General features: G+C 53.2%; 112 protein-coding genes (2 of these 112 running past the window's edge). 78 read left to right on the forward strand and 34 right to left on the reverse strand.

Features of this window, described 5'->3' with window-relative positions; translation table 11 throughout:
- Positions 1 to 17, reverse strand: the start of a protein-coding gene (locus EL386_RS04100) for an efflux RND transporter permease subunit (RefSeq protein ID WP_126453695.1). Its footprint begins 2338 nt before the window's first position; only the first 17 of its 2355 coding nucleotides appear in the window; it begins with the start codon at positions 15 to 17; the stop codon falls past the left edge of the window.
- Positions 18 to 62: 45 nt separating this feature from the next.
- Positions 63 to 725, reverse strand: a complete 663-nt coding sequence (locus EL386_RS04105; RefSeq protein WP_126453697.1) for a glutathione S-transferase family protein — start codon at positions 723 to 725, stop codon at positions 63 to 65.
- A gap of 70 nt (positions 726 to 795) precedes the next feature.
- Between EL386_RS04105 and EL386_RS04110 the strand changes: the two genes are divergently transcribed.
- A complete protein-coding gene (locus EL386_RS04110; protein WP_172597610.1) occupies positions 796 to 1779 on the forward strand; it encodes a LysR family transcriptional regulator in 984 nt (327 codons plus the stop codon).
- Between the two features lie 151 nt (positions 1780 to 1930).
- Here EL386_RS04110 and EL386_RS15930 read toward each other — a convergent pair whose 3' ends face one another.
- From EL386_RS15930 to EL386_RS04150, 8 genes are all read right to left on the reverse strand, one after another.
- Positions 1931 to 2365, reverse strand: coding sequence for a putative iron-sulfur cluster-binding metallochaperone (locus tag EL386_RS15930; RefSeq protein WP_126453701.1), 435 nt, complete (start codon positions 2363 to 2365; stop codon positions 1931 to 1933).
- Positions 2366 to 2367: 2 nt separating this feature from the next.
- Entirely contained in the window at positions 2368 to 2763 is a 396-nt protein-coding gene (merC, locus tag EL386_RS04120; RefSeq protein ID WP_126453704.1) for an organomercurial transporter MerC, read from the reverse strand.
- 157 nt (positions 2764 to 2920) lie between these two features.
- A complete protein-coding gene (gene soxB / locus EL386_RS04125) occupies positions 2921 to 4681 on the reverse strand; it encodes a thiosulfohydrolase SoxB (protein ID WP_126453706.1) in 1761 nt (586 codons plus the stop codon).
- Positions 4682 to 4949: 268 nt separating this feature from the next.
- Positions 4950 to 5792, reverse strand: coding sequence for a sulfur oxidation c-type cytochrome SoxA (gene soxA / locus EL386_RS04130; RefSeq protein ID WP_232020243.1), 843 nt, complete (start codon positions 5790 to 5792; stop codon positions 4950 to 4952).
- Positions 5793 to 5822: 30 nt separating this feature from the next.
- The gene (soxZ, locus tag EL386_RS04135) at positions 5823 to 6137 is read right to left on the reverse strand and encodes a thiosulfate oxidation carrier complex protein SoxZ (protein WP_126452143.1); all 315 of its coding nucleotides are present in this window, start codon (positions 6135 to 6137) and stop codon (positions 5823 to 5825) included.
- Positions 6138 to 6166: 29 nt separating this feature from the next.
- Positions 6167 to 6631 (reverse strand): thiosulfate oxidation carrier protein SoxY, encoded by a 465-nt coding sequence (gene soxY, locus EL386_RS04140; protein ID WP_126453708.1) that lies wholly within the window; start codon positions 6629 to 6631, stop codon positions 6167 to 6169.
- 44 nt (positions 6632 to 6675) lie between these two features.
- Positions 6676 to 6951, reverse strand: a complete 276-nt coding sequence (soxX, locus tag EL386_RS04145) for a sulfur oxidation c-type cytochrome SoxX (protein ID WP_232020244.1) — start codon at positions 6949 to 6951, stop codon at positions 6676 to 6678.
- A 353-nt stretch (positions 6952 to 7304) separates the two neighbouring features.
- Positions 7305 to 8741 (reverse strand): beta-barrel assembly-enhancing protease, encoded by a 1437-nt coding sequence (locus EL386_RS04150; protein ID WP_126453712.1) that lies wholly within the window; start codon positions 8739 to 8741, stop codon positions 7305 to 7307.
- 234 nt (positions 8742 to 8975) lie between these two features.
- Between EL386_RS04150 and EL386_RS04155 the strand changes: the two genes are divergently transcribed.
- Both EL386_RS04155 and dsrE2 read left to right on the forward strand, forming a co-directional pair.
- On the forward strand, positions 8976 to 9206 hold the full coding sequence (locus tag EL386_RS04155) for a sulfurtransferase TusA family protein (RefSeq protein ID WP_126453714.1): 231 nt from the start codon (positions 8976 to 8978) through the stop codon (positions 9204 to 9206).
- A gap of 75 nt (positions 9207 to 9281) precedes the next feature.
- Positions 9282 to 9761, forward strand: a complete 480-nt coding sequence (dsrE2, locus tag EL386_RS04160) for a sulfur carrier protein DsrE2 (RefSeq protein ID WP_126453716.1) — start codon at positions 9282 to 9284, stop codon at positions 9759 to 9761.
- Positions 9762 to 9836: 75 nt separating this feature from the next.
- Here dsrE2 and EL386_RS04165 read toward each other — a convergent pair whose 3' ends face one another.
- Entirely contained in the window at positions 9837 to 11237 is a 1401-nt protein-coding gene (locus EL386_RS04165) for an OmpP1/FadL family transporter (RefSeq protein ID WP_126453718.1), read from the reverse strand.
- Positions 11238 to 11585: 348 nt separating this feature from the next.
- On the opposite strand from EL386_RS04165, the gene EL386_RS04170 reads away from it, so the two are divergent.
- The 3 genes from EL386_RS04170 (at position 11586) to EL386_RS04180 (ending at position 17291) form a co-directional block, all read left to right on the forward strand.
- On the forward strand, positions 11586 to 12899 hold the full coding sequence (locus EL386_RS04170) for an OmpP1/FadL family transporter (RefSeq protein ID WP_197722145.1): 1314 nt from the start codon (positions 11586 to 11588) through the stop codon (positions 12897 to 12899).
- 152 nt (positions 12900 to 13051) lie between these two features.
- Positions 13052 to 14104: an efflux RND transporter periplasmic adaptor subunit gene (locus EL386_RS04175; protein WP_126453721.1), complete on the forward strand. Its 1053-nt coding sequence runs from the start codon at positions 13052 to 13054 to the stop codon at positions 14102 to 14104.
- Complete coding sequence (locus EL386_RS04180; RefSeq protein ID WP_126453723.1) at positions 14097 to 17291, forward strand: efflux RND transporter permease subunit; 3195 nt, start codon at positions 14097 to 14099, stop codon at positions 17289 to 17291. The genes EL386_RS04175 and EL386_RS04180 overlap by 8 nt, the downstream gene beginning before the upstream one ends.
- Before the next feature lie 8 nt (positions 17292 to 17299).
- Here the strand turns inward: EL386_RS04180 and EL386_RS04185 are convergent, their stop codons facing one another.
- The 4 genes from EL386_RS04185 to flgA form a co-directional block, all read right to left on the reverse strand.
- A complete protein-coding gene (locus EL386_RS04185; RefSeq protein ID WP_126453725.1) occupies positions 17300 to 18016 on the reverse strand; it encodes a flagellar brake protein in 717 nt (238 codons plus the stop codon).
- 73 nt (positions 18017 to 18089) lie between these two features.
- A complete protein-coding gene (locus EL386_RS04190) occupies positions 18090 to 18566 on the reverse strand; it encodes a flagella synthesis protein FlgN (RefSeq protein ID WP_126453727.1) in 477 nt (158 codons plus the stop codon).
- A gap of 15 nt (positions 18567 to 18581) precedes the next feature.
- Complete coding sequence (gene flgM / locus EL386_RS04195) at positions 18582 to 18902, reverse strand: flagellar biosynthesis anti-sigma factor FlgM (RefSeq protein WP_126453729.1); 321 nt, start codon at positions 18900 to 18902, stop codon at positions 18582 to 18584.
- 84 nt (positions 18903 to 18986) lie between these two features.
- Positions 18987 to 19748, reverse strand: coding sequence for a flagellar basal body P-ring formation chaperone FlgA (gene flgA, locus EL386_RS04200; protein WP_172597611.1), 762 nt, complete (start codon positions 19746 to 19748; stop codon positions 18987 to 18989).
- Between the two features lie 139 nt (positions 19749 to 19887).
- Between flgA and EL386_RS04205 the strand changes: the two genes are divergently transcribed.
- From EL386_RS04205 to EL386_RS04460, 53 genes are all read left to right on the forward strand, one after another.
- Entirely contained in the window at positions 19888 to 20817 is a 930-nt protein-coding gene (locus tag EL386_RS04205; protein WP_126453733.1) for a chemotaxis protein CheV, read from the forward strand.
- A 109-nt stretch (positions 20818 to 20926) separates the two neighbouring features.
- On the forward strand, positions 20927 to 21760 hold the full coding sequence (locus tag EL386_RS04210) for a CheR family methyltransferase (RefSeq protein WP_126453735.1): 834 nt from the start codon (positions 20927 to 20929) through the stop codon (positions 21758 to 21760).
- Positions 21761 to 21926: 166 nt separating this feature from the next.
- Positions 21927 to 22325, forward strand: coding sequence for a flagellar basal body rod protein FlgB (gene flgB, locus EL386_RS04215; RefSeq protein ID WP_126453737.1), 399 nt, complete (start codon positions 21927 to 21929; stop codon positions 22323 to 22325).
- 3 nt (positions 22326 to 22328) lie between these two features.
- Complete coding sequence (gene flgC, locus EL386_RS04220) at positions 22329 to 22742, forward strand: flagellar basal body rod protein FlgC (protein ID WP_126453739.1); 414 nt, start codon at positions 22329 to 22331, stop codon at positions 22740 to 22742.
- Between the two features lie 16 nt (positions 22743 to 22758).
- A complete protein-coding gene (locus tag EL386_RS04225; protein ID WP_126453741.1) occupies positions 22759 to 23442 on the forward strand; it encodes a flagellar hook assembly protein FlgD in 684 nt (227 codons plus the stop codon).
- A 33-nt stretch (positions 23443 to 23475) separates the two neighbouring features.
- On the forward strand, positions 23476 to 25059 hold the full coding sequence (locus tag EL386_RS04230) for a flagellar hook protein FlgE (protein ID WP_126453743.1): 1584 nt from the start codon (positions 23476 to 23478) through the stop codon (positions 25057 to 25059).
- 25 nt (positions 25060 to 25084) lie between these two features.
- The gene (gene flgF / locus EL386_RS04235; RefSeq protein ID WP_126453745.1) at positions 25085 to 25828 is read left to right on the forward strand and encodes a flagellar basal-body rod protein FlgF; all 744 of its coding nucleotides are present in this window, start codon (positions 25085 to 25087) and stop codon (positions 25826 to 25828) included.
- Positions 25829 to 25872: 44 nt separating this feature from the next.
- Positions 25873 to 26658, forward strand: coding sequence for a flagellar basal-body rod protein FlgG (gene flgG / locus EL386_RS04240; protein WP_126453748.1), 786 nt, complete (start codon positions 25873 to 25875; stop codon positions 26656 to 26658).
- Between the two features lie 32 nt (positions 26659 to 26690).
- Positions 26691 to 27410: a flagellar basal body L-ring protein FlgH gene (gene flgH, locus EL386_RS04245; RefSeq protein WP_126453750.1), complete on the forward strand. Its 720-nt coding sequence runs from the start codon at positions 26691 to 26693 to the stop codon at positions 27408 to 27410.
- An 81-nt stretch (positions 27411 to 27491) separates the two neighbouring features.
- On the forward strand, positions 27492 to 28601 hold the full coding sequence (locus EL386_RS04250; RefSeq protein ID WP_126453752.1) for a flagellar basal body P-ring protein FlgI: 1110 nt from the start codon (positions 27492 to 27494) through the stop codon (positions 28599 to 28601).
- 12 nt (positions 28602 to 28613) lie between these two features.
- Positions 28614 to 29549 (forward strand): flagellar assembly peptidoglycan hydrolase FlgJ, encoded by a 936-nt coding sequence (flgJ, locus tag EL386_RS04255; RefSeq protein ID WP_126453754.1) that lies wholly within the window; start codon positions 28614 to 28616, stop codon positions 29547 to 29549.
- A gap of 78 nt (positions 29550 to 29627) precedes the next feature.
- Positions 29628 to 31565, forward strand: coding sequence for a flagellar hook-associated protein FlgK (gene flgK, locus EL386_RS04260; RefSeq protein WP_126453756.1), 1938 nt, complete (start codon positions 29628 to 29630; stop codon positions 31563 to 31565).
- Between the two features lie 4 nt (positions 31566 to 31569).
- Positions 31570 to 33462, forward strand: coding sequence for a flagellar hook-associated protein FlgL (gene flgL, locus EL386_RS04265; protein WP_126453758.1), 1893 nt, complete (start codon positions 31570 to 31572; stop codon positions 33460 to 33462).
- 422 nt (positions 33463 to 33884) lie between these two features.
- Entirely contained in the window at positions 33885 to 35687 is a 1803-nt protein-coding gene (locus EL386_RS04270; RefSeq protein WP_126453760.1) for a flagellinolysin, read from the forward strand.
- A 261-nt stretch (positions 35688 to 35948) separates the two neighbouring features.
- Positions 35949 to 37439 carry a flagellin N-terminal helical domain-containing protein gene (locus EL386_RS04275; RefSeq protein ID WP_126453762.1) on the forward strand — a complete coding sequence of 497 codons (1491 nt, stop codon included), beginning with the start codon at positions 35949 to 35951 and terminating at the stop codon, positions 37437 to 37439.
- Positions 37440 to 37511: 72 nt separating this feature from the next.
- Positions 37512 to 37979: a flagellar protein FlaG gene (locus tag EL386_RS04280; RefSeq protein ID WP_126453764.1), complete on the forward strand. Its 468-nt coding sequence runs from the start codon at positions 37512 to 37514 to the stop codon at positions 37977 to 37979.
- Positions 37980 to 38033: 54 nt separating this feature from the next.
- Positions 38034 to 40049 (forward strand): flagellar filament capping protein FliD, encoded by a 2016-nt coding sequence (fliD, locus tag EL386_RS04285; protein WP_126453766.1) that lies wholly within the window; start codon positions 38034 to 38036, stop codon positions 40047 to 40049.
- Between the two features lie 127 nt (positions 40050 to 40176).
- On the forward strand, positions 40177 to 40617 hold the full coding sequence (gene fliS / locus EL386_RS04290; protein WP_420856721.1) for a flagellar export chaperone FliS: 441 nt from the start codon (positions 40177 to 40179) through the stop codon (positions 40615 to 40617).
- Entirely contained in the window at positions 40610 to 40933 is a 324-nt protein-coding gene (locus EL386_RS04295; RefSeq protein ID WP_126453768.1) for a flagellar protein FliT, read from the forward strand. Before fliS ends, EL386_RS04295 begins: the two co-directional genes overlap by 8 nt.
- A 223-nt stretch (positions 40934 to 41156) precedes the next feature.
- Positions 41157 to 41684 (forward strand): PilZ domain-containing protein, encoded by a 528-nt coding sequence (locus EL386_RS04300; RefSeq protein WP_126453770.1) that lies wholly within the window; start codon positions 41157 to 41159, stop codon positions 41682 to 41684.
- 234 nt (positions 41685 to 41918) lie between these two features.
- Entirely contained in the window at positions 41919 to 43376 is a 1458-nt protein-coding gene (locus EL386_RS04305) for a sigma-54 dependent transcriptional regulator (protein ID WP_126453772.1), read from the forward strand.
- Positions 43377 to 43508: 132 nt separating this feature from the next.
- Positions 43509 to 44744, forward strand: a complete 1236-nt coding sequence (locus tag EL386_RS04310) for a sensor histidine kinase (RefSeq protein ID WP_126453774.1) — start codon at positions 43509 to 43511, stop codon at positions 44742 to 44744.
- A complete protein-coding gene (locus EL386_RS04315; RefSeq protein WP_126453775.1) occupies positions 44741 to 46117 on the forward strand; it encodes a sigma-54-dependent transcriptional regulator in 1377 nt (458 codons plus the stop codon). The genes EL386_RS04310 and EL386_RS04315 overlap by 4 nt, the downstream gene beginning before the upstream one ends.
- 24 nt (positions 46118 to 46141) lie before the next feature.
- Positions 46142 to 46465 (forward strand): flagellar hook-basal body complex protein FliE, encoded by a 324-nt coding sequence (gene fliE, locus EL386_RS04320; RefSeq protein ID WP_232020245.1) that lies wholly within the window; start codon positions 46142 to 46144, stop codon positions 46463 to 46465.
- Between the two features lie 30 nt (positions 46466 to 46495).
- The gene (gene fliF, locus EL386_RS04325; protein WP_126453777.1) at positions 46496 to 48124 is read left to right on the forward strand and encodes a flagellar basal-body MS-ring/collar protein FliF; all 1629 of its coding nucleotides are present in this window, start codon (positions 46496 to 46498) and stop codon (positions 48122 to 48124) included.
- Positions 48114 to 49145 (forward strand): flagellar motor switch protein FliG, encoded by a 1032-nt coding sequence (gene fliG, locus EL386_RS04330; RefSeq protein ID WP_126453779.1) that lies wholly within the window; start codon positions 48114 to 48116, stop codon positions 49143 to 49145. Before fliF ends, fliG begins: the two co-directional genes overlap by 11 nt.
- On the forward strand, positions 49129 to 49815 hold the full coding sequence (locus EL386_RS04335) for a flagellar assembly protein FliH (protein ID WP_126453781.1): 687 nt from the start codon (positions 49129 to 49131) through the stop codon (positions 49813 to 49815). Before fliG ends, EL386_RS04335 begins: the two co-directional genes overlap by 17 nt.
- Entirely contained in the window at positions 49796 to 51202 is a 1407-nt protein-coding gene (gene fliI / locus EL386_RS04340; RefSeq protein ID WP_126453783.1) for a flagellar protein export ATPase FliI, read from the forward strand. The genes EL386_RS04335 and fliI overlap by 20 nt, the downstream gene beginning before the upstream one ends.
- Positions 51199 to 51645, forward strand: a complete 447-nt coding sequence (gene fliJ, locus EL386_RS04345; RefSeq protein ID WP_126453785.1) for a flagellar export protein FliJ — start codon at positions 51199 to 51201, stop codon at positions 51643 to 51645. The genes fliI and fliJ overlap by 4 nt, the downstream gene beginning before the upstream one ends.
- A 98-nt stretch (positions 51646 to 51743) precedes the next feature.
- On the forward strand, positions 51744 to 53006 hold the full coding sequence (locus EL386_RS04350; protein WP_126453787.1) for a flagellar hook-length control protein FliK: 1263 nt from the start codon (positions 51744 to 51746) through the stop codon (positions 53004 to 53006).
- A gap of 263 nt (positions 53007 to 53269) precedes the next feature.
- Complete coding sequence (locus EL386_RS04355; protein WP_126453789.1) at positions 53270 to 53803, forward strand: flagellar basal body-associated FliL family protein; 534 nt, start codon at positions 53270 to 53272, stop codon at positions 53801 to 53803.
- 2 nt (positions 53804 to 53805) lie between these two features.
- Entirely contained in the window at positions 53806 to 54831 is a 1026-nt protein-coding gene (fliM, locus tag EL386_RS04360; RefSeq protein WP_126453791.1) for a flagellar motor switch protein FliM, read from the forward strand.
- Positions 54824 to 55246 carry a flagellar motor switch protein FliN gene (fliN, locus tag EL386_RS04365; RefSeq protein ID WP_126453793.1) on the forward strand — a complete coding sequence of 141 codons (423 nt, stop codon included), beginning with the start codon at positions 54824 to 54826 and terminating at the stop codon, positions 55244 to 55246. Before fliM ends, fliN begins: the two co-directional genes overlap by 8 nt.
- Before the next feature lie 7 nt (positions 55247 to 55253).
- Positions 55254 to 55709, forward strand: a complete 456-nt coding sequence (fliO, locus tag EL386_RS04370; RefSeq protein WP_126453795.1) for a flagellar biosynthetic protein FliO — start codon at positions 55254 to 55256, stop codon at positions 55707 to 55709.
- Positions 55710 to 55717: 8 nt separating this feature from the next.
- Positions 55718 to 56464 carry a flagellar type III secretion system pore protein FliP gene (fliP, locus tag EL386_RS04375; protein ID WP_420856722.1) on the forward strand — a complete coding sequence of 249 codons (747 nt, stop codon included), beginning with the start codon at positions 55718 to 55720 and terminating at the stop codon, positions 56462 to 56464.
- Between the two features lie 9 nt (positions 56465 to 56473).
- Positions 56474 to 56743 (forward strand): flagellar biosynthesis protein FliQ, encoded by a 270-nt coding sequence (gene fliQ, locus EL386_RS04380; protein WP_126453799.1) that lies wholly within the window; start codon positions 56474 to 56476, stop codon positions 56741 to 56743.
- A 30-nt stretch (positions 56744 to 56773) separates the two neighbouring features.
- Positions 56774 to 57550 (forward strand): flagellar biosynthetic protein FliR, encoded by a 777-nt coding sequence (gene fliR / locus EL386_RS04385; RefSeq protein WP_126453801.1) that lies wholly within the window; start codon positions 56774 to 56776, stop codon positions 57548 to 57550.
- Between the two features lies 1 nt (position 57551).
- On the forward strand, positions 57552 to 58682 hold the full coding sequence (gene flhB, locus EL386_RS04390) for a flagellar biosynthesis protein FlhB (RefSeq protein ID WP_126453803.1): 1131 nt from the start codon (positions 57552 to 57554) through the stop codon (positions 58680 to 58682).
- Positions 58683 to 58716: 34 nt separating this feature from the next.
- On the forward strand, positions 58717 to 60822 hold the full coding sequence (gene flhA, locus EL386_RS04395) for a flagellar biosynthesis protein FlhA (RefSeq protein ID WP_126453805.1): 2106 nt from the start codon (positions 58717 to 58719) through the stop codon (positions 60820 to 60822).
- A 60-nt stretch (positions 60823 to 60882) separates the two neighbouring features.
- Complete coding sequence (gene flhF, locus EL386_RS04400) at positions 60883 to 62166, forward strand: flagellar biosynthesis GTPase FlhF (RefSeq protein ID WP_126453806.1); 1284 nt, start codon at positions 60883 to 60885, stop codon at positions 62164 to 62166.
- Positions 62153 to 63046: a MinD/ParA family protein gene (locus tag EL386_RS04405; RefSeq protein WP_476756005.1), complete on the forward strand. Its 894-nt coding sequence runs from the start codon at positions 62153 to 62155 to the stop codon at positions 63044 to 63046. The genes flhF and EL386_RS04405 overlap by 14 nt, the downstream gene beginning before the upstream one ends.
- Entirely contained in the window at positions 63043 to 63774 is a 732-nt protein-coding gene (locus EL386_RS04410) for an RNA polymerase sigma factor FliA (RefSeq protein ID WP_126453810.1), read from the forward strand. Before EL386_RS04405 ends, EL386_RS04410 begins: the two co-directional genes overlap by 4 nt.
- Positions 63775 to 63888: 114 nt before the next feature.
- On the forward strand, positions 63889 to 64263 hold the full coding sequence (cheY, locus tag EL386_RS04415) for a chemotaxis response regulator CheY (protein WP_476756007.1): 375 nt from the start codon (positions 63889 to 63891) through the stop codon (positions 64261 to 64263).
- Positions 64264 to 64279: 16 nt separating this feature from the next.
- Positions 64280 to 65035, forward strand: coding sequence for a protein phosphatase CheZ (locus tag EL386_RS04420; protein ID WP_126453814.1), 756 nt, complete (start codon positions 64280 to 64282; stop codon positions 65033 to 65035).
- A gap of 21 nt (positions 65036 to 65056) precedes the next feature.
- Positions 65057 to 67069, forward strand: coding sequence for a chemotaxis protein CheA (locus EL386_RS04425; protein WP_126453816.1), 2013 nt, complete (start codon positions 65057 to 65059; stop codon positions 67067 to 67069).
- 12 nt (positions 67070 to 67081) lie between these two features.
- Positions 67082 to 68128, forward strand: coding sequence for a protein-glutamate methylesterase/protein-glutamine glutaminase (locus EL386_RS04430; RefSeq protein WP_126453819.1), 1047 nt, complete (start codon positions 67082 to 67084; stop codon positions 68126 to 68128).
- Between the two features lie 7 nt (positions 68129 to 68135).
- Positions 68136 to 68876, forward strand: coding sequence for a flagellar motor protein (locus tag EL386_RS04435; RefSeq protein ID WP_126453821.1), 741 nt, complete (start codon positions 68136 to 68138; stop codon positions 68874 to 68876).
- A gap of 18 nt (positions 68877 to 68894) precedes the next feature.
- Entirely contained in the window at positions 68895 to 70055 is a 1161-nt protein-coding gene (locus EL386_RS04440; RefSeq protein WP_126453824.1) for a flagellar motor protein MotB, read from the forward strand.
- Positions 70052 to 70852 carry a ParA family protein gene (locus tag EL386_RS04445; protein WP_126453826.1) on the forward strand — a complete coding sequence of 267 codons (801 nt, stop codon included), beginning with the start codon at positions 70052 to 70054 and terminating at the stop codon, positions 70850 to 70852. Before EL386_RS04440 ends, EL386_RS04445 begins: the two co-directional genes overlap by 4 nt.
- Entirely contained in the window at positions 70849 to 71562 is a 714-nt protein-coding gene (locus EL386_RS04450) for a chemotaxis protein CheW (RefSeq protein ID WP_126453827.1), read from the forward strand. Before EL386_RS04445 ends, EL386_RS04450 begins: the two co-directional genes overlap by 4 nt.
- Before the next feature lie 124 nt (positions 71563 to 71686).
- Entirely contained in the window at positions 71687 to 72163 is a 477-nt protein-coding gene (locus EL386_RS04455; protein ID WP_126453829.1) for a chemotaxis protein CheW, read from the forward strand.
- Between the two features lie 16 nt (positions 72164 to 72179).
- Positions 72180 to 72350, forward strand: coding sequence for a hypothetical protein (locus tag EL386_RS15580; protein ID WP_172597612.1), 171 nt, complete (start codon positions 72180 to 72182; stop codon positions 72348 to 72350).
- A gap of 32 nt (positions 72351 to 72382) precedes the next feature.
- Complete coding sequence (locus tag EL386_RS04460) at positions 72383 to 72796, forward strand: DUF2802 domain-containing protein (RefSeq protein WP_126453831.1); 414 nt, start codon at positions 72383 to 72385, stop codon at positions 72794 to 72796.
- 3 nt (positions 72797 to 72799) lie between these two features.
- On the opposite strand, the gene EL386_RS04465 is transcribed toward EL386_RS04460, so the two are convergent.
- The 3 genes from EL386_RS04465 to fliK all read right to left on the reverse strand — a co-directional run bounded on the left by EL386_RS04465 (position 72800) and on the right by fliK (position 76421).
- On the reverse strand, positions 72800 to 74569 hold the full coding sequence (locus tag EL386_RS04465) for a two-component system response regulator (RefSeq protein ID WP_172597613.1): 1770 nt from the start codon (positions 74567 to 74569) through the stop codon (positions 72800 to 72802).
- A 109-nt stretch (positions 74570 to 74678) separates the two neighbouring features.
- Entirely contained in the window at positions 74679 to 75014 is a 336-nt protein-coding gene (locus EL386_RS04470) for an EscU/YscU/HrcU family type III secretion system export apparatus switch protein (protein ID WP_126453835.1), read from the reverse strand.
- 3 nt (positions 75015 to 75017) lie between these two features.
- Positions 75018 to 76421: a flagellar hook-length control protein FliK gene (fliK, locus tag EL386_RS04475; protein WP_126453837.1), complete on the reverse strand. Its 1404-nt coding sequence runs from the start codon at positions 76419 to 76421 to the stop codon at positions 75018 to 75020.
- 98 nt (positions 76422 to 76519) lie between these two features.
- Here fliK and EL386_RS04480 point away from each other — a divergent pair, with 98 nt between their 5' ends.
- Positions 76520 to 77422: a pentapeptide repeat-containing protein gene (locus EL386_RS04480; protein WP_126453839.1), complete on the forward strand. Its 903-nt coding sequence runs from the start codon at positions 76520 to 76522 to the stop codon at positions 77420 to 77422.
- 30 nt (positions 77423 to 77452) lie between these two features.
- Here the strand turns inward: EL386_RS04480 and EL386_RS04485 are convergent, their stop codons facing one another.
- On the reverse strand, positions 77453 to 78301 hold the full coding sequence (locus EL386_RS04485) for a class I SAM-dependent methyltransferase (protein ID WP_126453841.1): 849 nt from the start codon (positions 78299 to 78301) through the stop codon (positions 77453 to 77455).
- Positions 78302 to 78327: 26 nt separating this feature from the next.
- A complete protein-coding gene (locus tag EL386_RS04490; protein ID WP_197722146.1) occupies positions 78328 to 79806 on the reverse strand; it encodes a M17 family metallopeptidase in 1479 nt (492 codons plus the stop codon).
- A gap of 98 nt (positions 79807 to 79904) precedes the next feature.
- Here EL386_RS04490 and pdhA point away from each other — a divergent pair, with 98 nt between their 5' ends.
- From pdhA to EL386_RS04520, 7 genes are all read left to right on the forward strand, one after another.
- The gene (pdhA, locus tag EL386_RS04495; protein WP_126453843.1) at positions 79905 to 80897 is read left to right on the forward strand and encodes a pyruvate dehydrogenase (acetyl-transferring) E1 component subunit alpha; all 993 of its coding nucleotides are present in this window, start codon (positions 79905 to 79907) and stop codon (positions 80895 to 80897) included.
- Entirely contained in the window at positions 80897 to 81883 is a 987-nt protein-coding gene (locus EL386_RS04500; protein ID WP_126453845.1) for an alpha-ketoacid dehydrogenase subunit beta, read from the forward strand. The genes pdhA and EL386_RS04500 overlap by 1 nt, the downstream gene beginning before the upstream one ends.
- 109 nt (positions 81884 to 81992) lie before the next feature.
- On the forward strand, positions 81993 to 85037 hold the full coding sequence (locus EL386_RS04505) for an FAD-dependent oxidoreductase (RefSeq protein WP_126453847.1): 3045 nt from the start codon (positions 81993 to 81995) through the stop codon (positions 85035 to 85037).
- Between the two features lie 49 nt (positions 85038 to 85086).
- Positions 85087 to 85230, forward strand: a complete 144-nt coding sequence (locus tag EL386_RS15585) for a hypothetical protein (protein ID WP_172597614.1) — start codon at positions 85087 to 85089, stop codon at positions 85228 to 85230.
- Positions 85231 to 85320: 90 nt separating this feature from the next.
- The gene (locus EL386_RS04510; RefSeq protein ID WP_126453849.1) at positions 85321 to 86190 is read left to right on the forward strand and encodes a flagellar protein MotY; all 870 of its coding nucleotides are present in this window, start codon (positions 85321 to 85323) and stop codon (positions 86188 to 86190) included.
- A gap of 110 nt (positions 86191 to 86300) precedes the next feature.
- Entirely contained in the window at positions 86301 to 87521 is a 1221-nt protein-coding gene (locus EL386_RS04515) for an argininosuccinate synthase (protein WP_126453851.1), read from the forward strand.
- 45 nt (positions 87522 to 87566) lie between these two features.
- Complete coding sequence (locus EL386_RS04520; protein WP_126453853.1) at positions 87567 to 90728, forward strand: PAS domain S-box protein; 3162 nt, start codon at positions 87567 to 87569, stop codon at positions 90726 to 90728.
- Positions 90729 to 90772: 44 nt separating this feature from the next.
- Here the strand turns inward: EL386_RS04520 and EL386_RS04525 are convergent, their stop codons facing one another.
- From EL386_RS04525 to metG, 14 genes are all read right to left on the reverse strand, one after another.
- Positions 90773 to 91363 carry an HvfX family Cu-binding RiPP maturation protein gene (locus EL386_RS04525; RefSeq protein ID WP_126453855.1) on the reverse strand — a complete coding sequence of 197 codons (591 nt, stop codon included), beginning with the start codon at positions 91361 to 91363 and terminating at the stop codon, positions 90773 to 90775.
- A gap of 39 nt (positions 91364 to 91402) precedes the next feature.
- The gene (locus tag EL386_RS04530) at positions 91403 to 92179 is read right to left on the reverse strand and encodes an HvfC family RiPP maturation protein (RefSeq protein WP_232020246.1); all 777 of its coding nucleotides are present in this window, start codon (positions 92177 to 92179) and stop codon (positions 91403 to 91405) included.
- On the reverse strand, positions 92163 to 93020 hold the full coding sequence (locus tag EL386_RS04535; protein WP_420856723.1) for an HvfB family MNIO-type RiPP peptide maturase: 858 nt from the start codon (positions 93018 to 93020) through the stop codon (positions 92163 to 92165). Before EL386_RS04535 ends, EL386_RS04530 begins: the two co-directional genes overlap by 17 nt.
- A gap of 37 nt (positions 93021 to 93057) precedes the next feature.
- Positions 93058 to 93390, reverse strand: coding sequence for an HvfA family oxazolone/thioamide-modified RiPP metallophore (locus EL386_RS04540; RefSeq protein WP_126453861.1), 333 nt, complete (start codon positions 93388 to 93390; stop codon positions 93058 to 93060).
- Between the two features lie 274 nt (positions 93391 to 93664).
- Positions 93665 to 93934, reverse strand: coding sequence for an HvfA family oxazolone/thioamide-modified RiPP metallophore (locus EL386_RS04545; RefSeq protein ID WP_126453863.1), 270 nt, complete (start codon positions 93932 to 93934; stop codon positions 93665 to 93667).
- A 170-nt stretch (positions 93935 to 94104) separates the two neighbouring features.
- Entirely contained in the window at positions 94105 to 94536 is a 432-nt protein-coding gene (locus EL386_RS04550) for a DUF1841 family protein (protein ID WP_126453865.1), read from the reverse strand.
- 53 nt (positions 94537 to 94589) lie between these two features.
- Positions 94590 to 95228, reverse strand: a complete 639-nt coding sequence (gene nth, locus EL386_RS04555; RefSeq protein WP_126453867.1) for an endonuclease III — start codon at positions 95226 to 95228, stop codon at positions 94590 to 94592.
- 109 nt (positions 95229 to 95337) lie between these two features.
- A complete protein-coding gene (locus EL386_RS04560; protein ID WP_126453869.1) occupies positions 95338 to 96027 on the reverse strand; it encodes an electron transport complex subunit E in 690 nt (229 codons plus the stop codon).
- The gene (rsxG, locus tag EL386_RS04565) at positions 96020 to 96661 is read right to left on the reverse strand and encodes an electron transport complex subunit RsxG (protein WP_172597615.1); all 642 of its coding nucleotides are present in this window, start codon (positions 96659 to 96661) and stop codon (positions 96020 to 96022) included. The genes EL386_RS04560 and rsxG overlap by 8 nt, the downstream gene beginning before the upstream one ends.
- Before the next feature lies 1 nt (position 96662).
- Positions 96663 to 97688: an electron transport complex subunit RsxD gene (rsxD, locus tag EL386_RS04570; protein WP_126453871.1), complete on the reverse strand. Its 1026-nt coding sequence runs from the start codon at positions 97686 to 97688 to the stop codon at positions 96663 to 96665.
- A complete protein-coding gene (rsxC, locus tag EL386_RS04575) occupies positions 97685 to 99340 on the reverse strand; it encodes an electron transport complex subunit RsxC (protein WP_126453873.1) in 1656 nt (551 codons plus the stop codon). Before rsxC ends, rsxD begins: the two co-directional genes overlap by 4 nt.
- Positions 99337 to 99891, reverse strand: coding sequence for an electron transport complex subunit RsxB (gene rsxB, locus EL386_RS04580; RefSeq protein ID WP_126453875.1), 555 nt, complete (start codon positions 99889 to 99891; stop codon positions 99337 to 99339). The genes rsxC and rsxB overlap by 4 nt, the downstream gene beginning before the upstream one ends.
- A 10-nt stretch (positions 99892 to 99901) precedes the next feature.
- On the reverse strand, positions 99902 to 100483 hold the full coding sequence (gene rsxA, locus EL386_RS04585) for an electron transport complex subunit RsxA (protein ID WP_172597763.1): 582 nt from the start codon (positions 100481 to 100483) through the stop codon (positions 99902 to 99904).
- A gap of 210 nt (positions 100484 to 100693) precedes the next feature.
- A complete protein-coding gene (metG, locus tag EL386_RS04590) occupies positions 100694 to 102748 on the reverse strand; it encodes a methionine--tRNA ligase (RefSeq protein ID WP_126453879.1) in 2055 nt (684 codons plus the stop codon).
- Between the two features lie 178 nt (positions 102749 to 102926).
- Between metG and apbC the strand changes: the two genes are divergently transcribed.
- The 11 genes from apbC to EL386_RS04645 form a co-directional block, all read left to right on the forward strand.
- Positions 102927 to 104012, forward strand: coding sequence for an iron-sulfur cluster carrier protein ApbC (gene apbC / locus EL386_RS04595; RefSeq protein WP_126453881.1), 1086 nt, complete (start codon positions 102927 to 102929; stop codon positions 104010 to 104012).
- A gap of 184 nt (positions 104013 to 104196) precedes the next feature.
- Positions 104197 to 104763 (forward strand): dCTP deaminase, encoded by a 567-nt coding sequence (gene dcd, locus EL386_RS04600; RefSeq protein ID WP_126453883.1) that lies wholly within the window; start codon positions 104197 to 104199, stop codon positions 104761 to 104763.
- A 299-nt stretch (positions 104764 to 105062) separates the two neighbouring features.
- The gene (locus EL386_RS04605; protein WP_126453885.1) at positions 105063 to 105665 is read left to right on the forward strand and encodes a YdeI/OmpD-associated family protein; all 603 of its coding nucleotides are present in this window, start codon (positions 105063 to 105065) and stop codon (positions 105663 to 105665) included.
- A 282-nt stretch (positions 105666 to 105947) separates the two neighbouring features.
- Positions 105948 to 106244, forward strand: coding sequence for a YciI family protein (locus EL386_RS04610; RefSeq protein ID WP_269471115.1), 297 nt, complete (start codon positions 105948 to 105950; stop codon positions 106242 to 106244).
- Positions 106245 to 106249: 5 nt separating this feature from the next.
- The gene (locus EL386_RS04615) at positions 106250 to 107470 is read left to right on the forward strand and encodes an RNA polymerase sigma factor (protein ID WP_126453889.1); all 1221 of its coding nucleotides are present in this window, start codon (positions 106250 to 106252) and stop codon (positions 107468 to 107470) included.
- 188 nt (positions 107471 to 107658) lie between these two features.
- Positions 107659 to 108330, forward strand: coding sequence for a DUF4395 domain-containing protein (locus tag EL386_RS04620; protein WP_126453891.1), 672 nt, complete (start codon positions 107659 to 107661; stop codon positions 108328 to 108330).
- A 637-nt stretch (positions 108331 to 108967) separates the two neighbouring features.
- Positions 108968 to 109630 carry a TetR/AcrR family transcriptional regulator gene (locus EL386_RS04625; protein WP_197722147.1) on the forward strand — a complete coding sequence of 221 codons (663 nt, stop codon included), beginning with the start codon at positions 108968 to 108970 and terminating at the stop codon, positions 109628 to 109630.
- A 79-nt stretch (positions 109631 to 109709) separates the two neighbouring features.
- The gene (locus tag EL386_RS04630) at positions 109710 to 110900 is read left to right on the forward strand and encodes an efflux RND transporter periplasmic adaptor subunit (RefSeq protein ID WP_197722148.1); all 1191 of its coding nucleotides are present in this window, start codon (positions 109710 to 109712) and stop codon (positions 110898 to 110900) included.
- A gap of 75 nt (positions 110901 to 110975) precedes the next feature.
- Positions 110976 to 114134, forward strand: coding sequence for an efflux RND transporter permease subunit (locus EL386_RS04635; RefSeq protein WP_126453893.1), 3159 nt, complete (start codon positions 110976 to 110978; stop codon positions 114132 to 114134).
- 459 nt (positions 114135 to 114593) lie between these two features.
- Positions 114594 to 115160: a histidine phosphatase family protein gene (locus EL386_RS04640; protein WP_126453896.1), complete on the forward strand. Its 567-nt coding sequence runs from the start codon at positions 114594 to 114596 to the stop codon at positions 115158 to 115160.
- 97 nt (positions 115161 to 115257) lie between these two features.
- A protein-coding gene (locus EL386_RS04645) for a hypothetical protein (protein WP_126453898.1) crosses the window boundary here: on the forward strand, positions 115258 to 115343 show its start. The gene runs 646 nt beyond the window's last position; only the first 86 of its 732 coding nucleotides appear in the window; its start codon is at positions 115258 to 115260; the stop codon falls past the right edge of the window.

A 115343-nucleotide genomic window follows, 5' to 3' on the forward strand; every position in this document is an offset into this window, starting at 1 on the left:
GAATTCTTATCTTGCATTTAATAACTCCGCGTTTTTAGTGGGATCAAGAATTACTGTAAAAGCTAAACCCTCCAGTTTGGAGGATAGGTATTGTCATAACCAGGAATGGATTCTATGCGCGTTATCCAACTGGCTATGCTCGGGTAATTTTTTTCTAAATGTTTAAGGTCGAGGTCTAGCGATTCAGCTTCCTTTAAAAGCATTGCGCGCAAAAGTGCCTGTATGAACGGAAATAGAACTATATCGGCGGCTGAAATTCTCTCACCTGCGATATAGTCAGACTTTTCAAGTAAGGCTTCCAGGGTCTTGAATTCAGCGCGTACATAACTGGCTGATTTTTCTATAGAATATAAATTGTCGCTGACATCGTCAAAGAAAACGGGCCGTACAATCCCGTCAATGGCTTCACGTAAGTAATTCTCGATCTCGAATACCCGTTGCCATATATGACTTGTCTCTCTTGCTGTGGTGCCAAATAATGGTCTTTCGGGGTGTTTGCGATCAAGATAGGCGAGAATCGCAACCGACTCATAGACGGATATATCACCATCTTTAAGAATGGGCAGCTGGCCGCGTGGATTCATCAATAGCATTTCAGGTGCCTGGTGCTCTTGTTTGGAGAATTCCAGTAGTCTGGAGTCGTAATTCAGGCCTTTGACTTCAAGTCCCAGCAAGGCTCGCCATGAGTAGGGGCTACCTGCACCCCAATATATTTCGTACGCCATGTTTATTCTCCGGTTTTGCTTTTACCCGTACTGGGCCTGGAGTATAGATACTAATCGGTGCGTTTCTGCTATGAAAGCATTGAATTTGCAAATCACGGGTGCAATAATGCACCACATGGACTGGGATAATTTACGATTCTTTTTGACCGTTGCCCGTAAAGGCTCGTTGCGTGCTGCGTCTGAGGCCCTGTCTGTTAATCACTCGACGGTTTCACGTCGAATTACGTCTTTTGAGAAAAAGCTGGGTGTGCGTTTATTTGAACGATTGCCAAATGGCTATGTGCTGACCCCTACTGGCGAAGAAATGCTGAAATCAGCGCAACATATTGAAGACGAGGTCGTAAAGCTAGACCGTCAGGTCATCGGACGAGATGCACAATTAAATGGCGTGTTGCGGGTGACCATGCCCACCGCATTGGCAACGCATTTATTAATGCCTGATATTTCAGCCTTTACAAAGATGTATCCCAATATTCAACTGGAGCTGGCATTTTCCAGCGAAGAATTCAATTTACGCAAACGCGAGGCTGATATAGCGATTCGTCTGACGCCCAACCCACCGGACTATCTTGTAGGACGTCGTGTTTTACATCCGGCCAAGGGTGTATATGCCTCACATGACTACCTGAAGTCTAAGGATCTGGACAAACACCCGGATAAGTTAGACTGGATCGGCTGGGAAGAAATTTCTTCGCCAACGCAATGGAACAAGGATAGCCGGTTTTCATTATCGCCGGTTGTGCATAAAGCCGATGATTTGCTTGCACAACTTGAAGCAGTGAAGGCGAACATGGGAATTGCCATGTTGCCCTGTTTTCTGGCGGACACGGTCCCATCACTGGAGCGACTGGAATTAATATCATCAAGAGGCACTTGTGGTGATTTATGGGTACTAACGCACGAAGACCTACGTGCCACGGCTCGTGTGAGGGCATTTATTGATTTTATGCTTGAGGCATTTGAGCGGCACCGCGATTTGTTGGAGGGGCGTCGTTATACGAGATCACTTGAGGAAATGGATACGATAGGCATATCAAAGATACAACACGGCTAGCAGCGTCTCTAAGCGGGTGATGTAAATACAGTTTCTTTCTATATGTCTGAATCAGAAGTATATATCTAGACATACATTATATTTTGTCATGGTGCGTATATACTGGCGAATGTTCACTGGGATAGTGACTAAAAAATAAAGAATTGTGAGTTTATTCTTTATTATATTTGGGAAAATCCTTTAAACAGCAGCGGCCGGAAGGGTTACTGGTGATACATGAGCAAAGCGCTGCTTTGGTTTGCCTAATAACAAAGCTCTTTGCCTCCGGCTGGGTTTGCGCCTCCAGATTAGAAATGCCAAAGCAGTAACAGCGCAATGCGCTATTTGAGTGATCCTTGATACCGATATGGGTCCTGACCTGGGATGTGGTTATTAGCGTATTGTCTTCGGCAAAGTAGACGACCTCGCAGGCCGGGTCATCACAATAGAAATACTTCTGTTCTTTTAATGCATGTATCCAGGGTTTGTCTATGTGCTGCAATACGGTTTTTCTTTGCACCTCAGGATAGTTATTGCCATTTCTCGGGCACTCGCATTTTACGGGTTTGGATTTCTTCTGGGCGTCTACGGAACAGCAATCAGACATGTTTACACCCTTGCATAGAGTTTTTTAGGTGGTAAGAAAATATCCCATATCGATACCAGCAACATGAGTGCGATACCGGTATACAGCAAGTAGGTACTCCAGTTATATGCCCAAAGTGGGTATAGGGTTAACAAGACCAGGCTTGGGCCAGTGATGCCGGCCAATGTCCGGTACCAGACCTTATGCGAGATAAACGACAACAGATTGGCAGCAAGGGCGATGGCTGCAAATATTGGCAACAGGGTATTGATAAAGATACCTTCGAACTGAGCCAGAAAACCCAGCCCGAGCGCGGTACCAAGGGAACCCAGGGCGGGAAAGCAGGAGGCGCAGCCCATGGCGGCGATGAATGAGCCGAGGGCACCGGTCTTATCAAACAGGCGACTGAACCCATTCATAGGGGATCCTTAAAGATAATTTTGATAGCTGTAGTGTAAACTCTGTACCCCGGTACGGAGTCAAGGCTGAATTGAAGAACATTAAGACCAATCATCAATTACAAAAGAAAAGGCCCCGCAACGCGGGGCCTTTCTACTACAGCCTTGAGAACGTGTATCAGGCGATTCCGGGGTTGCCGGTAACGTTCTTGATCTTCGGTACGTTGAGGTCAATAGACTTGATGACCTTCTTTGAACGCAGGTAATCGGAAGTGATTTCCCATATCGGCCTGCCGTCAGCCTCGGTAAGCTCACGACCAACACTGGCCCAGCCTGCGACCTTGTATTTGCGGTTTGGGTCAATCGGCTGGCCGTTGAGTTCCATATCTGAAATACGCTTGCCTATGCGGGCAAGTGGGTCGATGCTGTATTTAAGGCCACCTACGCGAACCATGTCACCACCTTGCTGGTAGTAAGGGTCTTCGTTGAAGATATTATCGGCCACGTCTTCCAGCACGGTCTTGATGGTTTCGCCGGACAGTTCGTTAACGGTCACAATCGGATAGGTCATGGCAGTTTGTGTGGCCACTTCCTCGAAGGTGATCGGCTGGCCAGGGAGCACACTGACACCCCAACGGAAACCGGGTGAGAAGGCGATTTCGGCATCCTCGACTTCCAGCATGGAATCACAGATGAGCTGGTCAAAGGTGCCATTGAAGTTGCCGCGGCGATAGAGGACTTCTTCAGTAATGGCCAGTTCTTCATTGAGTTCCGAAAGGAAAGGCGCACGAACCTGGTCGATATAGGCCTGCATCTGCGGGTCCGGCTCGAGCATATTCGAGAATACCGGTAGCAATTTGTATTTGAAGTCACGAACCTTGCCGTTTTTGACATCGAAGTCGAGCACGGAGAGGAACTTGCTGTTGGAGCCGGAGTTGATAACCAGGGTAGTACCACCGGCGTTACTGACCTTGACCGGCTCTGGCACGGCGTCATGGGTATGGCCACCCATGATGGCGTCAATACCGGTAACACGGCTGGCCATCTTCAGGTCAACGTCCATACCGTTATGCGAGACCACTACCACGACCTGGGCGCCATCGGCACGGGCCTGGTCCACGGCGGCCTGCATGCCGTCGTCACGGATACCGAAGCTCCAGTCTGGCACCATGAAACGAGGGTTGGCGATCGGTGTATACGGGAAGGACTGACCGATAACCGCAACCGGGATACCGTTCTGTTCCTTGATGACGTATGGCTTGAAGACAGGCTCTTCAAATTCATTATCCACAACGTTCTGGGTGACAAAGTCGATGTGACCCTTAAAGTCATTTTCCAGTACTTCACGAACGCGCTCGGCGCCAAAGGTGTATTCCCAGTGGCCGGTCATAATATCTACGCCAAGCAGCTTCTGTGCGTCGATCATGTCCTGGGCATTGGTGCGTAGCGAGGTCCAGGAACCCTGCCAGGTATCACCACCGTCAAGCAGCAGCGAAGCCGGGCGTTGGGCACGGATATTCTTCACCAGGGTCGCGAGGTGGGCAAAACCGCCGACCTTACCGAATTTCTGTGCGGCCTCGGCGAAGTCGATGTAGGTATAGGCGTGCGCCCAGGGAGTATCAGGCTTGATGTTGTAGAACTTGAGCAGCTCTTCACCAACCAGATGCGGGGGGTTGCCGTACATGCTGGCGACACCGAGGTTGATATTCGGCTCACGGAAATAAATCGGCATGAGCTGGGCATGGCAGTCGGTGTAGTGCAGGAACGAGACGTTACCGAAGGCCGGCATCTCATAGATGTTAGTAGAGGCCGTGGTGGCCTTGGTGCTGCTGGTAGGCAGCTTTTGTGTCTCTGAGCCTGGCTCACAGCCACTCAGGTTTATGCCTGAGGCACTGGCTACGGCCAGCATCTGCAGGAATTCTCGGCGAGAAATATTCATTAGGATTGAGATCCTCCGTTCACTATTTCGGGTGTATTGCCTGTTATTAGGGGCCTTATTGACCAGGCTTCGTTTTATTGTCCGTCATATTATTATTCAATTCCTGGACGCACATAATTTACCCATTCTAGCTGATTTTGCAGGTGCTCCTCAATGCCAAAAACGGCCTATTTAGCATTGGATAAGGCGGATTTTCTGAGTTTCTCCGGGTGAGGGCATAAAAAAAGCCCAACCAGAAGGTTGGGCTTTTTGACAAACCAAGTACGTCTTACTGGCGGTTACCTGGCGCGTTCAGCTTCAGGCCGTTAGACATGTAAGTATGGAAGTACTCCAGGTTGGTGTATTCCGGACCCTGTGCCTTAAATGGCTTGGCGCGTACCTGCTTGTTACAGCCACCGTAACGGCGGTGCATAGTACCCAGGCCACCCCACTTCGAGCGGTAAACCGGGAAGTTGGTTGCCTGGCCTATACCGGCACTGAGGATGTTCGCGCGGATGTACTTGCCGGCGGCATCGAAGTGACAGTGTGCACAAGAGAAGTTCAGCTGACCACGGCGGGCAAAGTAGAACTGCTTGCCAGCGTTGTAGGCAGCCAGGGCACCCTTGTCGTTAGGGACAGAAACGTTGATGGCCTTGCCACGAGAAGTGTTTTTCAGGTAGGCAGACAGCTGTGCCAGTTTACCCTTTTTCCACTTCAGGGGCTTTTCGCCATTCTTTGTACGACACTCGTTAATCTCGGCCTCCAAGGTCTTGACCTTGCCGGCCCTGGCGTCCCAGTATGGGTAGTTCTGGGCGATGCCCTTACCACCGTTCTTGAAGCAGCTGGCATAGGTCTTGCCATTGCCGAAAGCAGTATTGTATTCCTTCTCGCCGGCTGAAATATCCAGTTCGTAAGGAGGAAATTCCTCAATCGCCTGCCAGGCATCGTACATGTCCTGATTGTAGATATAGATACCGTCAGCGTAGTCATCAAAAGTCTTGCCCGCAGGCAGTTTCTTGGTGAAGTAGCTGCGGAAGTTTTTCAGGTCTTCCTTGGGACCAGCCTGGGCAGACATTTGTGCACCTGCAACCAGTCCCAGAGCGGTCATTGTGATAATGATTTTCTTCATCATTGTTTTATTCTCCTCCAGTTATGGGCTGGCTTAACGGATCTGAGCTTCCTGGGAAGCACTTTCACCCTTGTTGTCGACCCAGCTGATCTTGATGCTGTCACCCTTGTTGCCGCCCTTGAACTTGAACGACAGGTACGGGTTCTTCGAGATCGCCGGACCCCACAGGGCGGTCAGCACGGCGTTGCCGTTGTGCTCACACTTCACTTCCTGAATGAAGTGCGCGGGGATCACCTTGCCAGTTTTTTTGTCTTTACGCAGACCCGTGTCCATCGGATGACTCATCAGGGCCTTGACCGTGGTGGAGTCTTTCTTTGCCGTGGCGCGGATTTTGATACCTTTTGCCATGATAGTTTCCTCTTAAATTCCTGTTTGCCTTAGCCGCCGCAGCCGCCGATGGTGACCTTGACGTCTTTGCTGGCGCTGTAGACTTTGCCACCGGCCTTGACGACGGCGATGACCTTGGAGGTCTTGCCCATCTTGATGCGGGTGGAGACATAGCCTTCGGCGTTGGCACCCATGTCGAAGCTCGCACACAGTGGCGAGGCGTTGGCCGCCGCCAGGATGGAGATGCTTTCGATGCCGGACTGCGCGGCGGTGATGCTGACCGGGACCACGGCGCCGTTTTCGGCAATGTCCGGGGCCTTGATCTTGATGTCCTTGCTGGCTGCAGAATCTTTGCTGCCGAACAGGGTGCTCATGGCGTTATCCACGCCCTTGGCTTCAAAGGCCTCTTTCGGCCAGGCTGCGAGGACGCTTTGCGGGGTCAGCAGGCCTGCGCCCACTGCCACAGCAACGGCACTGCCGGCCATGCTACCTTTGAGGAATGTTCTACGTTCCATAATTTTCACCTTTTATTCTAGTAAGTTTCTGTGAAAGACGAGGCTTAAAGTGTGTACAGCCATTCGATAATATTATTGATGTCTTTCTTCGAAATGATTTCATGCTTGCCATATGGAGGCATCAGCGTGTTCGGATTAACGGACTGCGGGTCATTCAGACGCTTGGCCAGCTGTTCGCGATCCGGGAAACGCGCCTTCATGGCAACCAGTGGCGGCCCGATATTACCGGGTAGACTGGCACCTTCGTATGCATGGCAGGCAAAACAGTTGCCCTTCTTGCGGTCTTCAGCAACCTTCTTGCCGGCTTGGGCTGGGGTCATTTCTGCTGCGCCCGCAATTTGCGGTGCAAGTGTGAAGCTTCCCATCAGTACAGCTATGGCACTGGCAGTAGCTATTTTCTTTGCGACATTCCGCATCGCTCTCCTCCTAAGGTCTTTCTGTTTTAGTGTGTGATAAATACGTAAGTTTAGGAAAAACTCTAAGTCCACCCCTTTTATTAACTACTTTTATGTCGTTATTTACAGGGAAAACTTCGATGCTTACGCGATGTAAGTTGTTTAATTCCGCGTCCAACGTAAGGCATAGCATACCTAAGTGGGTGGCGATGGCAAGTGCTATATGCAAGTAAATGTATATCAGAAGATTCTAAGATACTGCATTAGTCGGGAATGATTTAGTGAGGGTTTTCTTCGCGCTCGAGTTGTCGGAGTTGGTCACGTCGTGCCTGAATTTTAGACAACTCAATGAAGTTTTCCGTTTTCAGTGCCAGGGCGATGTCGAGCTGACGAATGGCCTCACGTGTTTGCCCGTTCAGGTAGTGGTATTCGGCCAGTGACTGGTGTGCCTCAAGGGGGAAGCCGGCGGCATCTTCGGCAATGGCCAACAGGTGGTAGAGGCTGGCATCCGGGTCGCGTTGACGACGATGCTCATGGAGCAGCTGGCGTGACTCGGCGGCGCGCTTTAACTGTAGCAAGGCGCGGGCATAAGTGACGGTCAGGCTGTGGTCACCCGGGTAGAGCTTCAGGGCCTGTTGGAAGGCATCCACTGCGGCCTGTGTCTTGCCGGACTCAAGCATAAACTGGGCACGGGCCAGCAGGAAATAAGGCTGTTCAGGGTGTTGCTTGAGGAGCTTGAGCAGTTCCTGGTCTGCCTGGTTAAACCGTCCAGCGGCTGCCAGGGCCAGGGCATAGCCATAGCGTGTCGCCGTTTCGTTGTTGTATTGGCGGGAGGCCAGCACCTTTTCGTAATAAGCTATGTCATGTGGCTGCTTGGGTATGTATTGACGGATCTTTTCCCTGATCAGGTGATAATCGAGGCTGTCCGTGAATTGCTTGAAAGGGTATCGCTCGGCGCGGCCTCGGGCATTGGCAATACGTGTCACGGTCACGGGGTGGGTACTGAGAAATTCGGGCGGTCGGCTGTAATAGCGTGAGGCCTGTTGCAGACGTTCGAAGAATACCGTCATGGCGCGCGGGTCGAAGTCGGCAGCAGCCAGGGTTTGAATACCGATGTGATCGGCCTCATTTTCATTCGAGCGGGTAAAGTCGAGTTGGGCCTGTACGGCCGCAGCCTGTGAGGCAGAGAGGGTGGCGCGCCCGAGTTCGCTGTTTTGTGAACCAATAATAATGGCCGCAATGACGCCGGCCAGGGCCGGCAGGTTGAGGTTGCTCTGTGCCTCGTAGGCGCGGGCCATGTGACGTTGGGTGATATGGGCAATTTCGTGGGCAATCACCGAGGCCAGTTCACTCTCTGATTCGGTGGCACTGAACAGGCCGGTATTGATACCGATAAAACCGCCGGGGGCGGCGAAGGCGTTGATACGTGGGTCATCGAGCATAAAAAAGGTGTAGTTTTGCACCGGGTCATCACTGTTAGCGGCCACTCGGTTACCGAGGTTGCGGATATACTCGGTGATCTCAGGGTCTTCAATAAGCTGAAAGCTCAGCCGTATGCGGCGCAAAAACTCGGTGCCGATGCGGTGCTCCTGCTCGGGCGAAATGAAGGCCCCGGCGCTGTCTCCCATGTCTGGCAGGCGAATGTTTTCCGCACTGAGCAGTCCGGGCAGGCACAGCAGCAGATAAAATGCTTTGAGTAAAGTTTGTAAGTCCATGAATAAATAAGAAATATATATTGAGCTCAGAATATAGGACCACAATAAGGGGTTTGCAGTTCAGAATCCAGTGAATATACTCAGCCTCGATGATGATGGGTCTTGCATGCGCTGTGCGGACTTGCCTTTGCCATAAACTTATCATATAAGTGTACTCTTGAATTCTAATATCCTTGTCCGGACCTGGCTAGTACGGGGACCCGGGCGCTAAAAAATCTTGTAAGGAGATTAAAGATGGCTGATTTTGATCAAGAACTCGATGCATCCGGTCTGAACTGTCCGCTGCCTATTCTGCGCGCCAAGAAGACTCTGGCCGGTATGGATACAGGTCAGGTACTTCGCATTGTTGCGACTGACCCGGGTTCAGTAAAGGACTTTGAAGCCTTTGCCAAGCAGACCGGTAATGAACTTATGGATTCTGGTGAAGAAGGCGGCAAGTTCGTTTTCCGTATCAAGAAGGCCTAACAAGCTTTTTGTTGTTAGGCCCGAACTCAGTGTGCCTGACTCCTCAGTAACATAACGCTCGTAAGGAGAGCCATTATGTCGGGAAAGAAACTCGGAATTATTGCGACCAAGGGCACACTGGATTGGGCCTATCCTCCTTTTATCCTTGCTTCCACTGCTGCAGCACTGGGGTATGAGACACAGATATTTTTTACCTTCTATGGTCTGCAGCTGGTTCGTAAAGATCTCAACCTGAAGGTTAGCCCACTGGGTAACCCGGGTATGCCGATGCCGATGGCCATGGACAAATGGTTCCCGGTACTGGGTACTGCCCTGCCAGGTATGGAAGCGGTCATGACCAGTATGATGAAGGCGAAGATGAAGTCCAAGGGTGTGGCCAGTATCGAAGAACTGCGCGAGCTCTGTATTGAGGCTGAAGTGAAGATGGTCGGTTGCCAGATGACAGTAGACCTGTTCGACTTCACGCAGGATAATTTCATTGATGGCCTGGAGTACGGTGGTGCCGCGACTTTCTTCGAGTTTGCCGGTGAAACGGATGTTTGTCTGTATATCTAGATCTGATCTTTAAAAATACGGATAAAAAAAGCCCGGCATAGCCGGGCTTTTTTATTGCTTGTAGCAGGCTGCAACTTAGAATGCCCAGCGCGCCTGGACACTGAGGATGTCAATATCGATTTCGTATTCACCGACCAGAGCACCACGCAGTGTGTTTTCGGTATCGGCCAGGGATTTGTTGATTTTGGCATCCTTGACAAACAGGTGGGCATAACCCACATCAAAGCTGAGCTTGTCTGACGACTTGTAGGTAAAGCCGGCGGTTAGCCAGGTACGGTCCTGATCAGGCACGCGCGGTGTCTGGTTTTCACTATTACGATTAGCAGATTCATCAAAGGCAATACCGCCACGCCAGGTCCACTGTTTGTTCGGTACATAGCTTACGCCAAGCGAGTAACGGTTACTGTCCTGCCACTTTGTGGTGGTGACAGAATCGGCCGCACCGGAATCAAATTCAATACGTAGTTCCTCGAATTCACTCCAGTTGGTCCAAGTGAGGTCACCGTTTACGGTCCATTTCGAATCTATCTCATGGTTAAAACCGACTGACAGGGAATCCGGCAGGGTAACCTTGGCTTTGACATCGGTATCTACCAGACCGCGCCCTGCGGCAATCGCGGTGGCATTACCCGTAGCTGGGTTGTTAGGCGTATCGAAGTCGGCATCACCTTTTAGTGTGTGTTTGATACGCGAACGATAGGCGATACCGATGCGGGTCTGCGGCGTGGCCTGCCACATCATCCCCAAGTTATAACCGAAGCTCCAGTCATCGCCTTTGACCTCGGCCTCACCATCGTCCGCTTGCGGCGAAAGGTTAAGTGCCGTACAGGTGCCTGCGGGCAGGGTCATGGTAATGTTCTCACCGGCAAAGCATAGACCGCCATAATCCACGGCATTGGTGAGACGGGCCTCAATATATTGCGCATTGAGACCAAAGCCGAGACTCAGTTTGTCGTCTACTTTGTAGGCTAGTGAAGGGTTGATATTGACGGTTTTCAACTCTGAGGTCAGGGCATGGTAACGACCGACCCAGCCATCATCGTATTCGGTGACCAGTCCGAAGGGGGCACCGATACCGACACCGAAGGTCCACTGCTGGTTGATCGGGCGACTGTAATAAAAATTGGGTACCAGGGCGACAGGGCCGGCATCACCGCCGTTCTCATTGTTGACATCGAGTGACGCGGTTGTGAAATGGGTTGAACCCTGATCCTTGAATTTGGCATTCGGGTCGATGACGTGGACAGCAAAAATGGCCTGGGCGCCATCAAGGCGAGTCATCCCGGCAGGGTTGAAGTAGATGGTTGAGGCATCCGTCGCGCCGCTTGAACCCCCGGCAAAGGCATTGCCCAGGCCAGTGACGCTTTGCTCGATGATACCAAAGCCTGCGGCATGGCTCGTGCCACTGACGGTGGCGAGTGCGTAGATGGAACAGTAAAGGGTCTGTTTTAGTGCCTGTCGTGGGGTGAATGACATGGGTAACCTCGGTATTGTTGTTATGGTTTATGTATTCCGGTGAATAATCTCGCGAGAGGGGCCACCTTGTAAAGCAGGCAAGAAAAGTAAGCATGTAAGAATATAGTAATATAAATATTAGTACATACCGAAATTGCTAGGAAAATCAGTGCGTAAGTTGAGATAAATCACGAAAAAAAGTTGACATGGTGCGTGTTGCGAAACACACTGTTGTCATTACGCACAGGGGTGTAGGTAATACACAACAACGGCAGTCACAGATTGCATGATCCGGCATAGAAGCGGCCTGCGCATAAGAAGCTTTATACAATAAACACGTGTTGTCTTTAATTTGGGAGGAGACACTCAATGAAACATAGTAAGCATTTGCTCGCCGCTGCGGTTGCAGCTTCTTTTATGGTACCAATGTCGGCATCCGCGACGAACGGTTATTTTGGTGCTGCGTACGGACCTAACGCGCGCGGTATGGCCGGCGCCGTCACGGCCCTGCCTCAGGATTCCATGGCTGCTGCCGTCAACCCGGCGGGCATGGCCCATGTGGGTGAGCGTGCGGACGTCAATATTGAGGTATTCTCACCCGATCGTGACGCCTCCACAGGTGCAGGTTCGGCTGTGAGTGAAATGAACGGTTTCATCATTCCATCGGGTGGTTATGTCCGCAAGATTGACGACAATATGACGGCGGGTATTACGATTTATGCCAACGGCGGCATGAATTCCAATTATGATGACGGTGCCGGTGTCAATCCATTTGGGTTCCCGGATCGGCTGGGTGTTGACCTTGCACAGATGATTTTTGCCCCAACCATTACCTATAAGCTGAATGAGACTCATACAGTGGGTGCCTCCCTGCTGGTCGGTTACCAGCAGTTTAAGGCCTATGGCCTGCAAGGCTTTTGTGGCTTTAAAGGTGATGGCAGCTGTAATCCAATGACCGGTGCCGGCGTTGATTCAGCGGCCGGTAATAAGGGGCTGACCAACCAGGGCTATGATGATGCATGGGGTGTAGGCCTGCGTGTAGGTTGGCAGGGTCAGATGAGCGAAAATGTGACCCTGGGTGCCGCGTATTCATCGAAGATCTACATGAATGAGTTTGATAAATACGATAGGCTCTTCGCTGAAGACGGTGATTTTGATATCCCCGCCAACTGGTCGGTCGGTATAGCCGCCAAGGTAACACCAAAGTCGACAGTAACTTTTGATATCCAGCAGATTGAATACAGTGATGTGAAGGCCATCGCGAATAAGGGACCATCTCTTACCTCTCCTACTGGATTTGATGCAGGTCAGGGTTTTCTGGGTGCCGACAATGGTCTCGGTTTCGGCTGGGATGACATGACCATCTTCAAACTCGGTTTTGTCTATGACCATGATGCGAACTTTACATACCGGTTAGGTGTCAGCCACGGTGATCAGCCCATTGGTGACGATGATGCGTTGTTCAACGTACTGGCCCCGGCAGTGCCAGAAACGCATATTACCGCCGGCTTTACTTATCGCCCGACCGGTAAAGACGACAATGAAGTGACCGTGGCCTTCATGCATGCGGTCCGTAACGAGGTCAAAAACGATAGAGGCAATGCCTTCTTTGCTATGGGCGCGCCAACCGAGATCAGCATGTACCAGAACGCCGTGGAGATCGGTTATTCCTGGAAGTTCTAAGCTTTGTTACACAGTCGTATAGAAAAGGGGCCCGACAGGGCCCCTTTTTTTATGCCCAAAGTAGCCCCAAAAGGCCCCCTGAAGCAGGCACAAGACTAGGCCTGCGGCCTTGAGTCGGTATAATAGGCGGAAGACTGATTGTTTCCGGAGGCATGATGCCCACTACTCGTCACCTGCTGCTGATACTCAGCGGCCTTATCCTGCACACTGCCGCGCTGGCGGAGGTGTCCCTTAATACGGTCACGCTGGCCTACGAAGAGGTTGTCAGCCAACGCGAGTTTGATGGCCTGATCGAGGCGGTCGACAAGGCAACGATTACCGCCGAGGTCTCCGATCGTATTGTCGAGATCAATTATGACGTCGATGATTACGTACCGAAGGGCGCGGTGATCCTGCGTTTCCGTGATACGCGTCAGCGTGCGCAACTGGAACAGGCCGAGGCGGCATTACGCGAGGCAGAAGTGGGGGCCCAGGATGCCGAAAAGGAGTTTGCGCGCATTCGTGATATTTATGCGAAGAAACTGGTCGCCAAGGCGGCACTCGACAGGGCCAGTGCTACGCTGAATGCCGCCAAGGCGCGCAAAGAGCAGGCGCAGGCGCGCGTCCGTGAGGCATCAGACCAACTGGAACGTACCGTGTTACGCGCCCCTTATAGCGGTATTGTTACCGAACGGCATGTCGAACTGGGCGAAACACCGACCATTGGGCAAAAGATTATTACTGGCCTGTCACTCGACCGGCTGCGTGTGGTGACGGATGTCCCGCAGCAATTTGTCTCGGTCCTGCGTGGTGATTGTTGCCCGGCACGTATCCTGTTGCCCGGGGACGGCGAGCGTTTCGTAGCCGTCGAAAAACTTACGGTTTCTCCGCTTGCCAGTGCGAATACTCATAGCTTCCGCGTGCGTGCCGACCTGGCGAAGGGGCAACATGATTTGTATCCCGGGATGTTCGTCAAGCTGGTGCTGGATATTGCAAAACAATCGCGTCTGCTGGTACCACGTGCGGCGATAGTGCACCGTAGTGAAGTCACCGGCGTGTATGTTGTTGCAGAGGCGGGCCAGGTCAGTTTCAGGCATATTCGTAGCGGACGCATGCATACCGATGGCCGTGTCGAGGTACACGCCGGACTCGAAGCCGGGGAGAAGATCGCCCTGGAACCCCTGGCGGCGGGTATTTACCTGAAAGGACAGCCGGGTCATGAGTGAAGGCATGGGACTGTCAGGGCGTATTGCCAAGCAGTTTCTGCGAACCGAGATCACGCCACTGCTGGCCATCTTGGGTTTGTTACTGGGTCTGTTTGCTGTCCTTGTAACGCCGCGTGAAGAGGAGCCGCAGATCAGCGTGACCTTCGCCAATGTCTTTATTCCCTTCCCCGGTGCCACGGCAAAAGAGGTCGAACAGCTCGTTACCACCTCGGCCGAGCAGGTGCTTGCCGAGATAGAAGGCGTCAAGCATATTTACTCGGTGTCGCGTCCGGGCATGTCGGTACTGACTATCCAGTTTAAGGTGGGTGAGCCACGCACAGCGGCCATTGTTCGACTCTATAACGCGATTTATTCCAACCGCGACTGGTTACCGCCCAATATCGGTGTCGGCCAGCCGCTGATCAAACCACAGGGTATTGATGATGTGCCAATCGTCACCGGCACCTTGTGGACGGATGACGAGGCAATCGGTACCCATGAGTTACTGCGTGTCGCCCATGCCATCGAGGCGGAACTCAAACGTGTCCCGGGGACACGCGATATTTATACCATCGGCGGCCCGGACAGTGCGGTTAACGTGGTCCTCGACCCGCAGCGCATGGCCGCCTACAACATTGCCTTGCCCGATCTTCGCAGCGCCCTGCAGGCAGCCAATGTAGCCGGTGATGTAGGCCAGTTGGTGGAGAATAATGCGGCCATCACGATTCGTGCCGGGGAGTTTCTGTCGCGCGCGGAGGATGTTGCGCAACTGGTGGTGGCCATGTACGAGGGGGCGCCGGTCTATCTTGAGGATGTCGCCGAGGTCTCGCTGGGCCCCGACCGTCCTGAGCAATATGTCTGGTTTGGCACGGGCGCCGCCGCCGGGAGTAAGGGCATAAGCCGACAAGGCCGTTTCCCGGCCGTAACCCTGGCCATTGCCAAGCAACCGGGGACCAACGCCGTTGAGATTGCGGAACAGGTCATCAAGCGCTTTGAGCAGTTAAAGGGCACGATTGTGCCGGAGGGGATCCAGGGCACGCTGACCCGCAACTATGGTGAAACGGCCAATGACAAGGCCAAGACCCTGATCGGTAAACTCATGTTTGCCACCGGCTTCGTGGTGTTACTGGTCCTGGTTGCCCTGGGCTGGCGTGAGGCCTTCATCGTCGGCACGGCCGTGGTCATCACGCTGGCCGTGACCCTGTTCGCCTCCTGGGCCTGGGGTTTTACCCTGAATCGTGTCTCCCTGTTCGCACTGATCTTTTCTATCGGTATCCTGGTTGATGATGCCATTGTCGTTGTCGAGAATATCCATCGTCACATGGGCAAGGGCGGTTTGAGTCTGGCCGAATCGATCCCGCTGGCGGTCGATGAAGTCGGCGGACCAACCATCCTTGCGACCTTTACCGTGATCGCCGCACTGTTGCCAATGGCCTTTGTCACCGGTCTGATGGGGCCCTACATGAGCCCTATCCCGATCAATGCGAGTATCGGTATGTTGATTTCGCTGGCCGTGGCCTTCGTCATCACGCCGTGGATGACCTTTAAGGTGCTACAACATGTGAAACCAGCGCATGCCGCGGCAGACAATGATGGCCGTCTGTATCAGTTCTTTAATCGTTACGTCGGGCCCTATCTGAATGGTCAGGATGGCGCGCCGCGGCGGCGCCGTTTATGGGTGATCATCCTGATCATGATCGTCTTGTCCATATCCCTGGTCGGTTTCAAGCTGGTGGTATTAAAGATGCTGCCGTTCGATAACAAATCCGAGTTCCAGGTGGTGGTCGATATGCCCGAGGGCACGACACTGCAACAAACCGCCAGGGTCATTGATGAACTGGGGAGCTACCTTGCACAGGTCCCCGAGGTGAGTGACTACCAGGCCTATGTCGGCACCGCGGCGCCGATTAATTTCAATGGCCTCGTACGCCAGTATTACCTGCGTAAGGGCGATAATGTCGCTGACATCCAGGTAAATCTGGTGGATAAGAAACACCGTGATCGCAAGAGTCACGAGATCGCCCTGGCTATGCGGGTGCCGCTGCAAGCGATCGGTGCTGGTCTGAATGCTAATGTGAAGGTCGTCGAAGTCCCGCCGGGACCACCGGTCTTTTCACCCTTGGTAGCCGAGGTATACGGTATCGACTATGCCGGTCAGATACAGGCAGCGAAAAAAATTCGCCGTGTCTTCGAACAAACAGATGATGTGGTGGATGTTGATGACAGTATTGAGGCCGATGCCGGGCAATGGCTGCTCCGTGTTGACAGGCAGAGGGCAGCGCGGCTGGGTGTTTCACAGCAGCAGATCGTTACTGCCATTCAGACTGTCTTAGAGGGTGAGGATGCCAGTTACCTGCATGTCGAAACCGCCAAGTATCCGGTGCCGATTCGCCTTGAGTTTGCTGACAGCGACAAGACCGATATTTCATCGCTGCTGGCACTTAAGCTGCGTTCACACAGTGGTGCTCTGGTGAGCCTGGGGGATGTCGTGTCTATCAGTGCCGCGGAACGCGAGCATGCGATTTACCATAAAGACCTGTTGCCGGTTGTATACGTGACCGCTGATATGGCTGGCGATCTGGACAGCCCGTTGTATGGCATGTTCGATATCTTCGGGAAATTAAATGAACAGGGTCTGCAGCAATACCTGATTCAACAGCCGGAACACCCGTTTGACTTCAGTCTGAAGTGGGACGGTGAGTGGCAGATCACTTACGAGACCTTCCGCGACATGGGTATAGCCTATGCTGTGGGGATGATTCTTATATACCTGCTGGTGGTCGCACAGTTCCGTTCCTATATGGTGCCCCTGATCATCATGGCACCTATCCCTTTAACCATTATTGGGGTGATGCCGGGGCATGCCCTGTTTGGTGCGCAGTTTACCGCGACCTCTATGATCGGCATGATTGCCCTCGCCGGGATCATCGTACGTAATTCGATCCTGTTGGTGGACTTTATCAATGAGACCGTGCGGCAAGGTGTGCCCTTACAGGAGGCGGTGATCCGTGCCGGGGCGGTGCGCTCAAAGCCCATTGCCCTGACTGCGCTGGCCGCCATGCTGGGTGCCGTCTTTATTCTCGACGACCCCATCTTCAGTGGGCTGGCCATTAGCCTGATCTTTGGGATACTGGTCTCAACCCTGTTGACCCTGGTGGTGATACCAGTGCTTTATTATGCCTATATGTACCGGCGCATGAAGGTCTAGGCGGGTTATTACCGCTGGCTGCGGCGAATCATGTCGCGTTCGAGTTGCACCACAAAGCGTTGGATCTGTCTTTCCTCGATCGGTCCCATATGAATAAAGCGGGCACCTACGCGGACCATGTTTTTGTCTTCATAGGCTTTGATATTGCGGATTTCCAGGGCACATTCAAAATCGGTTTTGTCGCCGGTGGCAAACCTGCAAACAGGAAGAATCATATTCTTCTCAAAGGGCATGGTCTGTTTACCAGCAAACTGTGCGGCAATACCGCCCAGTGAAATATTTGTGATGAGCCCCTTGCATTGATTGCCGGCCTCATCGCGCACCGAGATTTCGGCGTTGTCTCCCATACTGACAGGTGCACGGAAAGAGGCACGTCTTTGATGGTAACGGAGTACCTCGGGGTATTTCACCCGATAGGCCGGTTTGCCGCCATCATCAATGACTGAATCAATATTGCCATTGAAACCAAATTCAATCCCCTGATACTGTGCGGAAACAGTGAACTGTCGTTCCTTGAGTATTTGCTGATGTCCGGATTCCGGGTGCAGGGCATCAAGTAATATATATTTTTGCTCGGCATCTACGTCTATAAGGATACTATTATAAAAACGATCACTATCAGGCATGTGTACATTGAGTAAAACATGATCGCGCAACAGGCGGCGCAGATGACCAGTGATAATATTGGGTTGGCTGATTAATTCGATGTCGTTGGTATCTGTCATGTTACTATCTCGCGCACAGCAGCAAACATACTGCGCAGCGGGTTACTTTTTTTTCGTTATTGTGCAGAAGGTATCAGGCACGTGTAAGCGAGTGTTCTAATGAGTGATCGATTATTTTACCACCACGCCCATAGATTTCTTTATTTTGTGTTTGTCCCTGTAGCAGGGCGATGAGTTGTTTGATATTACGTTGTGAATTTTCCAGGACACTACCATTGAGGTGGTTCTGTTCACGGCAGCGACCGAGTACGTCGAGGAGCTGGTCCCAGAGTTTCTGTAGTGGCTGGTGGAATTCTTCAGTTTGAGCGGTGATAAAGGCCTGCATATCTCCGGCATGCGGGTCCTCACCACTGGTCAGCTGCTGGCGACGACGCTGTGCACTCTCATCAAGCTGTTCGGCAACTTGACGTTTGTCCTTCGCGATTTTCTCCAGGGAGTCGCCATTATTCTTCGCCAGCGCCTGTCGTTCTGCATCCAGTAAAGTGAGAAGCGTCTCGGCATATCTGATTTCATCTTCCAGACACACCTTTATATACGTTATGTTCGCCATGGGTTCAGTCGCCTGTTAACGCCCCAGACCCTGTTCAAGGTCGATTAGTTTGTCTGCCACACGTTGCGCGTCGACCTGGTAGCTGCCATCGGCCAGCGCCTGTTTGATGGACTCGACACGCTGCGTGTCGACGACCGGCAGTTCCGCCAGGGTGTTTTCCAGACTACGCAATTGTGCCGAGGCATTGGTCAGACTAACCGTGTCGGCGGTAGAAGGGCGACCCGTTTCCTGCTGATCGTTACTGGCCTCATCACGTGAGACATTGGCCTCAGGGCGCTCAGTACGATTGTTGAGGATCGTGTTATTACTGTTCTGACCCGTAATTTCAATTGCCATGATACTGCTCCAGTTTTTGTATCTGTCCTATATAACGGACAGTGCTTCTAAATCTTTAGGGTATATTAGTCAAAAAATCGCCGTTTACATATTTATTTTTACATTGCCTCTGGAAGTCACTGTTCCTTCTACAATTTTCTTTGTGGAGAGGTTTTTTACCCGAATTACCTCGCCGATACGGCCACTTGTCATGGCCGTGCCCTGGCTACGCACCTGGATCTGGGTATTTTCCGCCAAAATCATGACGTTTTGACCACGTTTGACAAGGTTTTGCTGCTTCAATAGCCTGGGGGAGACAACTTTCCCCTTGGCCAGGGCCGATTTCGGTAACTGACCGACGACCTCTTCAAGACGGGTCAGGTATTGCCCGTGCAAGCGGTTGACGGCCCGGCGCTCCAGCGTCAGTTGTTGCGCCTGGATCGGGGTATTACGTGATAGCCGTTGTGTGGAGACGACGACCTCGGCAAATTGTTTGATATTGACGGGCACGAAGATCGACCAGCGGTGGTTATCGTCGAGGCAGCGAATGCCCACGGCCATACGCTGTGTGATTCGCCCGGCATCATGTGTATAACTCTCTGTATTATCAGTACATTTAGCCAGTCGCAGACGGGGGTCCAGGCGGTCGGCCCGCACCTCTATGTCGCTGCTATCCTGACTGAGCAGGTCCTTTACATGGGCCTCGGCCTGTTGACGAATATCCTCGAGGGCCTGAAATTCAAGGGCCTGGCTCTGGCCGGCAGAAAGGCATAGCAGGACGGCAAGGACTTGCCAGACACGGGCAATAAGCGGCCTATGAGCGAGGCCGCGAAGATCGGTGTTATCTATTAAGTGTTTGTTTATCAAAGCATCTAATCTCATTACTGAGGGGGTTTACAGGTAGTAAATGCAAGTCTTGTGCCGGTTTTCACAAACTTAAGTTCTTCAGGCAGATGCCGATAGTAAAATGCAGTGACAAGTATTTAGCCGATTTCAGGAGTTTATTATGGCCGGTGTTCTGGATGCCGTTGATCAACGTACCCGTCTGGCAGGGCAGAATCGTCTCGAATTATTGCTGTTCAAGCTAAAGGGACGACAGACCTTTGGCATCAATGTGTTCAAGATCCAGGAAGTCATACAGTGCCCGCCGCTGAACCACATGCCAAAGTCGAACCATTTTGTTACCGGTGTGGCGAATATGCGTGGCCGGACCATACCGATTATCGATTTGAGCCAGGCGATTGGTCGTTCAGCGATTAGTGACCATGCGAATGCCTATGTCATTGTCAGTGAGTTTAACCGTAAGGTGCAGGGCTTTCTGGTGGGCGGGGTGGACCGTATTATTAACCTGAACTGGGAGGACGTCCTGCCCGCACCGAAGAGTGCTGGCAAGAATCATTACCTGACTGCCGTCACCCGTGTGGACGGCGAGATCGTTGAGATTATTGATGTCGAGAAGATCCTGGCCGAGGTGATCGGCGAAACCCTGATTGTTTCCAATGATATCTTGAGCCGGGAAGATGCCGGTATCCAGTCGGGCAAGCGTATCATGGTGGTGGATGACTCCAGTGTCGCCCGTAATCAGATTAAACGTACCTTAGAGCAGCTGGGTATCGAATGTCTGCTCGCTCACGATGGCAAGCAAGCCCTTGATCAGCTCAAGGAAATGGCCGGCACCGGCCCCATAGAATCACAGATCGATATGCTGATCTCGGATGTGGAAATGCCGGAGATGGATGGTTATACCCTGACCTCATCTATACGCAAGGACCCGCGCCTGCAGGACCTGTTTATTGTCCTGCATACGTCTCTGAGCGGGGTCTTTAACGAGAGCATGGTGAAGAGTGTTGGCGCGAATCGGTTTATTGCAAAGTTTAATGCCGATGACCTGGCCAACTTTGTCCTCGAATACCTGAAAGGTGATCAGGTTGATTAAGCGTCGCTATCCCCATCTTAAAAGTGGTTAAGCAGGCAAAAAAAGGTAATAAGCCCTTGATTACGGTATCCTATCCCTCGCGTCCAGGTAAACATCAGGTATTACACCCTTGAGCAAAGTCATTACACCAGAAGAATACAAGCTATTTAGCGGCTTTCTTGAGAAAGCCTGCGGCATTACGCTGGGTGAAAACAAGCAATATCTGATCGCCAGTCGCCTGCAACGTCTCATGGATGAACTGGAGATCCTGAATTTGGCCGATCTGGTGAAACGCATGGAATCCGGCAGGGACAAGACCTTGCAGGTACGTATTATTGATGCGATGACGACCAATGAAACCCTCTGGTTTCGAGATAGCCACCCCTTCGATATCTTGCGTAATGAAATCTTTCCGGAGCTCACCAAGCAGCGTACCCGGCCGATCCGCATCTGGTCGGCGGCCTGCTCATCCGGGCAGGAGCCCTACACCATGAGCATGGTGACGCAGGAATATGGCATGGCCAATCCCGGCGGGATGGCGAAGGGTGTGGAGATCCTTGCCACCGATATCTCCAAGACGGTGCTCGAGCAGGCCAAGCTCGCGACGTACGATAATATGTCCCTGGCCCGTGGCATGTCAGACGAGCGTAAGCAACGCTATTTCCGTGAGCTCGCCGACAAGCGTTGGGAGCTACGCCCGGAAGTCCGTAGTCGTGTGCGTTTTAGTGAACTCAACCTGATGCAAAGCTATGCCTCGCTGGGGAAATTCGACATTATCTTTTGCCGTAACGTGCTCATCTACTTCTCGGCCGACCTCAAGCGCGACATCCTTGATCGCCTGGGCAAGGCGCTCAACCCCGGGGGCTACCTGTTCCTGGGTTCTTCAGAATCACTCGCCGGGCATAATAACGCCTTCGACATGGTCCGCAGTGGCGGTGCCGTGTATTACCGCCTCAAGTCCTGAACCGCGGCCGGGCCTACCGGTCTTTGCCGCTGGCAGGCATTGCCTTGCCGCCCTGGTGGCAAGCCGCCATCGAAAAAATCCATAAGCATCTGTAAGTAAAGTAAAAATTAAACTTGGCACGGCCCTTGCTCCTGTCTGATGTGAACACAACACAGCGGAGCGACACATGATACTGAGTTTTGACAATGCATTCGGGATACACCCCCAGGCCATACAGTTGTATGCCCGTCGCAGCAGCGTGCTGGCTTCGAATCTGGCCAATGCCGATACCCCGAATTACAAAGCCCGTGATATTGATTTCCGCAGTGCCTTGAATCAGGCCAAGGGCGATGCCGGTCGGGTCCAGGCCACTCACGCCCGGCACTTCGGTATGGGCGGCAGCGGTGGCGACATGGCGGCAGAACCCGCCTATCGCACACCATTACAGCCCTCACTGGATGGCAATACTGTCGATGTACAGGTCGAACAGGCCGCCTTTGCGGATAACTCCATGCGCTATATGGCCAGTCTGCGTTTTGTCACCGGTAGCGTGCAAGGTTTGTTGACCGCGCTGAGGGGGGAATAAGTCATGTCTTTATTCGGAAACTTTGATATCGCCGGTTCTGCCCTGAGTGCCCAGTCAGTGCGTTTGAACACCGTTGCCTCCAACCTCGCCAATGCCGATACCGTGAGCAGTAGCGCCGAAGGTACCTACCGAGCACGTCAGCCACAGTTTGAAACGATTTTTAACGATGCCATGAACAACCCGCAAAGCGCAGGCGTTCATGTCAGGCAGATCCTTGAGAGTGAGGCCGCACCGCGGCAGCAGTACCAGCCGGAACATCCGATGGCAGATGAACAGGGTTATATCTGGCTGCCAAACGTGAATGCCATTGAAGAAATGGCCAATATGATCTCGGCCTCACGTACCTACCAGTCTAATGTCGAAGTGATGAATACATCCAAGCAATTGTTGTTACGTACCTTGAGTCTCGGTCAGTAACAGGGAGTGATTGAAAATGAGCACAATTAATACAGATGCCTTGCAGAGTTTGGGGATTGCCGCTACTCAGCCAGGCACAGGTAAAGACTACAAAACGAAAGATGAACTCGGGCAGCAAGAGTTTCTTGAACTGATGGTTGCCCAGGTACGCAATCAGGACCCGTTCAAGCCACTGGAAAATGGCGAGTTCCTTTCCCAGATCGCGCAGTTTAGTACCGTGAACGGGATCCAGGACTTGCAAAGTTCGTTCTCGTCACTGGCAGGCTCGCTGAATTCCAACCAGGCCTTACAGGCCTCGGCACTGGTCGGCCGTTCAGTCATGGTCAACAGCGACGTGGGTGTGCTGACGGCGGGAGGCACAATCAGTGGTGCCATCGGCTTGCCTGAGAACAGCAGCGAGGTTGCAGTTGGTTTTTATAATGTTGCCGGTGAGTTGATCCGTGAAGTGCCGTTGGGTCCACAAAACAAGGGCATTATCGAATTTAAATGGGATGGCCTTAACGATGCCGGTGCTGCCGCAGCAAAGGGTGCTTACAAGATTGTCGCCCGGGCCAGGATTGACGGCGAGGATGTCGCACTCGCCACCCTGGTCAGGGATAACGTTGAGAGTGTCATCCTCGGACGCCCGGGTGAGGGCACCGTCCTGAATTTGTCAGCGCTCGGTGCGACTGACCTTAACCGCGTAGAAGAAATCCGCTAATTGCGGGTAACCATGTAACAGGAGAATTTTACCATGCCATTTCGTACAGCACTTAGCGGACTCAATGCCGCCTCATCAGAACTGCGAATCATCGGTCATAACGTCGCCAACTCTTCAACGGTGGGGTTTAAAAAATCCCGTGCCGAATTCGCCGACGTCTTTGCCAGCAGTGCGCTGGGGGTCTCTTCTAACGCCATTGGTACCGGTGTTCGGGTTGCCGCCGTATCTCAGCAGTTTTCACAGGGCAATGTCGGTTTTACCGATAATAATCTCGACCTGGCGATCAATGGTCAGGGCTTTTTCATCTTTAATGATAACGGCATCAGCTCTTATTCACGTGCCGGCCAGCTGGGTGTCGACCGTGAAGGGTATGTCGTCAATACTGGGGGGAGTCGCCTGACTGTCTTCCAGGCGGATCCGGCCGGCAATGTCACGGGTGGCCTTGGTGACCTGCAGCTGGATACCTCCGATATCGCACCTAATCCGACCTCGTTGGTCGACCTGGCCCTGAACCTTGATTCCTCAGCGGCTATACCGGGCGCAGCAACCACAACAGATATTACCCTGGGTGGTACGACGCTGGATACTAACGATAGCCCATACACCTCACCAGGGTTCACCCTTTATGACAATGATGGTCTGGGCGTACCCGCTTCCACACTGCTCTTCACCTATACCGGTGGTGGCGCACTGTGGGATGTTGAACTGCGTCCAGGTGGGGCGGCAACCGTGCCACCAACCATTCAGACAGGTGTGGATATTGGTACCGATACGGCATTGCTGAACTGGGACCCGGATGGTTCCGGTGCCCAGTTGAATATACCGATCACGATTGATACCACGGGTCTTACTTCGCAAACGGTTGCCGCGGCAGCCTCCAACACGACAGCATCCAGTACCCAGACCCAGGGTCCGTTCGATGCCACCAATGCCAATACCTATAACAGCTCGACTTCGTTAGAGGTCTTTGACTCCCTCGGGGCCTCACACCTGGCGACAACCTACTACCGCAAGACCGACGTGCCAAATCAGTGGCAGTCATACATGTTTGTGGATGGTACCCAGGTCAACGGTCCGGAGGTATTGGAGTTTTCACCCCAGGGTACGATTATTACCCCGGTTGCCCCGTCACAAGTCACGGTGGCGCCCTTTAACCCGGGTGGGGGTGCCGCCAATCTGGGTATCACGCTGGACTATGCCGACACCACCCAGTACGGCAGTGGCTTCTCGGTGAATGCACTGGTACAGGACGGTTTTACCACCGGTCGCCTGAGCGGTATTGATGTCAGCACTACCGGTGTGATCACCTCGCGCTTTACCAATGGTCAGTCACGTACCCTTGGCCAGGTGGCACTCGCCAACTTTGCCAATCCACAGGGGCTGCGCCAGTTGGGTGGTACCACCTGGTCAGAGAGTTTTGACTCCGGCGCGGCACTGGTCAGTGCCGCTGGTTCAGGCAGCCTGGGTGTTATCCAGTCAGGTGCACTGGAGGGTTCCAACGTGGACCTGACCGAGCAACTGGTCGGCATGATCACCGCGCAGCGTAACTTCCAGGCCAATGCTCAGGTGATCACTACGGCCGACACCATCACCCAGACGATTATCAATATTCGTTAAGGCTAAGGGTTAAGAGGAGAGACGCATGGACAGATTGTTATACATCGCAATGACCGGTGCCAGCCAGGTAAGTCGTGCACAGGCAGTGAACAGTAACAATCTTGCGAATGCCAGCACGCAGGGTTTTCGCGCTGACCTTGATGCTTTCCGTAGCTTGCCGTTGAACGGCCCGGGCCACAGCAGTCGTGTCTATGCTGTGGATTCGGGACAGGGTGTGGATTTCAGCCTGGGCTCCCTGAATGCTACCGGTAACTCACTTGATGTCGCCCTCAATGGTCAGGGCTGGATCGCCGTACAGGCCGCCGATGGCAGTGAGGCCTATAGCCGTGCCGGCAACCTGCAGGTTAATGAACTCGGCCAGTTGTTGACCGGTGCCGGTCAACCGGTGATCGGCCAGGACGGCGGTCCCATCTCGATCCCGCCGTTTGAAAAACTCGACATTGGTGATGACGGCACGATCTCGATTCGTGCCCAGGGGCAGGAGGCCGCCACCCTTGCCAATGTCAATCGCATCAAGCTGGTAAACCCGGATACGGCAAACATGTATAAGGGGCACGATGGTCTGATGCGAGTGCAAGAGGGTGTTGCCGTCGTCGCCGATGCCAATATCAAATTACTTAACGGCATGATTGAAGGCAGTAATGTCAATGCCGTGGAATCCCTGGTCAACATGATCACCCTGGCGCGCCAGTTTGAGATGCACGTCAAGATGATGTCTACGGCACAGGAAAATGATGCCGCATCAACGCAGTTGATGCGCATCGCTTAGTTTGTCACACAACACAGTAAGAACACACAACAGAGGAAAGAATCATGAACCCAGCACTCTGGATAGCAAAGACAGGGCTTGAGGCGCAACAAACCCGCCTTGGGGTTATTTCGAACAACCTGGCCAATGCCAATACCACCGGTTTCAAAAAGGATCGCGCCCTTTTTGCCGATTTGATCTACCAGAACATTCGCCAGTCCGGTGCCTCGAGCACCCAGGACACACAGTTACCTACCGGTTTAAACCTGGGTACGGGTGTGCGTACGGTTGCCACACAAAAGATCCATGTACAGGGCAATATTGTTCAGACTGAAAATGCACTGGATGTCGCGATCCAGGGCGATGGTTATCTGCAGGTGCTGCGCCCGGATGGTACCCAGGCCTATACCCGTAACGGTGCCCTGCAGGTGGATTCGACCGGCCAGGTGGTTACCGCAAACGGTGAAAGTATTCAGCCGGCGATCACCATCCCGCAGGATGCAATCTCAATCACTATCGGTAACGATGGCACAGTATCTGCTTTACAGCCGGGCACGGCCGCACCGACCCAGGTCGGCACGGTGCAGCTGGCCGGCTTCGTCAACCCGGCAGGTTTACAGCCCCTGGGTGACAATCTGTTTGCCGAAACCGCATCCAGTGGTGCCGCGCAGACAGGTAACCCAGGCCTGAATGGACTCGGTTCCCTGCTACAGGGCTTTGTAGAAAGCTCGAATGTCAACGTCGTCGAAGAACTGGTCAACATGATTGAGACCCAGCGCGTCTATGAGATGAACTCGCGCAGTATCTCCACGGCCGATCAGATGTTGCAATACGTTTCCAATAATCTCTAAGGCTTGAAAATTAATCGGCCCGGGAGGCAAATATGAATACCATTACTAATTTGATTTCAAGAGTTGTGTTGTTGTGTGTGTGCGTCATGTCACTGGTCGCCTGTCAAAGTTTGCCGGAGCGCGATCCGGCTTATGCGGCAGTTCGGCCAGTGGCACTGCCGCCTTTACAGAACAACAGCGGTTCTATTTATCAGGCGGGTTACGATGTCCGCCTGTTTGAGGACAGTCGTGCACGACGTGTTGGTGACCTGCTGACGATTAATCTCGTTGAGAGCACCAATGCCAGCAAACAGGCCGCGACTGAGCTGAGCAAAACCACCGATACAAGTGTGGCCAACCCGACCATCCTCGGTACCACGCCGCAGTTCAATACGCCGGGTATTCTGCCACTGGCCAGTAACAAGAATAACAATCTTGGTTTTGGCCTGAGTTCGAGTAACGATTTTGAAGGCGATGGTTCGAGTAGTCAGAGCAACAGCCTGAAGGGTAGCATCACGGTAACCGTGGCCGAGGTCCTGCCGAATGGCTATCTGGTCGTGCGTGGTGAGAAGGTCACCAGCCTGAATCAGGGTCATGAGTATGTGCGTCTCTCGGGTATCGTTCGCCCGACGGATATCCGCCCGGATAACACCGTACTCTCAACCCAGATCGCCGATGCCCAGATCGCCTATACCGGTTCCGGTGCGGTGGCCGAGACCAATACCATCGGCTGGCTGGCCCGCTTCTTTATCAGCGCACTCTTCCCCTTCTAATCCCATAGTTGGCACCGACCTTGCATTGTCTAGTGTAGAGACATTCAGGGTCGGTGATCGACCCCAAACGGGATAAATAAAATGAAAAATCTGCTGAGTTCATGTTTGATTGGCCTGACCCTGCTGGGGCTGGCAAATGGCGCAAAGGCTGAAAGAATCAAGGATATAGCCTCAGTTGCCGGGGTGCGCAGCAATCAGCTGGTCGGATATGGCATCGTCGTCGGCCTCGATGGTACTGGTGACCAGACCAGCCAGACCCCGTTTACCGTACAGAGCCTGACAAACATGTTGGCGCAGAACGGCATAGCCTTGCCGCCCGGCGCCAATCCGCAATTGAAGAATATTGCCGCCGTCTCTATTCATGCCGAACTGCCGGCCTTCGCCAAGGTGGGGCAGACTATCGATATTACCGTTTCCTCGATTGGTAATGCCAAAAGCCTGCGCGGGGGCAGCCTGCTGATGAGTCCGCTGAAGGGTGCCGATGGTCAGGTCTATGCCGTGGCGCAGGGGAATCTCGTCGTCAGCGGCTTTGGCGCCGCTGCCGATGGTTCCAGTGTGACGGTAAACGTGCCCAGCGCCGGCCGCATCCCGGGTGGGGCAACCGTGGAGCGTGTCGTTGCCAACCCCTTTGGCAACGGTGACGGCATTGTGCTTAATCTGCATAGCGCAGACTTCACGACGGCCACGCAGACAGCCCTCTCCATTAATCAGACAATGGGTCTCGGTACCGCACAAGCCCTGGATGGGGCCTCGATCCGCGTCAATGCCCCACTGAGCCGGTCGCAGCGCGTGGCCTTTGTCTCGCTGCTGGAAAATCTTGAAGTCATTACCGGAGATGCCGCCGCTAAAGTGATTGTTAATTCACGTACCGGCACAGTTGTCATTGGTCAGAACGTCCGCGTCAAGCCGGCGGCTGTCTCGCATGGTTCCCTTGTCGTCACCATCAGCGCCAATCCGATCGTCAGCCAGCCGGGGCCACTGGCCGTGGCGGGACAGACCGTGGTCGTGCCGCAATCAGATATAGCGATCACCGAAGGCGACAACAAGATGTTCCTGTTTAACCCGGGGGTGTCACTGGATGAGATCGTCCGTGCGGTCAATCAGGTAGGGGCCGCGCCGGGCGACCTGGTGGCCATTCTTGAGGCACTCAAACAGTCTGGTTCATTGAGTGCTGAGCTGATTATTATTTAACGGACAAGACAAATGAGCGCACCGGCATCGACAGCAGTATTCAACGACCTTGGCGGCCTCGCCAGCTTGCGTGGGCGCGCCAATGGTGGTGACCAGCAGGGGGCATTGAAAGAGGCCGCCAAACAATTCGAGGCGATCTTCCTCAACATGATGCTCAAACAAATGCGCGAGGCCAGCTTTGGTGACCCGCTGTTTGACAGCTCGGCCGGAGACAATTATCGCAGCATGTTCGATCAACAACTGGCGTTGAACCTGTCGGAGTCCGGCAGCCTGGGCATTGCCAAGGTCATTGAACGCCAACTGGGCGGGCAGTTACCGAGTGAGTCGGCAAACAGTAATCCATTCAAAGACTACGCCTTTGTTGCGCCACGGCCCACTGCCGTAAACGTACCGACAGCCCCTGTGGTAAGTGAGGCTCGTCCGGTATCAGCGGCCGGTTCGCGTGTCGGCCAGGACAAGGCTTTCGACAGCCCGGACGCCTTCGTCGCCGCGATCTGGCCGCATGCCGAAAAGGCCGCGCAGGCGCTGGGGATCCCGACCGAGACCCTGGTGTCACAGGCGGCGCTGGAAACCGGTTGGGGCAAGTACATGATGAGCCATGCCGATGGCCGCCCCAGTTACAACCTGTTTGGCATCAAGGCCGATCAGCGTTGGGGCGGGGAACAGGTTTCAGTACAAACCACAGAATACCGTGACGGTGTGGTACAAAAGGAACGCGCCAACTTCCGCGCCTACAGTTCCCTGGGCGAGGGTTTTGCCGATTACGTCGACTTCCTCAAGGGCAGTTCACGTTATAGCGAGGCCCTGAAGAGTCAGGGCAGTGCCAGGGACTTCCTGGTCAACCTGCAACAGGCCGGTTACGCCACCGACCCTGCTTATGCCAATAAGATCCAGGGGATTATGCAGGGAGAAACACTGGAAGTGGCCCGGGCGAAACTAAACATTTAAGCCGCAAGTCCGTTATAGAGGGCAGTGAGATGAAAAATGTGAAACCACATAACCGACATATTATGCAGGTGAGCGATCATGGCTAGTGTCACAGACATTGGTACATCGGCATTGCTGGCCTTTCAGCGCAGCCTCAGCACGGTTGGGCACAATATCGCCAATGCCACCGTGGAGGGTTATAGTCGTCAACGTGTAGGCCTGGGTACACAGGTGCCGAGTTTTACCGGGGCAGGCTATTTTGGTAATGGTGTGCGGGTGAACGATATCTCACGCCTTTATGACCAGTTTACGAATGACCGGATCCTCGTTAACACCACCAACCTGAGTCGTTCAGAGCATTTTTTAGGGCTTGCCTCGCAGGTGGATAATTTATTGGCCGACCCGGATGCCGGACTCTCACCTGCACTGCAAAATCTTTTCAACTCACTGCAAAATTCTGTAGATGATCCGACTTCAACACCGGCCCGCCAGGTCCTGCTGAGTGATTCAGAGTCCCTGGTACAACGTTTCCATAGTATTGATTCGCGTCTTCGGGAACTGGGTCTGAATGCTGAACGTGACTTGGTGAATATCACCACCGAGATTAATGGCCTGGCCCGTGCCCTGGCGAGTGTTAACCAGGACATTGTTAACGGCACCCAGGCCGGCGGTGATGTGCAACCTAATGACCTGCTCGATGAACGTGACCAACTGGTCAGGGAATTATCCGCACTCACCAAGGTGGAGACGGTTCAGCAAAAAGATGGTGCCCTGAATGTCTTTATTGGCAATGGCCAGGGCCTGGTCGTCGGCGTCACCGTCAACGAACTCGGGGCCGTCCGTAACGCCTTTGACCCCGAGCGTTTTGATATTGTTGTCAAACAGGGACGGGTAAATGTGGACATTACCAAACAACTGGCTGGTGGGCGTCTTGGTGCGGTGGTGGATTTCCGAGAACAGGTACTGGTGCCCGGTCTCAACTCCCTGGGGAAAATTGCCATTGGTCTGAGTGCACAATTTAATGCCCAGCATGCGCTGGGGATAGACCTGCAAGGTGACCCCGGCCGCGCCTATTTCGATGTGCCGACCCCGGTTGTCGTGCCGAGCACGAATAACACCGGTTCGGGGACCTTGGCCGCAAGCCTCGTCGATGTAAGCAATCTGACCGCGAGTGATTACGAGGTATTGTATGACGGCGCCAATTACCGGGTGACGCGTCTTAGCGACAATGTAAATCTGTTTACCGGCTCGGCGGCAGCCCTCAACGCAACCCCGATTGACGGCTTTCAGATAAACGTCGCCGGTGCCCCGCTGGCAGGGGATACCTTCCAGGTGCGGCCAACCCGCCAGGCCTCGCGTGATATCGGCGTGGCGATTAAAGACCCCTCTCTCATTGCGCATGCGGCACCGCTGCGTGGTGTTACCGGCATCAGCAATACAGGCAATAGCAAATTTTCATTGGCACCGCTAGCGAATACCAGTAGTTTGCCTTTAGCGGCAGATATTAATCTGGCGTTTAGCCTGGATGCTGATGGAGGGGGTAATCCGGGTTTTATCATTTCCGGTGGCCCGGGCGGGTTCGTACTTTACGACCCGGCAACGGAAAGTGCAGGCAAGCAGTTCACCCTGGCCGTACCCTATGATGGTATTGGCTTTACGATCAGCGGGGTGCCCGCTGCAGGCGATACCTTAAACATTGCCAATAATACCAACGGTGTTGGTGACAACCGTAATGGCCTGTTATTGGCAGCGTTGCAAAGTGAGATCAGCCTGCGTGGAAATAATACCTTTCAAAGCGCATTTGCTGAATTGATCGCCGATGTCGGTACGCGCACACGTCAGGCGCAGCTTACCAGTGATGCACAAGAGGTATTGCTGGAACAGTCGGTTGCCTCGCGTGAGGCGATCTCCGGTGTGAATCTGGATGAAGAGGCCGCCAACCTGGTTCGTCTGCAGCAGGCCTACCAGGCTGCCGCACAGGTCATCCAGGTTTCCAACAGTTTGTTTGATGAAGTGATTGCCGCCCTGAGAAGGTAATATTATGCGTATCTCGACCAGTCAGTTAAATGCGACAGCGATTAATTCCATTCTTGACCAGCAGGTCGCACTGAGCCGGACACAATTACAGATCGCCGCTGGTCGACGCATCCTTGCGCCGTCGGACGACCCGGCCGGTGCCGCGCGCGCGTTGAATCTGTCTGAGTCGATCTCGGCGACGACACAGTACGAAAAAAATGCTGATACCGCCACGGCAAGGCTTCGCCTCGAAGAAATAAGCCTGACCAGTGTGACAGAACTTATTCAGCGTGTGCGCGTACTGACTCTCCAGGGTAATAACGATGTGCTGGATAATGAGTCGCGGCCACAGATCGCAGCCGAGATACGCCAGCGTCTGGATGAACTGGTGTCACTGGCAAATACACGCGATGCCAATAATGAGTATATCTTCTCGGGCTTTCAGTCACTGACAAAGGCCTTTACGGTGAATCCTGACGGCAGTGTTTCCTATAATGGGGATGAAGGGCAGCGCTTCCTGCAAATAGGGCCGTCACGGCAGATCGCCACCGGCGATTCGGGTGCCGAAATCTTTGGCCTGCTGGGCAGCGGTAATGGCGAGTTTAGTTCAAGGGCGCATGCATTTAATACCGGCAGCGGGGTTATTGGCACAAACACTATCGTCGATCCGGCAACGTATATTGCCGATGACTATACCGTGGTACTGGGCGAGCAAACAGCAGTCACCGGCGGTGCAATCGGTCTTACGGACACGAATGCCAACGACACCCTGCAATACGAATTACAAATCAATGGCACCCTCATTGATACCCTCGGCGAAGGTGACTCACGCACGCTGGCGCAAATAGAAACGGCCATCAATGTAGAAACGCCCACCACCGGTGTCAGGGCCTATATCGATGCCGGCCAACTCTATCTTGCCAATACCCTGCCAACAGCGACACCGATCACCGTGAGTGAAACCCTCACCGGTGCCACTGACGGTGCAGCGGATACGGTGACCGGTTTCTTCGGTTCGGCCCTGACCGGTGCGGCACCCACCAATGATGTTATTTTTGATGCGGCCAATGGTTACCTTGTCCTGGATAGCAGCAATGCAATTGTTACATCGGCTGCCTATGTCGATGGCGGCAGCATCAATTTTAATGGCCAGCAGCTGACAATTAGCGGCACGCCCAGTAACGGTGACCAGTTTTTAAGTACACCGAACAGCCAGCAAGACCTGTTTGGCACCTTACAGAGCCTGATTGGCGCGCTCGAGTCGCCCTCGACAAACACCTCGGCGGTACCCACGACTGCCTCGTTGGCAAGTATTACAGAACCCGTGGCCGCAGGCGGCGGTGAGACCTTCCAGGTCACCATTGATGGTATTGACCTGATCAATGTCGCCCTGCCGGGTGCCGGTACGGTCACTGCCGCGCAACTGGACACCGCAGTGGCCAGCTTTATCAATGCTAATGCGGGTTACAGAATTGCCAGTGGCTCGTTTGCCGGCGCTGACCTGGTGCTGCAAAAGGATGATGGCAGCGACCTGGTGATCGCCATCCCGCAAAACACCACGGCAACCCCGGCGGTCCTGGCGGGGCTCGTGGGGTCGGCGACTAACGGCACGCCGGCTGACCTGACGATTTCCTCAGGCTTTCACGCCATCATAGATCGTGTCCTTGGCAACCTGGACAGCAATCTTGGCAATATTATTGATACACGTGCCAGCATCGGTGCCCGACTCAACTCTATCGATGATCAAAACAATCTTAATGAGGCCTCTATCATCCAGGTGCAGACGACCCTGTCCGAGATCCAGGACCTCGACTACGCCGAGGCCATCAGCCAACTCGAACAGCAGCGTCTCAGCCTGCAGGCGGCGCAGCAGTCGTTTATCCGTATCCAGAGCCTGAGCCTGTTTAACTTCCTGTAAAAGGAATTGATGAAGGGTAGTGCGCCTTTATTACCTCTTACCACGCAAAGGGTCGCTCTTGTACATCCATGTACTTCGCGACACTTGTGCATCCTGCACATCGCGCGAAGGCGCAAAGGTCGCGGAGAAAAAATTTCGTGTAGGCCGGATTAGCATATAGCGCGTAATCCGACGTGCCCATGTTGAGTCATGCGTCGGTCATACGTCGCTCACCCCCCAGATTGCTTTACATCTTTTGCGTTGGGCTTTTCATATCAATATCGCAGCGGTTTTTTCGCCCTGCCTGACCTGAAACCCATAAACCCTTAATACCGTATTTTTTATATCACATTAACCTAAAGGATTTTTCCTGGCTGACGATAAGAGTTCTGAAGAGGGTAAATATCCAGCCATGAGGCGGGGTATATCCGTCAAAGACAACCTTGAACCCCGCAGGTACCGGCCCGCCGTTGAATGGTGAGGAGTGGTACAGAGGGGTACTGGAAACAGTCATGCAGATCGTCAGTACCAACATTGCGTCGCTGAACTCGCAGCGCAATCTGAACCGTTCCCAGTCGCAACTGGGCGTTTCTCTGCAACGCCTGTCATCCGGCCTGCGTATCAACAGTGCCAAAGATGATGCGGCGGGCCTGGCTATTTCCGAACGCATGACGACCCAGATCCGCGGTATGAAACAGGCGCGGACCAATATCAATGACGCCATCTCCATGATGCAAACCAGTGAGGGGGCACTCACCGAAGTCAGCAATCTTTTCCAGCGTGGCCGTGAACTGGCGGTGCAGGCAGCCAATGCCACGAATTCCCAAACTGACCGCGCGGCCATCCAGCTTGAAATCGATCAACTGCTCAGCGAAGTCGATCGCATTACCAGCACCGCAGATTTTAACTCGGTAAAATTATTCGGCGGTGGTGATACCGCCGTGACCTATGATCCTGCCAGCACCGGCCTGACACCCGATCAGGAGCGTGTACTCGAAAGCCTCAAGATCTCGTGGCTGGAACAGAGTGAAAGTCTCGTCAGCCAATATCTGGGGATCACTGCGAGTAACGTCGACCTCGATATCATCTTCGATACCGATACGGGTGCCGCTGATGCCTATGTCACGACCAGTGGTTCAACGGTTGAGTTGCACCTCAACACAGATACCTTCCTGGCAGTCATGAATGCACAAGGCGACTGGCCCAACCAGCCGTTAGACAATCTGATTGCCCACGAGGTCGTGCATGCAGTCATGGTGGCGACTACCAGTCTGGGTACCAATCCCGGCGCGATGCCAAAGTGGTTTTCCGAGGGCGTGGCCGAGTTCCTGCCCGGCGGTGATCTGCGCCTGGACAATGTACTTAACAGCGGTGCCAGCGCCGCCGATGTGATCGCCGAACTTGACAATATCCAGGGATCAAACTGGAATACGACGGATATCCAGTACGCGGCGGCCTACACCGCTACGCGTATCCTGCATGATGAGATTATTGCCGGTGGTCAGGCCGATGGGGTGAAGCACCTGACCCAGTGGCTGGCAGCTGACAATACGCGCACCCTCAACGATTATTTCTCCACTGTCCTGCAACCGGCGAAGGGCGGGGATGTGAACTATGCCGATGCCAATGCCTTTATCGACAATGTCGTGCAAGCGGGCGGCGCTGCCTACATCGGCGGCCTGACCCTGAACAATCTCGATGACACCGGCGGCATCGGTGGTGGTGAGGCGGATGGTGGCGGTCGTGATACCTCTTATACCGGGAGCGTCCCCGATATTGCCAACCTCAGCAACGACCCACTGGCCGGCTTCAACGAAAGCTTCCCAACGGGGTCGCGCGCGATCCTGCTCAGCTCCACGCAAACCCTGCAGTTTCAGGTCGGGGCCAATGTCGGTGAGACCATTGACGTCAGCCTGGTGGGTATTAATGCCGGCAACCTGGGGGTTTCTGATGTTGACCTGACGACGAATGCAACCCAGGCCCTGGGCAAATTTGATGTGGCACTGGATGCCATTAACACCGAACGTGCGCGGCTCGGGGCCACCCAGAACCGGCTCGAGACCGCGGCCGCCTCGCTGGAAACGAGTATCGAGAACAACAGTGCCGCGCGCTCACGTATTCGTGATGCCGACTTCGCCGAAGAAACCGCTGCCCTGACCCGTAGCCAGATCCTGCAGCAGGCCGGTGTGGCTATCTTGCAGCAGGCAAACTCATTGCCACAGCTGGCCTTGAGTTTGCTCCAGTAGCAGGCCTCTACCCCTCAATCGAGTCGTTAATAAAGCCCCTAAAACGCCTATCTTATTGATATATAATAAATAAAAATATTTCCGTCATCGTCCGTATTTTTTACCCCAGGAATTAAAGTTTTTCCGCCAGGCACCGATAAAGAGTGTGGAGGCGGTAAATACCCACCCACTGAGGGCAGGTATATCCGTCAAATACAAACCTTGCACCCCGCGGGTACCGACCTATAGAGGCATGGTACAGAGGGGTATAGGAGCATTATCATGCCACAGATTATTAACACTAATATTGCGTCGCTGAACTCGCAACGTAACCTGAACAAATCCCAGTCAGACCTGGGTGTTTCCCTGCAACGTCTGTCATCCGGTCTGCGTATTAACAGCGCCAAGGATGACGCGGCTGGCCTCGCTATTTCGGAGCGTTTTACCACGCAGATCCGCGGTATCAACCAGGCCGTGCGTAACTCTAACGACGGTATCTCCCTGGCCCAGACCGCTGAAGGTGACCTGGCGCAGATCACCAACAACCTGCAGCGTGTGCGTGAGCTGGCTGTACAGTCTGCCAACGCCACCAACTCCTCGTCTGACCGTGCTGCCCTGCAGCTCGAAGCCTCACAGCTGATTTCTGAAATCGACCGTGTTGCCTCAACCAGTGCCTTTAACGGCGTCAAGCTGCTTGATGGTAACTTTTCCAGCCAGCAGTTCCAGGTTGGCGCTAACCAGGGTGAAACGGTAAGCATTTCATCTATTGCCAGTGCCCGTACAGACGCACTCGGCCAGGCAAACGTTGCCACGGACGTAGGTGCCGCCACATTAGCAGCAGGTGGCCTGACTGCAGGTGACCTGCTGGTTAACGGTACCGACGTCGGCACCGTAGCCAACCCGGGTGTTGCCGGTTCCTTGTCCGCTGATATTGCCGCCGCTATTACCGCCGCTGATTCAGCGGTGACGGTTGCAGTGGGGGCTTCTTCATTTGCGGTAGGTGCCTTTGCCGCTGTTTCTGATGCGGCAACAAATGATGACGGCGTTTATGACCTGACGGTTGAAGGCGTGTCGGTTATTAATGTCACAGATGTTGGTGCGACGGGTAGCACCGTAGCGGCTGCCGATGTGGATAATGCCCTGGCCCTCACCGCGGTTACGGATGCCCTGACCGCCGCCGGTGTCAGCTTCACGGGTACCGCCGCCGGTGGTGACCTGACCTTCAGCAAGACCGATGGCAGCAACCTGAACCTGACCGAGACCCGTACTATTGGTACCGGTGGTACACCGGCACTGACTGGTAACGGTTTTGCCAACCTGGGTACGGGTACAGCGACCGGTTCAGCCGAGGCCTACGGTGCCCTGACCCTGACCTCATCAGCCGACATCGTCATTGCGGGTGCAGCGCCTGCTAATGCCGGTCTGGGCGCAGGTACTGAGGCGGCTGCCTTAACAGGTGTCACAATTACCGCTACCGACATCTCTAGCGTATCCGGTGCTAACGATGCCCTGGCCTCGATTGATGCGGCCTTGACCACCATCAACAGCAGCCGCGCGAACCTGGGTGCTATCCAGAACCGCTTCGAGTCTGTTGTCTCAAGTCTTTCAACTTCGGTTGAGAACCTGAGTGCTGCACGTTCACGTATCCGTGATGCCGACTTCGCTGAAGAAACTGCATCGCTGACACGTAACCAGATCCTGCAGCAGGCTGGTGTGTCTATCCTGTCCCAGGCCAATTCACTGCCACAGTTGGCATTGAGTCTCCTGCAGTAACGGGGTCATTGAAGAACCGCACCCGGACCTCGGTCCGGGTGCAATTCTCCGATAACTGAGAGGTGAGTGGTTATGGCTAACGAAATAAGCAGTCAAATCACATCGACAGTCCTGAATCTAAGCAGACCCGCTGAACAGGCCGGCAACCGGCCGGCTGAGCAGGCCCGCGAACGGGCAATCAATGCCGTGGATGATGTCAGCAACCGGCAAGATATTGCCGCCAAGAGTGCTAATCAACCAGAAAGTGCCGAAGTTCAGGGCAACGATAGTGAACAGTTTGCGACCAAGGCACAGCTGGAACAGGCCGTGAGTGATATCAATGCCTATGTACAGACGATTAACCGTGAGCTCCAGTTCCGTGTGGACGAGGCGCTACCGCTGGGTCGTACGGTGGTAACAGTGATTGATGCCGATACGGAAGAGACGATTCGTGAATTTCCTTCCAAAGAGGCCCTGGCCCTGGCACACCGTCTTAAGGCGGAAGCGGGCGATGCGACGCGTTCACAGATCGAAGGGCTGATTATTTCTGCCCGTGCCTGAGTCTGGCATTAATTCTGCATACATCCCGAGTATCACGACTCGATCGAGGGTAGCATGGCAATAACATCTGCAGGAATTGGTTCAGGATTAGATATTAATAGTCTGGTCACGCAGCTGGTTGCGGCTGAGGCCCAGGCCCCAACGGCACGCCTGGATCGGCGTCAGTCCGACTTGCAATTACGCCTGTCTGCCTATGGACAGCTGAAAAGCTCACTGTCTTCTTTATCCTCGTCTCTGGGCAACCTAAAGAATTTCTCCACCTTTCGCTCCTACACGGCCACCAGTAGTGACAGCGATGTCTTTACCGCCAGCAGCAGCGGCAAGGTCAGCAAGGCAAGTTATGATGTAAACGTCACGGCCCTGGCCAAAAATCACCAATTATCCACTGACCCCACGCTCGCCGGGGCGCAGTTTACCGATGTCACCGACACGCTGAGTACCGGCACCCTGACCTTCAAGTTTGGTACGACGACGTACGATTCGGGTACAGACGTTTATACTGGCTTTGTGCAAAACCCCGAGAGGGCCGCCGCCACCGTCACCATTACCGACAGCAGTCTGGAAGGCGTGCGCAATGCCATTAACGAGGCCGATATTGGTGTGACAGCCTCACTGATTTTTGATGGTACTAATTACAGATTGAGTGTGAGCTCGGATGATACCGGTGCCGATAACAGTTTAGAGATTACCGTCGCCGATGATGATGGTTTTACGAATGACGGCTCGGGCCTGTCATTGCTGAGCTTTAATGGCACCGATAACGACCTGCTGCAAAATGAAGCCGGGGTTAATGCCGGGCTGACGCTGAATGGAATTGCTATCACTAGTAGCAGTAATACCGTGGCCAGTGCGATTGATGGTGTGAGCCTTAATCTTAAGACGCTTGGCAGCGCCAGCCTGAATGTTGATACCGACAAGACAAAGGTAAAGACGGCCATTACCGCATTTGTCGCCTCCTATAATGCCTTTATCGGTGCAGTCAACCAGTTAACTGCCTATAACCCGGATACCAACACCGCCGGTGAGTTAAACGGTGATGGCGTGACGCGCAGTATTACCTCGAATATTCAACGCCTGCTGAGTAACCCGGTAGGAGTTCTCGGTAGTGATTTCACCATTCTCGCTGAGGCCGGCATTACTACCAACCCGGCGGATGGCCGCCTGGTTATTAATGACACGACGCTGGATAAACAGCTGAATGATAACTTTGACAAGTTTATTACCCTGTTTTCGGCCTATGGTGAAACCACTGATATTTACACGAACTTCGTTTCATCGACAGATGATACGACGGTGGGTAACTATGCAGTCAATATCACGACCCTGGCCTCGCGTGGTGATCTGGTAGGTTCTGCCGCGGCGAACCTGACCATTACAGGCGGCAGTAATGATGTCATCACCCTGGACATCGACGGGGTGAGTGCATCAGTGACTCTGTCTGCAGGGACGTATACCGCAGCGGAACTGGTCACCGAGTTAAAAACCAAGATTAATGATAATACTGATTTTAGCAATGCCGGCATTAGTGTCGATGTTACCGAGTCTGCGGGTGTATTGAGTCTGGTTTCGCGGTCCTACGGCTCTTCCTCCCTGGTCGACATTACCGGCGGCAATGGTAAAACGGACCTGGTGGGCGCTGCCGCAACCAGTACGGCAGGTGTCGATGTGGCTGGTACTATCGGCGGTATAGCGGCAACGGGTAAAGGTCAGTTGTTGACGGGGACGGGTGTCACTTCGGGTCTGATAGTAGAAATTACAGGTGCGACACTGGGTGATCGCGGCAGCATTGATTTCAAGCGTGGTTATGCTGAGCAGTTGGGTAACTATGTTGATTCGCTGCTGGCATCAGATGGTTTTTTTGAGTCATCAACGTCTTCCTTAAAGGGGCGTCTCGAAGATATCGCCGATGAACGTACTGCCCTGGCCGACAGGCTGAATTTGATTGAAACACGCCTGCGCAGCCAGTTCGGTGCCCTTGATGCCTTGATAGCGCAGCTACAAAACACCAGTAGTTTCCTGCAACAGCAATTGTCAGCATTGCCGCAGATTGGCGGCTCAAATAGTCGCTAATGGGTAAGAAATATTGCAAATGTATTTTATAAAATAGACTTGAGTTTGCGCAGCAGCGGTCGATAAAGAAAGTAGAAGTATTGGGCAATTATGCATTGATCTGATGTCGGTAAAAAAGGTGTAAATTATGAATATGGCAGCTATGCAAAGTGCACTTAATCAATACAAGCAAGTCGGCGTGCAAAGTGGTATTGAGAGTGCCAGTCCTCATCGTCTTATTCAGATGTTGATGGAAGGCGTGCTGGAAAAGGTCTCTTCAGCGAAAGGCTATATGAGTCGGGGCGAGATCGGTAAGAAGGGCGAATACCTGGGTTGGGCAATCAGTATTCTTGATGGCCTGCGTGTCAGTCTTGATAAGTCCATCGATGCAGAACTGGTTCATAATCTTGATGCACTGTATGAATACATGTCGCGCCGCCTGCTGGAAGCGAATATGAACAATGACCAGGATGTCCTCGATGAGGTTATGGGTCTGATGCGGGAGATCAAGGCCGGCTGGGATGGTATTGCAGAGGAAGCTGCGCACATCGAAGAAGCGAAACTGAAGGCTGCGCATCAAGGTGGCTGATATTGTTTCTTTGCATAGTGATTGGCAGGCCTTGTTGAGTGCCAGTGAGCGAATGCTTGAGTTTGCACACAGTGAAGACTGGTTAAGTCTTGCTGAAGAAGATCTGCAGCGCCAGGCCTTGCTAAAGAAATACTTTGCCGAAAATGGCAACAATGTCTCAGACATCCTGCAAACAGAACGCATCCAGCATTTACAATATATTGAAAAAGAACTGCTAAGCCTGTGTACTGCCGGGCGTGATAGTACCGCCAACAACCTGCATGATATACAGCGTGGTAAAACGGCCGATAAGGCCTATCTGAGTAACAGCATATAGGGATTGATGTTGGCGAAATGATTGTCTGGTTATAGGTCGAGCATCCCTCGGCAATCATAAATCATTAATGTCTTTTTCCATGGCCAGGACACCGTCAGGCTTACCTGGACGTCGTTTCACAGCCAGGCCTGTCTATAGCGGTCGTTGATGAACATGCCGTAGATCATCAATCTGTAGTCTTAAATCATCAATCATCAATTTCTTTTGCTATAGTTAGACCATCATGACTATGGACACCTCAGACAACCATTTTGCCATGGGCATCAGTTTTTCGATGTCTGCGCCCCTGGCGTGGCATATGGCCAGTGGCGAGCTCACATCCCAGCAGTGTGAAGAGAATGAAAAGCTGTTACGGGTCATCCTGGCCCTGGATGAACACCCGCCTGAACATAGTGATGAGCTGGGCGCGCTCGATTTCAAGGTCAATATTGTCCTCGAGCTGCTCGGGGATTTACTGTTGCAGCAGCTGGACCTGCCTGCCGCAGTCAACCTGCGCCTGGGGGCCACGGCATTGATGTGGTCCGGGGACGGTGGGCTGCCGGCCGTCGGTGATCATATCGAGTTATCGATTTACCTGCACCGTACCTTCCCCCGGCCCGTGCTGCTGCGCGGTCGGGTCAATGCTGTTGAAGCCGACACCTGCCATGTACATCTGGATACATTGCCAGATGCCATGCAGGACATGTTTGAAAAATTTATCTTTGCCCATCACCGCCGTGAAGTTGCCCACGCACGCCATAGCCAGTCATAAGCCTGTACCCCTATGTAAAGCGTCATGATTATGGCGTTCGTCTGTGATCTCAATGCTTTGTTAATTAACAAAAAAACATAATTTTTATGATGCTGACACAATCTTTAACGCATTTCAGACGACAATATTTTGACATGAGCATGGTGCAGTGCTTAACTTACGAATCGTTATGAATAATAAGTAATTAAACGCCAAGAGGCCGATACTGAATGGCCTGGATGAGGATATAGCACCATGTTGACGTCTAAGTTGCTGCTTATAGAAGATGATAGCGAACAGCAGCGCGATCTACGGGTGATATTTGATTTCCTGGAATGTGACGATGTTTCCATTAGCACAACCGCGGAATGGCAGGCCGGGGCCGTTGATTTTGCGGCCGTACAAACCATCTTGCTCGGCAAGTGTGGGGGCGACAAACAGCGTAATAAGCTCCTTGCCGAAATCCAGGCACTCGATGAAGATATCCCGGTCTTGCTACTCAGCACCGAGAGCTCGGCGGCACAGCTTGATGCCCTGACATCTACCGATAGTGTCCTCGGCAGCGTCCAGTTACCCGCCAGTCATAGCCAATTAACCCGTATGCTGGATAAGGCGCGTATTTACCGTGAGAGTCGTCGCACCGAGGCCAATGAACGTCCGGTAACCCTGTTCAGGAGCCTGGTGGGAAGCAGCCGGGCAATCCGTCAGGTTCGCCGACTTATCGAGCAGGTGGCGGCGTCCAATGCCAACGTCCTGATCCTCGGCGAGTCGGGCACCGGCAAGGAAGTGGTTGCCCGTAATCTGCACTATAACTCCAATCGTCGTGAGCAGCCCTTTGTGCCCATTAACTGTGGTGCGATTCCTGCCGACTTACTGGAAAGCGAACTGTTTGGCCATGAAAAGGGCGCCTTTACCGGGGCCATCACCGCCCGCCAGGGACGTTTTGAGATGGCCGAGGGCGGCACCCTGTTCCTCGATGAAATCGGTGATATGAGTCTGAATATGCAGGTGAAATTACTGCGTGTTTTGCAGGAACGCACCTTTGAACGGGTTGGCAGTAACAAGAGCATCAAGACCAATGTGCGCATCATCGCTGCCACCCATCGCAACCTCGAAGAACGCATCGCGGAAGGCGAGTTCCGCGAGGATTTATTCTACCGCCTGAATGTCTTTCCCATCGAGATGCCGCCACTGCGTGAACGCAGCAGTGATATCCCCCTGTTGGTCAACGAACTGATCAGCCGTTTTGAAAAGGACAAGCGCGGTTCGGTGCGTCTGACCCCGGCGGCGATTATCTCACTGTGCCAGTATCACTGGCCGGGTAATGTCCGGGAACTGGCCAATCTTATCGAGAGACTCGTGATCCTGTATCCCTATGGGGTGGTCGATCTGGCCGAGTTACCGGAGAAGTTCCGTATCCAGGGTATCAATATGGCCGAGTTGGGAGGACGAGACGAGGAAAATGATGACGACGAGGTGCCGGGTGACAGTTACCGTACAGCCGCGACCTTGAGTCCCCAGCTGCCGAATGAAAACTTCGATCTGAAGGAACACCTCTCGAATATGGAGTACAACTTCATCAAGCAGGCGCTGGAAGAGGCCAATGGGGTTGTAGCCCATGCCGCCAAGCGCCTGAATATGCGTCGAACCACCCTGGTCGAGAAACTGCGAAAATACGACCTGCAGCGCGGTGATGAAGCGACAAACTTTTGACTTCCCCGTGGCCTGTTTAGGTCACTCTAATTGTAACCCCTTGTTATAAAATAAAGATACCTGGTTAGGCACGCTTCTTGCTCCATGATTGACGGACAACAATAACCGTCACGAAAGTGGAGTAAGACCAGTATGAGTCAAGCGGCCCTATCGACCAGTGCAGACCTGCAGAATGCCTTCGAGGTATTTAATGACGTCTCCAGGCAGTTGGCCGACTCCTACCAGGAACTGGAAAGCCGTGTCGCCAGCCTGAATCAGGAACTGGTGACGGCACAGAACGAACGCCTGCAGGAACTCACCGAGAAAGTCCGCGTTGCCGACCGTCTGCAGAGCCTGCTCAAGGCCTTGCCGGCCGGGGTGGTCGTGCTCGATGGTGAGGGCATGGTGGTCGAATGTAACCCCGCTGCCGAAGACCTGCTGGGTGAACCCCTCTCGGGTATACCATGGCTGGATGTTATCAAGCGTGCCTTTGAGCCGCGCGTCGACGATGGTCATGACACCTCTTTACGTGATGGTCGTCGTGTCAGTATTTCGACCCAGGCCCTCGGCAACGAGCCGGGCCAGATCCTGTTACTGCAGGATGTCACCGAAACCCGCAAGTTGCAGGAGGGTCTGAGCCGCCACAAGCGCCTGTCCGACCTGGGCGAGATGGCCGCTTCGTTGGCCCACCAGATACGTACCCCGCTTTCATCGGCGCTGTTGTATTGCTCGCACATCGAGCGTCCCCGGATTGAAATCGAACAGCGTTTGCGCGTGGCCGGCAAGATCCGTAACAGTCTGCATCAGCTTGAGACACAGGTGAACGATATGTTGATGTTCGCCAAGGGCGGCAGTGGTGGTGGCGAGCAGATCCAGATTGATGAATTTGTCAACGAGGTCCGTGAGTCCATGGAGGCCCAGTTACAGCAATACCAGGCGAAGTTTGAATTAAACACGACCAATGGTGATGCCGTGCTGATGGGTAACCGCGAAGCCCTGCGCGGGGCCATGCAGAATCTTATTAACAATGCCTTGCAGGCCTGCGGTGAGAAGGCAGAGTTGCTGTTATCGGCAAGCCTGTGTGAGCAAAATGGTGTGCAGGCCGTGGTGATTTCCCTGGCCGACAATGGTCCCGGTATTCCCAAGACATTACAGGAACAAATCTTTGAACCGTTTTACACCACGCGCAGTCGCGGTACCGGTCTGGGTCTGGCTGTGGTTAAGGCTGTGGCCCATGCGCATAACGGTACGATGTGGGTGGACTCCGAAGAAGGCCGCGGCACGCGCTTTAGTTTATTCCTGCCATTGAATGTAAAGAACTCTGCATTGAGTTCAGGTCAGTCTGCAATAACTGCACTACGAACCGTAAAGAATGAGGAAAGAACATGAATCAGGCAAATGTACTCATTGTTGAAGATGATGCCGCCCTGCAAGAGGCGTTGAGCGATACCCTTGAACTGGCCGGTTTTCATACCCTGACAGCGAATGATGGTCGCATGGCCATGGATATACTCGCCAATGAGTCTGTCGATATGGTGGTGAGTGATGTACAGATGCAGCGTATGGATGGCCATGCCCTGTTACGTGAAATTAAAACCCGTGATGCAGCATTGCCTGTGTTACTGATGACCGCACACGGCTCGATCGAACGTGCCGTCGAGGCGATGCGCGAAGGTGCGGCCGATTACCTGGTTAAGCCTTTCGATGCCGAGGTGCTGGTGGCTATGGTTAGCCAGTATGTCTCTGTTGATAATACCGACAGTGATTTTATCGCCGTCGCCCCAAGCAGTCGTGAGGTACAGCAGGTAGCCACGCGCGTTGCCGACAGCGATGCCACGGTCATGATCACCGGCGAGAGCGGGACGGGCAAGGAGGTGCTGGCCCGGTATATTCACCGCCAGTCACCACGTGCTAAGGCGCCATTTGTTGCCATTAATTGCGCGGCGATCCCGGAAAATATGCTCGAGGCGACCCTCTTCGGTTATGAAAAGGGTGCCTTTACCGGCGCCTACAAGGCCAATGCCGGCAAATTTGAACAGGCCCAGGGCGGTACCCTGCTGCTGGATGAGATTTCGGAAATGGACCTCGGCCTGCAGGCCAAGATCCTGCGCGTCCTGCAAGAGCGTGAAGTCGAGCGTCTTGGCGGCAATACGCTACTACCTCTGGACGTGCGTGTGCTCGCCACCTCCAACCGCGACATGCGTGCCGAGGTGACAGCCGGTCGCTTCCGTGAAGACTTGTTTTATCGCCTGAATGTATTCCCGGTGCATCTTTCGCCGTTACGTGAACGGACAGAAGATATTCAGCCGATCGCCGTACAACTCCTGCGGAAGCAGGCCGTGCGCGCCGGCAAACCGGTGTCATCGCTTTCGGCTCAGGCCATACAACAACTGACCTTGCATAGCTGGCCGGGCAATGTGCGTGAACTGGATAACGTCATGCAACGGGCACTGATCCTGTGTTCGGGTAATGAGATTGATGCCAGCGATTTGATTTTTGAAGCCGCGCCGGCCCCTGCCGTGGTAGACGAAGCGGTTGCCGCTGCGCCAGTCGTGCAGGCCAGCTTGGTAGATATGCCGGAGACAACAGAGGCTTCGCTGGGCGGTGACCTGAAACGACATGAACACACCAGGATTATCGATATGCTGAAAAACTGTATGGGCAATCGCAAACTGGCGGCAGAAAAACTGGGTATCAGCCCGCGTACCCTGCGTTACAAACTGGCGCGTATGCGCGATGACGGTATTGTTCTGCCCGGTTAAGGCCGTGCTCTGATTGAGGATGTGATGATGACTGAAATGAATGTGAATCAATTACTCGCACAAATGCGTTCAATGGCGGAAGTCGCCAAGGGTGTCCAGGTCGACCAGGCGGCGGAGCCCGGGGCCGCCAATTTTGCCGATATGCTGAAAACCTCGATAGATAAAGTGAATGATGTGCAAATGACAGCGGGTCAATTATCCGAGGCCTTCCAGAAGGGTGACCCGAATGTGGCCCTGTCTGATGTAATGATTTCAATGCAAAAGGCCAGTGTTTCATTCCAGGCCATGGTGCAGGTACGAAACAAACTGGTTAACGCCTACAGTGACATTATGAACATGCCTGTATAAGGCCTCTGAGCAGAAACGGATAGTAATAACATGGCACTAGTGAAAGCAGAAAATGTAAGCAACCAGTTTAATGGCTTCAGTGGCCTGCCGGTATTTCGTCAACTCGGCCTGATGATCGGCCTGGCGGCGAGCGTGGCCCTGGGTGTGGCCATCGTCATGTGGTCACAAACGCCCAGCTATCGCTTATTGTTTAACAACCTCTCGGCACAGGATTCAGCGCAGGTTGTCGATGCCCTGCAAAAGTCCGGGATGGAGTACAAACTCGACGAGGCCGATGGCAGTGTCTGGGTAGCGGGTGATGCGCTGCATGAAGCGCGTATGAAACTGGCATCACAGGGTTTGCCGGAAGGCACCGGTGTCGGTTTTGAGCTCATGGATGGCAAGGACGGTTTTGGTAGCAGTCAGTTTATGGAATCGGTGCGTTACCAACGTGCACTCGAAGGGGAATTGTCGCGGACTATCTCGACTCTGAAGTCGGTGCAAAGTGCGCGGGTCCATTTGGCGATCCCGAAACAGTCTGTCTTCGTGCGTAATCGCAAAAAATCGAGTGCCTCGGTGACAGTCAGTCTGTACCCCGGACGTAATCTTGAGCCGGGCCAGATACAGGCAATTGTGAATCTGGTGAGTTCGAGTGTGCCGGAACTCGAGTCGGGTATGATTACAGTGGTTGACCAGCAAGGTCGCCTGCTCACCGATGAACCGGACTCCGGTATGGTCTTTAGTGCCAAGCAATTGGACTATAAACGGCAGATCGAAAATGGTTATATGAAACGCATTGAGGATATCCTCACCCCAATCGTAGGCCCGGGCAAGGTCAAGGCCCAGGTGAATACAGAACTGGACTTCACCGTCACCGAGCAGACCCAGGAGGTCTTTAACCCGGACCAGGTGGCCATGCGCAGCGAGCAGACCATGGAGGAGATGCGCGGCGGTAGTGAGGGTATGGCCGCCGGGGTGCCGGGTGCCCTGAGCAATCAACCACCGGAAGGTGGCACGCTCGGGAACGGTGAGGCACCCCCAAGCATGAGCCAGCCAGCGGTGACAAATAGTACCCGCCGTGCCACGCGTAATTTTGAAGTCGACAAGACCATTAGCCACACGCGCCTGGCCACGGGAACTATCCGTCGCCTGTCCGTGGCCGTGCTGGTTGATAACAAAGCTAGTGCTACAGGCGAGGGCACCCCCTATACAGATGAAGAGATCCAGCGTTTTGTCCAGCTGGTTCAGGATGCCGTGGGTTTTAGTGTGCAGCGAGGGGATCGGATTAACGTATTGAATGCCGCCTTCACCGTGGTACCCGAGCCCGAGCCACTGCCTGAAGAACCGATCTGGAAGCAGGCCTGGGTGCTGGAAATGGGCAAACAGCTGCTGGGTGCGATAGCCATACTGGTACTGGTGTTTACCGTGTTACGTCCGGTCATGCACGAGCTGGCCAAGAAAGGCGTTGATATGAGGGAGTTGGCAAAAAAGATCGGCCATGGCGAAGCCTTCGATGATGAGGATGATGACACCGTCACCCTGTCGGGCAAGGAGACGGCAAGGCAGTTGCAACAGCAGACACATGAGGCACAATTGTCGACAGCCATGAGCATGGTCGATCAGGACCCGCGCACGGTCGCACAGGTATTAAAAAATTGGGTAGGTAACGATGCCGGATGAAGCCTTAGTTGCGGTTGAGAGTAATCTTAACGGCGTAGAACGAGCCGCCGTTTTCCTGTTGTCCCTGGGTGAGGACCGCGCCTCCGAGGTGCTCAAGCATATGGGGCCGAAGGAGGTGCAGGCACTGGGTGCGGCCATGGCCGACCTGGCGAATGTCTCCAAGCGTGAGGTCACTACTGTCCTTTCTGAATTTATAACGATTGCCGAAGACCAGACCGCATTGGGTATCGGTAATGATGAGTACATCCGTAACATGCTCACCAATGCCCTCGGTACCGACAAGGCCAATGGCATTATTGACCGCATCCTGTTTGGCAAGAACAGCAAAGGTCTTGAGCAGTTGAAGTGGATGGATGCGCGCCAGACGGCAGAGTTAATTCGTGTCGAGCATCCACAAATCATTGCTATTATTCTTGCCTACCTCGATAACGATCAGTCCGCCGAGGTTCTGTCCATGTTGCCCGAGAATATGCGTCTGGATATCATGATGCGCGTCGCCTCGCTGGATGGTATACAACCGAATGCCCTGAGCGAACTCAACGATATCATGGAAAAACAATTTCTTGGTGAGAATACCAGCAGTATCAAGTCTTCCAGTGTTGGTGGCGTCAAGGCCGCGGCAGATATACTCAATGTCATGGAGACGTCGATCGAAAATGACATTATGGATAAGATGAAGGAAGTCGATGCAGACCTGAGTCAGGCCATTCTCGATAATATGTTTGTCTTTGCCAACCTCTCGGAAATAGACGACCGTGGTATTCAGTCATTGTTGCGTGAGACCTCTACCGACAACCTGGTGACGGCCCTGAAGGGTGCCGATACAACCCTGAAAGAAAAGGTCTTCAAGAATATGTCCAAACGTGCCGGCGAAATGCTGCGTGATGACCTGGAGTCAAAAGGCCCTGTGCGTCTCAGTGAGGTGGAAGAGGCACAAAAGGAAATTATTGCCATTGCGCGTCGCATGACCGAGTCCGGCGAGATATCACTGGGAGGCAAGGGTGATGAGTTCGTCTCCTAACAAACCTCGACTGATAGATGGTGAAGGCATTGCCTGTGACCGCTGGGAGGCCCCTTCAATACAAAAGCCGACGGCAAAGGAGCTCGCCGAACAGCAGGCTCAGAAAAAGGTGGTTGAGCATCAGCGCATGCTTACGGCCGAGGCGATTGAAAAGCTGCAACAACAAGCCTACGAGGAAGGTCGAGCTGAGGGGCTGCAAAAAGGCCTCGATGAGGCGGTAGAAGAGACACGCCAACGTGTCGGTCATCTCGAGGCCATTCTGAATAAACTCGAACAACCTTTGCAGGACCTCGACGAACGCCTGGTTGAGCAGATGGTGAACCTGTCGGTGACAATTGCCCGGCAGCTGGTACGGCGCGAATTGCGGATCGACCCCGGCCAGGTCGTCGCCGTGGTGCGTGAAACCATCTCTAATCTGCCGGTGGGGGCACGCAATATCCGGGTCTTTCTTAATCCTGAAGATGCCGAAGTGGTTCGTGGTGTCCTGGCTGTGGGTTCAGCCGAACAACGCTGGGAAATCGTTGAAGAACCGGTGATGAGTCGGGGTGGTTGCAAGGTGATTACCGATTCATCGCGTATTGACGCAAGCATGGAGACACGCCTGACATCGATAGCTGCCAGTCTGCTGGGTGGCGAGCGTAAAGAAGACGATGAATCCGGCACAGATTGACCGCAGCCAGAGCTGGTGTGATGAACTGGCGCGTTACCAACAACGCGCCGAGCAGACACCACAAATGATGGTTGAGGGCAAACTCACCCGTATGGTTGGTATGACCCTGGAGGCCATCGGTTGCCTGGCCCCGGTGGGTGCCGTGTGCGATATCGTCGCGCCGAATGGCGACATTGCCAAGGCCGAGGTCGTCGGCTTTGCAGGCGAGCGGTTGTTTCTTATGCCAACTGAAGAGATCCACGGCCTGGTACCCGATTCACGGGTCATCCCTACCGGTGAGATTTATAATGTCCCTGTCAGCGATGACATTCTTGGCCGGGTGATCGATGGCGCCGGCAGGCCCTTGGATGGCAAGGGGCCGATTTCCAGTGAGGAAAGCGTCTCCCTGAATGGCAAACTGATCAATCCCATGCAACGTAAACCCATCCACGAACCACTGGATGTGGGGGTACGTGCGATCAATGCCTTGTTAACCGTAGGCCGCGGCCAACGTATGGGTTTGTTTGCGGGCAGTGGTGTCGGCAAGAGTGTTCTGCTCGGTATGATGACGCGTTTCACTACCGCCGACGTGATTGTCGTCGGCATGATCGGCGAGCGTGGCCGAGAGGTAAAAGAATTTATCGAGAGGACACTCGGTGAGGAAGGTATGCGCCGTGCCGTAGTGGTGGCGGCTCCTGCCGATACCACTCCGCTGATGCGTATTCATGGTGCCATGCTCGCAACCAGTATTGCCGAGTACTTCCGAGACAAGGGTCATAACGTGTTATTGCTCATGGACTCCCTGACCCGTTATGCGCAGGCACAACGTGAAATTGCCCTGGCCATCGGCGAGCCGCCTGCCACCAAGGGTTATCCGCCATCGGTCTTTGCCCGCCTGCCGCAACTGGTCGAAAGGGCCGGCAATGGTGATCATGGGGGGGGCTCGATCACGGCCTTTTATACCGTGCTCGCCGAGGGCGATGACCAGAATGACCCGATCGCCGACGCCGCACGCGCAATCCTCGATGGACATATCGTGCTGACTCGTGACCTGGCCGATTCAGGGCATTACCCGGCGATTGATATTGAAAAATCCATTAGTCGTGCCATGACCGAGATCGTGGCAGAGAATCAGCAGACCGATGCGCGCAGGTTCAAGAAATTTTATTCTACTTATGAAAAGAGTCGTGACCTGATCTCGGTGGGCGCCTATATCCCGGGTCATGATGTCCGTCTGGATGCGGCGGTGCAGATACACCCGCAGTTAGTCGAGTTTTTGCAGCAAGGCATGAACGAGCCGGTCGACCTTGGGCGTAGTTGTGCCACACTGGATGGTATCGTTAATGCCGATCAGCGCCAGCTTCAGGCTGAACAGACTGTACAGGATATCCAGGAAACACGCTTATGACCAAGTCAGAGCGCCTGAAACCGGTTGCCCAGATTGCCGAATCACGTGAGCGTGAGGCCGCGCGCATCATGGCAGAACAGCAACAACACCTGGAACAGCAAATTCAACGCCTGGAGGAATTACGTAACTACCGCAGCGAATATGCCCAGCGTATGCAGGATGCCGGTTGCCAGGGTATCGATGCCGGGCAGATGGTGGAATACGGCAATTTCATTCGTCGCCTTGATGAGGGCGCACAATTCCAGCTGCAAAAGATCGAAGAGGCCAGGCGCCTGCTGGACATCCGCACACGTGAATGGCGTGCGCTGCATACCAAGACTGAAGCCCTGAATAAGGTCGTCGACCGCTTCCAAAACAACGAGCGCCATCTCAGCGACCGGCGCGAACAGAATGAGAACGATGAACGTGCGCAGTACCGTCGCCGCGACTTCCACGACAAGTAATAAGCCCCCCGCATTACCCACACCGTCTAAATGGTTGGCACAGTCCTTGCTCTTTCCTGTGTAGAGAACGTTATCAGGTTAGAAATTGGAGAACGACCATGTCAGAACAATTGCCGATTACGCCCGCCCCGGCGCCGAAAAATAACCTCAATAAGGTATCGTCGACACGTGCCTCGAATGAGGTAAGTGATGAAAAACAAAGTGAATTTGGTGGCGTCCTGGCAAACCAGGTGGAACAGAAAGGCACTGCAAAGAAGGCCGGGGTGAGCGCCTCGGGCCCGGAGACGGAAACGGATCAAGCCGCCATTAACACGGAAAAGACTGAAGAAGGCTTGCCGCAGGGCGGCAAGGACTTGCCGATCGAAGCGGCATTGGCCGAACGAGACGTGGAATGGCTCGAATTGGGCAGCGGACAGGTAGAAACTGCCCCGGAAACGGTGGAAGTGGCCGAGACGACTTTGACCGACGCGATTAGCGTTGATGAGGTCGCGTTGAGTGATGAAACGCTTACAACGGTGGTCGCCGGGACGGCCACAGCGACGGCGGTCGTCGTCGATGAAAAAATAGCTGTAACCGGCAACGTTGGTACAGACAAGCCGGTGACGCCGGTTCTGGTTCAGGAGGCGGCCAAGCGGGTGATCAGTGGACAGGTCGCCACAAATGCCATCGATGATGGTGCCCAGACCCAGGTGGTCGAACAGCAACGTCGTGATGCCTTTCTGCCCGGCAATGTGATTTCACTTGCCGCGCGTGCTGAGTCAGAAAAGACCCCCTTTCAGGCTAATCGCATCATTGAACAGTTTACCGATGTCAGTGCCCGTCAGGCAGGCAATGCCCAGCCCAGTACTGCATCCACGCTGACGCCACTCAGCCCGGTGACGACCACGGGCAGTGCCACCAGCAGTGCCACGGGGCTGCAGCAGGTGAGTATTGATGTCCCCGTGCAGCATCAGCAGTGGCAAAAGGCCTTTGCCGAGCGCGTCGTTTGGTCGGTCGGTAATAACCAATCCATACAGGTGCGGGTCAATCCTGCCGAGCTGGGCCCTATTGATATTCAGGTGAATGTCACCAAGGAACAGGCCCATATAACCTTTAATACTGCCCATGCCAGTACACGAGATTCTATCGAATCGGCCCTGCCGAGGTTGCGTGACATGCTGGCCAATGAGGGACTGAGCCTCGGTGATGTTGATGTACGCCACCAGGACAGTTCTGCACAGGGGCAGACGACTGGGCACGATGGACAGGGCAGAGGCACCGCACAGGTCGATTCGGCTCAATTGACTGCTGCCAGCGAACAGGCTGAGGTCATGTTACGTCCGGTCATGGTCAGTGACAGGGCGGTGGATTATTATATCTGAACGATGACGAATAACCGCTAGTGATCAGTGACTTGGCGGTTTTTTATATAACCGCGTCAGGATTTTGTCATGATGATCGGGATTGGCGTATGCGTTGCCTGCACTTTGTGAGTACGCCGACATCTCTCTAACCTGCTGTTTATCAAAATATTAATGTAATTTCCGCAGTCTTTTTCGGCCAGGGACAGGGCGTATTGCCTATAATCCTGCCAGTGGCATGGCTCTTGCTACATCAGTGACGAGAAGAACCAGGAGTCACTTTTATGGCGATCGAAGAAGAAGATTTGGAGCTTGATGCCGAGGCTGCCGTTAAGGGCAAATCAAGCAAGGTCAAAATTATTATTATTGCACTGGTCGTACTCATCCTGATGGGTACTTCGATCGGGGTGACCTTGTATTTTACCGGTGCCTTCGGCTCCGCAGAGGAGCAGGGTGAGGAAAAGGCCGAAGCTGAGGTCAAGCAACCTGAGCAGGCTGGCAAACTAATCTACCACGCCTTCGAGCCCCCCTTCGTCGTGAATTTTGAAGACAAGGGTGTTGTCCGATTTTTGCAGATTGGCCTGAGTGTAATGACCAAGGATGAAGGCGTTATTACCAGCATCCAGCAGCACGACCCGGTACTGCGTAACAATCTGGTGTTGTTATTTAGCAGTCAGTCTTTCAAGACCCTGACTACGCGTGAAGGCAAAGAGGCCCTGCGTGCGCAAACTCTCAAGGAGATCCAGGGCGCACTGGAAAAACAGGGTGCCAAGTCGGCTGTCGAAGAGGTCTTTTTCACCAGCTTCGTGATTCAATAATCATGTCCGTCAACGACTTACTTTCACAGGAAGAGATCGATGCGCTGTTGCATGGCGTATCGGGTGGTGATGTTGAAACCGGTGGTGATGTGTCGGCCGATGACGGCTCAATGCGCTCCTATAACTTCGCAGTAGAAGACCGGATTGTCCGTGGTCGTTTACCGACCCTGGAAATGATTAACGAACGTTTTGCAAGATTATTCCGTGCCAGCCTGTTCAATCTGTTACGCCGTTCTGCCGAGATTTCAGTTGGTGGCGTGCAGATGATGAAATTTGCTGAATACATACATAGCCTGTTTGTGCCGACCAGCCTGAATCTGGTGAAGATGTCGCCATTACGCGGTACTTCCTTGTTTGTCCTCGACCCGAAGCTGGTGTTTATCCTGGTAGATAACTTTTTTGGTGGGGCGGGGCGTCATGCCAAGATTGAGGGGCGTGAATTCACCCCGACCGAGCTGCGCATTGTGCAAATTGTGCTTGCTGATATTTTCAAGAATCTCGAAGCGGCCTGGCGTCCGATATTTGATATCGCGTTTGAATACCAGAGCTCGGAAGTTAACCCGCAGTTTGCAAACATCGTCAGCCCGACAGAAGTCGTGGTATTGACCAAGTTCACGATCGAACTGGATGGCGGCGGCGGCGATCTGCACATTACTATGCCTTACTCCATGCTTGAGCCCATTCGTGAATTGCTCGATGCCGGTGTGCAAAGTGATCGGTCCGATACCGATATGCGCTGGATTTCCGCCCTGCGTGATGAAATTAAAAGCGCCAAAGTCGAAGTCGATTGTCGGCTGACTGAAACTGAACTCAGTGTCCAGGAAATCCTGGATATGAAGGCAGGCGACATTATTCCTATTGAGATGCCGGAAACGGTCATTCTGCGTTCAGGTGGCATCCCGATACTACGTGGTATTTACGGTGAGTCGCATGGCAATAAAGCGATTAAGGTCTTCTCGCCGATTGAAAGGCCTGATAACAAACAACTTGTCGAATTGATTCCTAAGAAGGATATGGCAAATGAATGACACAACTGATGAAAATGAACAATCTGCTGATGTCGCTGATGACTGGGCGGCCGCGATGGAAGAGTCAGGCGATGCAGCGGCAGTGACTGATAGTGATGCGCAGGCAGCGCCCATGCCGCAGCTGGAAGATGACGCCGAGGCAGTGACAAACGAAGATGCCAATATCGATGTCATCCTCGATATACCCGTGACAATTGCTATGGAAATCGGTCGTACTACGATCAATATCAGGAACCTGTTGCAATTGAATCAGGGTTCAGTGGTAGAGCTGGATCGTCTCGCGGGTGAACCCATGGATGTCATGGTCAATGGCACCCTGATTGCGCATGGCGAAGTAGTGGTGGTGAACGACAAGTTCGGTATTCGTCTAACCGATGTAGTCAGTGCCGCTGAACGTCTGAAAAAGCTCAAGTAACCCGCCCATGTCTGTGCGTCAATCAATCATTAGTTGTCTGTACCTGTTACCCATGGCCTCAGTCAGTGCACAGGCCGCGGAGACCCTGGCGCAGGCAGATAAGACCGTAGGGCGTGTCAATGTCGAGCCGGTATCCGGCGGCACCCTGGCGCAGGTCGCCCTGGGTCTGTTGCTGGTGTTATGCCTGATCCTTGCGGTTGCCTGGTTATTAAAACGCGTGGGTGGCTTTTCCGTTTCGGGCAACGGTGCCTTGAAGATACTCGGTGGGCTTTCGATGGGTGCCAGGGAGCGCGTGGTATTGATGCAGGTCGGTGAAGAGCAAATCCTGATAGGTGTCAGCCCGGGACGTGTGCAGACCCTGCATGTGCTGAATAAGCCTGTTGTCGACACGGCCAAGGCCAATACCGAGATTGGTTTTGCCGATCGCCTGGCGGAGGCACTGGGGCGGAAGCGCGAAGCATGAAGGCCTTAATGATAAAAACTTGTCTGCCGTTGTTGTTCCTGTTGGGTATGGCAGGCAGCATGCCGGCACTCGCCGAGCAGGGCCTGACGGCACTAAGCGTGACAACAAATGCCGATGGCGGGCAAAAGTATACGCTGAGCATTCAGGTGCTCATGTTGATGACGGTGCTGACCTTATTGCCGGCAGCGTTAATGATGATGACGGCCTTTACCCGTGTCGTCATCGTCTTGTCGATTTTGCGTACCGCACTGGGTACGGCACAAACCCCAACCAACCAGATTATTATTGGCCTGAGCCTGTTTATGACTATTTTTATTATGTCGCCGGTTATCAACACGGTAAACAGTGATGCCGTGCAGCCTTACCTCAACGAAAAAATCGGCGCCGTCGCGGCGCTGGAGCTGGCGCGGAAACCGATTGCCGACTTCATGATGAGACAGACCCGCGAGGCCGACATCGATTTGTTTGCAGGTATTGCCGGTATCGAAAACCTGGAGTCTCCGGATGATGTGCCGTTCTCCGTTCTGATCCCGGCCTTTGTTACCAGTGAACTTAAAACGGCCTTCCAGATCGGGTTTTTGCTATTCATTCCCTTTCTGGTCATAGACCTGGTTGTTGCCAGTGTCCTCATGGCGATGGGGATGATGATGCTATCACCTTTGATTATTTCCTTGCCGTTCAAGATTATGTTGTTCGTGCTGGTAGATGGCTGGTCGCTGGTGTTGGGAACACTGGCCTCGAGTTTTTACATATAGGTTATCGCCATGTCACCGCAAGACGTATTACAGATCATGCAAAACACCCTGCAAGTCATCGTTATTATGGTTTCGGTGGTGTTGTTACCGGCGCTGGGTATTGGTTTGCTGGTGAGTATGTTCCAGGCGGCGACACAAATTAATGAAATGACCTTGAGTTTTATTCCGAAGCTGTTGGTCACCTTGTTAACCCTGGCCCTGGCCGGACCATGGATGTTGCGCTTGTTGATGGACTTCACCAAGCGCTTGATTGAAAACATTCCCTACGTCATAGGTTAATCAACTCATCCGGGGCATCGTTGAACGCGTATGAACTTCACGAGCACTGAAATACTGGCACTGGTATCTGGCTATTTATGGCCGCTGTTTCGTATTGCTGCGATGGTTACAGCCGCTCCTTTGCTCGGTACACGGATGTTGCCAATGCGCGCGAAATTATTGTTTGCGCTGGCCCTGACCATCGTCATTACCCCGGTGATACCTCCCCCCCCTGCTATTGAAATGTTCAGCATGGCAGGTTTTATCGTTGTGCTACAGCAGGTGTTGATAGGTATGGCAATGGGTTTCGCCCTGCAACTGGTGTTTGCGGCATTTGTTCTCGGTGGTCAGGTGGTTGCCCTGACCATGGGCCTGGGTTTTGCCTCCCTGAATGACCCCGCAACCGGTGTGATTGTACCGACAGTCAGTCAACTGTATTCCATTTTTGTCAGCCTGGTGTTCTTTGCCATCAATGGTCACCTGGTCATGATAGAGGTGATCGCTGACAGCTTTTATTCCTTACCTGTCGGGATGACGGGCATTAGCCTGGACAGCTTGTGGCTGTTACTGAAATGGACTGCCTATATGTTTTCGGGTGCGGTACTCATCGCCTTGCCGGCAGTGGCTTCGATGCTGGTGGTGAATGTCGGTTTTGGTGTAATGACCCGTGCCTCGCCGCAGTTAAATATTTTCGCCATCGGTTTCCCGGTCATCATGACACTCGGTTTTGTCGTGATCCTTATATCCTTGCCGAGTATTATTCCGCAGTTTGAGACCCTGCTCGATGGTGCCTTTGTGCTCATGCGCAGCCTGGTAGGGGGGCGCTAGCATGGCTGAGCAGGGTGGTCAGGAACGGACAGAACAACCAACACCAAAACGCCTCAATGACTCACGGCAAAAAGGGCAGATCGCCCGTTCCCGTGAACTCAACACCACCGCGGTTTTGCTGACGGGGGCCGCGGCGATGTTGTTGCTCGGCGACAGTCTCATGCAGGGCATTAGCGACGTCATGACCCGGGGTCTGATGCTGGAGCGCAGTCAGGTATTTGATACCACGGCAATGTTAAGGCTGTTGGAGGCCCGCGGTATCGACGCCTTGCTGACCCTTAGCCCCTTGTTTGTATTGCTGGTGGCCTCGGCCTTTCTGGCGCCGATGGCCCTGGGTGGCTTTTCCTTCAGCGTTCAGGCCCTGGCCTTCAAGTGGGACAAACTTGACCCGATCAAGGGTCTTGGCCGTGTGTTTGCCTGGCGCGGGCTGGTCGAACTGCTCAAGGCCCTGGCCAAGTTTCTGATTATTGGTGCCGTCACGGTGACCTACCTGTGGACGCATATTGGTGATTTCCTGCAACTCGGCAACATGGGTATCGAGGATGCCCTGTCACGGGTCGGTGACTTGTTGTTCTGGTCCTTTCTGGCGATCAGCAGTGCCCTGATCCTGGTGACCCTGGTTGATGTGCCGTTCCAGTTATGGGACCACAAGCGTCAGCTCATGATGACCCTGCAGGAAGTAAAGGATGAACATAAGGAAACCGAGGGGCATCCGGAGGTCAAACAACAAGTTCGTAACCTGCAGCAACGTATGGCCGAACGCCGCATGATGCAGGAAGTGCCGAAGGCCGATGTGGTCGTGACCAACCCGAGTCACTATGCGGTAGCGCTTAAATATGATCAGAATTCAATGGTCGCGCCACGTGTGGTCGCCAAGGGCGTAGACCTGGTTGCAGCCGAAATTCGTAATGTCGCACGCGATAACAATGTGGCAGTGGCCACGGCACCGCCACTGACCCGCGCCTTGTTCTATAGCACCGAGCTGAATGAAGAGATCCCGGCGGGTCTGTATCTGGCCGTGGCACAGGTGCTGGCCTATATCTACCAACTGCGTGAACGCAGTGGTTATAAACCGAGTGAGACGATCGAGCTGCCGGATGTACCGATCCCGGATGACCTGCAACATGACTGATGTCATGCCTGGTATTTAAGAGAGATACGCGATAATGGAACAGGTAACAATTCTTAATGGGCTACGCAGTGCCAGCCAAAGCGGTTTGGGCGCACTGTTCATGGTACTGGTCATGCTGGCGATGATGGTCGTGCCGCTGCCGCCGTTTCTGCTCGACATCTTATTCACCTTCAATATTGCCCTGGCACTGGTGGTATTGCTGGCCGGTATCTATACCAAGCGGCCGGTCGACTTCACGGCCTTCCCGACGATATTGTTGATTGCCACCTTGTTACGCCTGGGTCTGAACGTGGCCTCGACGCGTGTAGTGTTGCTGGAGGGACACACCGGATCGGATGCCGCCGGTGAGGTGATCTATGCCTTCGGTGATTTTGTCGTGGGTGGCAACTATACCGTCGGTCTGGTGGTGTTTGCGATCCTCGTTATTATTAATTTTGTCGTCGTCACTAAGGGCGCGGGTCGTATTTCGGAAGTGAGTGCGCGTTTCACCCTCGATGCCATGCCGGGCAAGCAAATGGCGATTGACGCGGACCTGAACGCCGGGCTTATCGACCAGGATGAGGCGCGTAAACGCCGTAGTGATATTGCCCATGAGGCAGACTTCTATGGTTCCATGGATGGTGCCAGTAAGTTTGTGCGCGGTGATGCGATCGCCGGGATCCTGATCCTGTTTATTAACATTATCGGTGGTCTGTCCATCGGTATGGTGCAACATAACCTGCCGTTCTCTACCGCCATCGAGTATTACACCTTACTGACCATTGGTGATGGCCTGGTTGCCCAGATCCCTTCGCTGGTCCTGTCGACGGCAGCGGCGATCACTGTTACGCGAACCACCTCCGAACAGAACATGGGGCAGAATATCCTCACTGAGCTGTTCGGTAACCCACGTGCCCTGTTTGTGACCGCGGGTATCATCGGTATCATCGGCCTGATTCCGGGCATGCCAAACCTGGCCTTCCTGACCTTGGCCGGACTAAGTGGTGGCGCTGGCTGGATGATCCTGCAACGCAAACAAAATGCCTCGCACCGTGAGGCCGCTGAGGCCGCCGTTGAGGCACAGACGCAACCGAGTCCTGAGCAGCTGAGTGAGAACAAGGAACTGAGCTGGGAAGATGTGGTGCCGGTTGACATTATTGGTCTGGACGTAGGTTACAAACTGATCCCGCTGGTTGATAAAAAGCAGGGTGGACAGTTACTCACCCGCATCAAGGGCGTGCGCAAGAAGCTGACCCAGGAGCTGGGCTTCCTGATCCCCTCGGTGCATATTCGCGACAAGCTCGACCTTGAACCCGGTCATTATTCGATCTCGCTTATGGGCGTGCCCGTCGGTGAGGCCGAGATCTATCCGGAACGGGAAATGGCCATTAACCCGGGTCAGGTCTTCGGTGTCATCGACGGTATCATCACCAAGGACCCGGCCTTCGGCCTCGATGCCCTGTGGATCAACCCGGCACTACGCGATGAGGCCCAGACAATGGGCTATACCGTGGTCGATGCCAGTACCGTGATAGCCACCCACCTGAGCCAGATCCTGCACAGCCATGCGCATGAATTGCTGGGCCGTGAGGATGTGCAGCAATTACTCGATAATCTTGGCAAGGTGGCACCGAAACTGGTTGAGGGTTTTGCCCCGGAGACCCTGCCTATCGGGGTGGTACAGAAGGTCCTGCAGAACCTGCTCGAGGAGCGGGTGCCGATCCGCGACATGCGGACGATCGTCGAGACTTTGGCGGTAGCAGGGGCCCAGAGTCAAGATGCTGCCACCCTGACCGCCCAGGTGCGCGTCGCCCTCGGTCGATCAATTGTCCAATATATCAATGGCATGGCAGATGAGTTGGCTGTTATCACACTGGATCCAACTTTGGAACAGATGTTGCAAGAGTCACTACTGTCAGTCAACGATAGCGGTGCCGGGCTTGAACCCGGGCTCGCCGACCGCTTGCTCAAATCCTTGCAGGATTCGGCGCGGCAGCAGGAGACAGCAGGGAAAAACCCTGTACTGGTGGTCTCTCCGGCATTGCGGTTACTGATGGCGCGTTTTGTGCGCTATGCGATTCCGGAGTTACACGTACTGGCATTCAGTGAGATCCCGGATACCAAGCAGATACGTATTGTGGCCAGCGTCGGGCGTGAATAGATCCCAGAGCGATAACATTTGACTCAGGCCTCAGGCGGCAGGGGTCAGGAGCAAGACAGAATGAAAATAAAACGATTCTTTGCCAAAGACATTAGCGGGGCGATCCGCAAGGTGCGTGAAGAACTGGGAGCGGATGCCGTGATCCTCTCCAATACCGAGGTTAGTGGTGGTATTGAGATCGTTGCCGCGATTGACTATGACGAGGCCCTCTTCGATGGCCTGGGTATGCAGGGCAGTCAGGGTCATTCATCTCGTTCTTCCCATCCAGAGCCTGAGCCGGTACTTGCGAAGGCCACGGCCAGCCAATCAACCCGTCAGCCAGATGGCAAACCCACCCTTGAGGTGGTGGCAAGCCCCGCCGCCGAATCGGCGCAGAGGCCGGCCGTGAAGATCGAATGGTCCCAGGAGCCAACCCTGGTAGAGATGCGTCGTGAAATGCAGAGCCTGCGTGGCATGATGGAGAACCGTTTGACCGGCCTGGCCTGGGGCGAGCAGGCCCGCAGTCGACCACAACATACCCGCCTGTTGCGCGAACTTCTCAATATTGGCCTGGACCCGGCACTTTGTCATGAACTGGCCGCCGAGCAGGATGAGGGTGACGATTACGATTATATGTGGCGTGAAAGCCTGGGTCGTCTGGCCCAGCGCCTGCCGATCAGTGATAGCGATATTCTTGATGAGGGCGGGGTGATTGCCCTGCTCGGACCGACCGGTGTCGGCAAGACCACCAGCATTGCCAAACTCGCCGCCCGTTATGCCTTACGCCATGGCAGTCACAACGTGGCCCTGGTAACGACCGACAGTTACCGTATTGGTGCACATGAACAACTGCGTATCTATGGTCGTATCCTCAATGTGCCGGTACGCATTGCCAACGATGGCCATGAACTGCATGAAACCCTGGCCAGCCTGCAAGACAAACGCCTGGTGCTGATCGATACCGCCGGTATGAGTCAGCGCGATATTCGGCTCTCAGAACAGATTGCCGTTATCCATGAGGGTTCGCCGATGGTGCGCAGTTTCCTGGTGCTGTCGGCGACAACACAGTTCACGGCCCTGGACGAGGCGGTGAAGGTGTTTGCCGCGGCAGAGCCGGAGGGTTGCATCATCACCAAGACCGATGAGGCCAGTAGCCTGGGTCCGGTATTGTCCGTGATTTATAAACATAATTTGCCGGTGGCCTACGTCGCCGATGGCCAGCGTGTGCCGGAAGACCTGCGACTGGCCCGTGCGCATAATCTGGTAAAACAGGCGATGGAACTCAAACAGGACGAAGAACGTATGCTCGAACAGGACCTGCTGGCCATGGCCGCGGAAGGACAGGGCACCCATGTACATGGCTGAGGCACGTATTGATCAGGCTGCGGGTATGCGCCGCATGACGCAAGCGAAGCCTGTGCGGGTGATCGCTGTTGCCAGTGGCAAGGGTGGGGTGGGTAAAACCAATGTCTCTGCCAATCTGGGCATGTCGATGGCGGCGATGGGCAAGCAGGTCATGTTGCTGGATGCTGACTTGGGCCTGGGTAATGTGGATGTCATGCTTGGTGTACACCCTGTATACAATTTGTCGCATGTGATCAGCGGTGAACGGACACTCGAAGAAGTCATTGTCGAAGGCCCGGCTGGTTTACAGATTGTCCCTGCCGCCTCCGGTATCAAACGCATGGCCGAGCTTAAGCCAGGAGAACATGTTGGCCTGGTGCGTGCCTTCAGTGAACTGAATAACGATGTTGAGGTGTTGATTATCGATACCGCAGCCGGGATCTCAGACAGTGTCATCAGTCTGACCCGTGCCGCCCAGGAAGTACTGGTTGTGGTTTGTGATGAACCCGCCTCCATTACCGACGCCTATGCATTAATAAAGGTATTAAACCAGGAACATGGCATCGATAAGTTCCATGTGCTGGTTAACATGGTGCATAGCGTACAACAGGGACATGATTTGTTTGCCAAGATGCTCAAGGTGACCGACAAATTTCTTGATGTCACCCTCGATTTCATAGGCACGGTCCCTTATGACGATTACTTGCGTAAGGCGATTCAGCGTCAGCGCGCGGTGTGTGATGCTTATCCGCGTAGCCGTTCGGCACTGGCCTTCAAGAAACTGGCGCAGGTAATCGATAAATGGCCCATGCCGGGATCGGCACGTGGGCATCTGGAGTTTTTTGTCGAACGGCTGATTCAGAATAAATCTGATCAATGGCTTGTGGAGAATGTGTCATGAACGGACTTGCAATGTATACAGATAACCAGGGACTTTCATCTGAGCAATTGATTATCGAGCATGCGCCGCTGGTCAAGCGCATCGTTTACCACATGATGGGACGATTGCCTGCCAGCGTCTCAGCGGATGATCTGACCCAGGCCGGGATGATGGGTCTGCTGGAGGCCTCGCGTAATTACGATGCCAGCCAAGGTGCCAGTTTTGAAACCTATGCCGGCATTCGTATCCGTGGTTCCATTCTTGATGAGGTGCGCAAAAATGACTGGGCACCACGCTCGGTCTACAAGAAGGCCCGTACGATCTCCGAGGCGGTTCGCAAGGTTGAGAATCGTGAGGGTCGTGATGCCCGTGACATTGAGGTCGCCGAGGAACTGGGGCTCAGCATCGGGGAATACAACCAGATGTTGCAGGATGCCAGCGCCCAGCGCCTGACCAGCTTCGATGAGGTGTCCGGCCAGGGCGAGGCCATCATCAATAGCCTGGTTGGCGAACATGCCGAGCCGTTTGAGGGCGTACAAAAGGGTGACTTTCGTCAGGCACTGGCAGAATCCATTGCCGGCTTGCCGGAGCGTGAGCGTCTGGTGATGGCCCTATACTACGATGAAGAGCTGAATTTACGTGAAATTGGCGAGGTTCTGGGCGTCACTGAGTCGCGTATCAGCCAGATCCACAGCCAGGCCATTCTGCGCCTGCGGGCCAGAATGACCGATTGGGTCACAGACGGCTAAACCATTTCGGTCAGCTGCCGACAGTATAGATATATCGGGCCTTTTTGCCCATACTAATTATGTGTATTTTGTATAATTGGGCGACTAAGACGGGAGGTTGCTTTGGATAAGAATATGAAGATCCTGGTTGTGGATGATTTTTCGACCATGCGTCGCATCATCAAGAACCTGTTGCGGGATCTCGGTTTTAATAACACCAGCGAGGCCGATGATGGTCAGACTGCGTTGCCCATGCTGCAGTCCGGAAACTTCGATTTTCTGGTGACCGATTGGAATATGCCGGGCATGACCGGTATTGAGTTACTCAAGGCCGTGCGTGCTGATGCCAAGCTGTCTTCCTTGCCGGTATTAATGGTTACCGCCGAGCAAAAGCGTGAGCAGATTGTTGAGGCGGCACAGGCTGGTGTTAATGGTTATATCGTCAAACCGTTCACAGCAGAGGTACTACGCGAAAAGTTGAACAAGATCTTTGAGCGTGTCGACGGCTAGTGAGCGGAGATTAGTGATGGAAGAACAGAACGAACAAAAAGAACTGAGCGAATTTTATCTGAGCAAGGTGCAGTCTCTACTTAGTGAAGTCGAAGCGGGAAATACCCAGGCGGCGGACCGGATTATTGAGGAATTGGCACGTGAGCGTGATAAGAACATGTTTCAGGAAATCGGTAAACTCACCCGCGAGTTACACGAGGCCCTGAACGGTTTTCGCCTTGATGCAGAGCTAACTGAACTGGCCGGTAAGGACATTCCCGATGCTCGCGAGCGCTTGCAATATGTTATTACGATGACTGAGCAATCGGCCAATAAGACATTGAATGCGGTAGAAGAATCGATTCCGCTTTGTGACCAGCTGGAGGCGCGCAGCAAGGATGTCCATGATCGCTGGCAACGTTTTATGCGTCGGGAGATGGAACCTGATGAGTTTCGTGAGATGTGCAAGGAAATTGATGATGTACTCGAGAAACAGCACGAAGGTTCAGCACAGCTAAAGTCAGCATTGACTGAAATACTGATGGCGCAGGACTTTCAGGATATTACCGGGCAGATCATCAGCCGGGTCATCACGCTGGTATCTGATCTGGAAAACAGTCTCGTCAAACTGATTAAAGAAAGTGGCGCTCTGCTTGCTGACGGTGAGGCTATAGAACAATCCAAGAGTGGTCGCGACAGTCTCGATGGTCCTCAGGTGCCGGGACTTGTCAGCGAAGGGGCGGTATCCGGGCAGGATGAAGTCGATGACCTGCTTTCCAGTCTTGGTTTTTAAGATTTATTAGGGAGTGTCAGAATGTCTTTTGATGCCGATGACGAAATTTTACAGGATTTTCTTGTTGAGGCAGGTGAGATCCTGGAGCAGCTCGGTGGTCAGCTAGTCGATCTTGAGCAGAGCAGCGGTGATTCCGATCTGCTGAATGCTGTATTTCGTGGTTTCCATACAATTAAGGGCGGCGCCAGTTTCCTGAGTCTGGAGCCGCTGGTGCAACTCTGTCACCGTGCCGAGGATGTCTTCAATGCCTTGCGTAATGGTGAGCGCAGTGTCGATGCACAACTCATGGACATCATCCTGCCGGTTCTGGACAGCCTTAATGATATGTTTGATCGGCTCAAGGCGGGCGAATATCCCCCGGATGCCGACCCGGCGCAACTACAGGCCCTTGATGCCCTGCTGCAGGGCGATAGCGCCCCGGCAGCAGCGGAACCGGTTGCCGTGTCAGCCGATGCCGCCGATGATGAATTTGAGGCCATACTGGAAGCGGCCCAGGATAAACCGGCTGCCGTTGCCGATACCCCAGCGGCCACTAGCTCAGACGAGATCAGCGATGATGAATTTGAGGCCTTGCTCGACGAACTGCATGGCAAGGGCCAGTTTAGTGCTGTACCAGATGCACCAGAGGCCAAGGTCGAGGCACCGAAGCCCACGGGTGACATGATTAGCGACGATGAGTTTGAGGCCTTGCTCGACGAATTGCATGGACAAAAGGCTGCCCCCGGTGCCAAGCCGGATGCCCCGGAAGTGGCTGCCGCCGAGCCAGCAGCGGCCAAACCTGCAGAGAAGGCCCCGCCACCTGAGGCGGTGGCAGAAAAACCGGCCGCCAAGCCGGCTGCCGCGCGCGAGGCCGCAGCACCGCAAGGCGAAACCACGGTACGTGTCGACACCAAGCGCCTCGATGACATCATGAATCTGGTGGGAGAACTCGTGCTGGTGCGTAATCGTTTGTCGACACTACAGAGTACAGTAGAGAATGAACATGTCTCTTCTGCCGTCGCAAACCTCGATGTGGTGACGGCAGACCTGCAAAATGCGGTAATGAAGACCCGTATGCAGCCTATCAAAAAGGTATTTGGTCGCTTCCCGCGTGTGGTACGTGACCTGGCACGCGCGCTTAATAAAGAGATCGTCCTTGAAATGGAAGGCGAAGACACAGACCTCGACAAGAACCTGGTTGAGGCCCTGGCCGATCCCCTCGTGCATCTGGTACGTAACGCGGTTGACCACGGTATTGAAATGCCGGATGCGCGTGAGACTGCGGGCAAGTCACGTGCCGGCACCGTGTTATTAAAGGCCTCTCAGGAAGGTGATCATATTGAATTGACCATTGCCGATGACGGCGGCGGTATGGACCCGGATAAGCTGCGCGGCATTGCCGTGTCCAAGGGGCTCATGGATACCGATGCCGCCGGGCGTCTGTCAGATCATGAATGTTACAACCTGATCTTCGCCCCCGGCTTTTCGACCAAGGAACAAATCTCGGATATCTCTGGCCGTGGTGTGGGCATGGACGTGGTGAAGACGCGTATTGTGCAGCTAAACGGCTCGGTGGAGATCGACTCCAAGCTGGGTGAGGGTAGCAGCCTGGTTATCAAGGTACCGTTGACCCTGGCGATCATGCCAACACTGATGGTAGTACTGGGCGAACAGGCCTTTGCCTTGCCGCTGGTGAATGTCTGCGAGATCTTTGACCTGGACCTGAGCAAGACCAATATCGTCGATGGCCAGCAGGTTGTGGTCGTCCGCGACAAGCCGTTACCACTTTATTATCTGAGTGAGTGGCTGGTTGAAGGACGTAGTCGGGCCGATCGCAAGACTAATGGCCATGTTGTGATCGTCGGTGTCGGTACCCAGCGTGTTGGTTTTGTTGTCGATGAACTACTGGGTCAGGAAGAAGTAGTGATTAAACCGCTGGGCAAGATGATCCAGGGTACGGATGGGCTGGCCGGTGCAACCATTACCGGTGATGGCAATATCGCACTGATCCTCGATGTGCCGGGCCTGTTAAAAGCCTATGCACGAAAATATTAAGGGCTGAATTTTATGGCTGTACGCGTTCTGGTTGTGGATGACTCGAGTTTTTTCCGGCGTCGAGTCACGGAAATGTTGTCATCTGATCCCCGTATTGAGGTGATTGGAACGGCTGCCGATGGTGCCGAGGCAGTCAAGCAAGCCGAAGCCTTAAAGCCGGACGTGATTACCATGGATATCGAGATGCCGGTCATGGATGGCATCACGGCGGTGCGACGCATTATGCAAAAAATGCCCATCCCGATCCTGATGTTTTCCTCGCTGACTACCGATGGGGCCAAGGCGACACTTGATGCCCTGGATGCCGGAGCCGCGGATTTTCTGCCGAAAAAGTTTGAAGACATATCCAATGACCGCGATGAGGCCCGACGTATACTTTGCGCGCGAGTGCGTCTTATCGGCGCCAAGGGACTGGCCAAACCAGCGGCGACGGCTGCAGCAGCAACACCGATCAAAGCGGCAGCGGCCCCGGCGCGTCGTCCGCAGCGCGGCAATTATGACCTGGTGGCGATAGGGACCTCGACAGGTGGGCCTGTAGCCCTGCAGGACGTGCTGACAAAATTGCCGGGGAATTTCCCTAAACCGATCATCCTGATCCAACACATGCCGGGCAGCTTTACGCCGGCCTTTGCACAACGTCTTGATGGCCTCTGCCAGATCCAGGTCAAAGAGGCCGCTGACGGCGATCAGCTCAAACCGGGCCTGGCCCTGCTGGCGCCGGGCGGCATGCAAATGCTACTGGAGTCCCGCGGCGGGGCGGTTGTGGTGCGGATCAAGGAGGCCGAGGCCAGCCAGACTTACAAACCGAGCGTTGACCTGAGTTTCAGTTCGGCGGCCAAGGTCTTTCCAGGCAAGGTACTGTCTATCATTCTCACCGGCATGGGCGCCGATGGCCGTGAGGGTGCGCGGGAATTGAAACAGGGCGGCTCGAAGTTATGGTCGCAGGATGAGGCCAGTTGTGTAGTCTATGGCATGCCTGCCGCCGTGGCTGAGGCCGGTTTATCTGATTACGTATTGCCCCTGAACGAGATTGGTACAAGCCTGGCTCAGGCGGTGTAGGGCCTAAATGGATATTCTCAGTCTCATCGGCGTGATAGTTGCTCTCGGTGCCATTATTGGCGGAAATATCCTTGAGGGCGGACATACCCGATCTCTGGTGCAACTCACGGCCTTTGTGATCGTCATGGGCGGTACGCTGGGCGCGATTCTCTTACAAATACAAATGCCGGTGTTTACGCGCGCCATGCGTATGACCATATGGGTGTTTTTACCACCCAAGGTCGGTAGTGCCGAGGCGATTGAGCGCATTGTCGACTGGAGTAATACGGCACGTAAGGAAGGCCTGCTGGGTCTTGAATCCATCGCCGAGTCGGAAAGCGATACCTTCTCCAGCAAGGGTCTGCAATTGCTGGTGGACGGTAGTGAGCCGGAGGTGATCCGTAAGATCATGGAAGTGGAGATTGATGTCAAAGAGCACCATGACACCCAGGCCGCGAAGGTATACGAAGGCATGGGCGGTTATTCGCCGACTATCGGCATCATCGGTGCGGTCATGGGCCTGATCCATGTCATGAACAACCTGGCCGACCCGAGCGCATTGGGTCCGGGGATCGCGGTGGCCTTCGTCGCGACAATTTATGGCGTTGGCATGGCGAACCTGTTTTTTCTGCCCATGGCCGCAAAGCTCAAGGCCATCATTCATCAGCAGACTCAGTATCGTGAAATGATCCTGGAAGGGGTGATCTCGATTGCCGAAGGTGAGAACCCGCGTAATATTGAGACCAAGCTGCAAGGTTACCTGCACTAAGTGACAGGATGAACCACCATGGCCAGAAAACAAAAACATGAGGAGCACGAGAACCACGAGCGTTGGCTGGTGTCTTATGCCGATTTTATAACGCTGTTGTTTGCGTTTTTTGTAGTGATGTATTCCATTTCTTCGGTGAACGACGGCAAGTATCGGGTGCTTTCTGATACCCTGGTAGCGGCCTTCAAAGACACCGGTCGTCGTATGGACCCGATTCAGATCGGTACGCCTTCGAAGATGCTTAACCCATTGAGCCATGGTGTGATCAGCCCGCGAGTCAGTGAAAGACCTCAGGCGGCCATTCAACAGGTGCAGAATGCCGCCGGCCAATCGGAAACCGGCAGTGGTCGGCCGGACGTTACCGGGGCCACTGCCGGTTCAACCCATCTGCAGACCACGCCAGGCAGGGGTGGGCCACAAGAATCACTGGATGCCCTGAGTGAAGAAGTGCAGAACAATATGGCCTCAGTGATTGATCAGAGCATGATGACCCTGCGGCGTCACAAGGATGCGCTGGAGATCGAACTCAAGTCGAATATCCTGTTCTCGCGGGGTCGGGCCCGCCTGTCTATCCCTGCCGAAAAGATTTTGATCCGTCTTGCCTCGACCCTGGCAAAATTTCCCAACGCGGTACAGATCGAAGGGCACACCGATGACAAGTTTTACAGTTCGGGTCTGTACCCGAGTAACTGGGAATTGTCTTCAGCACGTGCTGCCGCTGTTGCCCACTTGTTTACCGAACACGGCATGGACCCGGAGCTGATGTGGGCCGTAGGTTATGGTGAGTATCGTCCGAAGGTAGAGAACCTTAATGATGAAATGCGCGGTCAGAACCGTCGTGTCGTACTCATGATCCGCCCGAACTTGTCGGGCCTTAAAAAGGCCGATACGGCGCAGACCGATGCGAGTGTATTGAATAATGCCTCAACCACAGCGGACCCCGGGGCGGAGACCAAGGCGGGGGAATTGAACCGACTAAGCCAACCGATGCTGGAAAAGGCCGCCGGGACGGAGACCGAGGTCGAGGAGTTGAATACAGAGTCCCAGCCGATGCTGGAAAAGGCCACTGAGCCGTCAAGCGAGACAACACCCCTGCAAGGTACACCGGTCGAGCCGGTGATCGCGCCGATTCAGTTACCCTTCCCCGTACGTCCGGCGATAGGCGGGAACGGGCAATGAAGGTCTGGGCCATCGCCAATCAGAAGGGTGGGGTAGGCAAGACCACCACCGCGGTGAGCCTGGCCGGGCTCCTGTCGCAGGCTGGCCACCGTACCCTGCTCATGGATGCCGACCCGCACGGTTCGATGAGTGTGTATTTCGGCAATGACCCGGATACCACCCCGGGCGGCCTGTATCAGCTGTTTCATGACTTTGACACCTTAAGTACACAGTCTGTGCGCAATATTATTTTGCGCAGTAATTATGACAATATCGATATTATGCCCGCCTCCAGTTCGATGGCCGCACTGGATCGACAAATGGGTACGCGTAGTGGCATGGGACTGGTATTCAGCAAGGCCCTGGGCCTGATCGATGAAGATTATGATTTTGTCTTGATCGATTGTCCGCCCTTGCTGGGTATCCTGATGGTGAATGCGCTGGCCGTTTGTGATGAACTGCTGGTGCCGGTACAAACTGAATTCCTTGCCCTTAAGGGGCTTGAGCGTATTGTGCATACCCTGCATATGATCATGCAGTCACGTAATGAGATTTTGCATTACACTGTGGTGCCGACACTGTATGACCGACGGACCAATGCCTCGCGTGGGGCGCTGGAGGCCTTGCAGGAACAATACCCGGAAACACTGTGGCCGGGTGTGATCCCGGTGGATACCCAGTTCCGTGAGGCCAGTCGCGTCGGCGCGCCGTTGTCGATGATGCTACCGGAATCACGTGGTGCGCTGGCCTACAGCAAGCTGCTGGAATACCTGCTTGCAGACAACCGCGCCGTTTCACAGTCGGTGGTGAACTCATGAATACACGCACAGAGGCCGATAAAAAGCTTATCGGGCTGGTAGAGCCCAACGAGGTATTGACGGATTACCTGAATGCCTTGCTGGGTGAAGTAGAGACCCGGGAGGCCCTCGAACCGGCGACAGAGGTCGTCACTGAAACGATCGCCGAGCCGCTGCTGCCCGAACCTGAGATAGCCGAGGCAGAACACCACATCCCTGAACAGCTTGAGGTGAATAGCGGGACAGATGGGCAGTTAGCGACCCGCGTCGAGGCACCATCGGCTAAGGCTGATTTCCAGATACTGCTCTTTCATGTGGCCGGGATTACCCTGGCGGTACCACTGGATAAACTGGATGGTATTCTGGAGTGGAATGAAGAGGTCACGCCGATGCCCAACCGATCGCCATGGTTTCTTGGCTTGCTGCCTGAACGTGGTAACCAGATCAAGATCATCGACACGGCGATGCTGGTGGTGCCGGAAAAATTTCGGGTTAATCACCGTCGTGAAGATATGCAAAAGATCATCCTCATCGGCGATGGGCAATGGGGGCTGGCCTGTGATGGGGTCTCCGAGGTGGTCACCCTCAGCCATGATCAGGTCCGATGGCGGGGTGAGGGTGGTACACGTCCCTGGTTGGCGGGCACGGTTGTCGAGCAGATGTGCGCCCTCCTGGATATAGAGCAATTTGTTGAGCTATTGAGTTCGGAAAAACTGGAGCCTGCCAGCTAGGATTTGGCACGAAAACTGCTTTATTTTACTTAAACAGGCAAAGTGACGGCTTTTTGGCGGGTTTTTTTCAATTCTCACCAAGGGCCTGAATAAGCAAAGATTGATAAATGAAGAGGTCGTAGTCATGACAGAGGCTGCAGAACTGACAGACGATATTATGTTGCAATGGGTCACTTTCCGGCTCGAGGATGAATTGTATGGCATTAATGTCATGCAGGTGCAGGAGGTGCTCAGATATACCGAGATAGCCCCTGTGCCCGGCGCGCCGGATTATGTGCTTGGCATTATCAACCTGCGAGGCAATGTGGTCACCGTGATCGATACACGCCGCCGCTTTGCACTCATGGACCGTGAGATTGATGACAATACGCGGATCGTGATCATTGAGGTGGATGGACAGGTTGTTGGCCTGCTGGTCGATAGTGTTGCGGAGGTGGTCTACCTGCGCGAATCAGAGATCGAAAAGGCCCCGGAAGTCGGTAACGACGAAAGTTCCAAGTATATCCAGGGTGTGGTCACCCGCGAGAAGAGCCTGTTGATCCTGGTGGATGTGAACAAGTTGCTCAGCGGTGATGAATGGCAGGAGATGGCCGAGTTGTAAGCGGCTAGTTGCGTAAATGGTCGAGATACGTGATGTCAGACCATTAGGCCCGATTTGGCATAAACGGCCGAATGAGTCGGTGCAGAAGAGTGAGGATAAACCCTCCTCAGAACAAGACCCGGGTAAGCAGCAGGAAAAGGACGATGATGAGGATGACGGGCGTCCACACGTGGACGAGTATGCCTAGGTCTGCAGGTAGCGTTACAAGGGTAGAGGCTGATGAATATTGAAACACTGACAAGCTTTCAGCTATTGATAGCAGCATTTTTTATTGCCAGCCTGATCTTGCACCTGCTGCAAGTCGGTCGCCTGCGCCGAAATAAACATCAACTTGCCGCTATGCAGGCAAACATTCAGGGCCTCAGCAATGATTTACGCGCCATGTTCAGCGCCTCTGTTGGCCTGGATAAACGTGTGGCACGCATCGAAAAAAAGGCCCGGATGCAGGCTGAACGCCAGGATAAACTGGAACTACATGAGCCCAACCTTCAGGTATATGGTCAGGCGGCAAGATTGGTGCGCAAGGGTGCCGATCTGGATGAGGTGGTCAATACCTGCGGTCTGTCACGCGGCGAAGCAGAATTGATCCTGTTTCTGAATGGCGAGCATAACGTCACGCAAGCTACACACTGAACGTCAAACTACCGTCAGGGATGGCAGTTCCCCGGTCGGCTGGCCAACGTAGTGGCCCTGCAAATAATCAATTCCATAGTCGCCTAACATTGTTGCCAGATCCCGGTTTTCGACGTGCTCGGCAACCACTTGCATCCCCAGGGTATGACCGATATCAATCATCGAGCGTACCAGGGCCTGATTGGTAGTGTCCTGCTGAAGGTTGTGAATAAATGTGCCATTAATCTTCAGATAATCCACCGGGAAGTGTTTCAGGTAGTGGTACGAATTGAATCCCGTGCCGAAGTTATCAATTGAAAAGCGACACCCCAGTTCGTGCAGACGCAATACCATACTCCGGCTCTGCTCGTATTCTTCGATGACAGCGGTTTCGGTAATCTCAAAGATGAGTTTTTCACCCGCCACACCCGTTTCCTCCAGGAGTGACTCAATCAGACCAAGCAATGAGTGGTCATGGAAGGCATGGACCGAGAGGTTGATGCTGATGCACGGTCGTTCGCGTCTGGGGCAGGTCGCCAGCTTTTCGATGATATGTCGGATCACCCAGCGGTCGATTTCATGGATCAGGCCACGTCGTTCGGCGACCGGGATAAAGGCGGCTGGTCCGATCAAATTCTCGCCGTCCTGTAAACGCAGCAGGGCCTCGTGATGTTCAACCTGTTGTGTCTGCGTATTTAGAATAGGCTGGAAGAGCACGGTAAAATTATTCTTTAACAGGGCGGCACGAATGTGTTGCAAGCACTGGCTATCCTGCTGGTGGAGTAATACTTCGTGGTCAGAGGGGGTGTAGAGGTGCAGGGTATTGCGGCCATTGAGTTTGGCGGCATAACAGGCCTGGTCGGCCTGGGCGAGGATGTGACTGGCCGGGCATGCAATATCGTTGGCAATTACAGACAGGCCGATACTGGCTGTTAACGGATAGAACCTGTCGTTATAGATAAAGTCATATCTGGAGCAACGCTCCAAGTATGCCTGCCCCACCTGCATGGCCTGCTGTTGTGAGGTGTTTTCAAGTAATATGGCGAAGTTGTCGGCACCAATGCGCGCAATGACTGCGCGGGCGCCGAAGTGCTCACGTAACAAGAGTGAAAAATCTATCAACAACTGATCACCGGTGCTATGCCCCTCACAATTGTTGATGATCTTGAAGTGGTCTATATCGATATACAGTAGGGCGCTATCCTTACCCTGATAACGGGCGCTCATGATCGCCTGCTCCAGGACTTGTTCCAGGCGACGTCGGTTAAACATGCCGGTCAGATCATCGTGATTGACCAGGTATTTCAGCCGTGCCTCGGCTATCTGATATTCATGCAGCTGATGTTGCAGGAGTTGTTCATGATGCAGGCGCATATCGCGTTCACGTTTCTGGGTCAGGGCGGAAGTGACCCGGGGTATCAGCTCCACACTGCGCACGGGTTTGAACATGATATCCGTGGCTCCGTTCTCAAAACTGGCATGGGCTGCCTCTTCACGCCACTTGTTTTCAGAGGTGATCATGATGGTGGGGATGCGTTGCCACTCTTCACGGGTTTGCATGGCACGGCAGACACTGAAACCATCTTTGCTGGGCATAATGATATCCAGCAACACCAGATCAATTGCACAATCGCCGGCCTTACTGTTTTCTTCAAGGTGCCTGAGGGCCTTGCTGCCGTCTTCTGCTGTGAGGATGTTGGAAAACCCGCCGTGCTCAAGGATGGCGCGGATGAGGATAATATTGGTGGGCATGTCATCGACAACGAGGATGCGCATGTCGCGTAAATCGTCCATGCGGGCCTTGCCAGCGCCCGCTCGTCGCCCTTGTTCTGAGGGCGGGCTGGTCGGGGATAAGGTGTGCTTTTTCAGCATTGAAAATCCATATAATTTGGTTTCTAAAGGCTCAACCAGACCGACTGTAATCGGCGGCCTTACCACTGATAAGATAAGCGAAGGCAATCACTTCGGCAACTGTAATATAGAGTTCACGGGGGATTTCATCACCGATATCCAGCCTTGAGAGCAGGGCGGCGAGGTCGGCATCTTCATGCATGGGGACATCATGTTCACGTGCCAGCTCAAATATGCGTTTGGCAATCTCATCAGAGCCCTTGGCCGTGATCTTGGGGGCATTCTTGCCGTCGTATTTGAGTGCGATGGCGCGCGTGACCTCCTCCGGGACAGGACCACCGACGACCTCGCCGTGCAGGCTGCGGTGCTGGTGATTAGGCTTCTTCATACCCTATGCCTCGGTGCGCACCAGTCCGCTGGAGGCGGGCTGGTCCATGGTGTTGTGTGCGCTGCCGGTAGTAAAACTAAACGCGACACTTTCGAGTCCCGCCAGCTGTAATCGTTTTTTGAGCAGGCCGATATGATGACGAAACAGTTCGGTCGTAGCCGGGTCTTCACTCTTGAACTCCGTGCTGAGCAGACCGCCGCGGACACCGATAAGGGCCTGTACCTTGCCTATTTGCGGCAGGTCGAAATTGATAACGGCACGCCACTGATGCTGATGCTCTTTTTGTTGTTGCTGGCTGGTTTCCTGTTCGATGCGGATACCGATATTGGTGAATTGTTGCTGATAGAAGACCGGTAACTCTGTATTGATAAGGGTGCGTACGGGTTCGTCACCGGGCATGGCGCTGAGTTGGTGGTGCTGAATCCGCGCCAGCCCGGCCTCGAGCTGGTTGAGGATATCGGCGGCGATCCGTAACAATGCCTGGGCCGGGGTCGCGGCGGTGTTACCGGTATTAGCGGTGACCACGGGGGACACCTTCGGTGTGGTCGCCAGTCCGGCCGGTAACAGGCGCTCGAGTAAGTGTTGCAAGCCCCCGAGTAAGCCCTTGCCCTGGCCAGGGTCTGCTGGGGCCGGCGACAGCAGTGGCGGCAACAGGGGGCGTGATGACGGGGTCAGCGGTGCTTGTCCGGCGAGTTTGCTGTTCGCGGCATTGACTAAGGCATTATACAGTTCAAGCCCGGCAGGCTGCTTAGTGGCATTGCCCGGTAGCCCGTTCGAGGTGGACTGCGGGGCACTGGTCTGTTGGGATTGCCATTGCAGGACCTGCCGGGCCAGACGCAACAGGCCGGCCTTGAGGTCCTGCAGGGTGTTGGGAGGCGGCTGGCCTGGCGCAGTTTGTAGCAGACGGGCCTCCAGTTGCGGGCCAGACTGATTCAGGGCCAGGCGTAGGCCCTCAGGCCTGGACAGCGTGGTCAGGTTGGGGCTGTGCTGAATCAGTTGGCCAATGGCCTCACGAATGGGTCGAGGCAACTGTTCTGCCCCGGGTTGTGCCAAGGCCCGCTGTAATTGCGTAAAGACCTCGGCCAGGGGTTTTTGCCTGGGCAGGGCACTACGCCAGGCACTGGCAAGGGTTTCCAGTTGTTGTGCCGCCTGACGGGCGCGTAACAGGGGGCCCTCGCTGGAGTTTTCCACTTGCAGCGACAGGGGCTGGCCGGGGGCGAGGTTTAGCGGTGACTTGACCCGCAGGGTTGCCGTGCCAATCCGCAGTTCTGCCTCGCCACCGGGCAAGAGCCGTTCCACACTGGCCTGCAGGGTTTGCCCCGGAGGTAATTGCTGTAGCAGCTCGCTGGGGCGAGAGGGGGTCAGCAGGGGGTGAGCTGACAGGATGTTGGGACCAATTGTACTCATGACGGGCTATACCGGTGTTGTTTGAACCGTTATTATGACTAGTATATATAAAGTATAGGGACTTGCCCGATTACTCTGATTAAAGTGATGTAAAGCGTATGAATGAGCAGATAGGCGGTCGTTGGTATACAAGGCGCGGGGGTAAGGTCAGCGGGCCTTTTGCCGCGGGCCTGGTCAGTCGCCATATTCTCGTCGGTCGTCTCGACCCCAAGGATGAAGTTAGCAACGACAAGGAAAACTGGCGGCCGATCATCAAAGTCCCTGAATTGATCCCCGAGGTCATGAAAGGGGATCAGGATGACCCCTTCATTCATGAGCGTTTACTCGCGGCACAACGGTGGGCAGATGAGCGCCTGCAGGCAGACCGACGCCTGCAACAGGAAAATAGCGAATTTGCCGGGCAGCGTCGTGAGGGTGATCGACGTGAGGGTGAGTTTGATGAGGTGCTCGGGCATCGTGGTGTGCTCCGCGACCGTGAGCTGGATATCAATGCCGAAAATACCCGTCTTGGTTGGGTATTTCTGTTACTGGTCCTGATCAGTATAGGGTGGGGTGGGTATTATGCCTACCATAACCGGCCGGAAGAGGTGGTGATTGACTGCCTGGCTAAACCGCTACCGGGTGTGAACTGGCAAAACTGCAGCTTGCAGGGTAGCGAGCTTAATGCCGTCGACCTGACGGCGGCAAACCTGCGTAATACCAACCTTACCGGTGTGCATTTGCAATCGGCTATGTTGACGACGGTGAATGCCGACTTTACCAATATGAGTCTGGGTAAACTGGCGAATGCCGATTTGAGTCATGCCAGCCTGCTGGGGGCGAATCTGCGCAATGCTGATCTGCGTAATGCCAATCTTGAAAATGCCAACCTGTCTTTTGCCAATCTGAGCGGGGCCAACCTTGAAGGCGCCAACCTGCAAGGCACCATCCTGCATAAGGCCATCTGGACGGATGGTAGCAACTGTGCGGAAGGCTCGGTGACAGTGTGTAGCCAGCCCTAGATAAGTTGTACTGCGTGGGTCTCCAGCCGCTTACTTCTCGGCGACAATATAACAGACCCAGCCGGCATCGGCCTCACCGACCTCGGTGGCTTCATAGTTGCCATCGCCTTCACCGTCTTCATCTTCGCCTTCCCAGTAGGCCTGTACTTTGGCAAAACCGGCCTCTTTGAGCAGTTCAAGCAGCTCCGGCATGGTCCACAGACGCCACTCATAGGTGAAGGCCTCTTTCATTTTTGAACCATCAGGAAATTCGAAGTGAATATGGCAGACATAATCACCGTTAATCGGATTGTATTCTGACTGGTCCCAGGTATAGGTGAAGTCATCGTGCTCGGTGCTTTCTTCCAGCAGACGGAAGGCTTCGTAACCACCGAAACAATCGAGAAAGAATATACCATCATCCTTCAAAACTTCATGAATGCGCTTGAAGTAACCTCGCAGGGTGTCACGGTCCTTGAAACACCAGTAGCTGAAGTTCATGGCCAGTACCGCGTCCATCGGCTCGGTCTTCACGGTCAGGACGTTATCTTCCAACAGCGTGACGCGGGAAAGTTGCTCGTCGTTGAGCTTTGAAAGGTTGTGTTCACGCCCCCATTGCAGCACCTCCGGGTCCAGGTCGACACCAATGGCCTTGTTATCGGGACGGCGTTGTACCCATTCACAACAGACCTGCGAGGTGCCGGAGAAGTCCTCGCGCAACAGGCGCATCTTGCGGCCGCGAATGGCCTCGAAGGTCTCGTCGACAAAATCGATCTCGGTTTCGGCGTTTTGCACAGCCTCCTGGTAGAAGACATGGCGGTCGGCCTGTTCGGCCATGGTTGGGCCACTTTGTTGCTGTGCGCTGGATTGCTTGCGTTGTTTTCGTGATTGCTTAGCCATAATGTTAACTACTTTACCATAGCCCTTTAAAGTTTGTCCTGTACCTGTCGTGATAATAACAGTTCGAGTGTGAAACGTACGCCAAAACCGGTGATGTCAGTCGGGATGTGTGCCAGTCCCCCCTTATTGTTGCCTGCCGAGAGGTCAACATGTAACCACGGCACATCATCGACAAAGCGCTTGAGGAAACGGCTGGCAAGAATGTGATCAGCACCGCCATCCAGTGAGCACTGTTTAACATCAGCAATGTGGCTGTCGAGTGCCTTGTCGTAATCGTCGTCAATCGGGAAGGGCCAGACACGTTCGCCACTGTCACGACCGGCCTGGATGATGTCATCGATCAAACTATCACGATTGGTAAAGGCGCCACTGTAATTCGTACCGAGTGCGGCGACACAGGAACCCGTCAGCGTGGCGTAGTCGATGATCATGGCCGGTTTTTTCTTTGCCGCGAAGGCCAGTGTATCGGCCAGTACCATGCGTCCCTCGGCATCGGTGTGGATGATCTCGATGCTGGTACCGTTACTGGCGGTGACGACGTCATTCTGTTTATAGGCCTTCGGACCGATATGGTTCTGCGCCAGGGCCAGCCAGCAATCAACCGGGAAGTTGACCCTGAGCTCACTGAGGGCGAGGAAGCTGCCGAGTGCCACGGCACTGCCTTCCATATCCTCATGCATGCCGTGCATGTAACGCGCCGGTTTCAGGTTCATGCCGCCGGTATCAAAACAGATCCCTTTGCCGACCAGAGCGTAGGCCGGCTGGGCAGATTTTTTCTGCGGCTCGTAGCGTAGGTGCAGGATACCGGCATCTTCTTCCGGGCTGCCCTGGGCGACAGCGACGAAGGCACCGGCCTTTTTCTTGCGCAGCGCGGCCATGGTATGGAACTGCATCTTCCAGCCATGCTGTTTGGCCAGTTTGGCGACGCGTTTTCGGTATAAGCCGGGCGTGAGCTCGTTGGGCGGCAGGGTGGTGAGGTATCGGGCCAGGTTATTGCCGGCGGCCGAGGCCTCGACGCGGCGCGTATCCAGGGGTTTTTTCTGGTTATATATAAGAATAGATTTAAGCTTACTGGCCGGGGCGGGCTTGGACTTCAGGCTCGGCATGCGTTCACTGGCGGCGAGCAGGGCGGCGAGCAGGGCCTCGGAGACGCGGCTGGCCAGCTTCGCCGGCAGGCCGGGCATACACAGGCTGAGGCTGGCCGGGTTTTGTGCCAGTTGTGGGGCGATCAGCTGGCGGGCCAGGCCGAGCAGGGCAAACGGGCTGATATCCTCTTTCACGCAGCCGAAGCTGATATGGGTGCGTGTGGCGTTGGGCAGGTCACATTCGAGCACCGCCGATTCGGCCGGATCCCGGCTTAAACGCTCCTTGAGGACCTCGCGCCAGGCCACGGTAGGCCATTTTTCGTTCCGAATCCCCTCCGGCAGCACCATGACGAGGTTCTGACAGGTCTCCAGATCTGACTTTGTAAGTGTGCTTACATGTTGTTTTATCTTGATTTTCATACCATTAGCCGCCTTGAGTGCTGGTGATTTTCTTGACCTTGAGGTCTAAAACGCCGATCATAGCGCGCCTATTTGTTAACGGGTAGCAAAGGATCCGAATGAAAGCCGCTGACAAGAAACGAGTTTTACGCGAAATGCTTTTCGCGCGCCGCTTCGAAGAACGTTGTTACGAAGCCTATGTTGAACGCAAAATTGGTGGATTCCTCCATTTGTACCCCGGTGAAGAGGCCTGTGCCTTCGGCGTACTCGAGGCCGCCAGGCCTGGTCATGACTATGTCATCACCAGTTACCGTGACCATGTGCATGCCATCAAGTGTGGGGTGCCACCGAAGGCCGTCATGGCCGAATTGTTTGCCAAGGAAACCGGTGTTTGCAAGGGCCTCGGTGGTTCCATGCACATCTTCGGTACCGAGCAGCGCTTCATGGGGGGCTACGCCCTCGTTGGCGGGCCGTTCCCGCTGGCCGCTGGTATCGCCAAGGGTATCAAGATGAAGGGGGGCGATGAGATCAGCATCTGCTTCCTCGGTGATGCCGCGAATAATCAGGGTGTCTTCCACGAGAGCCTCAACATGGCCAAGCTCTGGGACCTGCCGGTGCTCTATGTGTGTGAGAACAACCTGTATGGTATCGGCACGCGTATCGATCGATCGACGGCCGTGATTGACCAGTACAAACGTGTCAGTGGTTATGATATCCCCTCTGCGCAGGTCGATGGTCAGGATATCGATAAGGTCTACGAGGCCGCCCAGATTGCCGTTGACCATGTGCGCAGCGGCAAGGGTCCGTACTTCCTCGAGCTGATGACCTACCGCTATCGCGGTCACTCCATGTCTGACTCGAATGCCTACCGTACCAAGGAAGAGGAACGCATGTGGGGTACGCGTGACCCGATCATCATTCTGCGTGACCGCCTGATCGAGGCCGGTGAAATAACGCTCGATGATTACAGTGCCATGGATACCGAGATACTGGAAGAGATCGAGAACGAGGTGATCAAGTTTGCTGAAGAATCCCCGGAACCGTCTGCCGAACTGCTGCATAAGTATGTGCTTGCAGAGAACGACCCATGGGTTCACGGAGGTGCCAAGTAATGGCTGAGATTATGTACTGGGAAGCCTTGCGTCGTGCACACGATGAAGAGATGACCCGTGACCCACTCGTTATTTGTATGGGCGAAGACATCGGAGTTGCCGGTGGTACCTATAAGGCAACGAATGGCCTGTTCGACAAGTACGGTCCGGAACGCGTGATCGATACACCCATTTCAGAAGGCGGTTATACCGGTCTGGGTATCGGTGCATCGTTTCTCGGTGTGCGGCCGATCATTGAAATCATGTCGGTGAACTTTGCCTGGCTGGCGATGGATCAGATCTTCAACACAGCCGCCAAGGTGCGTTATATGTCCGGCGGTCAGCTGGAGGCCCCCGTTGTGATTCGTTCACCGGGTGGTACCGCGCATCAGTTGGGTGCCCAGCACTCGGCGCGTATGGAAAAGGTCTTTATGGGTGTGGCCGGTCTGCGTTCTGTGACGCCGTCGAATCCACGTCAGGCCTATGGCCTGCTGAAGTCTGCGATTCGTTGTAACGACCCGGTGTTCATTAATGAACACGAACTCATGTACAACATGAAGGGTGAGGTACCGGACGAAGAATACTTCATGCCCTTGGAGGGCAGTGAAATTGCCCGACAAGGAACGGATATTACCTTGTTTGGTTACAACATCTCGGTGCACTGGTGTACGCAGGCCGCCGAAATTCTGGCCAGCAAGCACGGTATTAACTGTGAGGTGATCGACCTGTATTCACTGGCGCCACTGGACCGTGACGGTATCAAGGCATCGGTCAGCAAGACACACCGTGCCATTATTGTCGAGGAAGCCGAACCGGCTGTCGGTGTGGGTTCCGAGGTCATGGCGATCATCAACGAAGAATGCTTCTTTGAACTGGATGCAGCACCTGTGCGGGTATCGGCACAGAATGTGCCGATACCGTATAACCACACACTGGAAAAGATGGCGATCCCGAATGCACAGGACGTGGTTAACAGCGTGCTGAAGATGTTTGGTCTCACAGGGTAGTTTGTTCCAAATAAATATTTGGCGCCTTAAGGCAAATCATTTCTGAACTTCTGTTGTGCCAGGGTAGTAAAATACCCTGGCACGGCACAACCAACATAACGACAAGACTATGGCCGAATCATACATGATTAAAATGCCACAGCTCTCGGACACAATGACCGAAGGCGTGGTGGTGACCTGGGAAAAGAACATCGGTGACAAGGTGTCACGTGGTGATATCGTCGCGACGGTCGAGACCGACAAGGCGATTATGGATGTGGAAGTCTTCCGTGAGGGATTCCTCTCCGGGCCGCAGGCCGCTGTCGGTGACACGGTTGCTGTGGGTGATTCGATTGCCTTTCTTGTTGCCACCGAGGCCGAAATCCAGGCTGCCGATTCAGCGGCACCTGAAGATTCTGCAAGCGCCGAGTCCGAAGGCAAGCCAGAGATTGAAGTCGATGCCAATGCCGATGTCGGTGTGCCGGCTGGTGTTACGTACACCATCAAGATGCCACAGTTATCCGATACCATGACCGAGGGTCTGGTGGTGAGCTGGGAAAAGGCCATTGGTGACAAGATCGAACGTGGTGATATCGTTGCCACGGTAGAGACCGACAAGGCCGTGATGGATGTCGAAGTCTTCCGTGATGGTTTCCTCTCCGGCCCGATTGCCGCTACGGATAGCACAATCGCCGTCGGTGAAGCCATGGCCTATCTGGTGGACAATGCGGAGCAGGTTGTAGCGGGTGAACACACGGGTGGCGGTGCTACGGCCGCTGCTGCCGAGAGTCATACACCAGCAGCAGTGATGAAAAAGGCTTCAGCACCGATGCCGGCCGTCAGCGCTGATGTGGCCCCGGCGGCACGTCCGGATAACAAACAGGCCACGCCGTTTGCGCGCAAGCTGGCAACTTCTCTACACGTGAACCTGAATACTCTGCACGGTAGTGGCCCGGACGGTGTGATCACCGCCGATGATGTACGCTCCGCGCAACCGATCGAGCGCCCAACCGAGATCGGTGCCCAGGTCCCGGCGCATGTCATGCCGGAGATCCAGGTGCCGGGTCATGGCCGCGATATGACCGCGATGGAAAAGGCCGTCAGCCATTCGATGACCGCGTCCTTAACGATGCCAACCTTCCGCGTCACCATTAATGCCAAACCCGGTGCGCTGATCAAGGCTGCCAAGGCCAACGGTGTTTCCGTAACGGTTGCAATTGCCAAGGCCTGTGCCGTGGCGATGGCAAAACACCCGAACATGAACTGGGCCTACCAGCCGGTCGACAAGATCGTTGAGCGCGACAATATCGATATCGGTATGGCCGTGTCTGCCGATGGCGGTGGTCTGGTCGTACCGGTGCTGCGTCATTGCGAGTCACGCAGTCTCGAAGAACTCAACGATAGCTGGGGCGACCTCGTCGGCCGTGCGCGCAAGCGTCGTCTGGCACCGGAAGAATATGCCAACCCGACCTTCATGGTCTCGAACATGGGCATGATGGGCGTCAGTTACTTTGATGCCATCCCGACCCCGGGCACGGCGGCGATCCTCGCGATCTCCTCGGCCGGTCCGGAGGGTATGCCGCTGACCATTACCGCCGATCACCGTGTGGTGAATGGTGCCGAGGTTGGCATGTATCTGAACACATTAAAAGCCGCCATCGAACAGCCGGAAGAGTGGATGGGCCCAAGTGGCCCGGCGATCCCGGAAGGTGACTGGGACTATGACGTCGTCGTCATCGGCGGTGGCCCGGGCGGTGAAGACTGTGCCCGTGACCTGGCCGGTCATGGCATCAAGGTCGCTATGATCAACGATTCGCCATTCCCGGGCGGTGAGTGCCTGTGGCGTGGTTGTATCCCGTCCAAGGCCTGGCGTGCTGCAGCGGATCGCATTCGCGACCGTGCCCACGATGAACACCTCGGCGTCACCGGCACCAACAAGGCCAAGCTCGACTGGGCGGCTTTGGAAAAGACCCGTCGTCACGTGCTTGAAACCCGTGGTGAGATGGCCCTGAAGACCGACAAGGGTGTCAAGGTCGATGTCATCCAGGGTTATGCGTTGTTTGAAAGTGAGCACCGCGTGTTTGTTGATACGAGTGCCAACAACGATAACCCGCATGCACGTGCACCTCTCGGTGATGCCTCGCAGGGTCGCCACATCAGCTTTGGTTGTGCCGTGATCGCCACGGGTGCACCACCCTTTATTCCGCCGATCCCGGATGCCGCCGAAGGCGTCGAGAACGGCAGTGTGCTGACCTCCGACACCGTCTGGGGCCTGGATGGCGTGCCAAAGAAACTTGCTGTCGTTGGTGGTGGTGCCATCGGTGTCGAGATGGCGCAGATCTTCCAGGACTTTGGTAGCAAGGTGACCCTGTTCGAGGCGCAGGACCGTATCCTCGCCGAGGTCGAACCAGAGATTGCCAAGAACCTTACGGCGATCCTCAATGACGACCCGAACCTGACCATCCTGACCTCGACCGGTCTTGCCAGTATCAAGGGCAAGCCGGGGGCGGTGAAGTTGTCTTATAAAGATAGCGACGGTAAGTCACACAGCCAGACGGTTGACTACGTCATCATGGCCACCGGTAAGCGCCCGTTACTCGAACCGCTGCAACTCGATAAGGCCGGTGTCGCCGTTGAGAACGGTATTATCAAGGCCGATGCCCGTTGCCGCACCAGCGTGCCGCATATCTTCGCCGTCGGTGATGTCATCGGTGGTCTGATGCTGGCGCATACTGCCGGTCAGCAGGGCCGTGTTGCTGCCATGACCATCCTCGGCGAGGATATGCAGTACGATCAGGATATGGACTCCGGTGTGATCTTCTCGCGCCCAGAGGCCGCCTTTGTTGGCCTGTCGGTCGAACAGGCCAAGGCCAAGGGCATCGATGCGGTTGAGGTGAAGATGCCGATGAGCATCGACGCCAAGGCCATGATCACCAACGAGACCCACGGCATGATCAAGATCGTCGCCGACAAGAGCAGTCAGCGTGTGATCGGGGTTCATTATCTGGCCGATCACGCCGATACCCTTATTGGTGAGGGTGTGATGATGGTCTCCGGGCGCATGAGCCTGGAGCAGGTGGCGAATGCCATCCACCCACACCCGACCCAGACTGAAATGTTTGGTGAAATGGCCCGACGCCTGTTATCACGTCTGCGTCGGAGCAAGAAAAAATAGACATTTTCCCGTGCCTGCGCGGACAGGTATATAACCGTGGGATGTAAGGGTGTCTGACGGTCTGGAAAATCTTGAACAATTGGGCGTGGATGAAGGTTCGCGTGTCCAGTTGTGCCGCATGCTGGAGAGCATCCCGCTGCCCAGTGATTTCTGCCGGAATGAGGTCGAGCGCCTGGCCAGTCATTTAGGCTGAGCCCCTGTTGTAAGGCTAAAGATTTGCCGCCTGCTACCGCTATATAAAGTATATAGCTCGGTTGTTGTTAGCGGGAAAGGGAACGGCTTCGTGTCTAAGTACTTGATTAATATTATAATTATTCTGGTTGCGTGGTTGGCAGGCGGTCCCGCCTCAGCCAATGCCCTGCGTTACGAGGCACCCCTGCATGAATCGAGCTGGCAAGTAAGCGCCTCACCACTGGTTTGCCGTCTGCGCCACGAGATCGGCTTTTATGGCAATGCCGAATTTGTCCGCTATGCCGGTCGCGAGATTTACCTGAGTGTGCATGTCGATCAGGGTGGGCCACGCTCCGGTAAGGCGCAATTACGGGCCCGGCCAGCCGCCTGGCAACACGGTGCGCAGGAAAGAAATTTTGGCAGCGTACGCTATCTGGGCGGCCGAGACCCTTTCCGCTTCAGCCGCACCCAGGTGCGCCGTATCCTGGCCTCACTGGAACAGGGCATGCTGCCGGCCTTGCATTATCATAGTGTCCTGAGTGGGGTAAAAGAGGTTGAGGTTGTCCTGTCGGCAGTAAAATTTCGTGATGGCCTGGCCGATTTTCGCACCTGTATGGCCGGTTTGATCCCGGTTGATTATAAGTCTGCCAGCGATAGCCATATCCTCTTTAGCACGGCCGACAACAAGCTGGACAGCAAGGCCCGTGCCCGTCTGGATGCGATCGCCGCCTTTGTCGCCAATGACCCAGAGATCAAACAAGTCAGTATTGAAGGTTATAGCGATAACATTGGTACACGCGGGGAAAATTATGCCCTCTCGCGTGAGCGTGCCGTGGCCGTACGTGAGTACCTGCTGGAGCGTAAGGTGCCGGAGGGCATGCTGCGATTCGACTACTATGGTGAGCACAAGCCCGCCCAGCCTAACCGTAGCGCCAAGGGGCGTGCTGCCAACCGCCGCGTGGAAGTGCAGTTGCACAAGTAAGCGACAAGCCCCTCCTGTCTGGGTATAATTACGGGCTATCTTGTTAATTTACAGTCACTTTCATGTTTGGCAGCAGTGCCGAGCGTGATCAAAATGCTCAGGAAAACAACATGGCTACGCGTAACATCAACAAAGTCGTTCTCGCCTATTCTGGCGGTCTGGATACCTCCGTGATCTTGAAGTGGTTGGAAGATGTGTATGGCTGCGAGGTCGTCACCTTTACCGCCGATATTGGTCAGGGTGAGGAAGTCGCCCCGGCACGTGCCAAGGCAGAGGCCATGGGCATCAAGGAAATCTATATTGAAGATCTGCGTGAAGAGTTTGCCCGTGATTACGTCTTTCCGATGTTTCGAGCCAATGCGATTTATGAAGGTGAATACCTGCTTGGCACCTCGATTGCCCGTCCCCTGATTGCCAAACGCCTGATTGAAATTGCCAACGAAACCGGCGCCGATGCCATTTCACATGGCGCCACCGGCAAGGGAAATGACCAGGTGCGTTTTGAACTGGGTGCCTATGCCCTCAAGCCTGGTGTCGAAGTGATTGCACCATGGCGTGAATGGGATCTGAACTCACGTGAAAAGCTGATGGCCTATGCCGAGCAACACGGTATTCCCGTTGAGATGAAGCAGGGCAAGAAGTCACCGTACTCCATGGATGCCAACCTGTTACATATCTCCTACGAGGGCGGGATTCTCGAAGACCCATGGGCCGAGCCGGAAGACAGTATGTGGCGCTGGACGGTTTCTCCCGAGCAGGCCCCGGACCAACCGACCTATATCGAGCTGGGTTACGAGAAGGGTGACATCGTCAGTATTGATGGCGTGGCCCTGTCGGCGGCAGAGGTCATGGAAACCCTGAACAAAATAGGTGGTGAGAATGGTATCGGTCGTGACGATATTGTCGAGAATCGTTTTGTCGGTATGAAGTCACGTGGTTGTTACGAAACACCTGCGGGCACCATCATGCTTAAGGGGCACCGCGCCATTGAATCGATCACCCTCGATCGGGAAGCCGCGCACCTGAAGGACGAACTGATGCCGCGTTATGCCAGTATTATCTACAACGGTTTCTGGTGGAGCCCGGAACGTGAAATGTTACAGGAGATGATTGACAAGTCTCAGCAATACGTAAACGGTATGGTGCGTCTCAAACTCTATAAGGGAAATGTCGTTGTTGTTGGCCGTAAGTCAGAGACCGATAGCCTGTTTGATGAAAGTATTGCCACCTTTGAAGACGATGCCGGCAGCTATAACCAGCAGGATGCAGAAGGCTTTATCAAACTGAATGCCCTGCGTATGCGTATCGCAGCGCGTAAACGTCTGAAATAGCCCCACTGGTCGCACTGGTGGGGTAATGCGGGTGGAAACTGCCAAGTGACAGGGAATCATACAATAAAGCCTGCTAGCGAAGAGATTCAGAGACAGGATACTGTCGATGAAGAGGCCTTGTTGGATGAGCGCGTGCGGATATTGTTTGCCCAGGCACCGTTGGCCCTGTTGGGCAGCATGCTCTGTGCCTTTGTGGTGACTTACTTTCTACTGGGTAAGGCCGATACGCAGACATTGCTGGTGTGGTGCGGTGTCTTGCTGCTGCTAACACTCATCAGATATACCCAGACCGCTGTTTTTCGTGCCGTATCCCCCCAACCTGTTCGGAAACACTGGCTGACGTTGTTTGAGGTCGGTGCTGCCCTGTCCGGCCTGACATGGGGGGCGCTGGCCCTGTTTGCCTTCCCGTCCGGACTGATTCTCTACCAGGGCTTTATTGCCGTGGTGATTGGCGGACTTGGGGCTGCCAGTGTCATGGTCTACGCCATGAGCCGCTACGCCGGACAGGCATTCATACTGTTGTCACTGGGGCCCGTGGCAGTGCGTTTCTTACTTGAAGGTAGTGCGCCGGCCACCTCATTGGGTTTGCTGGTGGCATTTACTGTTATTGCGTCAATATACATATCAGGGCGGGTGCATCACTCGCTTCTAAGTACGTTACTACTTTCCCGTAAAAATCTAAAGCTGGCTGAACAGCTTACCCGCTCGAAGGAAGATGCGGAAAGATTCAGCCAGAGATTACTTGAAGAGAATAAAGCGCGAAAAAAAATCGAAGCAACGGCACTGGAGGCCGAGGCGCGTTTCAGGAACCTCTCCGACGCAGCCTTCGAAGGCATTATTATTCACAATGAAGGCCAGGTGCTGGATATTAACTTTGCCATGGCTGATATGGTCGGTTTTGATCAGAGTGAATTGATAGGTCACAGTGTGCTCGAACTGGTTGCGCCAGAGTCGCGGGCACTGGTGATTGAAAAATTATCGCATCCTGATGAGAAGGCATTTGAAGTAATAGGTCTGCGTGCCAATGGTGAACGATTTCCCGCCGAGGTCTGTGGGCGCGACTATCCCTATCGTGGCAAGCGAGTACGTGTCAGTGCCATTCGTGATATCAGTCACGAACGTCAGGCTGAGCATTCCCTCTACAAGTATGAACAACATATGCGGCTGTTGGTAGAAAAGACGCCACTGGCGGTTATCGAGTGGGATGCTGATTTCAGGGTCAGGGAATGGAATCCTTCTGCAGAGCATATTTTCGGTTATACGCGGAATGAAGTGCTGGGCCGACATGCTATTGAGCTTATCATACCAAATCATGTAGTCGAACTGGTTGACTCAATCTGGAGACAGATTACGCGTGGTGAGGGCGGTGAGAGAAGTACCAATGACAACAAGACCAAGTCAGGCGAGATTATCATTTGTGAATGGTACAACACCCCGCTTATTGATAGTAATGGTGACCTTGATGGTGTGGTGTCATTAGCCAGTGATATTACTGAACGTGTCCAGGCGCAGGAAGCGCTGTTTAATGAAAAAGAGTTTGCCGAGACCACACTGGCCTCAATTGGTGACGGCGTTATTACTACGGATGAAAAAGGTAATCTTACTTATCTTAACCCGGTTGCTGAGGCCCTGACAGGCTGGAGTCTGGACGAGGCAGAGGGCAATACACTTTACAAAATATATCAGGTGACGGATGAATTTGGTCATCGTCTGAGTGTAGACCCGGTTCAGCGTTGCATGGAGAATGCCGAACGCATTGAAACGAATCAGAATCTGTCACTGCAGAATCGTGATGGCAGGCGTTTCCCTATAGTGCATACTATTTCTCCCATTTTTGATACCAATGGAGTCGTTATCGGTTCCGTATTGGTGATCAGGGATATCTCCGAGTTGAAATTGCTGGAAAATCAGCTGGTCTACCAGGCTTCACATGACCCACTGACAGGCTTGGTGAACCGGCATGAATTTGAGCTTCGTGTTGAACGAAGTATCGCCTTGGCATCGGCCGAGAATATGCGCCATGTATTGATGTACCTTGACCTCGATCAGTTTAAAGTTGTGAATGATACTTGCGGGCATATTGCCGGGGATGAATTGCTTAAACAAATCAGTACGCAATTACATCGCCATTTGCGTGATACGGATACCCTGGCCCGCCTGGGTGGTGATGAATTTGGAGTGCTTCTTGAAGGTTGTCCGATAGAGAAGGGGGAGAATATTGCCGAGGTGCTGCGAGAGACAATTCGTGATTACCGTTTTGTCTGGCAAGACAAAACATTTGAAATTGGTGTCAGCATTGGACTTGTCGCGATCACCGCAGAGGGGGGTTCCCTGACAGACATCATGAGCGCAGCTGATTCGGCCTGTTATGTGGCCAAGGACCTGGGGCGTAATCGTAGCCATATTTATCTGGAGAGTGATGACATCCTCGCTGCCCGGCATGGTGAGATGCGCTGGGTGCAGCGAATTAGTGAGGCCATTGCTGATGACCGGCTGGTGCTCTATGCACAAAAGATTGAATCACTGGATGCCGCTAATAACGAACTGCACTTCGAGGTGCTGGTGAGGATGTTAGACGAAGAAGGTAATATCATTCCTCCAGGGGCATTTATCCCTGCGGCGGAACGCTATAATCTGATGTCAAATATTGATCGCTGGGTGATCAGAAATGCACTACAGAATATAGATACGGTGCTTGCCGATAATCCTGAACTGGATTTTGTCTGTGCGCTGAACATATCCGGGCAGTCGCTTGGTGACGATGACTTTCTCGATTTTGTCATGCAGCAGATTAATCTTTCCCGTGTTGAATCGACCTCGATTTGTTTTGAGATCACGGAGACTGCCGCTATCGCTAATCTCAATCAGGCTATGCATATTATTGATACCTTGCATGGCATTGGTTTTCGTTTCTCGCTGGATGATTTTGGCAGTGGCCTGAGTTCGTTTGCCTATCTAAAAAATCTTAAGGTGGATTATCTGAAGATAGACGGTGGTTTTGTGCGCAATATTATTGAAGAGCCGGTAAACAGCGCCATGGTTGAGGCCATAAACAAGATTGGCCATGTCATGGAGATAAAAACCATTGCTGAATTTGTTGAGGACCGCATAGTTCGCAATTACCTGCGCGGCATCGGTGTTGATTATGCACAGGGTTACGGTATTCAACGCCCCATACCGCTGATGGAAATATTCGAAAATGATTGATGCTTGATATATTTATCAAGCATCAATCCGAAACTATCAATCCTTTATTTACACTTCTGTCCGAGCCAGTAGTCAACACTGACGTATTTACCACTGCCGATAAAGAACAATACCAACAGCATGATGAAGTATGTGGCACCAAACTCGATACCGTTATTAAGGATGGCAATACCCCCCTGTTCGGTCAGCCAGTCATAATTACCGTGCTGTTGGAGAAGTTCCTTGGCAGCGGCCAGGCGTTCAGCGGCAGCATTGGCATCGGCGCAATTGAACAGGCAAAATTTTGCGTCGGCGATCGCCTGCCAGCCGTTGCCCCAGTGGACGCTAAACATGGCAACCAGCATGGTGAACATGAGAGGGATGGAGAACCAGCGCACACCGAGGCCAATCAGCAGGGCAATGGCCCCCAGCATCTCCGTAGACATGGCAAGGAAGGTCATTAGCTCCGGCGCAGGCAGACCCAGGCCCCAGTCTGGGTTGCCAAACCAGGCCGCGGTATCTTCAAAGGCATTGAATTTGCTCATGCCGGCCATCCAGAATATCGGGGCCAGGTAGAGTCTCATGGCCAACGGGCCTAGAAAATCAAATGTACGGGTGCGGTCGAGTAGTTGTTGTAATTGGCACAGAAAACCCATGAGATTACCTCCTTTTTGATTATTGTAAATATAGGTTCCTTATGTACGGCTGGTACCTAAGATAATATTCCTGTCCTTTAGTTCCCTTAATGTCTGTAAGCCGGCATTGACGACGGCCTCGGCAGAGGGGTGCTGTAGCTCAGCGGCGATTTGTTCGAGCGCAGCCTGGCCCGTCAGTGTTTCATCTTCGTTGAGCAGAAACAGCAGACGTGCGGTGACAGCATTAACCTCCATAAAGCGCACTTCGTCATCCATGTCGCGGTAGACAATCAAATGGCAGCCCTGTGCAGCAGGTGTATCGGGCAAATACTCAGGTGCTATTTTGTGCACCTCGAACTGGTAACTCAGTGGCCAGGCCAATGCCGAGAGTTGTGGGTGAGCGCTGAGCAGATCACCATCAGGGTCGACGCTAGCCAGATCATTTTCAGTCTCATCGATCTCAATGGCGAGTTCCACCCATTCATAATGAGCGAGTTCGAGCATGAAGGGGTAGTCGCAATCCCGCATCTCATGCTCGTTTTGCAGGTAGTTGATAAATTCCTGGGAGATTTCGAGGAAGTAGGGTGTATGGCACTTGTGCTTGATAAAGAAGCTGCGCACCATGCTGTGCCAGTCAGTATCATTATAGAGTGTGCGCAGAACCGGGAAGCCACTGCTGATAAAGCCCTCTATATTATTGTAGAACAGGCTGCGATAGATATTGATACGACGATCTTCGATCCCTTCTGGGGCGGGACAGTTCTCGGGGTCACGGATATGCGCCGTAAACGCATGTTGTACGGACTTGAAGTCGTCGTTATCAGGCGTGGCTGGCAAGGGCGGGCGCATCGTTTTGTTGGGTCCACTTTTTCTGGTATTCGCTGATGGTATCGACTTCCTTGAGGAGTTCCTCGAGAGGCGGAATATTAAAGTCCCTTTCTAGCAGGGTCGGGATCACCCCGAAGCGTTGGTAGGTCTTATCGAGCAGGTCCCAGACCGGGTTGATGACATCGGCACCGTGGGTATCGACGACCAGGTCTTCGGCCTCGTTATAGTGGCCGGCGATGTGGATATAGGCGCAGCGTTCCACCGGCATGGCATAGAGGAACTCCTCGGCGTTATAGCCGTGATTGATGCTGTTGACGTAGATATTGTTGACATCGAGGTGCAACAGGCAATCGGCCTGTTCCAGCACGGCCTTCAAAAAGTCGATTTCCGCCATCTCCTGACCGGGGGCGGCATAGTAGGATACATTCTCCATGGCAATGCGCTCACCGAGGATGTCCTGCACACGAAGGATACGCTCAACGACATGTTTGACGGCTTGTTCGGTAAAGGGGATCGGCATGAGGTCATAGAGATGCCCTTCATCACTGCAGTAGCTCAGGTGTTCGCTATACAGCTTGATATCATGCGCGCGCATGAATTTTTTGACACGTCTGACAAATTCTTCATCAAGGGGGGCCGGGCTGCCAATCGACAGTGACAGGCCATGACAGACGAAATCGTGTTGTTCGGTAAAGGCGCGGAACTCGCGGCCCATCTTGCCTCCGAGACCAATCCAGTTCTCGGGAGCGACTTCATAGAAATTTACTTGAGAGGGGTTTTGCTCGGCCAGCGGACCCATAAGGGCCCGCCGGTAACCGAGACCGGCACCATGAACAGGAAAGCGATTCATGTCCATAGTCCTTAAGTATTACCCGTAAGGAGACGGCTTACTTACTGCCGCACTTGCCTTCGCCACACTTACCTTCTGTGCCTTTCTTCTGGGCTTTACCCTGTGCGCCGCACTTACCTTCCATGTTTTTCTCCATTTCCTTTTTGCCGCCGCACTTGCCTTCGCCACACTTGCCTTCCATTGCCTTCTTTTCTTTCTTACTGCCGCACTTGCCTTCGCCACACTTGCCTTCAGCTATCTGCTGGTAACCGGCAGACAGGTCAGTCATGCCAAAAGGGTTGACGTCAGCAGAAACGGGGGCGGCGGCGATTGACAGGGCAAAGGCAGTACCGATAGCCGCAGCCAGTGGAGTTACAGTTTTCTTAGACATGGGGTGTTGTCTCCTGAGTTAATGTCCTAATTAAGTTTTTGTTGTGATTATTGTGGTAACAATTACCACTGCCCGTTATTCGGTAATCACGTGATAAATATGACAGTCCCTGTCTAGGTTAGTTCCTGGGTAGCAGTGGACTGGCCGGCTCATTATTATCCCAATGCGGCAATGCTGACAAGAACAAGTTTCCGTTGCTGTGAAGTGCGCTCAAAAATAATGCCCTGCCTTCGGAATAAACAGGCAGGGCATTGATTCTACAAGGTATTATGATTTACTTAGCGCCGCACTTGCCTTCCATTTCCTTCTTGGCTTTATCACCGCCGCACTTGCCTTCCATTTCCTTCTTGGCTTTATCACCGCCGCACTTGCCTTCGCCACACTTGCCTTCAGCTGGCTTGTCATCGGAGGGCTTGTCGCCCCAGGCAACACTGTAGCCGTTGGCCAGGTCAGAGACGGCAAACGGGTTTTCAGCGGCGGCCAGAGGTGTAGCGGCAATCGAGACAACAAAGGCGGCGGCAATAGGGGTAAGGGTCTTCTTCATGGTATTTCTCCCAAAACTGATTAATTAATTGTAATTGCCTTCTATGGCAAATGAATAATACTAACAGTCGGTTACTGCGTCTGTGCAGACATGACCGTATTGTCATAAATAGGACACAGCGATGGGGGAAAAGTTCAGTGGGGTCGCAAGGGACCTGTGACCCGGATTGTTTATTTTTTGAGCAGTTTGCGCAGGCAGTCCAGATAACCCTGTTCATCGGGCATGCGGCCATCGCGCTGGGCACGCCAGAGCATTTCACCGAGGCATTCCATGACCTGGTGCTCGGCCACATGCGGATCACCGGCCTGCATGACCAGTTGCTGGAACAGCCCGGCGATCCCCTGCGGCCGGTCGGTGCTGAGTTGTTCATGGATGGCGATGTGCATGCCCATGTGCAGGAAGGGGTTGGTCTCGCCGGCCTCGGGCAGGTAGTCGCGTGCCAGGGCCTTGTCTTCATTCTCCAGTAAGGGCTGGTATTCCGGATGCTGGCTGAGAATGCCGGCGATCAGTTCCTCAATCGGCTCTAAGGCCTGATTTTTATTGTATTTTTCCCAAGCCTGGAGAAACACCTGACGCATCTGGTTACGGTCGTTACTAAACATAGTTATTCAAATTGATGATTTAGGATGGATGATCGATGATTTTACCTGGATCATCAATCGCTTTTTGTCTTTGGGCGATATTCACAGAGATCGGCGATGATACACGTTGGGCAATCAGGCCGTCTCGCTTTACAGACATAACGTCCGAGCAGGATCAGCCAATGATGGGCGTCGAGCTTGAATTCATCCGGGATGAATTTGGTTAATTTCTTCTCGACCTCGACCACATTCTTACCCGGGGCGATACCGGTGCGATTACTGACCCGGAAGATATGTGTGTCGACGGCGATGGTTGGTTGACCAAAGGCCGTGTTCAATATCACATTGGCGGTTTTGCGCCCGACCCCGGGCAGGGCCTCGAGCGATTCGCGATCCTGTGGTACCTCGCTGCCATGTTGCTCGATAAGCATCCGACAGGTCTTGATGATATTCGCGGCCTTGCTGTTAAACAGGCCAATGGTCTTGATGTATTGTTTCAGGCCCTTTTCGCCGAGGGCGAGGATGGCCTCGGGCGTATTCGCCACCGGGTAGAGTTTATCAGTGGCCTTGTTAACACCGACATCCGTGGCCTGGGCGGAGAGGATCACGGCGATTAGCAACTCGAACGGGCTCTGATAATTCAGCTCCGTAGTGGGCTTTGGATTCTGTGCCCGCAGGCGGGTGAAGATTTCAGTACGTTTTGTTTTATTCATAGATCGAGTATGTAACGCAAAGGTCGCAAAGGCGCAGAGTTCGCAAAGTTATTTTAAAGTATTCCTGGCGTGGTTTGCGCCTTTGCGTTCTCTGCGTCAAAATTCGGATTCAGGCCGGTTTACTTTCGGCGATGCTGTCACGGGTAATGATAACTGAGGTCTTTTTGAGCCTATCATCAATAATATTCTTCACCGCGATCAACAGCCCAAGACCTAAAAACGCCCCCGGTGGCAGGATGGCAAGCAGGAAGCCGCGGTAATCACCGATGAGGGTAATGGTCCAGTCACGGGCGACCTCGCCGAACATGAGGTGGGCATTGGCAAACAGGGTGCCCTGGCCCAGGACCTCACGCAGCGCACCGAGTAATAACAATACCAGGGTAAAGCCCAGGCCCATCATAAAACCATCCATGGCGGCACGGTCTACTGTGGTCCGTGAGGCATAGGCCTCGGCGCGGCCGAGTATGGCGCAGTTGGTCACAATCAGCGGGATGAAGATGCCAAGCACCTTGTGCAGTTCAAACAACCAGCCCTGCATGGCGAGGTCGATCGCGGTAACAAATGAGGCGATGATCATCATAAAGGCCGGGATGCGGATTTCCGGACGCACCAGGTTTCGGATCAATGATACCGAGGTATTCGAGGCCAGTAACACCAGTGTTGTCGCCAGGCCGAGACCCAGGGCATTGACCACGGTCGATGAGACCGCGAGGAGTGGGCAGAGGCCGAGTAGTTGCACGAAACCGATGTTATTATCCCAGAGGCCATTACGGCTTAGTTTTCCGTAGCTGTCAGTCATCCTCTACCTCCTTTACAAACAAGGCCTCGCCCTGTTCACGATAATATTGCAGAACCCTGAATACAGCCTTGACCACGGCACGTGGGCTGATCGTCGCGCCGGTGAACTGGTCAAAGTCACCGCCATCCTTTTTTACCCGCCAGCCATTGGCTGATGGATTGTCGAGGGAGCGGCCGACAAAGCCCTGTATCCAGTCAGAACGATCCACATCGATGGCATCCCCGAGCCCCGGGGTCTCGCGGTGCTGGCTGACACGAACGCCAAGCAACTCGCCATTGTGTTTGATGGCCACCAGTAAGTGGATATTACCGTTATAACCGTCCGGGGCGATCGTCTCAATGACAATAGCCACCGGCTGCTGCTTTTGCCTGGCGCGAAACACGCGCATGGGTTTAGCGCTGCCAAGGCGGCCATCACTGACCTCGATAATGTCCGTGAACAGGTCATTGTCATGCAGGGCCGGGGGAACCAGTGCATGCAGGCTGCGTAACAGGGCAGCGCGCTGGCTCTCGGCGATCGGTTGCTCGGTCGCCTTAAAGGTGTAGGCGACCAGGCCGGTACCGATAATGGCAAACAGGCCCAACAGCAGCGCCGTACGCAACATGTGTTGCATGAGTGCGGTCCTGGCCGACATCTTACGGCTTGCCTCCGCCAAAGACACGTGGTTGCGTAAAGTAATCGATGGTCGGTGCCGTCATGTTCATGAGTAATACGGCAAAGGCAATGCCATCAGGATAACCACCCCAGTTTCGAATGGCGTAGGTGATGACGCCGATACCGATGCCAAACAGGATACGCCCGCGTGGTGTGGTGCAGGCACTGACCGGATCGGTGGCAATGAAAAAGGCCCCGAGCATGGCCGCGCCACCAAACAGGTGCAACAGTGGTGAGGCATATTGCTGCGGGTCGAGAAGGTGGAACAGGGTCGCGAGCAAGGCCAGGCTGCCGAGCATGGCCAGCGGGATCTGCCAGGCGATGCGCCGTGTCAACAGCAGGTACAGGCCACCGAGCAGGAAGGCGATATTGATAGCCTCCCAGCCGACACCGGCAATCTGCCCGAACAGTTTACCGGTCTCGGCGCCGGTGCGGGTGGCGTCGATGCCGACGCCCAGGGCAAGTTGGGTCTTCAGGGTATCGAGCGGGGTCGCGGCACTGATGGCATCCATCGAGACACCACTGGCGAAGATCAGCGAGACGCTGTCGCTGAGGCTGGGTGCCTGCGTCAATAGGCTATGGGCGGCGGGCCAGCGCGTCATCTCCAGCGGGAAGCTGATCAACAACATGGCGTAACCGAGCATGGCCGGGTTAAAGGGATTGTAGCCGATTCCGCCATAGAGCTGTTTACCAAAGAGAATGGCGAAGCCGGCACCGAGTACGGTAATCCACCAGGGCGCCAGTGGCGGAATGGCCAGGGCAAGTAATACGGCGCTCAGTATCGCGCTGCCATCGGCGAGTGTGCTGGCCATCGGTCGTCGGCGCAACATCAGCACAAGGGCCTCAGCCGTCATGGCCGTGACACTGGCGAGCAGGATATGCACGAGGACCCCGGCACCGAATAACCAGGCATAGGTGGCGATGCCGGGAATGAGCGCATAGCCAACGTGCAACATGAGGCGACTGACGCTGTTGGGGGTACTGAGATGGGGTGAGCTGGTCGTCATGATGAGGGCTCTTGATCCTGTTTGTGTGCCGCGGCACGGCGCGCATTGACTTCATCGATCTCGCGTTGCTGCGCCTCGGTCAGGTGGTCAACATTCTTCGGCTGTATATGACTTTGTTGTTTCTTTTGCTGCGCGCGTTCGAGTGCCGCCATGATCGCGGCCTTTTTCGGGTCGTTCTTGATGTCACCTTTGTCGGCCCCTGCTGGCTTTAACGCCTCGGCCTTGCGGGCATGGCGTTGCTTCTTCTCCTGCTTTTCCCGTTCCAGGCGTTCCAGGCGGAATTCGTGGCGTTGGCGTGCGGCATCCGATTTTTGCTTGTCGCGTTCCTGTTGCCATATCTCGGTCTTGGCGAACCGATAATACTGTACCAGCGGGATATGGCTGGGGCAGACATAACTGCAACAGCCGCACTCGATACAGTCAAACAGGTGATAATCCTGCACACGATCAAATTCGCGGGCCTGCGCATACCAGAAGAGTTGCTGGGGCAGGAGCAGGGCCGGGCAAACCGTGGCGCAGTCACCACAACGGATGCAAGGCATTGCCGCCGGTGGCTGAACAAGGTCACGTCGGTGTTCGGCGAGCAGGCAGTTGCTGGTCTTGATGACCGGGGCGTGGCTATCGGTGATCTCGAAACCCATCATGGGGCCACCCATAATGAGCTTGCCGATGTCACCGGCTTTGGCATGCACCTGCTCGAGCAGTTCACACATGGCTGTGCCGAACAGGACGTCGAGATTACGTGGCTGCGGGATACCGGAGCCGGTGAGGGTGATAATGCGCGACAGCAGTGGTTCACCATGGACGATGGCGCGATAGATGGCCGCGGCCGTGCCGACATTGTGACAGACCACGCCGATATCGAGCGGCAGGCCATGACTGGGTACCTGTTTACCGGTCAGCGTATAGATGAGTTGTTTTTCCCCACCGGCCGGGTAACGGGTGGGAATGCGGACCAGTTGAATATCGTCGTTCTCGGCAAGGGCCTCACGCAGGGCGGCAAAGGCCTCGATCTTGTTGTCTTCAATGCCGATCAGACAGTGTCTGGCCTGCAGGGCATGTTGCATGATACGCATGCCCTGGATGATCTCACCGGCACGTTCACGCATGAGCATGTCATCACAGGTGATATAGGGTTCGCACTCGGCACCATTGAGGACCAGGGTCTCGACCGCGCTGGTGCCGGGGTTGAGCTTGATGTAACTCGGAAAACCGGCACCACCCAGACCAACGATACCGGCCTCACGGATCTTGTTACGCAACTCGCTGGCATCCAGTGTCCGGTAGTCTTCACAACCCGAGTGTTCAATCCATTCCTCTTTGCCATCAACACGGATGGTGATGCATGGTGCATGCAGACCGGAAGGGTGCGGAACAGGCTGCTCATCTATAGCGGTTACCGTTCCGGATGTTGGGGCATGCACGGGCGCGCTGACATAACCATCACCCTTGGCGATACGTTGTCCCTTGAGGACAGGATCACCGACCGCGACACAGGCAATGGCGGCGTTGCCGATGTGTTGCGAGAGCGGCAACACCAGTTGCCTGGGAAGTTCTGCGCGGGTGACATGGTGTGTATTGGAAATCGATTTGTGATCGTCCAGATGCAGGCCACCGGGAAATGCCCAGGTCTTTGTCGTCTCATGACTCATGTGGGCTCCCGGGAAGGCTGTTCCGGTATGGGCCATTTCCAGTCGGCGACGGTTTCCTCTACCGGCACGATATAAATACAATCGACCGGGCAGGGTGGGATACACAGGTCACAGCCGGTGCACTCATCGGTGATAACGGTGTGCATCTGCTTGGCGGCGCCGAGGATGGCATCGACCGGACAGGCCTGGATACACAGGGTGCAACCGATGCAAAGTTTTTCATCGATAATGACCACGGTTTTTTGTTTTTTGACCTCACCGTGTTCCGGATTGAGTGGTAGGGGGTCACGACCGAGCAGGTCGGCGAGGGCGATGATGGTCGCTTCACCACCAGGCGGACACTGGTTGATCTCGGCCTCACCATTGGCAATGGCCTCGGCATAGGGACGGCAACCCGGGTAGGTACACTGGCCACACTGGGTCTGAGGCAACAGCGCATCGATCTTGTCGACCACCGGATCAGACTCGACCTTGAAGCGGATGGCGGCATAACCCAGCACCAGGCCGAAGACGGCGGCGATGGCGAGTAATGTCAGGATGGCGGCGAGCATGTTGCTGTTGTTAACCCCTCACCAGGCCGCTGAAGCCCATAAAGGCCATCGACATGAGACCGGCAGTGATGAGTGCAATCGCCGCACCGCGAAATGGCTTTGGTACATCGGCGGCGGCGATACGTTCGCGCATGGCAGCGAACAGTATCAGCACCAGCGAGAAACCGATCGCGGCACCAAAACCGTAGATGGCGGATTCGAGAAAGGCATGTTGCTTTTGTACATTGAGCAGGGCCACACCAAGCACGGCACAATTGGTGGTGATCAGTGGCAGGAAGATCCCCAGCACCTGATAGAGCAGCGGACTGCTCTTGTGCACAACCATCTCGGTAAATTGCACCACCGCGGCAATGACGAGAATAAAGGCAATAATGCGCAGGTACTCAAGCCCGAGCGGCAGGAGGATGTATTCATTCACCAGGTAACTGCTGATCGAGGACAGCGTCAGCACGAAGGTTGTTGCCATCGACATGCCGATGGCGGTCTCCAGCTTGCGCGAGACACTCATGAACGGGCACAGGCCGAGGAACTGCACGAGAACAAAGTTGTTCACGAGCACAGTGCTGACGAGGATGAGTAGGTAGCCTGTTATCGATTCCATCGCAAATCCAGTAGAGTGGTGTCTATCCAGTGTCCTGAAATTAACGCAGAGGGCGCAAAGACGCAAAGGTCGCAAAGAAAAAACTGATAATAACCCCACCTCATATTGGATAAAGATAAGGGAACCCGCATTCATGTATCCTTTGCGTTCTCTGCGTCTTTGCGGCCTTTGCGTTTAATACTGGATATCAGGTTGTACGCCTTATTTTATCTTCATCCCCGGCTGCGCACCCTCGTTTGGCTCAAGAATGAACAGGTCCTTGCCCCCCGGGCCGGCGGCCAGCACCATGCCCTCGGAGAGACCAAAACGCATCTTGCGCGGGGCGAGGTTGGCGACCATCACGGTCAGCTTGCCTTCGAGGTCTTCGGGGGCGTAGGCGGACTTAATCCCGGCAAAGACGTTGCGGGTCTCCATGCCGATATCCAGGGTCAGTTGTAACAGCTTGTCGGCGCCCTCAACGTGCTCGGCCTTGACGATCCGCGCCACGCGCAGGTCGATCTTGGCAAAGTCATCAATGCTCATGGTCTCGCCGATCGGCGGGTGCTCCTGCTGCTGGTGACCGGCATGGCGCGTCGGTGAGGATTCGGTAGGCTTGTCGCCGAGGGTTTGTTTGTTGTCTTCGACCATGGCGTCTACCTGTGTGCTTTCAATGCGCTGGGCAAGGTGTTGGTATTTGTTTATGGCGTGATCGGCCAGTAGCGTGCCGGCATCTGACCAGACCATGGGCGCAATATTCAGGAAGGCCTCAACGCGTTCGCTCATGACCGGCAACACCGGCTTTAGATACAGGGTCAGCAGGCGGAAGGCGTTGATCGCCGTGGTACAGACCCGGTGTGCCTCGGGCAACAGGGCCTCGTCTTTCACCATCTTCCAGGGTTCGAGTTCGGCGATGTATTCATTCACCTCGTCGGCGAGCGCCATAATGATGCGGATCGCCTCGCTGAACTGGCGGTTGTCATAGCGCTCGGCGATGGCCTCGGCCTCGGCCTGCAGGGTGCGGATCAAGGTGGCGCCGGCGGTATCCATTTCCGCGGCCAGCTTGCCATCAAAGCGTTTGCTGATAAAACCGGCGGCACGGCTGGCGATGTTGATGTATTTACCCACCAGGTTGCTGTTGACGCGGGCAACGAAGTCCTCGAGGTTGAGGTCGATGTCTTCGATCTTGTCATTGAGCTTGGCGGCGTAGTAGTAACGCAGGTACTCAGGCTCTAAATGCTTCAGGTAACTGCTGGCGGTAATGAAGGTGCCGCGTGACTTCGACATCTTCTGCCCGTTGACGGTCAAAAAGCCGTGCACGCACAGGCGGGTCGGCGTGCGGTAACCCGCGTAGTGCAGGGTCGCCGGCCAGAACAGGGCATGGAAGTTGAGGATGTCCTTGCCGATGAAATGGTACAACTCGGCCTCGCTGTCCGGCGACCAGAAGCTGTCGAAGTCGAGGCCTTCTGTGCGGTCGCAGAGATTTTTGAAACTCGCCATGTAACCGACCGGCGCGTCGAGCCAGACATAGAAGTACTTGCCCGGCGCATCCGGGATCTCGAAACCGAAGTAGGGCGCATCGCGGGAGATGTCCCAGTCTTTCAGACCGGCCTCGAACCATTCCTCGAGCTTGTTACGCGACTCGACGGGCAGGCGGTCACCCGCCATCCACTCGCGCAGGAAGGCCTCGCAATCACCGAGTTTGAAAAAGAAGTGCTCGGACTGCTTCATAACCGGTTTGGCCCCCGACAGGGCCGAGAACGGCTTGATCAGTTCGGTCGGCGCGTAGGTCGCACCACAGACCTCGCAGGCATCGCCGTACTGGTCCTGGGCGTGGCACTTCGGGCACTCACCTTTAATAAAGCGGTCCGAGAGGAACATTTCCTTCTCGGGGTCGTAGAACTGCTCGATGGTGCGGGTCGTGATCTTGTCGTCCGCGACCAGTGCCTTATACATCCCCGTGGCCAGTGCCTGGTTTTCCGGCGAATGGGTCGAGTGGTAGTTATCAAAGGCGATGTGGAAACCGGTGAAATCGGCCAGGTGCTCCTCGCGCACGCGGGCGATCAGCTGTTCCGGGGTAATGCCCTCGCTCTCGGCGCGCAGCATGACCGGGCTGCCGTGGGTATCGTCGGCACAGACGTAGTAGCACTCGTGACCGCGCAGCTTCTGGAAGCGGGCCCAGATATCGGTCTGCAGGTACTCGACGAGGTGGCCGAGGTGGATACTGCCATTGGCATAGGGAAGGGCGCTGGTAACGAGGATTTTTCGGGTATCTGGCATCTGTTCGACCGGTTTCTTGTTATTTTCCTGGCTAATTACCTAACAAAACAGTCGGGAATATCCGACTGGAATTGTCTGGAATAGGCATATCATGGTAATCTAATATATTAACCGAATTCAGTCCCGCAGTGTTACCCGACACTGCCGGTTTAGCAATGATTTTGCAGGAGTAAATGACATGGCAGATGTAAGCAAAGAGCAGATCGAGGCCAAGCTCAAAGAGTATATCGATCCCTACGTGGAAAAAGACCTGGTCAGCGCCAAGCTGGTCAAGGATATCGCCATTGATGGCGGCAAGGTAACACTCGGCATCACGCTTGGATTCCCGGCCAAGGGCTATTTTGACACCCTGCGTAGCAAGCTCACAGAACTACTCAGCAGCCTGGACGGCGTCAGTGAAGTGGTTGTGAATATCGAGACCAAGATCGCCGCCCACAAGGCACAGAAGGGCGTTGCGCCGATTGAAGGCATCAAGAATGTCATCGCCATCGCCTCCGGTAAGGGCGGTGTGGGTAAATCCACCACCTCCGTCAACCTGGCGCTGGCCCTGTCTGCCGAGGGTGCCAAGGTCGGTATCCTCGATGCCGACATCTACGGCCCCAGTCAGCCACGCATGCTCGGTGTGAGTGGTCGCCCGGAATCAGAAGACGGCAAGACCCTTGAGCCAATTAACAGCTACAACCTGCAGGCCATGTCGATCGGTTTCCTCGTCGATGAAGAGACCCCGATGATCTGGCGTGGCCCGATGGTGACCCAGGCCCTGAACCAGTTGCTCAATGACACCAAGTGGACGGATCTGGATTACCTGATCATCGACCTGCCGCCGGGCACGGGTGATATTCAGCTGACCCTGGCCCAGCGTGTGCCGGTCAGTGGTGCCGTGATCGTCACCACCCCGCAGGACATCGCCCTGCTGGATGCACGCAAGGCATTGAAAATGTTTGAAAAGGTTGAAGTGCCGATACTGGGTATTATCGAAAACATGAGCATCCATATCTGCAGCAAGTGTGGTCATGAAGAGCACATCTTCGGTGAAGGTGGTGGCATGAACATGTCCGAGCAGTACGACGTCGACTTCCTCGGCGCCCTGCCGCTGGATATGGCCATTCGCGTGGATACCGATGGCGGCAAGCCCACCGTAGTGGCCGACCCGGATGGTCGTATTACCCAGATCTACCGTGAGATCGCCCGTCGCGTGTCCGGTAAGATGTCCATGCAGGCCAAGGAATACGCCAGCAAGTTCCCGAATATCGTTATTCAGTAGCTTAGAAACAGCTTAAAAAAAGGGACGTCGCCGGGTTTTGGCGACGTCCCTTTTTTTATGTTCCCCTCCCCCCTTCGGGGGGAGGGTGAGGGAGGGGGGAACAGTGAATGCTTTGCCAAAACATCCCCAATCCTGTCTAATACTGCCAACAAAATGACAGCTTATTCCTAATTAAAGAGCAGCTATGAGCATCAAAGCAGATAAGTGGATTCGCCGCATGGCGGAGCAGCACGGCATGATCGAGCCCTTCGAGCCGGGTCAGGTCAAGGAAAACGAGACAGGTCGCATCGTTTCTTACGGCACCTCGAGCTACGGCTACGATATCCGCTGTGCCGACGAGTTCAAGATCTTCACCAATATCAACTCGACCATTGTCGACCCGAAAAACTTCGATGAAAACAGCTTTGTCGACGTGAAGTCCGATGTCTGCGTGATCCCGCCGAACTCGTTTGCCCTGGCGCGCACCATTGAATACTTTCGCATCCCGCGTAATGTGCTCACCATCTGCCTCGGCAAGTCCACCTATGCGCGTTGCGGCATCATCGTCAACGTCACGCCATTTGAACCGGAGTGGGAAGGGCACGTCACGCTCGAGTTCTCTAACACGACACCACTGCCGGCAAAGATCTATGCCAACGAGGGCGTGGCACAGGTACTGTTCTTCGAGTCGGATGAGGAATGTGAGACCTCGTACAAGGATCGCGCTGGTAAGTACCAGGGGCAGGAAGGGGTTACTTTGCCGAAGACGTGAGACATCAAACCCTCTCGCTTGCTTGAGAGGTGCCCTGACGCCGAAGTCGTAGGGTACTCACAATGAAGCCGTAGGATTCTGTGAGAAAAGGGTGAGGGTGATATTTTATTTAAAAGCCGGGCAATGCCCGGCTTTTTTATTAGCTAAATCTAATGGAGCTTGATTATATAGTCATTTAGCGCAATGCTTTAGATAGCCTCTGGGGAAAGGTAAGTCATTCGTACAATAGGCCGCGGCGGCCTATTACTCAATAGTAACGACGCGGCCTAACAACTGTTATGCCAAGAGAATCTGATTTCATGCCTAAACCCAATGCACCTAAAGCGATGACCTTTAAGTCACCAAAAGAGCTGAGTAAGTGGCTGCAAGCGAACCATGCCACCGAAAGCGAACTTTTGATCAAGATGTTCAAAAAGGGATCTGGGATTCCGAGCGTGAACTGGAACGAAGTCGTGATTGAGTCGCTGTGCTGGGGGTGGATTGACGGTGTCAAGAAGTCGCTCGATGACCAAGCCTACCTTCAACGGATTACTCCGAGAAAAGCTCGAAGCAATTGGTCAAAGAGGAATACCGAACATGTCGATCGCCTGATAACTGAGGGACGGATGAAGGAGCCGGGGCTTGCGCATGTTCGTGCGGCGAAAGAGGACGGTCGTTGGAAAAACGCCTATACCACTAGTGAGATGAAGGTTCCAGCGGACTTTCTAGCCGCTCTTGAGAGCATGCCGAAGGCGAAACAGTTCTATGAGACGCTAACCAAATCCAATCGCTACGCAATTTCTTATGGATTGGAATCTGCAAAGAAACCTGAAACCAGACAGAGGAGGTTTAAAAATTTCATGGATAAGCTAATCCGCAAAGAGAAGCCTGACCTTGGCATCAATAAGGGGAAAAAGGCATAACAAAAAGTTCAAGAGGGATTTCGAGAACACGCATTTTTTTGCAAAGAGCGCGAAAAACCGCCTGTTCTCGAAACCCCTTAACTAAGCGTTATGTGCCTTCACAGTTTATCAGAATCAGTCTCGTAAAATTTCACTGTACAAATATTTTGAATATTGACGCACTTGCATAAGGTAATCCGTCTTTATATTACTAATTGATATTCCGGATGGAGGCAATATGAAAAGCTATACATTAATTTTAACTGCCTACACAGGCGCTGGCCCCGAATTTGGTAGCGAAGAGTGGAAAGCCTATGCAGCAAAATGGGGGAGTTTAATGAAGAGGCAGGAAAGGCGGGTATTCTTAAAGCCGGTCAGGCAATTCAAGATCCGCACACAGCGAGAACCGTCAGAGTTAATGACGGAGCGATAGAAGTTCACGATGGTCCGTTCGCTGAAATTAAGGAAAATATCATTGGGTGGTATCAGATTGAATGTGAAGATATAGAAACCGCGATCGAATGGGCCGCCAAAGTGCCCAATGCAAAATGCGGCTATGGTGCAGTTGAAGTTCGACCCGATATTAATCATGATACGTAGTCACCTTGGATAAGGCGTTTTTTGAAAATGCGCTGAATGACGTCTACCAAAAGGAATGGAGTCGTACACTTGCCTTTCTTGTAAAAAGAACGGGGGATATATCCAAAGCGGAAGATTGTGCACAAGATGCATTCGAGCGTGCCGTCCAGCACTGGCGAAAAGAGGGTTTTCCTGATAGTCCTGGCGCATGGCTTCGAACCGTTGCCTTTCGTCAGTATATCGATCAGGCCAGATCGGCAAGTTCCAGATCCGATGTCTTGAAGCGTCTAAAATTACTTGAAGAAGATCAGCATTGGGATATAGATGAAGTTGATATTGATCAGGAAGAGTTATCGTTATTATTTTACTGCGCTAACGATTCTCTAGACAAGTCCTCACAGGTTATGTTGATGCTCCGTGTATTTGGAGGTTTAACACCGCGAGAAATAGCCTTTACTTTCTCATTGGAAAAAGAAGCGATCCGATCTCGTTTACTGAGAGCGAAACGAAAACTCAGGGAAAAGGGTTTTCCTCCGCTTAGTGAGAAAGCGGTGCGTGAACGCATTCCTCAGATACTTGCCGCTATCTATATCATGTACAATGAGGCTACATTTTCCAGCGTTGAATCGACCAATCATCGTCATGATATGGCCACAATTTCGTTACGTTTGGCCGACAGATTGTCAGTTTTACTACCTTTAGAATCTGAAGTGCATGGGCTTTTGTCTTTGATATTATTTGTTGAGGCGAGAGTCGCGGCAAGATCGGTTGATAGGAAAACGCTGATCCCTCTGCCAGATCAAGATAGAAGTTTGTGGTCAAAAGGCCTGATTTCTCGAGCCAATAAGCATCTCACCATAGCAAGCAAACTATCCGATCCAGGTAAATATATGCTAGAAGCAGCCATTCAAGGGCATCATTGTGATGCTGACAGCATTGAAGAAACCGATTGGAATGCGATACTAAGCTTATATAACCGACTATTACTTATTACATCCGATTGCTATGTCCAACTAAATCGTATTTATGCACTTAGTAAGGTCGTGGGACCTTCCAAGGCATTAACAGAACTTGAGGAATATTACACGATAGGTATTGAGGAAAATTACTTGTACCTCCTTGTGAAAAGCGAACTACATGAACAGTTGGGTCAACGTGATAAAGCCAGAGACCTGCTTAAGCGTGCGATAGATAGAGTAAATAACGAAATAGTTAAAGGTGTGTTATTGGAGAGGCTCAAGAAATGAGCTGTGATGGTCTAGTAAGGAATAAAATATAACAAGCCAATCAAGATCGCACGCAAAAGGCGCGTGCTGGGACCGCCAAACTGCGCCGGCCCCTTATTGCAACGTAATATACACACAAAGAAAAATAATGGAGTAATGTAGATGATCGTAAGATCAAACTTACTACAGCACTTAAATGGAGAAAGGAAATGAACAAGATCATACAGTTTGGTGAAGTTGTTGATGGTTATGACATACCGGTTTTAAACGAGCGCGAAATACGTGCCGCTGCAGGGCTATTGTTTCTAATGATGTTTATCTCGGTGATGAGCGCAGCGTTGATTGCGAACTTTGTCATGCTGAAGTTTGCGGTCATTATATTCCTGACCGATATTATCATCCGCGTGTTTATCAGCCCACGCTATGCACCCACGTTAATTCTTGGACGTTTAATTGTAAGAAATCAGAATCCTGAATATGTTGGTGCTGCACAGAAAAAATTTGCTTGGTATATCGGTATCGTATTGGGTGTGCTTTTTTTTACCTTTACCGTTGTGATGAATTCAGTTAGCCCGATCTCCGGAATTATTTGTTTTACTTGCCTGATCTTCCTGTTTTTTGAAGCTGCCTTTGGTATTTGCCTGGGCTGCTTGTTCTACCCCATGTTTTTCAAAGATAAGGTGCAATACTGCCCGGGTGAAGTTTGTGATGTAAATGACAAACAGGACATACAAAAAACATCTTGGTCACAGATACTCATCATGCTTGGCTTTATTGTGTTTATTATTATAATAGTAAATATATTTCATGAAAGCTTTAGCGAAATTCCTTATGACCTGTTCGGATTGGATGACACAGGCGTATTTAGGGAGTGGAAGTGAAATTAAAGGGGCTGCCAATATTTAATCAAAACCAAGGTATTAAATAATGATTCTCATTTGTCACTGACTCCTTTTATTCCCGACCCATCGGCGATGGGTGAGGTACTCACAATGCACTTACAGGGTTCTGTGAAGTGTAGACAGAATGTGAGAGTGAGTTCTTTATAAGCAAGAATGTCTCGTAAACGAAAGTTTGTGCATAAAAGTGCTGGTATTGCGTTGACCAATTGAATCCGCAGCCAAAAGCGGTCATTTGAAAAAGGGTACTGATCCCTTTCGGTTGTAAATTCGCGTCGACGCAAAGTCAAAGTGCGTCGTTCCGGGCCGCTATAGATATTTTTAGACTCAAAGCTTCCCGGGCCCTGATTATTATCCATTGTTTTGAGTGAGAGCTCTCCGAAGTCAAAATCCGTACCTATTATTCTTCTCCTTCCATGTGGCAGTGATGTTTGGGGGGCATAAATACTATTAGATATTCGCAATCAAGAATCGACCGCTACGCGGAAAATCAGGGCCGTTCGTCTTGACCGGAATCTCGCAAGTGCCAAAGCTATACCGTGTATTATTAATAACCAATAATTAATATGGTTATTGTGTTCTGATAATATATTTGACTAATTAGTCAAATATATTATGATTGAAAAACATTGAATACACTATGGGAATATATATGGGGCGTTCACCCACCAACACAAAAGCCAAGCTTATTCAGACCGCGAATGACCTGATCTGGAAAAACAGCTATGGCTCTGTGAGCGTCGATGACATATGTACCTCCTCTGGAGTAAATAAGGGAAGCTTTTACTACTACTTTCCATCTAAAGTGGATCTGGCTATTGCTACCATGGAAGAGGCTTATCAAAGTTTTGAGCCAGAAATGGAAAAGGTATTTTCTGCAAGTGTTTCAGCAGCTGAACGTTTTGAGCGTCTGGCGGCTTTTGTCTATGAGAAGCAACTAGAAACATATAACAAATATGGACGTGTTTGTGGTTGCCCTTTTGCCTCGTTGGGTTCTGAGATGGCAGGAAAAGAGGAGGCTATACGAGAAAAAGTTGACGAAATTTTTCGTCGACAGGAGCAACTTCTCACAAGAACCATACAAGAGATGGCGGATGCCGGTCAGTTACCGCTGGAAACAGACTTCGCTGCCAAAGCTTCAGAGATCCATACGTTTATTATGGGGCAAGTTATGATGGCACGCATTCAAAATGATTTAACGAGCCTGAAGGATGATGTAAGAACCGGTTTATTTCGCATCCTCAATATAGAAGAGCAAGTAACTATAGAGCCTCCAGAATGATACGAGTTTCCCAAGGTAGTAGTAAGTTAATCACTAAGTTGCCAACTAAAAGTACGGATAAGCGATTGGAGCTATTCTGATGACAAAGACATTAAAGGGAGCCTCTTTCATAGGTGCAGCAATAACTATTGTTGTACTGGGAGTGGTTGGTGTCGTTCTAATTTTACAGGGTGTATCTGCATCAGAAACCAAATCTAATGCAAATGCAGAACAGCAGGCTATGCCTGTTGAAGTCGCGATTATCGAAGAACAAGCCATACGACTATGGAAGGATTTTTCAGGACATCTGACAGCCGTGGATTATGTCGAAATACGACCTCAGGTAACAGGCCTCATTACGGATGTGAAATTTGAAGATGGGCAGCTCGTCAGCAAGGGTGACATTTTATATATTATCGACCCTCGTCCACTTAAGGCAGCTGTTGATAAGGCAGAGGCAGAATTGATGGTTGCTCGTAACCGGTATACTTTAGCGGATAAAGAATACAAAAGGGCAAAAGACCTGATCAAGACAAATGTGATTTCGCAACGAATCTATGACGAGCGCATGAACACTAAATTGGTGTCCGAAGCGACAGTGAAGAGTGCTGCGGCACAATTATCAGAAGCAGAAATTAACCTGGGTCATGCTTACGTAAGGGCGCCTGTATCTGGTCGCGTCAGTCGCGCTGAAATAACTGAAGGTAACCTGGTTTCTGCAGGCCCCAATGCGCCTTTACTTACTGCGATTGTATCAAGTAAAAATATCTACGCAGACTTTGAGGTTGATGAGCAGACTTACCTGCGTTATGTACATGCTATTTCTCCGTCCAGGCAAAAGACGGCGAATAAAATTCCTGTAGAGCTTCGTTTGCAGAGTGATGAATTGATGTATCGAGGTAAAATTCATGCATTTGATAACAGAATAGACCGCTCATCAGGCACAATTCGTGCCCGTGCTATTTTCGATAATCCAGAAAATAAATTATTACCCGGCATGTACGTGCGCCTGAGGCTGGGGAGTGCTACTGAAGAAAACAGGATTTTAGTAAGTGAACGTGCTATTGGTACGGATCAGAATCGTAAATTCGTTTATGTCGTTAATGCTGAGAATAAAACGACTTATCGTGAAGTGCAGCTTGGCGACAGTATCGATGGAGATCGAATAGTACGCTCTGGCCTGACAGTTGGGGACAAGGTAATTATACGTGGGCTGATGAGAATAAGACCTAATATGCTTGTTGAACCAAAAGTGTCTATAACGGCAAAGAAGGCTGCAGCCAAGTCCTGATTTACTAATTACAAAAACCAGCAGAGGATATGGTTTGGTGCCTATCTGTAGCAGGTTCATTTCCTAGGGTGAATTGTGAGTTTTTCAAGTCATTTTATTGACAGGCCAATTTCAGCGAGTGTGATCTCGTTATTGATATTTGTATTTGGTTTTGTCGCAATGTTTCAGTTGCCGATTGCGGAATATCCGGAAGTGGCACCACCTTCAGTGATCGTCAATGCCTCATTCCCTGGCGCAAGTCCGTCTGTTATTTCAGAAACTGTAGCGACGCCTTTAGAAGAACAGATTAACGGTGTAGAGAATATACTCTATATGAATTCCTTGGCATCGGCGGATGGAAAACTGACACTGACAGTCACCTTTGCTATCGGCACCGATCCGGACTTATCACAACAATTAGTACAAAACCGTGTTTCGCAAGCACTACCAAGATTACCCGAGATCACTCGCCAACTTGGCGTTACCGTTGCAAAGAGCTCGCCTGACTTAACGATGGTAGTGCATTTACGCTCTCCCAATGAACGTTATGACATGCTTTACCTGCGTAACTACGGGACCTTACATGTACGCGATCAACTGGCACAAATCCCCGGGATTGGACAGGTCAGGTTATTTGGTTCGGGTGATTATGCAATGCGTATCTGGCTCAATCCCGACAAGGTTGCCGAACGGGGGATGACGCCAGGCGAAGTCGTTAACGCGATTCGTGGGCAAAATATCCAGGTGGCTGCAGGAGTGATTGGCGGTCCACCTTATAAAGACAATATAGAGTTGCAGCTGCCCATCAATATTCAGGGACGCTTACGCAGTGTGGAAGAGTTCGAGCAAATTCTTGTCAAGCGGGATAATAATGGAACTGTGACGCGACTCGTTGATGTTGCCCGTATTGAACTGGATGCGCAGAGTTACGGACTGCGTTCTTTACTGGACAACAAACCCGCTGTTGCCATTCCTGTTTTCGCAGCCCCTGGCGCTAATGCACTTGATATTTCGGATAATGTGCGCAAAACCATGAAGAGGCTAAAAAAGAATTTCCCGGAAGACATGGACTACAGCATTGTCTACGACCCTACTGTTTTTGTCCGCAGTTCTATCAAGTCTGTCGTCGTGACTTTACTGGAAGCGATTGCCCTGGTCGTGTTGGTCGTCATAATCTTCCTGCAAACATGGCGAGCGTCAATTATTCCCCTGCTTGCTGTGCCGGTCTCAATTATAGGCACATTTGCATTTATGTATTTTCTCGGGTTTTCAATTAATGTCTTGTCATTATTTGGTTTGATATTGGCGGTAGGTATTGTTGTTGATGACGCAATCGTGGTGGTAGAAAATGTAGAACGAAATATCCGGCACGGAAAAACGCCGCGCGATGCGACTGTGCAAGCGATGAAAGAAGTGACGAGCCCGATTATTGCAACGTCATTAGTAGTGGCGAGTGTATTTATTCCTATCGCCTTTATCAGTGGCCTGTCTGGGATGTTTTATAAGCAGTTTGCATTAACAATTGTTATTGCCACCTTTATATCAACCTTGAATTCACTGACACTAAGCCCAGCTCTGTGTGCATTGTTGTTACGCTCGTCAGATGCCCCGAAAGATAAAGTATCCAAAGTTATGCAATATCTGTTTGGTTGGTTATTTAATCTATTCAATAAGGCATTTGATAAAAGCCAGCACAGTTATACGAAACGCGTTCATGTATTTGCCACCCGTAAATTCATAATGATGGTAATCTTTACTGTCCTTGTTGGCTTTACCGCGTATAGCTTTAAATTAGTACCACCCGGATTTATACCTGCACAGGACAAACAGTACCTGATCAGTTTTGCCCAATTACCAACAGGTGCAACGCTGGAGCGTACTGAAAAAGTGATGCGGCAAATAGCGGATGCTGCCCTCGCGGAAGAAGGTGTTGTGAGCGCGGTACAATTTCCGGGCTTATCCGTTAATGGATTTGTTAATTCGGCAAGCGCCGGTATCGTATTTGTTACCTTAGAGGACTTCGACAAACGAAAAGAACCAAGACTAAGTGCAGGTGCCATAGCAGGGCGATTGCAACAAAAATACGGCGCTATTGAAGAGGCATTCATTGCTATATTTCCGCCGCCGCCGGTGCGAGGCCTGGGTACAACAGGAGGTTTTAAATTACAGATACTGGATCAGGCTGACCAGGGTTATAAGGCCCTGGATGATGTGGTTAATCAGGTTAAGAAAAAGGCGTCTACTGATCCTGCATTGACGCGTGTTTATTCTAATTACAATGTCAATGTGCCACAGTTATTCGCTAACCTTGATCGCACCAAGGCTGTACAACTCGGTATTCCTGTTGAAGAAGTGTTTCGTACAATGCAGATTTATCTTGGGTCTTTATATGTTAATGACTTCAATCAATTTGGCCGCACCTATCAAGTCATTGCGCAGGCCGATAAAGAGTTTCGTTCTACACCGCAAGATATTCTACGCCTGCAAACACGTAATAACGAAGGTCAAATGGTTCCATTGGGCTCAGTTATAAAGGTAGAAGAAGCATTTGGGCCTGAGGTCGCGATGCATTATAACACCTACCGTTCAGCTGATTTGAACGGCAATGCTGCCCCCGGCTTTTCTTCCGGCGAGGCGCAACAAGCGATTGTGAAAATACTTAATGATACCTTGCCAGCGGGAATGAGCTACGAATGGACTGAATTGACTTATCAACAAATTTTGGCTGGTAATACAGCAATATACATATTCCCATTATGTCTGTTTCTGGTTTTCCTCGTGCTTGCTGCGCAGTATGAAAGCCTTGCCTTGCCACTGGCCGTTATCCTGATTGTCCCGATGAGTATCTTATCGGCTATTGTAGGCGTCTACATTTCAGGTGGGGATAATAATATTTTTACACAAATAAGTTTATTCCTATTGGCAGGTTTGGCCTCTAAAAATGCAATCCTTATCGTTGAGTTTGCTCGTGACCTGGAGCGTTTGGGACGTACAACAATAGACGCCGCTGTTGAGGCTTCACGTCTGCGCTTACGCCCCATTCTGATGACGTCTTTTGCATTTATCATGGGCGTGTTGCCCTTGGTAATCACTCAGGGTGCTGGGTCAGAAATGCGTCAAGCCATTGGTGTGGCAGTTTTTTCCGGTATGCTTGGCGTAACCTTTTTTGGTTTGATATTCACCCCTGTGTTTTATGTGGTGTTCAGAAGGCTTGAAATTGCCTTTAGTAAAGGAGAGAAGACAAGCAATCTGTAAAATTAGTAATACCCAGCCTATATTATAAGCACCATCCGGGTTCGATGATTTGCGCTTGGAAAATTGTTAGGCAAGTAATCGTTGCCTAAGAATAAAAGGGGTCGGTGACAAATGATTATGATAATGATTCGTATTTGTCACCGACCCCTTTCTTGATATAAGGACCGTGCTGGCAAGTACCAGGGTCAGGAAGGCGTTACTCTGCCGAAGACCTGATCTCATCGACCCTCTCCCTTGACGGGAGAGGGCCAGGGTGAGGGTGATATTTTATTTAAAAGCCGGGCATTGCCCGGCTTTTTTTATTAGCTAAATCTAATGGAGCTTGATTATATAGTCATTTAGCGCAATGCTTTAGATAGCCTCTGGGGAGAGGTAAGTCATTCGTACAATAGGCCGCGGCGGCCTATTACTCAATAATAACGCCGCAACCTAACATACTGTTATGTTTAAAAGGAAAAAATGGTGGAAATAATTATCATAAGACATGGAAGGCCAGTAATTGAAACATCACGGGCAATTTCAGCTAGCGATTTTAACAAGTGGGTACAGGCATATGATCAGGCGACTATAGATCAAGAGTATCAACCATCAAGTGAAACCATAAATATAGCCTCCCGCTGTACAAAAATAGTCTGTAGCCATTTACCTCGCTCCATTGAATCTGCCAAGGCATTAAAAAAGACCCCTGATACAACGGAGTTTCTATTCAGGGAAGCCGAGATTCCAAGCGGAAGATGGACATATCCAAAATTTAAACCAAAAACATGGGCGATTATTTTTAGGGTTCTTCAACTATTCGGTTACAGTGCAAATGCGGAATCACTTTCAGAGATAAAAAATCGTGCACTGACTTGCGCTAATCAGCTCATTACATATGCAGAGCAACATGGTTCAGTTCTGTTCGTCGGTCACGGGACACTAAATTGGTTTATTCATAAACAGTTGATATCCATGGGGTGGCATGGGCCAACTAAAGCAAATAGTAAGCATTGGGGTTATGGGATATACCAATACAATCAAACATAACAAGTGCATTAATTCGTTTGCTTTGCTCTCTTGGACAACCAAAAGCCGTGCTCTGCACGTTTTTGGCTGCCAATTATGCTAATCGTTAGGTGACACGATGTTTGAAAGGAGTGCGTCAGATGATGGTTTTAAAACATGCCCAATCTGCAATTCTAAGGATGGGTTGGTAATTCGCTGGTACCC

This window comes from Sulfuriflexus mobilis, from assembly GCF_003967195.1.
Lineage (GTDB): Bacteria > Pseudomonadota > Gammaproteobacteria > AKS1 > AKS1 > Sulfuriflexus > Sulfuriflexus mobilis.

Bases quoted from the DNA above. Each gene is read 5' to 3' on its own strand.
- EL386_RS04545 (WP_126453863.1), bottom strand. From the start codon at position 93,934: ATGAAGAAGACCCTTACCCCTATTGCCGCCGCCTTTGTTGTCTCGATT.
- EL386_RS04420 (WP_126453814.1), top strand. From the start codon at position 64,280: ATGGAAGAACAGAACGAACAAAAAGAACTGAGCGAATTTTATCTGAGC.
- flgB (WP_126453737.1), top strand. From the start codon at position 21,927: ATGATACTGAGTTTTGACAATGCATTCGGGATACACCCCCAGGCCATA.
- EL386_RS04165 (WP_126453718.1), bottom strand. From the start codon at position 11,237: ATGTCATTCACCCCACGACAGGCACTAAAACAGACCCTTTACTGTTCC.
- EL386_RS04205 (WP_126453733.1), top strand. From the start codon at position 19,888: ATGGCCGGTGTTCTGGATGCCGTTGATCAACGTACCCGTCTGGCAGGG.
- EL386_RS04430 (WP_126453819.1), top strand. From the start codon at position 67,082: ATGGCTGTACGCGTTCTGGTTGTGGATGACTCGAGTTTTTTCCGGCGT.
- cheY (WP_476756007.1), top strand. From the start codon at position 63,889: ATGAAGATCCTGGTTGTGGATGATTTTTCGACCATGCGTCGCATCATC.
- soxB (WP_126453706.1), bottom strand. From the start codon at position 4,681: ATGAATATTTCTCGCCGAGAATTCCTGCAGATGCTGGCCGTAGCCAGT.
- EL386_RS04335 (WP_126453781.1), top strand. From the start codon at position 49,129: ATGAGTTCGTCTCCTAACAAACCTCGACTGATAGATGGTGAAGGCATT.
- EL386_RS04455 (WP_126453829.1), top strand. From the start codon at position 71,687: ATGACAGAGGCTGCAGAACTGACAGACGATATTATGTTGCAATGGGTC.
- EL386_RS04525 (WP_126453855.1), bottom strand. From the start codon at position 91,363: ATGGGTTTTCTGTGCCAATTACAACAACTACTCGACCGCACCCGTACA.
- EL386_RS04560 (WP_126453869.1), bottom strand. From the start codon at position 96,027: ATGACTGACAGCTACGGAAAACTAAGCCGTAATGGCCTCTGGGATAAT.
- EL386_RS04640 (WP_126453896.1), top strand. From the start codon at position 114,594: ATGGTGGAAATAATTATCATAAGACATGGAAGGCCAGTAATTGAAACA.
- EL386_RS04315 (WP_126453775.1), top strand. From the start codon at position 44,741: ATGAATCAGGCAAATGTACTCATTGTTGAAGATGATGCCGCCCTGCAA.
- EL386_RS04185 (WP_126453725.1), bottom strand. From the start codon at position 18,016: ATGACAGATACCAACGACATCGAATTAATCAGCCAACCCAATATTATC.
- apbC (WP_126453881.1), top strand. From the start codon at position 102,927: ATGGCAGATGTAAGCAAAGAGCAGATCGAGGCCAAGCTCAAAGAGTAT.
- EL386_RS04280 (WP_126453764.1), top strand. From the start codon at position 37,512: ATGGCTAACGAAATAAGCAGTCAAATCACATCGACAGTCCTGAATCTA.
- EL386_RS04170 (WP_197722145.1), top strand. From the start codon at position 11,586: ATGAAACATAGTAAGCATTTGCTCGCCGCTGCGGTTGCAGCTTCTTTT.
- EL386_RS15580 (WP_172597612.1), top strand. From the start codon at position 72,180: ATGGTCGAGATACGTGATGTCAGACCATTAGGCCCGATTTGGCATAAA.
- EL386_RS04480 (WP_126453839.1), top strand. From the start codon at position 76,520: ATGAATGAGCAGATAGGCGGTCGTTGGTATACAAGGCGCGGGGGTAAG.
- pdhA (WP_126453843.1), top strand. From the start codon at position 79,905: ATGAAAGCCGCTGACAAGAAACGAGTTTTACGCGAAATGCTTTTCGCG.
- EL386_RS04435 (WP_126453821.1), top strand. From the start codon at position 68,136: ATGGATATTCTCAGTCTCATCGGCGTGATAGTTGCTCTCGGTGCCATT.
- EL386_RS04460 (WP_126453831.1), top strand. From the start codon at position 72,383: ATGAATATTGAAACACTGACAAGCTTTCAGCTATTGATAGCAGCATTT.
- EL386_RS04310 (WP_126453774.1), top strand. From the start codon at position 43,509: ATGAGTCAAGCGGCCCTATCGACCAGTGCAGACCTGCAGAATGCCTTC.
- soxZ (WP_126452143.1), bottom strand. From the start codon at position 6,137: ATGGCAAAAGGTATCAAAATCCGCGCCACGGCAAAGAAAGACTCCACC.
- EL386_RS04540 (WP_126453861.1), bottom strand. From the start codon at position 93,390: ATGTCTAAGAAAACTGTAACTCCACTGGCTGCGGCTATCGGTACTGCC.
- EL386_RS04230 (WP_126453743.1), top strand. From the start codon at position 23,476: ATGCCATTTCGTACAGCACTTAGCGGACTCAATGCCGCCTCATCAGAA.
- soxA (WP_232020243.1), bottom strand. From the start codon at position 5,792: ATGATGAAGAAAATCATTATCACAATGACCGCTCTGGGACTGGTTGCA.
- rsxB (WP_126453875.1), bottom strand. From the start codon at position 99,891: ATGCTCGCCGCCATCCTGACATTACTCGCCATCGCCGCCGTCTTCGGC.
- fliQ (WP_126453799.1), top strand. From the start codon at position 56,474: ATGTCACCGCAAGACGTATTACAGATCATGCAAAACACCCTGCAAGTC.
- EL386_RS04605 (WP_126453885.1), top strand. From the start codon at position 105,063: ATGCCTAAACCCAATGCACCTAAAGCGATGACCTTTAAGTCACCAAAA.
- EL386_RS04155 (WP_126453714.1), top strand. From the start codon at position 8,976: ATGGCTGATTTTGATCAAGAACTCGATGCATCCGGTCTGAACTGTCCG.
- fliI (WP_126453783.1), top strand. From the start codon at position 49,796: ATGAATCCGGCACAGATTGACCGCAGCCAGAGCTGGTGTGATGAACTG.
- flgL (WP_126453758.1), top strand. From the start codon at position 31,570: ATGCGTATCTCGACCAGTCAGTTAAATGCGACAGCGATTAATTCCATT.
- EL386_RS04465 (WP_172597613.1), bottom strand. From the start codon at position 74,569: ATGGACGATTTACGCGACATGCGCATCCTCGTTGTCGATGACATGCCC.
- fliR (WP_126453801.1), top strand. From the start codon at position 56,774: ATGAACTTCACGAGCACTGAAATACTGGCACTGGTATCTGGCTATTTA.
- fliE (WP_232020245.1), top strand. From the start codon at position 46,142: ATGATGACTGAAATGAATGTGAATCAATTACTCGCACAAATGCGTTCA.
- EL386_RS04500 (WP_126453845.1), top strand. From the start codon at position 80,897: ATGGCTGAGATTATGTACTGGGAAGCCTTGCGTCGTGCACACGATGAA.
- flhF (WP_126453806.1), top strand. From the start codon at position 60,883: ATGAAAATAAAACGATTCTTTGCCAAAGACATTAGCGGGGCGATCCGC.
- flgK (WP_126453756.1), top strand. From the start codon at position 29,628: ATGGCTAGTGTCACAGACATTGGTACATCGGCATTGCTGGCCTTTCAG.
- EL386_RS04515 (WP_126453851.1), top strand. From the start codon at position 86,301: ATGGCTACGCGTAACATCAACAAAGTCGTTCTCGCCTATTCTGGCGGT.
- EL386_RS04505 (WP_126453847.1), top strand. From the start codon at position 81,993: ATGGCCGAATCATACATGATTAAAATGCCACAGCTCTCGGACACAATG.
- EL386_RS04225 (WP_126453741.1), top strand. From the start codon at position 22,759: ATGAGCACAATTAATACAGATGCCTTGCAGAGTTTGGGGATTGCCGCT.
- soxX (WP_232020244.1), bottom strand. From the start codon at position 6,951: ATGACCCCAGCCCAAGCCGGCAAGAAGGTTGCTGAAGACCGCAAGAAG.
- fliS (WP_420856721.1), top strand. From the start codon at position 40,177: ATGAATATGGCAGCTATGCAAAGTGCACTTAATCAATACAAGCAAGTC.
- flgH (WP_126453750.1), top strand. From the start codon at position 26,691: ATGAATACCATTACTAATTTGATTTCAAGAGTTGTGTTGTTGTGTGTG.
- EL386_RS04485 (WP_126453841.1), bottom strand. From the start codon at position 78,301: ATGGCTAAGCAATCACGAAAACAACGCAAGCAATCCAGCGCACAGCAA.
- EL386_RS04410 (WP_126453810.1), top strand. From the start codon at position 63,043: ATGAACGGACTTGCAATGTATACAGATAACCAGGGACTTTCATCTGAG.
- flhA (WP_126453805.1), top strand. From the start codon at position 58,717: ATGGAACAGGTAACAATTCTTAATGGGCTACGCAGTGCCAGCCAAAGC.
- flgC (WP_126453739.1), top strand. From the start codon at position 22,329: ATGTCTTTATTCGGAAACTTTGATATCGCCGGTTCTGCCCTGAGTGCC.
- EL386_RS04425 (WP_126453816.1), top strand. From the start codon at position 65,057: ATGTCTTTTGATGCCGATGACGAAATTTTACAGGATTTTCTTGTTGAG.
- dcd (WP_126453883.1), top strand. From the start codon at position 104,197: ATGAGCATCAAAGCAGATAAGTGGATTCGCCGCATGGCGGAGCAGCAC.
- EL386_RS04305 (WP_126453772.1), top strand. From the start codon at position 41,919: ATGTTGACGTCTAAGTTGCTGCTTATAGAAGATGATAGCGAACAGCAG.
- fliG (WP_126453779.1), top strand. From the start codon at position 48,114: ATGCCGGATGAAGCCTTAGTTGCGGTTGAGAGTAATCTTAACGGCGTA.
- EL386_RS04535 (WP_420856723.1), bottom strand. From the start codon at position 93,020: ATGAATCGCTTTCCTGTTCATGGTGCCGGTCTCGGTTACCGGCGGGCC.
- EL386_RS15930 (WP_126453701.1), bottom strand. From the start codon at position 2,365: ATGTCTGATTGCTGTTCCGTAGACGCCCAGAAGAAATCCAAACCCGTA.
- fliD (WP_126453766.1), top strand. From the start codon at position 38,034: ATGGCAATAACATCTGCAGGAATTGGTTCAGGATTAGATATTAATAGT.
- EL386_RS04550 (WP_126453865.1), bottom strand. From the start codon at position 94,536: ATGTTTAGTAACGACCGTAACCAGATGCGTCAGGTGTTTCTCCAGGCT.
- EL386_RS04450 (WP_126453827.1), top strand. From the start codon at position 70,849: ATGAATACACGCACAGAGGCCGATAAAAAGCTTATCGGGCTGGTAGAG.
- fliM (WP_126453791.1), top strand. From the start codon at position 53,806: ATGTCCGTCAACGACTTACTTTCACAGGAAGAGATCGATGCGCTGTTG.
- EL386_RS04110 (WP_172597610.1), top strand. From the start codon at position 796: ATGAAAGCATTGAATTTGCAAATCACGGGTGCAATAATGCACCACATG.
- EL386_RS04490 (WP_197722146.1), bottom strand. From the start codon at position 79,806: ATGAAAATCAAGATAAAACAACATGTAAGCACACTTACAAAGTCAGAT.
- fliJ (WP_126453785.1), top strand. From the start codon at position 51,199: ATGACCAAGTCAGAGCGCCTGAAACCGGTTGCCCAGATTGCCGAATCA.
- EL386_RS04180 (WP_126453723.1), top strand. From the start codon at position 14,097: ATGAGTGAAGGCATGGGACTGTCAGGGCGTATTGCCAAGCAGTTTCTG.
- EL386_RS04355 (WP_126453789.1), top strand. From the start codon at position 53,270: ATGGCGATCGAAGAAGAAGATTTGGAGCTTGATGCCGAGGCTGCCGTT.
- rsxD (WP_126453871.1), bottom strand. From the start codon at position 97,688: ATGACGACCAGCTCACCCCATCTCAGTACCCCCAACAGCGTCAGTCGC.
- EL386_RS04150 (WP_126453712.1), bottom strand. From the start codon at position 8,741: ATGGACTTACAAACTTTACTCAAAGCATTTTATCTGCTGCTGTGCCTG.
- EL386_RS04300 (WP_126453770.1), top strand. From the start codon at position 41,157: ATGACTATGGACACCTCAGACAACCATTTTGCCATGGGCATCAGTTTT.
- EL386_RS04175 (WP_126453721.1), top strand. From the start codon at position 13,052: ATGATGCCCACTACTCGTCACCTGCTGCTGATACTCAGCGGCCTTATC.
- rsxG (WP_172597615.1), bottom strand. From the start codon at position 96,661: ATGTCGGCCAGGACCGCACTCATGCAACACATGTTGCGTACGGCGCTG.
- EL386_RS04470 (WP_126453835.1), bottom strand. From the start codon at position 75,014: ATGAAGAAGCCTAATCACCAGCACCGCAGCCTGCACGGCGAGGTCGTC.
- flgJ (WP_126453754.1), top strand. From the start codon at position 28,614: ATGAGCGCACCGGCATCGACAGCAGTATTCAACGACCTTGGCGGCCTC.
- EL386_RS04405 (WP_476756005.1), top strand. From the start codon at position 62,153: ATGTACATGGCTGAGGCACGTATTGATCAGGCTGCGGGTATGCGCCGC.
- EL386_RS04445 (WP_126453826.1), top strand. From the start codon at position 70,052: ATGAAGGTCTGGGCCATCGCCAATCAGAAGGGTGGGGTAGGCAAGACC.
- merC (WP_126453704.1), bottom strand. From the start codon at position 2,763: ATGAATGGGTTCAGTCGCCTGTTTGATAAGACCGGTGCCCTCGGCTCA.
- flgM (WP_126453729.1), bottom strand. From the start codon at position 18,902: ATGGCAATTGAAATTACGGGTCAGAACAGTAATAACACGATCCTCAAC.
- EL386_RS04105 (WP_126453697.1), bottom strand. From the start codon at position 725: ATGGCGTACGAAATATATTGGGGTGCAGGTAGCCCCTACTCATGGCGA.
- nth (WP_126453867.1), bottom strand. From the start codon at position 95,228: ATGAATAAAACAAAACGTACTGAAATCTTCACCCGCCTGCGGGCACAG.
- flhB (WP_126453803.1), top strand. From the start codon at position 57,552: ATGGCTGAGCAGGGTGGTCAGGAACGGACAGAACAACCAACACCAAAA.
- rsxC (WP_126453873.1), bottom strand. From the start codon at position 99,340: ATGAGTCATGAGACGACAAAGACCTGGGCATTTCCCGGTGGCCTGCAT.
- metG (WP_126453879.1), bottom strand. From the start codon at position 102,748: ATGCCAGATACCCGAAAAATCCTCGTTACCAGCGCCCTTCCCTATGCC.
- fliK (WP_126453837.1), bottom strand. From the start codon at position 76,421: ATGAGTACAATTGGTCCCAACATCCTGTCAGCTCACCCCCTGCTGACC.
- EL386_RS04630 (WP_197722148.1), top strand. From the start codon at position 109,710: ATGACAAAGACATTAAAGGGAGCCTCTTTCATAGGTGCAGCAATAACT.
- EL386_RS04275 (WP_126453762.1), top strand. From the start codon at position 35,949: ATGCCACAGATTATTAACACTAATATTGCGTCGCTGAACTCGCAACGT.
- dsrE2 (WP_126453716.1), top strand. From the start codon at position 9,282: ATGTCGGGAAAGAAACTCGGAATTATTGCGACCAAGGGCACACTGGAT.
- soxY (WP_126453708.1), bottom strand. From the start codon at position 6,631: ATGGAACGTAGAACATTCCTCAAAGGTAGCATGGCCGGCAGTGCCGTT.
- EL386_RS04620 (WP_126453891.1), top strand. From the start codon at position 107,659: ATGAACAAGATCATACAGTTTGGTGAAGTTGTTGATGGTTATGACATA.
- flgF (WP_126453745.1), top strand. From the start codon at position 25,085: ATGGACAGATTGTTATACATCGCAATGACCGGTGCCAGCCAGGTAAGT.
- fliO (WP_126453795.1), top strand. From the start codon at position 55,254: ATGTCTGTGCGTCAATCAATCATTAGTTGTCTGTACCTGTTACCCATG.
- EL386_RS04440 (WP_126453824.1), top strand. From the start codon at position 68,895: ATGGCCAGAAAACAAAAACATGAGGAGCACGAGAACCACGAGCGTTGG.
- EL386_RS04190 (WP_126453727.1), bottom strand. From the start codon at position 18,566: ATGGCGAACATAACGTATATAAAGGTGTGTCTGGAAGATGAAATCAGA.
- fliF (WP_126453777.1), top strand. From the start codon at position 46,496: ATGGCACTAGTGAAAGCAGAAAATGTAAGCAACCAGTTTAATGGCTTC.
- EL386_RS04350 (WP_126453787.1), top strand. From the start codon at position 51,744: ATGTCAGAACAATTGCCGATTACGCCCGCCCCGGCGCCGAAAAATAAC.
- fliP (WP_420856722.1), top strand. From the start codon at position 55,718: ATGATAAAAACTTGTCTGCCGTTGTTGTTCCTGTTGGGTATGGCAGGC.
- EL386_RS04250 (WP_126453752.1), top strand. From the start codon at position 27,492: ATGAAAAATCTGCTGAGTTCATGTTTGATTGGCCTGACCCTGCTGGGG.
- fliN (WP_126453793.1), top strand. From the start codon at position 54,824: ATGAATGACACAACTGATGAAAATGAACAATCTGCTGATGTCGCTGAT.
- flgG (WP_126453748.1), top strand. From the start codon at position 25,873: ATGAACCCAGCACTCTGGATAGCAAAGACAGGGCTTGAGGCGCAACAA.